Raw genomic sequence first — 113,952 nt, 5'->3', positions numbered from 1 at the left:
CACCAGTTCGTTCAGCAGCAGACGCACACCGCTGTACAACACGAACACGCCAGCAACAAACTGAATCGATTGCATGAAGGCATACATCAGATAGTTCATGCCGTTACTGTACTGGCCAATAAATTCCGGACCGGCCGCCACGGCTGGGATCAGGTACATCGGCACCATCACCACCGCCATCGACAGATAGGTGTCCTGCAGGAACTTGAAGTTGTCGGGCAGTTTAAGGTCTTCGGTTGAGCGTGAACCCTTACCGACCACTTTTGCCACCGCTGCGGTCAGCAGATAACCGATGGTGCAGAAATGCCCCAGAGCCACATCATCAGAGTCCGTGATACGACGCACCACAGGTTGCGCCAGCGCCGGCATCACCACCGCCATAATGCCGCCGAAAATGCCACCGGTAAGGATCAGAGGTAAGCCTGTCAGCCCCGCTTTATAGCCAATCACCGCACCGATAGTCGCCATCCACAACAGCGCTTGTCCGGTCAGGAAGATGTATTTGAACGGCGTCAGACGCGCGATGATGATGTTGACGATAAAGATCACCAACAATGTCAGCGCCACTTCTGAGCCCAGCTCGCGGCTCGCTAACCCGGCAATGGCGGCAACGTCGGTGATATAACCCTTCATGCCAAAACCGTGGGTAAAAATGGTATTCAGGAAGGTCAGCGTGCCAACAATAATGTTGATGCCCGCCATCATAATTAAGAAGCCCAGCAGGGTTTTAAAGGTGCCTTCCACCACCTTACCTGCGGATTTTTTTTGCAGTAACAGACCAATCAGGGCAATAAAGGCGATCAGAATCGATGCCTGCCCTAATAAGTCTTTTACCAGGAAATCAATCACACTATTCATGGTTAGCAACCTTTAGATTACGTTCTTTCATAAACGCCACGATTTTTTCTTCAATTTCTGCTTTGTCGGTCAGCTTATTGAGAATAATCACCCGCTTGATTTGTTCCGGGCTGGCATCGGCATTTAAGACATCGGCAAACGCCTTCTGGGTTAAAATCATGTCGGATTTAAAGGCGTTGGCTTCAGAAATAGTGGTGTGATCGATATCCGCTTCAATTTCGAGTTTCTTTAATACGGATTTGGCGCTCATTTCGATGGCGAAACTAGAACCCAGACCACATCCACAGACACATAATATTTTCAGCATGGCGTTTTCCTCACAGAATATGCAGTTGTTTAGCGAGTTTGTAATGATGCCCTTCGGTATCAACCAGGCGTTTTTTCATGCTCAAGAGATCAATCGGTATCGGTCGATTACTGCCATTAATAATCACCGTTTTGTTGCGCATCCCCGACTGAATACAGCGCGCAACTTCACTGGCCATAATGGTGCCTTGATAAATTTCTTCACAGGTCGGGTCACCACTACGCAAGCCGTAACCGATGATGGTTTTACGAATTCGTACGCCTATCAACGGTTCAATCTGTTTAATTAAGGTATCAATTGCGCCCTGAAAGCCCGGCGAATACTCCCGCGTGTAGCCTTCTGAGCAGAGAATCACCACGCTATTTTGTTCGGCAAGGCGCTGTGTAATGCGCTCTGCCAACTCCTGCGTGGGGATCTGGCATTCTGGGATTAAAGCAAAGTCGGCATTGGATTTGATCGCTGACTGCAGGGTTAATTCACCACAGTAGCCTCCCAGCAGTTCGACCATAAATACCCTTCCGGTTAAGGCACGGCCGGTATTTCTTAGCTTCGCCACTTCTTTTAATACTTGTTCACACGCAGTGGAAAAACCGATGGTGTAATCACTGCCGAATACATCATTATCGATGGTCATGCCCACACCAAAACAATTCACACCAAATTCACTTAAGGTGTGGAGGAATTGCAGTGAGCCATCTCCACCGGCCATAATTAATACATCAACACGCAGTGATTTGAGATTTTTAGCGATGATCTCATATTCAGGACGAATGAGTTTTCGTGTGGTTCTTCCTGACTGCATCACCGGTATGGATGTAACGGCATAATCGACCAGATCGCGTTGAGATATTTCCTGATGCCGATTTTCCAGCAATCCTGGGATGCCTCCGTTAAATAACACCATATCGGCTTGTGTCATACGCGATATTTGAAAAACAAAGTTATTTATTCCTGTGACATCACCACCGCTGATCACCATGCCAATTCTCATTGTCATCACTCCTTCTCTGCGCGTCTGACATTCATTCTTCCGGTGAACGGCTTTTATATTTGCAATAGAGATCACATTTTTGTCATGAATTTATGAGGAGTGAGCGTTGACAATGACTTGAGGTGTTCATTATTTGTGATGTTAATCACATTGATGGTTATTCGCCCTTCCTTAAATAACGATTAATATCAAGGCGTTATATTTACTTTGGCGATCAAAATGCTTAAACCCTTTATTCGAAAGTTCAGCTTAATTTCTTTCAACCTAAATTGTGATTGCCCACGCATTTTTATCAGACCAGCCCACGTTTTCCCCGGAAGATAAAGGGATAATGATTCCGTGCGTTATTTACCCATCAGTGCCGCTGAATCATTGACGCCAGGCTTGTCTGGCTGTCCAATAACGCGGCAAATCAATGATAAAGAAGAGAGCTCATGACCACCCCGCAGGAGATGTTGCGTCAGTTAGCTGGCGTAGTGGGCGACAAACAGTTGCTGACCCACGCTGATGATAAAGCCTGGTACACCAAAGGATTCCGCGTCGGTCGCGGCGAGGCGCTGGCGGTGGTGTTACCACAAACGCTGCAGCAACTCTGGCAGACACTACAGATATGCGTGGCCCAGAACGCGATTATCCTGATGCAGGCTTCCAATACCGGCGTGACCGGCGGTTCAACACCGGATGGCAATGATTACGATCGCGCAGTCGTCATTGTCAGCACCCGTCAGCTTAAAGGTGTGCAGGTGATCGATCAGGCACGCCAGATGATCGCCTTTCCTGGCACCACATTGACCGAACTGGAACAGACGCTGCAACCGCTGGGGCGGGAACCGCACTCGGTGATTGGATCCAGCTGTATTGGCGCTTCGGTGGTCGGCGGTATTTGCAATAATTCCGGCGGTTCGCTGATCCGCCGCGGCCCGGCGTTTACCGAGAAATCACTGTTTGCCCGTATTCATGATGACGGCCGGCTGGAGCTGGTGAATCATCTCGGCATCGATTTAGGCAACACGCCGGAAACGATGCTGCAGAACCTGGCGCAGCAGCAGTATCAGACCGGCGAACAACCAGATTGGCAGGGAAAGATCTGGGCCGATGACTATGCCGATCGCCTGCGTGATATCACTGCTGACTCCCCTTCACGCTTCAATGGCGACCTGCGTTATCTGCACGACAGTTCCGGCAGCGCGGGCAAAGTTGTGGTGTTTGCGGTGCGTTTACCCACCTTCGAAGCCAGCGCGGGCAGCGATACCTTTTACATCGGCACAAACGATGAGCGTGTGCTGGTCGCGCTGCGCCGTTTTTTGCTCACCAACATGCGCGAACTGCCGTTGCAGGCGGAATATATCCATCGTAATGCGTTTGATTTGACGGTGCGTTACGCCAAGCATATGTATCTGGCGATTCGCAAACTGGGTCCGCAGGCCATTCCTAAAATGATGGCAAATAAAGCAAAATGGGATGTCCGTGTCAGCCATATCCCTTTCTTGCCGCGCAATTTTGTTGATCGGGCACTGCAATGCTTCAACCAACTGACACCGAGCTTTATTGCACCGCGCATCATGGCTTATCGCGATGAGTATCAACACCACCTGATGATCAAGGTCGATGCGCTACAAACCCATGAGTTAAACACTCTGCTTCAGCAATTTTTTGCCGACCGTGACGGTGGCTTTTTCCACTGTGATGTTCGCGAAGCAGCTGATGCCTTTCTGGTGCGATTTGGCGTGGGCGGCTGCACCATCTCCTATTGTGATGCGCTGGGTTATAACCCGAATGAGCGGTTGGTGGCATTTGATGTGGCGCTGCGCCGTAACGATGACGATTGGCGCTTAACCTTACCGGAGCACTTAGCGGCACAGGTTCAGGTCGATTCCTGCTGCGGGCATTTTTTCTGTTATGTGAATCATCAGGATTACGTGCTGAAAGAAGGCGTGGATGCGAAGGCGTTTAAGGAGGCGGTGAAAGTGTATCTGGCGCAGCGTGGGGCGAAATATCCGGCTGAGCATAATGTGGGCCATCTGTATCAGGCATCGTGCGAGCATGTTGATCACTGGAAGCAACTTGATCCCACTAATAGCTGCAATCCCGGCATCGGGAAAACCAGTAAGAAGAAATACTGGGCGTAAACCAGCCATTCTTTTGCAGTTGAAACGCATCCTGACGCCTTTCAGCGGTCAGGATGCGTAACTTTGCTCGCTACCACAACGTACGAATTACTTCGCGTACGCCTCGGTAGAAAGGGTCAGCGTGACATCATCACTGACTGCAGGCACGTATTTATCCAGTTTGAAATCTGAACGTTTAATCACGCCCGTGGCATCAAAACCAATTGCCTGCTTCTTCACCATCGGGTGCATACCCTGTTGATTCAAGGTCGCGTGCAGCGTGATCGGCTTAGTGATGCCTTTCAGCGTCAGATTGCCTTCCACGTCAAACTTGTTATCGCCCTTCGCCACCACTTTGGTGCTGTGGAACACGGCTGATGGATATTTAGCGGTATCGAAATACTCCGCGCCCAGGAACTCTTTGGTCAGCGCGGGCACATGTGAATCAATCTGTGAAACCGGCAACGTAACATCCACGCGCGATTGCTCTGGATGATCTTTATCAAACACCAGCGTCCCTTTGCTGTTCGGGATATCAGCCGTTGGATGCGAGAAGCCGAAGTGCGTCCAGGTCACGATAACCGAGGTGTGCGCGGGATCGAGGTCATAATGCATCGTGGCAGCCTGCGAAACGGGTGCGTACAAAGCAGCGGCGGCCAGCAACGGCAGGACCAGGCGGGTAACGTTTTTCACTTAGAGTTCCTATTAGATCGGGAGAATCTATTGAGTGTCTCGAATTAACAGGCTAAGGAATAGTGAAGAGATTTGCCGGTGACCTTCAAATATATTCAAAGATATCAGTGGGTAATGATTTAGTTTGGTGAAAGTTTTCCAGACTGATAGTGTCCGGTTGTTTTCATAGCCTATTGGCTATAACATGTGCCATAGCAAAAAGCTATAGGATGGCGATATGTGGGAAATACTGACAACGGATGTATTTGACGAGTGGTTCTTCGCGCAAAATGAAACCTTACGTGAAGACGTGTTAGCCATCATGGGAATTCTAGCGGAAATGGGGCCACAGCTTGGGCGACCCTATGTTGATACCCTCAAAGGATGCAAATTTTCGCATCTTAAAGAGTTACGCATTCAGCACGAGGGTAAACCGATTCGAGCTTTTTACGCCTTTGATCCTGTGCGCCGCGCGATCGTGTTATGTGCCGAAGATAAAACCGGCATGAATCAAAAACAATTTTACCGGAAAATGATTAGCATGGCTGAGGCAGAATACCGCCGGCATTTAGTGCAGATGGAGGGATAATATGTCTACGTACAAAGAGTTAATTGAAAAACAATCCGCAGAAAGCCAACTACGTATCGCAAAAAAAGTCGAAAAGCTGCGTCAGGAAATTGCCTTAAACCAACTGCGTGAGGAGCTGAATCTGTCACAAACTGAGCTTGCCCGCACGATGGGCATTTCCCAACCCACGCTCGCTAAAATCGAAAATCCCGGCAATGATCCTCGAATCTCAACACTCAAGCGTTACGTGGCTGCGTTGGGTGGGGAAATACGTATTGATGTGACTTTGCCGAATGGTAAGCACATCGCTTTTCAGCTTTGATTAACGAGTATTCGCCAGCGGCGGCGTTCGCGCAGTAAACGGATATGAAGCTGCTGGATAAGAGGCAACGTCAGGGATGCCACCGCGTCACGCGTGAGATTTGGCAATCCCTGCTGTTGCCGAAGCCCCTGAAGTGCGGCTTCCGCGTTATCGCTGGCATCGCACTGTTCGCGCAGTGTGGCTTGCCAGGCCGCTAAGGTTTGCGGCGTGATGGCGTCTAGCTCTGCCACGATCTCACGTAAAAAGCGTTTGCAGTGTCCAAGCAGCGTTTGCCATGGAATCTGTGGCGACTGGAGTGCCAGCATCAGCCCATCGACATCCGCCACGCGCTGGTAGCGCGCCGACACCACATAGCCAATTTGCTGATCGACCCGCAGTCGCTGGAAAAAACGCGGTTCCAGCATCAACGACAGCGCGCGCAGTGCGGCTAAATGCCTGTCATCAGCTAGCGGTAACGGGATAAACAGCAGCAGCGCCTGATCGCCCCCGGTGCAGCGAATCGGCTTAATGCCCCGCTGCAATCGTGGCGATTGAGCGCAGTTTGCCAAACCAGGTGTGAAGTCACTGAGCAAATGCGCCACGCGCTGATGTAATGCCGAGTGTTTGCCACACCATGCTGCCAACCAGCGAGCATCACGGGTGGGAACAATCAATTGCGTAGGTAAGGCTGCGAGAAGCTGTCGGATCACGATCGTTTGGGCAAGCACCTGCGGTTTTAGCTCGGGTGTCAGGTTCAATGCCTCAAGTGCGTCATACACAGCCAGCAAAGCGTGTGACTCACCGACAGGCAGATTCAGCACCAACTGCCAGACGCCTTGCCTCTGCTGCCAACTGCCCGTGCCTCCTGCATGACGCAACTCCGCTAACACCGGACGCAGCAGTAATTGCCGCGCCTGCGCATCAGCGTCACTCAGCGTGTGATAAAAGGCCGGCCGCAACAGCAAGGTCTCAACCTGTTGTCGTGGCGCAATACGCGGCAGTGGCATCGCTATCGGCGATAACAGGGGCAACACGGCCGGTTGCGCCGTGGGATAAAAAAGAATGCAGGCGTTGAGAATGCGCTCAGGCTTTGCGGCAGCCACTTTTGCGCAGCAGCGTGAACCTTGTGTCTGAACGCTTTCTGCGCGGTCCAGCTGCTGCTGTGTGAGCAAGCGTGAGCATGGCACCTGCGCCAACGCAGCCAAAAAAGCGCTGAAACCCTGTGGCACATAATCCGCCGGCGCAAAGCCCAGCGCCCGACCACGCAGCTGTTCCAGTGGCGATAAGCAGGCAAAATCGTGCCGCGCCAGTTGCGCATAATGCTGGTGTTGCTCAGAGGTGCAAAGACTTATCGCAGCCAAATGCTGCCTGAAACAAAATTCAATCTGCTGAGCTTGCTCCGCACTGATTTTAGGACCACTGAAGCGCAGCGCTAACCAACCGTGCCGCGCATCCTGCCACAGCCATTGCCCCTGCAGCGTATCGCACAATCCCGCCTCTCTGAGTGCGGCCAGGAGGCTGCCCGGCGCTTCATCTTGCCAGAACACGCTGAGCAAGGTGACATTGTCACGCAATGTATGTTCATCACCGGATAACATCAGTGTTAGCCAGAAACTTTCATCACCTGACAGCTGCAACATCGTGTCGCCTGGCGGCAATATGGGCGCTGGAGTTGAGGGTTTGTTTTAGCTGAACTGGGCGAAGAAAAATGTTGCGCGAGTTGCGCCAACTCATCTAACGATTGCGGGCCCTGTAACCACAGCTCCATGGCATTCGCGTGATAAAAACGTTGATGAAAGTCGCGCAACGCGAGCTGCAACAACGTGACGTTGTCACCGAATACCTGCTGATTACCGACACGAAACCGTTGAAAAGCCCCACCCAACCTCTCCACCAGCGCGGTTTCACAGAGCGTTTCGGCATGCTGCTGCAGAAGTTGGCATTCTGCATCAATGACCGCCACTTCCTGTTGTATAGCCTGCTGGCTCAACAGCGGTGCGGCGATCATATCACTTAACCGCTGCACACCTTCAGTCAGGTTCGCCGAGGGAAGCTGGAAAAAAAGGCGCTGCTGCTGAGCTGGGTGGTGGCGTTGACCTGCCCACCTTGCTGTTGCACCCACGGCATCAGGCGATCGCTGTCTTTGAAACGTTCGCTGCCGCAGAACAACAGATGCTCCAGCAAGTGCGCCAGCCCCGGCCAGCGATCGGGCTCATCCAGGCTGCCAGCTTGCACGCGGACCAGCGCGGCGGCATCGCGCGCGTCGGGTTGATGGTGCAGATGGCATTTCAACCCGTTAGCTAACCGCAGCTGGCGTGAGGACATCAGTTAACCCGCTGCTTAAAGATCAGTTCGGAGTTGGAGCGATTACGGAACTGAAGCTGAGCGATTTTGATGTCGCTGCAGGTGGCTTCGCGCCGCGCTTCAAGGATTTTGCCGTGATGCGGCGACTTGCTGCAAACCGGATCGGTGTTATCCGCATTACCGGTCAACATGTAAGCCTGACAACGGCAGCCACCGAAGTCTTTTTCTTTCTCATCACACGAACGGCACGGTTCAGGCATCCAGTCGTAACCACGGTAGCGATTGAAACCAAACGAGTTGTACCAGATGTCTTCCAGGCTGTGCTCCAGCACTGACGGAAATTCCACCGGCAACTGACGTGCGCTGTGACATGGCAATGCCGTGCCTTCCGGAGTGACACTCAGGAAGATCGAGCCCCAACCGCCCATGCAGGGTTTTGGCCGCTCTTCGTAATAATCTGGCGTCACGAACAGCAGATTAGTGAGGTTGCCACTTTCGCTCATGCGCTCACGGTATTGCGCCACCACGGCTTCGGCATGCGCAATCTGCTCACGCGTTGGCAATAAGCCCTGACGGTTGAGATGCGCCCAGCCGTAAAACTGGCAGGTCGCCAGTTCGACATCGTCCGCTTCCAGCTCAATGCACAGGTCGATGATTTTATCGATCTGGTCGATATTATGGCGATGAAGTACGAAGTTCAGCACCATCGGATAGCCGTGTGCTTTCACTGCTTTCGCCATCTCCAGCTTTTGCTGGAAGGCTTTTTTCGAACCGGCCAATGCGGCATTGAGCGTTTCATCACTGGCCTGGAAGCTGATCTGGATATGATCCAGCCCGGCATCGGCGAAGGCGTCGAGTTTTTCGCCGTCAATCCAATGCCCGAGGTGATCAGGTTGGTGTAAAAACCTAAATCACGTGCCGCCTTGATTAGCTCAGGCAGATCTTTACGCGTCAGCGGTTCGCCGCCGGAGAAGCCCATCTGCACGCTGCCCATGGCGCGCGCCTGGCGGAACACGTTGATCCACTGATCGGTGGTCAGCTCTTTTTCCTGCTGCGAGAAGTCGAGCGGATTCGAGCAGTACGGACACTGCAGCGGGCAGCGATAAGTCAGTTCGGCCAGCAGCCACAGCGGCGGCGTGGCGGTTTTATTCGGGTTCACGACACTGGATCCATTTCTGTTCTACGGCGGATTGCAGGAATTCTTTCACGTCATCACCCACGCCGCCTGCTTCAGGAAAACGGCTGTCCAGGATGGCGATAATCGCCGCAACATCCTGCTTGCCGGTGACCAGTTCGAGAACGGCGGTGGCAGTTTCATTCAGTTTAGCCATGCCTTCCGGATAGAGCACCACATGGCTATCCTGCGCCGGCTCCCATTGCATGCGATAGCCACGGCGGAAAGCTGGAATCAGATTATCTTTCATAACGTTATACCAATCTTGTGCTGTGCCAGGACACCTGATCGGTGACCGTGTGGTAAGGCGGGCGTTGCAGCGCATAGGCCATGGTCATGGCATCCAGCAGCGTCCAGAGAATGTCGAGTTTGAACTGCAGGATCTCGAGCATCCGATTTTGCTGCTCTGCGGTGGTGAACACCTCCAGCGCCAGCGCTAGCCCGTGTTCGACATCGCGATTCGCCTGGCTCAGGCGACTGCGGAAGTAGAAGTAGCCTTCTTCTTTGATCCACGGATAGTGCTGCGGCCAGCTGTCGAGACGCGACTGATGGATTTGCGGTGCGAAGAGTTCGGTTAACGAACTGCAGGCCGCTTCCTGCCAATTGGCGCGGCGCGCGAAGTTGACGTAGGCATCCACGGCGAAACGTACGCCCGGCAGCACCAGTTTTTCTGACAGTAGCACTTCACGGTCCAGCCCCACCGCTTCACCCAGCTGCAGCCAGGCTTCAATACCGCCTTCCTGTCCGTTGCTGCCGTCATGATCGAGGATGCGCTGCACCCATTTACGGCGCGTGGCCGGATCCGGGCAGTTTGACATGATAGCCGCATCTTTCAGCGGGATATTGGTCTGGTAATAGAAGCGATTTACCACCCAACCCTGAATCTGTTCGCGAGTCGCATCGCCATTGTGCATCGCGATATGGTAAGGGTGGTGAATATGGTAAAACGCGCCTTTAGCACGCAGCGCCTGCTCAAACTCTTGCGGCGATAAGGCTTCGGTAATGATCACGATGCGCTCTCCTGCAGATGAATCGCCATCCCGTCCCAACTCACTTCAATGCCCTGCTTTGTCAGATACTGACGCTGCGGCGACTGCTCGTTGAGGATCGGATTGGTGTTATTAATATGAATTAAGATTTTGCGTTTCGCCGGCAGCGATGCCAGCAGGGCCATCAGCCCATGCTCTTCCGCGAGGGCCAGATGCCCCATCGCTTTGCCGGTATTTTTACCGACGCCAGTGGCGAGCAACTCATCGTCCTGCCAGACGGTACCGTCAATCAACAGGCAATCGGCTTTCTCCAGCCACGGCATGATCACCGCATCGGGCTCGCCCAGACCTGGCGCATACAGCAACGTTTGGCCATTGGCGGTATTTTCGATAAACAGCGCGACGTTATGGCCCGGCAGAGGGCGGTCGCGATACGGCGAATACGGTGGCGCATTGCTGAGAATCGGGATGGCGGTGAACTGCAGGCTGCCACACACATCGACGCGGAAAGGTTCGAGTGGCGTCAACCCATGATGCTGCAACCCGCCGTTCCAGTGTTGCAACATGGTGAAAATCGGGAAACCGCTGGTGAGATCGGCATGAACCTCTGGCGTGCACCACACCTGATGCGGGCAGCCTTCACGCAGGCTAAGTAAGCCGGTGGTGTGATCGATCTGGCTGTCAGTGAGAATAATGCTGCCAATCGTCGTGCCGCGCAGCACATCTTTTTTATTTAATTCAGGTGTATGAGCGATCTGCTGACTGATATCCGGCGAAGCGTTGCACAGCACCCAATCTTCGCCATTGTCACTGACAATGATCGAGGATTGCGTCCGCGCCTGAGCCTGTATCGTACCGTTACGCAGGCCGCTGCAATTGGCGCAGTTACAGTTCCACTGCGGAAAGCCACCGCCTGCCGCCGAACCGAGCACTTTAATAAACATGAGAAATGACCAGAAAGAAAAATAAAATGCCCGCACGAATGGCGGGCAGAATGTCTTAGCGGTTGGAGATGTACAGAGTCACTTCCAGGCCCAGACGCAGATCTACAAACTCAGGTTTTTTCCACATAATAAATTTCCTTTAAAACACGTAATGCAGAGCGGACTCTGCTGAAAATGCTTGCGCCAGAGAGGTTAATCGCTGGCGACACGCACGACGCGGGCTGATGTTGCGCCAATGTAGCGGCCATATCAACCCTGATTAGGTAAGGGAATTGTGCTAATCCTGCCAAATCTGTTGCAGGACACGCTGCCAGTTACCCCAGGCAAACTGCTCGATCATGGCTTGATCATAGTCGAGCGATGCAAGCAGCGTATAAAGATGCGGCAGCCCTGAAACATCTTTCAACGCATCGGGCACGCTGATGCCGTCAAAATCTGAACCAAATGCTACGTTTTCTGGCCCCATTATTTCAACTAAATGATCCAGATGTTTAACAATTTCGATCAATGGCGTGTCAGTATCGCGCTTGCCATCCGGCCGTAAGAAAGCGTTACCAAAATTAATACCGACCACACCGCCGCTATCGCGAATGGCACGCAGTTGATCGTCGGTAAGATTGCGCGGCTGGGCGCAACGCGCGTGTGCGTTAGAGTGGCTGGCCACCAGCGGCGCGTTGGAGAGCCGAGCGGTATCCCAAAACGCTTTTTCATTCATATGCGACACGTCAATCATCATGCGATGGCGATTGGCGGCAGCGATCAGCTGCTCTCCTGCGGCGGTCAGACCTGGCCCGGTGTCCGGCGAATGCGGGAATGCACCGTTCACCCCTTCGCCAAATCGGTTAGGTAAGTTCCAGAAAGGCCCGATACTGCGCACGCCGGCCTGATAAAAGGCATGCAGATCTTCGCCCTCAGCATCAAATCCATCCGCCCCTTCGATATGCGCCACCATCGCCAGCACGCCATCATGCCGACAGGCGGCGATCTCCGCGGCGGTCAGACATAAACGCGCGCGCCCATCGGACTGAACCACCAGCGTTTTCAGGATATCGAGTTGCTGCCAAAGAATATCCAGCGGCTGCCATTGTTCGTTTGCACGCTGTGGCGCAACCTCATTGATATAGCGCTGCGGCGGGACAAACAGCGCAAATAACCCACCGGCAAAACCGCCCTGCTGCATACGTGGAAAATCCAGATGCCCTTTCTCAATACCAGAAAAAAAGGCGTCAGCGGGATCTTCACGATGATGCAGCCACAGGTTGAGCAGCAGATCGTTATGGCCATCGAAGGTTTTAAATAACATAGGGATCACACAGCGAGACAACAGGGGCACTATGCTACTCGCGCCCTGCTGAATCGCCAAACAAAGGGGCACAAAGCGTTAGTTCTGCGCAACCTTTAAGCCATGGTAAAAGGTGGGTTTGACGTCAAGATGCTGCTTGATCAGGCCATATTTCTGATAAAAATCGGCAGTGTCCTGCTGCTGCGCAATGGTGGCGTCATCGATGGCCTGCCAATGCGACTGGCGGCGTGCAAAGGACTTCGCCGCTGCTTCTTTGGGAAAACCGATAATTTTCGCCAGCGTGGTGGAGTACTCATCGACATGGCCGTTGGCCCAGCGATCTGCCGCCGCCAGACGATTCACGTAATCCTGCAGCGCCGCGCGTTTAGCCTCGTTATTGATGGCCGCATCGGTGGCCGCGAGGAAGCTGTTACCGCTGGAGAGACCGACGCCATTGATCAACACGCGTCCAGTATGCGTGACTTCCGCCAGCGCGGTATAAGGATCCCACGTTGACCAGGCATCCACTGAACCGTTGGCTAATGCGATGCGCGCATCAGCGGGCGTCAGGAAGCGAAAGTTGACGTCTTTATCCGTTAAACCGGCCTTTTCCAGTGCTTTCAGCGCTTCAAAATGGCCGATTGAGCCACGTCCGGTGGCGATGTTTTTTCCTTTCAGATCCGCCACGTTTTTGATTGTCGAGTCAGGGCTCACTAAAACCGCTAAGCCTTCGGGAACCGATTTACTCACCGCCACCGCTTTCACCTGCGAACCGGCCGCCAGCGAGAACAGCAGCGGCGCATCACCGATAATCCCCGCATCGACGGCTCCCGCATTCAGCGCTTCCGCCAGCGGTGCCGCCGCCGGGAACTCCGCCCATTCGATTTTGTAGTTGAGGTTGTTTAACTGCTGAGCCGCTTCCATCTCGGCGTGCATATTGCCTTTCTGATCGGCAATGCGCAGCGTGACAGTTTCCGCGGCAACGGCGCCACTGTTTAGCAACACTAAAAGGGCTAAAGCTGTTCTTTTCATTCTATTTTCTCTTCTGGCGCAAAGTCCCAGACTACCTTGTCGCAATGAAAGTGCAGATGCCGATTTCGTCTGAGGAATATCATCCTGCGCATAAGCAGAATGAATCCTTTGAGGGGTGAGTGCCCACGAAAAACGGCACTTACCCGCCTGGGTTGTGGCAACCTCACAACGAAATGTCAGTTACGCAACGCGGGTTGTCAGTTATGCGTGAGCAGCGTGCGTCGATGTGGTCCAGACTGAATGCAGACCCATAAGGAGAACCTCATGCTGAACCACCCTGCTGAAAAATACCGTCCCTACCCGGTGATTGATTTGCCCGACCGTCAGTGGCCTTCGCGCCAGCTCACTCAGGCACCGCGCTGGTTGTCCACCGACCTGCGCGACGGCAATCAGGCGCTGGCTACGCCCATGGACAGCGCACGCAAGCTGGAATTCTGGCAGTTGTTGCTGCGCTGCGGCTTCAAAGAAATCGAAGTCGCATTTCCCGCCGCCTCGCAAACCGATTTCGACTTTGTGCGCCTGCTGATTGAGCAGAACCATATTCCTTCGGACGTCGCGATTCAGGTGCTGACGCAAGCGCGCAGCGATCTGATCGATCGCACCTTTGAAGCGTTACGCGGTGCCCCACAAGCCATCGTGCATATGTATAACGCGACCGCGCCGCTGTTCCGTGAACGGGTGTTCCGCCAGAGCAAAGCAGAGATCATCGAACTGGCTTGCGCCGGTGCCCGCCAGATCCGCGCCCGTTGTGAAGCTCAACCGGATACTGCATGGACCTTCCAGTATTCACCCGAGACGTTCTGCTTTACCGAGCCGGAATTTGCGCTGGAAATATGTGAAGCGGTGGCCGCGATCTGGCAACCTGGCCCGCAAAGACCGATGATCATCAACCTGCCCGCCACGGTGGAAGTGAATACGCCAAACGTCTATGCCGATCAGATTGAATTTTTCTGTCGTCATTTCAGCCAGCGTGCGCAAGTAGCGATTTGCGTACATCCGCATAACGATCGTGGGACCGGCGTGGCCTGCGCCGAACTGGCGATACTGGCTGGAGCCGATCGCGTTGAGGGGTGTTTATTTGGCAACGGAGAGCGTACCGGAAATGTCGATATCGTGACGCTGGCGCTTAATCTCTACACGCAGGGTGTGGCACCGCAACTCGATTTCAGCGATATCCAGCAGGTGCTGGAGGTGGTGACGCGTTGTAACCAGCTACCGGTTCATCCGCGCCATCCGTATGCCGGAGAACTGGTATTTACCGCCTTCTCAGGTTCACATCAGGATGCGATTCGCAAAGGCTTTGCCGAGCGCAGCGAACGTCAGGAGTCGATCTGGCAAATGCCTTATTTGCCGCTCGATCCGCTGGATATCGGTTGCAGCTATGAAGCGGTAATCCGCGTGAATAGCCAGTCCGGTAAAGGCGGTGCCGCCTGGCTGCTGGAGCAAAATCACGGGCTGCAGTTACCTCGCGGATTGCAGCAGGATTTCAGCCGTATTGTGCAGCAGCAAACCGATGCTCACGGCCAGGAGATGACGCATCACGCCCTGTGGCAGCTGTTCTGCCAGCATTACGGCTTAGCGCAGCCTTCGCGTCGCTTACTGGAGGCGGAGAGCCACAGTGATGAGAAAGGTGAAACGCGTTTCAAAGCGCGGGTGCAGGATGGCGGACAACAGTTAACGCTGGAGGCTAAAGGCAATGGACTGCTGTCGGCAGCGGTGGCGGCATTGCGCCAGCGCTATGATCTTGGGATCAGTATTGAGGATTATCACGAGCACACGCTGGGTAAGCGCAGTGACAGCCGCTCAGTTACTTACATCAGCTGCATCAATGCGCGGGGTGAACGAGCCTGGGGCGTAGGCATTGATAATGATGTGGCGCGCGCCTCGTTACAGGCGCTGCTCAACGCAGCCCACGCTTTTCTGCCACAGGAAAGTAGTTTGCCGGTGTAACGCCAAGTACGCGGCGAAACATCGCACTGAAGGCGCTCGGGCTGTCATAACCCAGTTCGAGCGCCACCGCTAACACCGTTTCGCCCTGCGCCAGACGCGCTAGCGCGACACTGAGGCGCGCACGACGCACCCAGTCGCTAAACTGTAAGCCGGTTTCGCGACTGAAATGGCGCGCCAGCGTGCGTTCAGCAACACAGAGTTGGCTGGCCGCTCTGGCTAATGTCCAGTTTTCGCCCGGTCGCTGGTGGATCTGCTGACACAGTGCACGTAGTCGTTCTCCTTCCGGCCACTGCAACCCAAAGGGCAGCACATCCATGACGCGAATTTCATCCAGAATTAACTCATAGATGCGCTCTGCACGACTTCCGGATCCGTATTGTTCCGGTAGCGTCAATGCGCTGACGATCAGCTCACGCAGCAACGGTGAAATTTGCACCACCTGACAACTGGCAGGCAGATCGGCTCGCGCCAGCGGATCGACAAACAGCGTGCGTGCCGCTACCGATCCCACAATATGCAGCGCGTGCTCGGTACCCGCTGGTAACCACACGCCACGGCTCGGTGGCACAATCCAACTGCCCTGCTGCGTTTCGACTTTCACCACGCCGCTTAGGGTGTGGATCAGCTGCGCGCAAGAGTGATAGTGCCACGGCTCAGCATCGCCATGCGCATAATCGTGCGCATAAGGCACCAGCGGACGATGGGTGAAATCGACGTTGAGCCGCTGGCTCATTTAGCGTTTCAGGTACTGATAAACCGCCGCCAGATCCTGCTCGCCGTAACCGGCATCGACTGCTTGCTGCCAGACATCAACGATATTCTCCAGCGCGGGCAGCTTGCTGTCGCCGGCGGCATCCAGCGCCAGTTTGGCATCTTTCAATGCCCACACCAGATGCATCTGCGGGGTGAAGTCTCCGCTGGCAATCATTCCCAGCTTCATTTTGGCGTAAGGCACTGCCAGCGGACCGCCATCCAGCACTTTCCACAGATCGTCGGTAGTAAAACCAAACTGCTCTGCCAAACGCGTGCTCTCGGCGAGGCTCTGCATCAGGCCAATCAGCCAGCTGTTGACTACCAGCTTCATACGCGAGCTGGCGCCCGCTTCACCCAGCCACTGCGTGCCTTTACCAATCGCGGCAAACACCTGCTCTGCCGCCTGCGCTTTGCTTTGATCGCCGCTGGCCATGACCAGAATTTGTGCATTCTCGGCAGGCGCTTTGGTACCGGAAACCGGCGCATCAATAAACACGATATCCGGGCGTGAGCGTTGTAGATCGGCAATCAGCGCATCGGTGGCCTCTACGCCAATGGTGCCCATCTGGCAGACGGTCGCGCCCTGCTTCAATGTGCTGCTCGCTTCGGTCAAAGTCTGACGCGTGGTGTCGCCATCAGACAGCATGGCGATCACTACGTCCGCGCCTTCCACGGCCTGCGCTGCGCTGTCGCTGAGGTGCAATCCGGCACTCAGCAGATCCTCACCTTTGGCGCGCGTGCGGTTCCAACCGCGCACCACAAAGCCTTTCTTCAGCAGATTGGCGGCAAACGCGTGCCCCATTGCGCCCAAACCTAATACCGCCACGACAGGTTGCTGACTCATATTCACTCCCTTTTGTGCTTGCAGACAAAACCGCCAGACTGACAGAAATTCGTGCTGACAGCCAGCCGGTTCCTCAACAGTCTCACGATAAGGGTTTGATTTTTTCACTGCGATGCGCAGCAGTTTGCAGCAGGAACAAAATCCTTCGAGCTATGCCAAGGATTGGTTTTGGTTTTGTTTGAGATTAAGCAATTACTATCCATGTACTTTTTTAAACAGGTGTGAAATATGAAAATATTAATTATTTCTACGAGCTTATTGCTCACCGCGTGCAGTGGGCCCTTTGGTACGGAGTGGTATCCAATGCCCACACCAACTGACATTTGCCCATCAGGCAGATCGTCAAACGGACCCTGCAGATAACACAGTTCCAACAATGCATCACAACGTATACCTATCATCCTGCTATGTGCTTATTTGAGATTTCAATTCGATATCTGAGAGAGGCATTTAGCCATGAGCACCCGTCACCGCAATCTCACTCCAAATAAAGCACTCACTTTTGGTAGCTATAATTCAATAAATAAATCGACCAAAATTTTCATAATTAAAACAATGACAATCTCAAACCCCCGCTTTCAATTCAAATGTCATGAATTTATCTGAATATGGGGGCGACCGGGACTCGGTAGTGTCAGTAAAAAGGGTGTGGATGAGCATCCATTGTGATGAGAGGTTTACTCTATAAATCAATTGTTAAATGAGCCCCCCATCCTTGCCCACCTCTATGCGTGGCTTTGTCATATCATTTATTATTAACAACAACTTAAAAAGTCATTCCATTAACTGAAAAAACTATTAACATATGCGCGATTAATGTTCCCATTGGTTCATTCCACGTCTTTTATACGGTCTTTCATAATGAAAATAGATTTACTGCGACAGGCACCGTTGCTGATGCTGCCTGCATTATTCCCCCTGCAGTTGATGGCGGCGGATAATGGCAGCAACACCATGGTGGTCAGTGCCGCGCCGGCGGGATCGGGTTTATCCGTATTGGATACACCGGCAGCGGTGAGTGTGGTGTCTGGCGAGGATATGCGCCATGCGGCGCCACGCGTTAACCTCTCTGAAAATCTCGCTAGCGTGCCGGGATTGCAGATCCAGAACCGTCAGAACTATGCGCAGGATTTACAAGTTTCGGTGCGCGGCTTTGGTTCACGTTCGACCTTCGGCCTGCGCGGTATTCGCCTGTACGTTGACGGCATCCCTGCCACCATGCCGGATGGTCAGGGCCAGACCTCTAACATTGATATTGGCTCAATAGACCATATCGAAGTACTGCGCGGCCCGTTTTCCGCGCTGTACGGTAACTCTTCAGGCGGCGTGATTAACGTTGAAACGCAAACCGGTAAGCAGCCTACTACGCTAGAAGCCAGCAGCTGGTACGGCAGTTTTGGCAGCTGGCGCAACAGTGTTAAAGCCAGCGGAGCCACCGGTGATGGCACGCACGCCGGTGACGTGAATTACACCGTTTCAGCCTCGCGTTTCACCACCCACGGCTATCGCGATCACAGCTCGGCACAGAAGAATCTCGGCAATGCCAAACTTGGCGTACGCATTGATGATGCCAGCACGTTGACGTTGCTGTTCAACAGCGTGCACGTGGATGCACAGGATCCGGGCGGTTTGACCGAGTCGCAGTGGAAAGACAATCCGCGTCAGGTTGCCAGCAATGTTTCGCTCTACAACGCGCGTAAAACCGTGGATCAGACACAAGCCGGATTGCACTATCTGCGCCAGATGAGTGAGAACGACGATCTTAGCGTGATGATGTACGCCGGTGAGCGTGAAACCACACAGTATCAATCGATTCCTAAAGCAACACAGCAGGCGGCGGGCTATCCTGGCGGCGTGATTTCGCTGACGCGCCATTATCAGGGTATTGATACGCGCTGGACGCATCGCGACACCGTATTTACCCTTCCTGTTACCCTGACCGCCGGTCTCGACTATGAAACCATGACCGAAAAGCGCAAAGGCTATCAGAACTTCACCACCAGCAACGGCGTGACGGATTACGGTGTTCAAGGCGATATGCGCCGCAATGAACGCAACCTGATGTGGAACCTCGATCCATATCTGCAAACCGCCTGGCAGTTTACCGATAAGTGGTCACTGGATGCCGGTGTGCGTCTCAGTACGGTGAATTTCGACTCCAACGATTATTACGTCACTTCATCAGATCCTGATGACAGCGGCAATCGTCGTTATCACCGCTGGCTGCCAGCCGCCTCACTGAAATATGCGATTGATAACAGCTGGAATGCCTATGTTTCTGCGGGACGTGGTTTCGAAACGCCGACGCTGAATGAGCTGTCGTATCGTGCCGCGGATCAGGCTGGTCTCAACCTCAACCTGAAACCGGCCACCAGCGATACTGTGGAACTTGGCACGAAGAAGCGTATCGGTAACGGTTTGATTACGGCTTCCGTGTTCCAGACTGAGACTAAAACGAGATCGTCTCTGACAGCAGCTATGAAGGCCGCACCAGCTATAAAAATGCCGGTGAAACCCGTCGTCGGGGCCTGGAGTTAGGACTGGATCAGCAGCTCGGTTATGACTGGCAACTGAAAGCCGCATGGACGCTGCTCGACGCACGTTATCGTTCCAACGCCTGCGGTACTGAAAGCTGTGATGGCAACCGTATTCCGGGCATTGCACGCAATATGGCCTATGCCGGATTGGCGTATGCACCGGAACAAGGCTGGTATGCCGGCGGTGATGTGCGTTATATGAGCGATATCGCGGCTGACGATGAAAACGATGTCAAAGCGCCGTCTTATACCGTTTTCGGCCTGAATTCAGGCTATAAGTGGCTGGTGCAGAACTGGACGCTGGATCTGTTTAGCCGCGTAGACAACCTGTTTGACCGCAACTACGTAGGCTCGGTGATCGTTAACGAGAGCAACGGACGCTACTACGAACCGGCACCAGGACGTAACTACAGCGTAGGTTTAACGGTGAGTTATGCGTTTCAATAACTAACCGATCCCCGTTATTAAAAAGCCCTGCAATGCTATGCGTTGCAGGGCTTTTTTTTAATGCCGTTCCGGGAATGCGGGCGCACTTAATCTGCGCGAGGCAGTCAGAGTGACTTCAGCAGTTCCAACACGTCGGTGGTTGAACCGGTTTCACCGAGACGTGGGAAGATACGCTCCACGCTGTTTTGGTGAGTATCCGCATTCAGGCAGGTCATCGCATCGGTGGCCAACGTGACGTTGTAACCTAATTCATAAGCCTGACGCGCCGTGGCTTCTACGCCAATGCTGGTCGCGATGCCACAAATGACCACTTGGGTCACGCCGCGCTGTTGCAGCTGTTGATGTAAATCCGTGTTGTAAAAACCGCCCCAGGTCTTTTTGGTCACGGCGATCTCATCCGCCTGCAGCGCCATTTCCGGCAGCAGCACCGCCCAATCATCAGGCAGTTCACCACTGTGACGCGCCTGTTCATTACGACCCGGTGCGCCACCGGCGACATTCACTTTCACCACCGGCAACTGTTTGCCATGGAACGCGTCAACCAGCTGTGCGCAACGCGCAATCACGGTTTCCGCTGCCAGCGGTGTGACAGGCAGGCGTACAATGCCGTGCTGCAGATCGATGACAATCAGCGCGGTTTTCGTGTCTAACGTCGTTAAAGCCATGTTGATTCCTCTCAGGATTATTGGTCGGCAATACGTTGCAGTAAGGGAAGAGCGGCCAGCAGGATGTCCTGTTCGGTTGGATTGAGCGTAGTGGCGATACTGTTCAACAACCAGTCATCGCGCTGCGCACGGTTCGCGGCAATCATCTTCAGGCAACTTTCTGTGGGTTGATAACGCGTTTTGCGGCCATCCAGGGGATCGTTTTCACCCTGCACCCATCCCCGATCCTGCAAACTGGCCACCGTCGCACCCATCGACTGACTGCGCACCCCTTCCAGTATCGCCAGCTCGGTCACCGTCATCGCGCCGTCACGCACCAGATAGCCCAACACCGAAACCTGAGGCCAGGTAAGATCGCCCGGTGGAGCCGATTCACGTAGACGACGCGCCAGTTTGCCATTGATGCTGCGCAAGGTCGCCGCCGCGCTATTCAGGTCGCTCATGGCACCCTCTCCTTACTGATGAAGCGCGAGTATATAAATACGAAGGCAAACTGTGTAGTTTACCTTCGTATCAATTTGTAATTAGCGCTTATGGCCGTTTGATGTAATGAATCAAACTGTGAAAACGCAACGGTGTGCTGAGAGGATTACGATAACTGTGCGGGGTATCGGCAGCAAACTGGCTGGCTTCGCCGGCTTGTAATCGGCGCCAGGTGCTTTCCACGCAAAGCAGCAGTTCGCCTTCCAGTACCACGACCTGCTCGATCACGCCATTCTCATGCGCTGATGAATCACTTTGTGCACCGCCCGCCAGGGTGACTTCGAGCAGATCAAAGCGCAGTTGCGCATCATAAGGCAGCAGCGGTTTCACCTGCATTTGCGCATTGGGTTGGCTGAAGGTCGCAGCGAGGCCCGGCGGTTGTTCGCTGCCCTGCACAAAGAAGGAGAAAGGCACATTGAAACCGGTGGCGATTTTCCACAGCGTCGCCACCGTCGGACTCGATTCTCCGCGCTCGATTTGACCCAGCATGGCTTTGCTGACACCGGTGCGATCTGCCGCCAGCGTCAGGCTCCAGCCGTTCGCCTGGCGCAGTTGTTTCAACGCCAGACTCAAATGTTGATGCAGATTTTCCATGATATCTCCCGGCAAATTCGCGCGCAGTGTAGCACTTGTGCGTTATAACACACTCGTGCAATAGTGTGCGTTATAACGCACAGCAGGATGTAATCCGATGATGTCCGCCACTTCACGCAACGCTTTCTCCTTTCCGATGCTGGTTTCCGGCTTTATTGCCGTGCTGGTCGGTTACAGCAGCACTGCCGCCTTAATTTTTCAGGCGGCACAGGCTGCCGGTGCCTCACCCGAGCAGATCGGCGGCTGGCTGTCGATGCTGGGGATCGGCATGGGCCTGGCCTCTTTTGGTCTTTCCGTCTGGACACGAATGCCGATTCTGGCCGCCTGGTCAACACCGGGGGCGGCACTGCTGGCCACCAGCGTGCAGGGTTTGACCTTAAATGAAGTGGTTGGCGTTTTTGTCGCCACCAATGCGCTAATCGTGTTGAGTGGCGTGACCGGACTGTTTGCCCGCTTGATGAACCACATTCCGCAGTCGCTGGCGGCGGCCATGCTGGCGGGGATTTTACTGCGTTTTGGCATTGGCACGTTTACCGGCTTGCAGGGCAACTTCGCCCTGTGCGGCAGTATGTGTCTGGTGTGGCTGTTGAGCCGCCGCTGGTTGCCACGCTATGCCATTATCCTTGCGCTGATCGCGGGCGTATTGGTCGCCGTCGGCCAGCAGGCGATTCACTTCCCGCCACACGCTTTGACGCTAAGTTTGCCTGAGTTCATCATGCCGCAGTTCAATCTGGCGGCGTTGATTGGCGTGGGCTTACCCTACTTCCTTGTCACCATGGCATCGCAAAATGCACCGGGGATCGCCACACTGCAGGCGCACGGCTATCAGCCGCCCGTTTCAGCCCTTACCGGCTGGACCGGCTTTATCGCCCTGGTGCTATCACCCTTTGGGGGGTTCTCCGTGTGTATCGCCGCCATTACCGCCGCCATTTGCATGGGTGATGATGTCGATGCCGATCCTAAACGTCGCTGGATGGCCTCGGCGATAGCCGGCATCTTCTATTTACTCACCGGATTTACCGGTGCGCTGATTGCTATCCTGCTCAGTGCCCTGCCGCCGGTACTGATCGCCACCCTGGCGGGTTTGGCTTTGCTGGCAACCCTTTCTGGCAGTCTGCAACGCGCGCTGGTTGAACCCGAGCATCGTGACAGCGCCATTATCGCGTTCCTGATCACCGCCAGCGGGGTTTCACTGCTGGGAATTGGTTCTGCTTTTTGGGGATTAATCGGCGGCATGATCACCCATCTGGTGCTCAGCCAACGCCCTCGCGCTTAAAATTTCAGCAACTCTCCCTCGCACGCGGGAAAAACGCCCTGTTTTTCCCCCTTTATCCGCCGTTTGATTGCCCGACATTTGGCTTAAGATCACTACCATCGCCATCAACACACACTGTTCTGCTTCAGGCAACCACCGATAAGGGCCCTACGAGTGGCAAAAACTTTTCTGCGCAGCGGCAATCTGGATACGGTTCTGGCATTGGGTGAAAACGGCCAGCCGGTCTGGGCTTCTGCCCTGCAAATCCGTGAAACACTGCGCCTGCGCCGCCAAACCACCCTGGCCAACTGTCTCGCCATTCCACAAACCAACGAGCGCGGTGACCGCCTCGACTGGTACGCGCCCTTCAACGGCAAAGTGAAATCCTGGCGCGGCGCCAGCGATCACGAGCGAGAAAAAGCGCTGGAATTACTGACGCTGAATCAGCAGGATCTTCAGGCCGCCAGCCTGCGTGCGCGCGACGCGGAGAATCCGGCAATGCGCCTATTCGGTGCCTTACTGAGCAAAACGCTGCAGTTCCCGGATCAGCAATATGTTTACCTGGTCGATGGTAAACCGGTGATCACTTTCTGGGGGTTTGTTGATCCACAAGCGCGCTCGCGTGATGACGCGCTGGCCTGCCTGCGCGACAGCCTGGAAGAGGATTTACCGCCGTTGCTGCCTGAGCCCGTTACCGCAGTTGTGGTGGCACCGGTGATCGCACCGTTGATTGAAATCCCAGCCGCTGCCGCCACACCGGTACAGGAAGAGACGGTTGACATCGTTCCCCCTGAGCCAGAAATACCACCGCCAGCGCCCGAACCTGAACCCCTGCCGGTGACAGCACCGGTCAAACGCCCTTCCGCACTGCGTCCGCTGGTCTTGTTGCTACCGGTTGCTGCCGTGGCTGCGGCTGGCGTGGCGTTCTGGCTACACAGCGCATCGCCTGAAGCGGCGGCGCCAGCCCAGGTTGCTGAAATTCCCGCCCCGGTGTTTACCCCGCCCGCGGTAGTGGCAAAAGCACAAAAACTGGCGGCTACGCTGCCACAGAAAACCGCCACGGTCACCGCATCTCCTGAGCCTGCCGCGCCACCTGCGCCGCCTGAGGTGATTGCTGAACACACCGAACCGGCTAAAGCCGACGATCTGGTGATGACCACCGAAGATGCCCGCGTCGGATCGGTGAAATTTATTAACGGCACCTGGCGCGTGGTACTGCGTCAGACTAACCTGCCAACCGGTAAGCCGCCGAGCCTGCGTTATCAGCTGCGTAACGGCAAAGGCATCGCCACCATTACCCAGGGCGATAACATTCGCTGTAAAGCCGATGTCACCGCCGCCATGACGGTCGAAGGAACCATGGTGGTACGCAGCCGCTATACTGCGACCTGCAGCGACAAATCGCGCTACCGCATGCCGGAATTAGTGTGTAAAGCCGGTGATGGTATCGCCAGTTGCACTGCGCAGTACGGCGCAGATCAGGTCTTCCCGTTGACGATTAAGCGTGAGAGTAAGTAAACATGTTGGCTCCCCTCATCGATGACAAACAAAAAATCACGCTGATTGAAGATAGCGGTGTGCAGTTTCTTGATTTTGGCTTGCGTTTGCCTGCCTTGCAGGCACGCCGTCAGTTCGTCAGACAAACCGCCAACGGCCCGCTGCTGCGGCTCAACGTTGACGGCAACAGTGGCAAGTTCCTGCTTTATCCCGAGGATGGTGGCGCGGCGGAAGTGGTGCGTCCTGAGTCGGATATCGCGCTGGCCGATTCCTTAATGCTGCTGGAACAACAGTGGCTGCCGCTGCCGGTGCTGCGTTGCACCAGCGGCCGACGTTTATTGGCGGCCCAGATAACTGGGCACGTCTGCACTTAGCGGCGCTCGACCAGCCGGATGCCACGGGTAATACCCATCGCATCACGCTGGCATTTGATACCCGCCTCGTGCCAGAACAGGACGGCGGCGAGCAGCACGGTCTGAGCAAAGCCGATGCGCAGAATGGCGTGAGTTTTGCCCTTGCCTGGCACAACTATGAGCTGGGCGAGTTCCTGGATCACACCTGGGTGGATGGCTGGCTGCGCGAAACCTTTAGCCAGCAGGTCAATGCGCTGGAGTCACGTCGCGAGCAAGAGCTGAATCAGGCGCTGCGGGAATTTGAATACCAGGCGCACTATCTCAATCTGCTGGAGCTGCTGGGCGAACAGCTGGATCTGGCGGAAATCTATATTCAGGCCACGTCGCTGCAAACCCCGGCGGTGAATGTCGATATTATTCTCGACGTTGGCAACTCGCACACCTGCGGCATTTTGGTGGAAGACCATGCCGAAGAGAGCAGCGGCCTGCGTCAGACCTATGAATTGCAACTGCGCGATCTCTCCCAGCCTCATCAGGTTTACAACGAGCTGTTTGATAGCCGTCTCGAATTCGCTGAGACCCGTTTTGGTAAGGCCAACTTCTCGCTGGAGAGCGGCCGCGAAAACGCCTTTATGTGGCCATCCTTAACACGCGTCGGTCGTGAAGCCAGCCGCCTCGCACTGCAACGTGCCGGGACCGAAGGCAGCACCGGCCTCTCCAGCCCACGTCGTTATCTGTGGGATGAAGCACGCTATCAGCCAGGCTGGCGCTTCAACGCCCATGGCAGCAGTGACGAACCACAGGCGACGGCACTGCCATTCACGTTACTGCTGAATGATGAAGGCCAACCGTTGCACGCGCTGGCAGAAGACGATCGCTTGCCGGTGTTTTCCGCCAGCTACAGCCGCAGTTCGCTGATGACCTTCATGCTGTGCGAGCTGCTGGCGCAGGCGATGATGCAGATGAACAGCGTGGCCCAGCGTCAGCGCATGCCGCAGAGCCAGGCACCGCGCCAGCTGCGTCATGTGATCCTCACGCTGCCCTCCGCGATGCCAAAACCGGAGCGCGAGATTTTCCGTCGTCGCATGCAAGAAGCCATCGCGTTGGTGTGGAAAGCCGAAGGCTGGCATCCGGCGGAAGACGATTTCAGCTTGCAGAGCCAGTCAAAAAGCCTGCGTCCGGTGCCGGATGTGCAGATGGAGTGGGACGAAGCCACCTGCGGCCAAATGGTGTGGCTGTTCAACGAAACCCAGGTGAACTTTGCCGGGCGTGCGGAAGACTTCTTTAGCAGCATGGCGCGTCCCGATCGTCCGCGTGAAGCCGACGAAGTGCCGGGCAAAAGCCTGCGTATCGCCTCGATTGATATTGGCGGCGGCACCACCGATCTGGCCATCACCCAATATCGCCTTGATGACGGCCAGGGCAACAACGTCAAGATCACCCCACGCCTGTTGTTCCGTGAAGGCTTTAAAGTGGCGGGCGACGATATTCTGCTGGATGTGATCCAGTTGTGGATCCTGCCTGCGCTGCAGCAGAGTCTGCAAAAAGCCGGCCTGACGCTGGCCGAACCGCTGATGAACAAGTTGTTTGGTCACGACAGCCGCATGGACGGACAGGCCACGCTGCGCCAGCAAGTCACCTTACAGCTGTTTATTCCGCTGGCGCAGGCGGTGCTGGAGCGTTACGAAAACTGGGATCCGCTCGACAGCCACAGTGAAATCAATGCGCTGTTCGGCGAGCTGGTGCCGCAAAAACCCGCCAGCAGCGTGCTGGCATTTGTGAACGGTGAGATTCAGCGCACGTTAGGCAGTGACAGCCGCTTCGATCTACTGGATGTCCCGTTGGTGGTGAGCATGGCGCAGTTGCACGGTGAATTCCTGCAGCATCGCATGGCGATCATCCCGGCCTTGCGCGCCATGTGTGAAGTGGTGTCGCTGTATCAGTGCGACGTGCTGCTGTTGACGGGCCGCCCTTCACGCTTCCCTGGCATTCAGGCGCTGGTGCGTCATCTGCAACCTTTGCCAGGCAGCCGTATTTTGTCGCTGGAAGGCTATCACACCAGCGACTGGTATCCGTTTAACAAACAGGGCCGCATTGATAACCCGAAATCCACCGCCGCCGTGGGCGCGATGCTGTGTCTGCTGGCGCTGGATCTGCGTCTCAGCAGCTTCTGGTTCCGCGCCGGTGATTTCGAGCCTTACTCCACCATTCGCTATCTGGGTGTGCTGGATGAGAACGCCACGCTGAGTGATGAGAATCTGTGTTACAGCGAGATCGATCTCGACAGCGGTGATTTCGCGCTGGATCGCAAAAGTAGCTTCCGTATTCGCGGTAACGTCTGTCTCGGCTTCCGTCAGTTGGACAACGACCGCTGGCCTGCCTCGCCGCTGTATAGCCTGAGCATTACCGACCCACAGCTGGCGCGAAAAGTCGCTGGCGAGAGCGTATTGCGCATTAAGCTGGCGGTTCAGCCGGGCCCGGATAACTTCGGTCCCGAGCGTTTGGTGCTGAGCGATGCGCGCATGGATGACGGCACGCGTGTGCCGCTGGATCAACTGAGTCTGAAACTGAATACGCTGTCTGCGACGGGCAATGCCAACGCGCAGTATTGGATTGACAGCGGGAGCGTCTGCAAACGATGAGAACTGCCAAGAGAGCCACCTCTGTTACGCCCGCCAAACGTCTGAGCCTGATGCAGGAGACGCTGGACGGGGCACTGAACTGGATCGATACCCATCAAGCCCATGCTCCGCGTCTGGCGATGGAAGCCGATACGCTGCAGCTGCAACTGCGTCGCGCCCGCGTGGAAAGCCATGCGCTGGCGCGCCAGTTAGCGCGCCCCGTGACCCTGGCACTATTTGGTCAATCGCAGGCGGGCAAAGCCTGGCTGCTGAGCGAAATGGTCGGGGATGCGCAAGGTCAGCTGATCGCCCGCCTTGGCGATAAAGTGGTTAACTACTTCCAGAACATTAACCCTGGCAATCTTGATTTCGCGATTGCCACGCGCTTCAGTCATCAGCGCGAGGCGCAATCCAGTGCCTGGCCGCTGGAGATGACCTTACTCAGCGATGTCGAGCTGGTACGGCTGGCATTGGCGTGCGCGAAAACCGAAGAGCAACCGGATACCGCAGTGATCGATGCCGCGCTGCAGCGTTTGCAGCGCCATCGCCAGGACGAGCCGGAACCCGGCCTCGACAGCGATGCTCTGATCACTTTGTGGGCCTGGAGCCGCCGTCAGCATCGTCACGCGGAGGTGCTGGATCGCCACTTCTGGCCGCAGGCGATCGCACTGGCGCCATGGCTGAACGTCGATGATCGCGTGCAACTGTTTGCCCTGCTGTGGCCGAATCAGGTCGCGCTAAACGAACAGCTGCGCAATCTGCTGCATCTGCGCCACCAGCTGCGTCAGGCACCGCGCCTGCTGGCCCCGCTCAGCTTGCTCACTGACGATGCTTCCTTGCCGGCGGAAAAGCTGATCGGCAGCGATGCCGATTGGCAGGAGATGATTGAAGTCTGCCCGATCGTCGCCAATCGCGTCGGTAAGCCGCAGCCGGTGCCGCTGGGTTTACTGGCGCTGCTGACGCTGGAAATCACCATCCCGCTGAGTTCCACTCCCCGTCAGGCGCTGTACGATGAAGCCGACATGCTGGAGTTACCTGCGCCGGGTCAGCCGTCCGATCAGGGACAGCAAGAGGAACTGGCACAACTACGCAAGCGTGATGCGCTGCGAGCCACACTGTTGGATCAGAAACGCGCGCTGCTGCCGGGTTTATACGCTGCGCGTCAGGGCATCGATCTGATGCTGATTTGTACCGCAGCCAGCCAGCGTCAGGATACCGACATCGCGGTTAACGCACTGCGCGAATGGCATATCCATCAAACCGTAGCGGCCAGCGGCGAGAAACCGCGCCTGATTTGGGCGATTACCCCGCACGATGCGCGCTATCAGCAACAGCAGATCAATGTTGATGAAGCGGTACAGCGCCAGATTGGTCAGCCGGGGCAGAGCTGGGGATCGATGCTGGCATTGGATCGCGCTGGCGTGGATCGTATGGGCAGCTGGTTGCAGGATGAAATGCAGCCGGAGGCGCGACGTGACCGCCTGGCTCAGCAGCTCAGCACCTTACAGCAGAAGCTGGTGGAGCGGTTGCAGCCGTGGACCGAATCGAGCGCGACGCCAGAACAAGCCGCGCGCAAACAGGCCATATCCGATACGCTGCTGAAATGTTTACAGCATCGCACCGGCTTACACGGCGAATTGCTGGAGCGTTTGCAGCCTTCGCGTGAAGCAGTGCGTCAGCTGTGGCTGAGCCAAAGCAGCGCTAACCTGTCCCAGCACAGCGCCAAAACGGCGGCTGCCGATCAAAGCTATTTCGGCATCGGTTTTGAGTTTGACCTGTTCAAAGACGAGCCGGTAGCGCCAGCGGAACCGCGCAGCAGTGGTCAGCGCGATCAACAGTTCCCGCAGCAGGTGTTTGCGCTGTGGCTGGAACATCTGCGCCAGCTGCCGGAAAGCCGCAGTTTGCTGGTGCTGCTTAACGTCGATAAACCCACCATGGAGTTGCTGGTAGAAGAGCTGATTACCGCCAGTTTCCGCCTCAAGGTGCTGAGCAAACTGCAAAGCGCGCTTAATGAGCCGGATGCCCAAGCCAGCGCACATGAAGCGCGTACCGATCGTCAGGTGTCCCGTGCGATGACGGTGTTGGGCGATTTTGTCGCCTGGCTAGGTTTCTTACAGCGCCCGGAAAGCGAGCGCCCGGAGAGTCGGGTTAATCGCGGACAAACCATCTTCGCGCGTCCACCTGCGCCGAGCGTGAGCTTCTCGTCAGGCCAGCGGCTGACGCGCCTCTCCGCCGCTCCGGCCAATCACACCGCCTACTACATTTACGACTGGCTGGTGGGCTTGAATTCGGTGATCGTGGAAAACAACGGTTATACCGGCGGGGGTGATTTACCGGCTAACGCCCGTCAGATGCTGACCATTCTGCTGTTACCGTTACACGCCTAATTCGCGTATCAGGCGCAGCTCGCCTTGCAGCTGCTGCGCCGCTTCTTCTAACAACGCCAGCACTGGCGCAAACTCCGCCTGTTCGCTGGCGCTTTCCGCATGCCTGAGATGGATCGTGGCGGGCAGTATCATACCGCCGGTCAGCCAGTCCCACAGCGCATCCAGATTGCAGCCAAACTCACCGCTACAGCCGCTTTGCGCCACAAACTCACGGTAAAATGCCTGGCGATCGGCCAGCTGCTGGAAATCAAAAGAGAGCGTCAACATGGTTAGTTCACCTGTTTGAAGCTGCGATAGTGATCGGTGGTGAGAAAAATCAGGCCATCAGAAGAGTAAAGCAGACGATCGGCATCGCGGTGGCCGCAGTCGTAATTCACATCGGCTTCATACCACTGCCTTCCTTGTTGCATTGGCAGGCGCTGCTCACGATTGCTAAAACGATCGCCACCAATCGCCCGGCCCGGCAATACGTTACACAAATCGCCTTTGCTCGGGTTCCAGCCCTGACGACGCGCTTCACCTTTGGTGAGATATAAATCGGGGAGTTTATGATGCTGCTGCAGCCAGCGAGCGACGGTGTTGGCCTCGGTGAGTTGCGCAATGTCGTCATTATGTGCAGCAGTTTTACCGCCTGAATGCGGTTTCAGCCCGGCCCATGTTGCAGCCAGCGCGAGTATTAATCCAATCCAGAGTTTCTTTGACATAGTGACATCCTGAGAGGCAGGACGCCGATAATAGCAGTTTTATCGCGGAGAAAAACGCGGGCCAGCATGGCTGGCCCTGGCGGAGGTGTTACTGCATCGCGCTGGCGGCAGGAACGGCATGTCGACGCCATGCACCTGGCGCAACACCGAACTGGCGTTTAAAGCTGCGATTGAACGACTGCTGCGAATCAAATCCCAGTGAGATCGCCACATTGAGGATCGGTTCGTTGGTGGTTGTCAGACGGTCCGCCGATTTTTTCAACTTCTTATTACGGATGTACTCACCCAGCGGATAGCCGGTGTGCTCTTTGAACATACGTTGCAGGTGCCATTTCGAGTAACCGGCGCGCCCTGCTACGGTGTCCAGATCCAGACGTGCTTCAATGTTGTTATCAATCCAGTCGATCAGATCGTGAATAAATGCGTCGCTCATCATCCCATTCTCTCCCGTCGCCTTAACGAACAGTATCAGTATCAGTATCAGTATCAGTTGCAATTACACTTTAAGGGTGACTGACTATGACATTTAATGCAAGTTTTATTATTGCATTAAATGCCGCACTCGCCGTAGGGGTTTTGCCCCTCTGAAACGAATTGATCAAAACAGCACATAAAGTGTATCAGATATTCTTGCAGATGCGGTTTGCAGAAGCCTACACTCATCGCGTTTTAATGCAATCTTAAAAGTTGCAGATTTTTCGTACATGTCCTTTCTTTTTTCACACCAAAGCGGAATAACAACAATGCATCTGCAAACATATGGGGTTCGTCGGGCGGTAAGCCTGTCAGGAGTGATGTTGCTGGGAAGCCTGCTGGCCGGTTGCGATCGAGGTGTGGCGCAAAACGCTCCCCCGCCCCCACCCGAAGTGAGTGTCGCGCAGGTGGTTGAACAAAAAGTCAGCCAGTGGGATAGCTTCAATGGTCGCTTTGAAGCGGTGCAGAGTGTGCAACTGCGCCCCCGCGTTTCTGGCTACATCGATCAGGTTAACTATCGTGAAGGCGATGACGTGAAAAAGGGTCAGGTGCTGTTCACCATTGATGACCGCACCTATCGCGCCACCTTAGAGCAGGCACAAGCCGAACTCGCCACGGCGCGCAGTCAGGCTTCGCTGGCACGCAGTGAATCGGCGCGTACCGATAAACTGATTGGCACTAATGTGGTGTCACGTGAAGAGTGGGAACAGCGTCGTTCTGCCGCCAGCCAGGCGCAGGCCAACGTGCTCTCCGCGCAGGCCGCTGTGGATATGGCGCAGTTGAACCTCGACTTTACCCGCGTCACCGCACCGATTGATGGACGCGCCAGCCGCGCGATGATCACCACCGGTAACCTGGTGACCGCCGGCGACAGTGCCAGCGTGCTCACCACGCTGGTGTCGCAGGATCGTATGTATGTCTATTTCGATGTCGATGAAGCCACCTATCTGCAGTATCAGGGGATGGCGCGTCAGGGCCAAAATCGGGGTTCGCTGCCGGTGGAAATCGCACTAACCGGTGAACAAGGTTATCCGCATCACGGCACCGTCGATTTCCTCGATAACCAACTCACCGCCAGCACCGGCACCATTCGCATGCGCGCCTCGCTGGAGAATCATGAACGTCAATTTACACCCGGTCTGTTTGCTCGCGTGCGTCTGCCGGGCAGTGCCGCGTTTAACGCGCTGTTAGTGGACGATAAAGCAGTGCTGACCGATCAGGATCGTAAATACGTCTATGTGGTCGATGCGCAGGGTAAAGCCGAGCGTCGTGATATTCAGGCTGGCGAGTTGGCTGATGGCCTGCGCATTGTGCAATCCGGTTTGAAGCCGGGTGACAAAGTGATCGTCAATGGCCTGCAGAAAGTCTTCATGCCTGGCATGCCGGTGAAAGCTCAGCCGGTGGCAATGCGCTCCGCTCAATAATAATCGAGACTGCCTGTTATGGATTTCTCCCGCTTTTTTATCGACCGACCGATCTTCGCGGCGGTGCTGTCGATTTTGATATTTACTACCGGACTGATCGCCATACCGCTGCTGCCGATCAGTGAATATCCCAATGTGGTGCCACCCAGCGTGCAGGTGCGCGCAGAGTATCCTGGTGCCAACCCCAAAGTGATTGCAGATTCAGTGGCAACGCCGCTGGAAGAGGCGATCAACGGGGTCGAAAACATGATGTACATGAAGTCGGTGGCCGGTTCTGATGGCGTGCTGGTCACCACCGTGACCTTCCGTCCAGGTACCGATCCCGATCAGGCGCAGGTTCAGGTGCAGAACCGTGTGGCACAGGCGGAAGCCCGCTTGCCGGAAGAGGTGCGTCAACTCGGTCTGACCACGCAGAAGATGTCACCGACGCTGACGCTGGTGGTGCACATGTTCTCGCCGAAGGGCAAGTATGACTCACTGTATCTGCGCAACTACGCCACGCTGAAGGTGAAAGATGAGCTGGCTCGCCTGCCGGGCGTCGGTCAGATTCAGATCTTCGGTGCCGGTGAGTACGCCATGCGCGTATGGCTCGATCCCAACAAGGTGGCGTCTCGCGGTATGACGGCCTCGGATGTGGTCAGTGCCATGCAGGAGCAGAACGTGCAGGTGTCTGCCGGCCAGTTAGGCGCAGAGCCGACCAAAAAGGCCAGCGACTTTCTGCTGTCGATTAACACGCAGGGCCGTCTGGAGAGTGAAGAGCAGTTCGGCAATATCATCCTGAAAACCGCCGATGACGGCTCGCTGGTGCGCCTGCGTGACGTGGCACGTATTGAGATGGGTTCCGGCAGCTACGCCCTGCGTTCGCAGTTGAACAACAAAGACGCGGTGGGTATCGGTATCTTCCAGGCACCGGGCGCTAACGCCATCGATCTGTCTAACGCCGTGCGCGACAAGATGGCTGAACTGGCGACTCGTTTCCCGGACGATGTGCAGTGGGCCGCGCCGTACGACCCAACGGTGTTCGTGCGAGACTCGATCCGCGCCGTAGTGCAAACGCTGTTTGAAGCGATTGTGCTGGTGGTGCTGGTGGTGATCCTGTTCCTGCAAACCTGGCGCGCCTCCATCATCCCGTTGCTGGCCGTGCCGGTTTCGGTGGTGGGTACGTTCAGCGTGCTGTATCTGCTCGGCTTCTCACTCAACACCCTGAGTCTATTCGGGCTGGTGTTGGCCATCGGCATCGTGGTGGATGACGCCATCGTGGTGGTCGAGAACGTCGAACGTAATATCGCGATGGGCCTGTCGCCGACGGCGGCAGCGCATCAGGCGATGCGTGAGGTTTCGGGGCCGATTATCGCTATCGCGCTGGTGCTGTGTGCGGTGTTCGTGCCGATGGCGTTCCTGTCGGGCGTGACCGGGCAGTTCTACAAGCAGTTTGCGGTGACGATCGCCATTTCCACGGTGATCTCCGCCATCAACTCACTGACGCTCTCTCCGGCGCTGGCCGCCAAGCTGCTGAAAGCGCACGACGCGCCGAAAGATATGCCGACGCGAGTAATTGATCGCTTGCTCGGCTGGCTGTTCCGTCCGTTCAACCGCTTCTTCCAGCGCAGTTCGGACGGCTACGAGTCGATGGTGGGCAAAACCCTGCGTCGTCGTGGCGCGGTGTTTGGCGTGTATGTGCTGTTACTGGCGGGCGCGGGCTTTATGTTCCACACCGTACCGGGCGGCTTTATCCCCACGCAAGATAAGCTGTACCTGATTGGTGGCGTGAAAATGCCGGAAGGCTCATCACTGGCGCGCACCGATGAAGTGATTCGTAAGATGAGCGAGATCGGCATGAACACCGAAGGCGTGGCGTATTCCGTCGCCTTCCCTGGTCTGAACGCGTTGCAGTTTACCAATACGCCGAATACCGGAACCGTGTTCTTTGGCCTGAAGCCGTTTAACGAGCGTACCCGCAGCGCGGCGGAAATTAACGCCGAGATCAACGCGAAAATTTCCAAAATCCAGCAAGGCTTTGGCTTCTCGATTATGCCACCGCCGATTCTGGGTCTGGGCCAGGGTTCGGGTTACTCGCTGTATGTGCAGGATCGTGCGGGCTTAGGGTACGGTGCACTGCAAACCGCCATCAATACCCTTTCCGGAGCGGTAATGCAGACGCCGGGCATGATGTTCCCGATCTCCTCGTATCAGGCCAACGTGCCGCAGCTGGATGTGCAGGTCGATCGTGATAAAGCTAAGGCACAGGGCGTATCGCTAACCGACCTGTTCAGTACCCTGCAGGTATATCTGGGCTCCTCTTACGTCAACGACTTCAACAAGTTTGGTCGTACCTGGCGTGTGATGGCGCAGGCGGACGGTGATTTCCGTAACAGCGTGCAGGATATTGCTAATCTGCGTACCCGCAACAATCAGGGCGAGATGGTGCCGATTGGCAGTATGGTCAATATCACCACCACCTACGGTCCCGATCCGGTGATTCGCTATAACGGCTATCCGGCGGCGGATCTGATTGGTGATGCCGATCCACGCGTGCTCTCTTCTGCGCAGGCAATGGAGAAGTTGGAAGCGATGTCGGGCCAGGTATTGCCGAATGGCATGAACATCGAATGGACCGACCTGAGCTATCAACAGGCCACGCAAGGCAACACTGCGTTTATCGTCTTCCCGGTCGCCGTGCTGTTGGCGTTCCTGGTGCTGGCGGCGCTGTATGAGAGCTGGACGCTGCCGCTGGCGGTGATCCTGATTGTGCCGATCACCATGCTGTCGGCGTTGGTCGGCGTGTGGCTCACCGGCGGCGATAACAACGTGTTTGTGCAGGTTGGTTTGGTGGTGCTGATGGGGCTGGCGTGTAAGAACGCGATTCTTATCGTCGAGTTCGCCCGCGAGCTGGAGATGCAGGGTAAAGGGATTGTCGAGTCAGCGCTGGAAGCCTGTCGCCTGCGTTTGCGCCCAATTGTGATGACCTCCATCGCCTTTATTGCCGGGACCGTTCCACTGATTCTGGGTGAAGGTGCCGGTGCGGAAGTGCGCGGTGTCACCGGTATTACGGTGTTCTCGGGCATGTTGGGCGTGACGCTGTTTGGTCTGTTCCTGACGCCGGTATTTTACGTGACCTTGCGTAACTGGTGACGCGTAAGCAGCCGGATGCGGAAGTGCAGACGGTGTAACTCTGTTTTGCGATAAAGTGAGGCGGCCGAGGATGGCCGCCTTTTTTATAGGGGAACGAAAAGTTGGAAGCAGGCACCCGGCGCGGGTTTCAATGCAATGTCGCCGCGATGCAACTGCAACATGCGACGAACGATGACCAGCCCCAAGCCACCATTATCGCGACGATCCGGATCGATGATGGAGGGACGTTCAAACAGTGTCTGACTCACTTCGGGTGAGATACCCGGACCGTTGTCTTCCAGCTCCATCATCACTTTTCCCCTTCCAGCCACAGACGCAGGGTAATGTTTCCACCCGACGGCGTATGACGGATAGCGTTATCGACCAGGTTGGTCAAAACACGCTCAATCATCGACATATCCGCGTCGATCATCGGTAATCCCGACGCGATATCAACAGACAAATGCAGCTGGATTTTTCCAACGCCAGTTCAAATTTCTGGATGACGTCCTGAACCAAATCCGGCAGCGAAAAGCGTTCGTACTGTGGCGTGACGACGCCATGTTCCAGCCGCGCTAACTCAAACAGTTGCTGCGCGAGCATGCCGACCTTTTCACTTTGCGTCAGAGCAATTTGCAAATATCGGCTGCGCTCCGCTTCGGTCAAGCTGCCGGCTTTCACCGCCAGCGTCTCCAGATAACCCTGAATCGACATCAGCGGTGTGCGCAAGTCATGCGAAATGTTGGCGACAAACTCACGACGCTGCTGGTCTTTCAGCTCCAGCGTCTGTACCTGAGCGTCAATACGCTTCGCCATCTCGATAAAGGCGTTTTGCAGCTGCGCCACTTCATCCTGCTGCGTTGATTGGGGTAAGGCGGCAAAGCGTTGCAATGCATCCTCACCCGCTGTCACCTTTTGTGTCAGCTGTCGCACCGGTCTCGTGACCCAATAATAGGCGGCCGCACCGGCCATCAACCCAAGCAGCACAATCACCACCACCGACCAAAGCATGGCGCTGCGCAGCACGGACATTTTTACCCCCTGCTGCAGCTGTTGATAATTCTCCCCCTGCAGAATCACGTAGAGATAACCCACGGTGCTGCTGCCATTAACAATCGGTGCCACGCTGAACACTTTTAGCGCAGAAGAAGAGCGAGGATCGTCACCATATACCGGCAGTGGCGCACCGTTCAGCCACTTTTGCAGCGGCCGGACGTCAATGCGATCCCGGTGCACATGCCCGGCTGGCGCATCATTGGCCAGAATGCGGCCCTGCGCATCCAGCAGATAAACCTCCACGCTCGGGTTGAATGACATCATCTGGCCAAAAAGCTGTTTTAGCGCCGGACCATCGGTATTTCCGGCATTCATCAAGGCGCTACTCTTGGCGATGGAAGCGGCCAAATCCCGCGATAAGTTTTGAATCATGGCATCGCTGTACTGCTGGCGATTGTTGTCTTGAACCAACAGGATCAGCGCACTGCTGATCAATAACATCAGGGCAAACACCAGCGTCAAACGCTGCGTCAGTGACAGGCGCTTCATGAAGCCTGCTCCCCCTCTCCGGGCACCACGAATTTGTAGCCCTGCCCCCACACCGTCAGAATCCAACGCGGCTCTGCTGGCGTCGCTTCAATTTTGAGGCGGAGTCGATTGATGTGGGTATTGACCGTGTGCTCGTAGCCTTCATGCTGGTAACCCCACACCAGATTTAGCAGGCTAAGACGCGAAAAGACCTTTCCTGGATGGCGGGCAAAATGATAGAGCAGCTCGAATTCGCGTGGCGTCAGTTCAATCAGCGTCTGCGCCAGTCGAACCTCACGGGCTACCGGATCAATGCTCAGGCTACCGAGGCGGAGATTTCCCGCATCCTGACGCAGGTTCTGGCTCATCGCTTCCTGGCGGCGGAAAAGTGCTTTAACGCGCGCCACCAGTTCCAGCATCGAGAAGGGCTTAGTCAAATAGTCATCTGCGCCCAGCTCCAGCCCCAGCACGCGATGCACTTCACTGGCACGGGCGCTGATCATCACTATCGGCGTGTAGTGCTGCATATTGCGCGCGCGGCGACATAGCTCCAGTCCATCGACGCCGGGCAGCATAATGTCGAAGATCAGCGCATCCCAGCGTTGGCTTTCCAACAGCTGACTGCCCCTGTCGCCATCCGCCGCATGCGTAATATCAAAGCCTTCGTCACGCAGATGAATGTGTAACAGCTCGGCAATATTGCTATCGTCTTCAACGATTAAGATCTTCTTCGCCATCATATTGAACGCCTCAATGAACATCCTTTAAATCTTATACAGAATTGTCCCCCGGAGTTATCACATTTTGTTTAACTCTACGTGAGGACTCTGTGATCAATAACGGCGCAAAGTCTCTTCATTCCAAACGGCATAGCAATATGCAGAGGTGCAGAATGAAACGTGCTCCTGGTCAAATTATTCATCCGCTGTGGTTGCGAATAACTCACTGGATCAATGCCGTTGCTATGATATTGATGATTCTTAGTGGCTGGAGAATTTATAACGCGTCTCCTTTATTTCCGTTTTCCTTTCCAAACGGATATACCCTGGGAGGTTGGCTGGGTGGCGCACTGCAATGGCATTTTGCGGCAATGTGGCTCTTTGCCGGTAATGGCGTGTTATATCTCACGCTGAACCTCCTGAGCGGCCGTTTTCACCAACGTTTTCTGCCACTCAGCATGGCTCAATTAGGGAAAGATGGCTTATCTGCATTAAAAGGACATCTTAGCCATCACGATCTTCGCCAATATAATATGGTGCAGAAATTCGCTTATATGCTGGTTGTCGCTGATGGCATGTTATTAGCTATTTCAGGATTGGTGTTATGGAAGTCGGTGCAATTCGCATTCCTGCGAGAATTATTGGGCGGCTATGATGCCGCACGCTACCTCCACTTCTTTGCCATGAGCTTTTTATGCGCCTTTGTTGTTATTCATCTGATCATGGTAGCGCTGGTGCCTAAAACATTATTACTGATGACACGCGGACGCTAAAAAATGAACCCTAAAAAGATTGAACGTCCCAGCAGTGAAACTGATGCTCTATTAAAGGACGCCACATTGATTCTGGCGAAACAACTGTCGGGCCATTCACGTCGTCATTTTTTGCGCATGGGTCTAACTGCGGGCGGCGTGGCGTTGCTAACCGGATGTGACCTCGACAATAATCCCGACATCGAAAACGTATTAAGCCGCATGTCACGCTTTAATGACCGTATTCAGGGGTGGTTATTCAGTGGTTACCAAATGGCGCCAGAATATACCTTAAAAGATATCACGCGTCCGTTTCCGTTTAATGCCTTTTACGGTGAAGAAGATATTCCGCAGGTCAACGGTGATGATTACCAGTTGCAACTTACCGGTTTAATACGTGATAAACGCAGCTGGCGACTGCCTGAGTTATATAAACTTTCACAGCATGAACAGATCACCCGCCATATTTGCGTCGAAGGATGGAGCGCGATTGGCCGCTGGGGCGGTGTACGTTTTAGTGACTTCTTGCAACTTATTGGGGCGGATACCAAAGCGAAATATGTCAGCTTCCGCTGTGCCGATGATTACTACACCAGTATTGATATGGCTACCGCATTGCATCCGCAAACCTTATTAGCACTGAGTTGGGATGGACGCCTATTACCGCCGGAATACGGTTACCCCATGAAATTACGCATTCCGACCAAGCTGGGTTATAAAAACCCCAAGCACATTATTTCAATTGAAATCACCAACCGCTTTACCGGTGGCTACTGGGAAGATCAGGGCTACAACTGGTTTGGCGGCAGTTAATACCCTCAACCTGAAAGGAAATGAAGATGAAAAATATTATTGTCACCGTATTGGCAGGCGCGATGTTGATGGCTTTCTCTGGTGCTTATGCGGCTGACACCATGGCGAAAGATGCCATGCAGAACGACAGCGCTATGTCCCATGACGGCATGAAGAAAGACCACATGAAAAAACCGATCAAAAAACATGACAGCATGAAGAAAGATGGCATGGCGAAAGACGATATGGCAAAAGATGGGATGTCTAAGTAACAGTGTCGGTTACCGGGCTGATGTCCGGTAACCGTTTTACTGATTTCAGCGGGATTTTTTGCAGAGGTCTTCGATTTCGAGATCGGGCAGTTCACCGCAGCTGCTGGTGTTGTGTTTCTTCAGCTCTGCCAGTGCATCGGCCACGGTGCGCGTCTCCAGCACCTTCAATGAGGCTTCTTCTGCCTCTTCAGCAATCGATTTGAAGTACCAGCACAGGTTGGCACTGACCAGGCAGCGCGGTGCCACATCCGGACGTGAGGCCCAGAGCTTTTGTCTTCGATCACAGAAGTATAAATATCGCGCAGCGTGATGTCTGCGGCTGGCCGACCGAGATGAATCGAACCGGTACGGCCAAGCGTAGAGACAATGATGCCATCGCGTGTTAACGGAACCATAAGTTTCCGAATGAAACTGGGGTTCGCTTCAAGACCATACGCCAAAATAGCACTGGTCGAGCGTTTGCCCAGTTGCTCCGCCATCGCTACGCTCAAAACCATCTGCAAAGCTGTCGGGAAGCGGTAATCAAGCATTTCTGTATCCTGAGTTGCGGTTTATCTTCTTGTTTTTATGCCGCGGCAGTGAGTAATCAATGAGCAATAAATATAACAAACACTGTTGCTTTTTAGAAGCCAGCGACTGTGATCAAGGCACGTATTCATCATTTGATCAGGCAGAAGCGCACAGGCTGCTTAGTTTACCACTCTCCTTTACGCTTGTGGCTGCAGCGCTGGCAATTTTTGCTTCAGCACCCCCACCAACAACACGTTAATTAACGCCAACAGGCACAGCAGCCATAAAGTGGCATTCGCCCCGAACTGCTGAAAAACATATCCCCCTACCAGCGGCGTCAACGCCTGGCCAATCAGTGCAGGACGCGCCATGCGACCGACAACAATGGCGTAAGACTCTGGTTTGACCATCACCAGCGGTAAAGTTCCCCGCACTATCGCACGCAGACCATTTCCGGCGCCGTACAGCACCATACTCACTAGCGCAAACTGCGGATACAGGGTCAGCAGCAGCAAGCCGATCGCCACCAATCCCACGGAGAAAAACGTCGTCCAGATCGGATGTCCGCGTTTGAACGCAATATCCACAATCCGTGAACCGACCTGACAGGGTCCCAAAATGGCGCTGATGGCCAGGGCCGCCGTGAGTGAATGACCGCTTGCCTGCAACAAGCTAATCAGTTGCACTGAAATCGCCGTCATGATCACCGATGCGAGGGTGAAAATAGCACACAGCAACCAGAACAGCCCCGGTGCTAAATCATCATGCCCGTGATGTTTTTTTGTAGCCTTTTTTATGCTGGATTTAACCGGCGCGGGCAGCGCGTAGCCATAGGCGGGCAAAACGGCCATACACAGCAAACCGGCAATAGCAAAACACGCCCCGCGCCAATCGAGCCAATGGATGAGCAGTGCCGTACCCGGCCACACCAGTGAGGTGCAGAAGCCGGAAATCAGGGTGATGCCGGTAATCGCGCCGCGCGCCTGACCACCGTAAAGCGTGCCCAGCGTGGCAAACAGTGAATCATATAAGCCCATCGCCATCCCGATACCGATGATCAACCAGGCAAACAGAAACAGCAGCAGATGATGGCTAAGTCCCATGATCACCAGTCCCACGGCCATCACGACGCCGCTCGAAGCCAGTAAAAACCGGCCGTAGGATCCTGCAATCAATCGGCCACTCAGCGGTGCCAGTAAGCCTGAAATCAATATGCCCAGCGAGAGCGCACCGTATACCCATTGCTGCGACCAGCCGGTTTCCGCCACAATCGGGTTGGCCATCACTGCCATCAGATAAAATGAACCGCCCCACGACAGGATTTGCACCAATCCCAGGGTGACGATGGCAGAAACAGCAGGTTTAGGGTGATGCTCCACGACAATTATTCCGTTAGCAGGCAAAGTGTTGTTATAACACGTTCATCCTATTGCAAAAAATGCTTGTGTGCCCTGCTTCGCGAAATGATGTTTCCAGGCTGGCAGATTGGCACCCTATCAGTTAAGTTGGAGGGTATGTTGTAACTATGGAGCGTAACATGTCTCGCTATGATTTGGTTGCCGATTTGCACGCGTGCGTCAATGCGCTGGAGTTGGGTCTTAGCACCTTACGCCAGCAGGTGGAACAGCAGCCGTTGCTGATTGCGCGCGCATTCAGTTTGCCCGAGATTGAAAAAGGCCACGAGAATGATGAGATTGAGCGCATCGCCGTCACTCAACATCTCGGCCAGAAAGCACGTGATATGGCGCTGGCTCACTACTGCCGTCTGTTTATGCAGCACCAGTCAGAAAAACTCAGCACCAAAGCGGCAGTGCGATTGCCCGGAGCGATCTGCATTGAAGCGGATGACGCCATCAGCGAACAAATCAGCCAACAGGTTGCCGATATTAATGCGCTCAAGCTGCGGCTTGAACACCTGATCACCGTGGAATCGGGGTTGCCGAGTGAGGCGCGCTTTGAATTTGTTCACCAACATCTGCGCGGTTTAATTACGCTCAATGCCTACCGCAGCGTGACCCTGCTGCACGCACCGGACAGTCTGCGTTTTGGCTGGGCCAACAAGAACATCATCAAGAACCTCACGCGAGAAGCGGTCGTTGAACAACTGGAGCGCAGCCTGAAGGCAAACCGTGCGCAAGCGCCATGGACGCGCGAGCAGTGGTCAGAGAAAGTGCAGCAGGAGCTGGAAATGATTCTGTCGTTGCCCGCCGATGCCAAATTGAAAATCAAACGTCCGGTGAAAGTTCAACCGATTGCCCGCGTCTGGCGGGCCAGTGATAAGAAGCAAGTGCAACTCGCCTGCCCTTCTCCGCTGCTGGTATTGTGCCGCGATAAAACTCAAGTGCCGATTTTAGGGGAATTGCTGGATTACGATGCCGATAACGTGGCGCACCGCTATAAGCCGCTGGCGCAGCCGCTGCATCTGGTGATCCCAAGATTGCATTTGTGGAGTGACAAACTGTAATGAAGAGGCGGCCCGCAGGCCGCCTCTGTAACCACCAACCCTCGCTGAACTGACAGTCAGTCCGCTGCGAAAGTTACTGCTTCATGCTGCCAACCATCTCTTCAGGACGGACCCACTCGTCGAACTGTTCTTCGGTCAGATAACCGAGCTTGAGCGCCGAGCCTTTCAGTGTCAGTCCTTCTTTATGCGCTTTCTTGGCGATTTCCGCCGCTTTGTCATAACCGATATGGGTATTCAGCGCCGTTACCAGCATCAGCGATTCGTTCAGCAACTGATCGATACGTTCGCGCACCGGTTCAATGCCGACTGCGCAGTGGTGGTTAAAGCTGTCCATGCCATCAGCTAACAGGCGAACGGATTGCAAGAAGTTGTGGATGACCATCGGACGGAACACGTTCAGCTCGAAGTTGCCTGATGCACCACCAATATTGACCGCGACGTCGTTACCCATCACCTGACAGCACAGCATGGTCAGTGCTTCGCATTGGGTCGGGTTGACTTTACCTGGCATGATCGAGCTGCCCGGCTCGTTTTCCGGAATGGCCAGTTCGCCGATGCCGCAACGTGGACCGGATGCCAGCCAGCGCACGTCATTCGCGATTTTCATCAGTGACGCCGCCAGGCCTTTCAAGGCACCGTGTGCATGCACCAGCGCATCACAAGTTGCCAGCGCTTCAAATTTATTCGGCGCGGTAATAAACGGTTGCTGAGTCAGGTCGGCCAGGGCTTTCGCCACACGCACCGCGTATTCCGGATGGGTGTTCAAACCCGTGCCCACTGCGGTGCCGCCCAGCGCCAGTTCGGCCACGTGAGGAATGCTGTGTTCGATGTGCTTGAGGTTATGCTCCAGCATTGCCACCCAGCCAGAAATTTCCTGGCCCAGCGTCAATGGCGTGGCGTCTTGCAGGTGGGTACGACCAATCTTCACGATGTCTTTAAAGGCTTCAGACTTCTCGCTCAGGGTCTTTTTCAGCACATGAATCTGCGGAATCAGCTGCTCCCGCACGGCGATGACCGCGGCCACGTGCATGGCGGTGGGGAACACATCGTTGGAGCTTTGGCTCTTGTTGACGTCATCATTTGGGTGCACCAAACGCGACATGCCACGCTCGCCGCCGAGGATTTCACTGGCGCGGTTGGCCAGCACTTCGTTCATGTTCATGTTGGTCTGGGTACCGGAACCGGTCTGCCAGATCGCCAGCGGAAACTCTTCACTGTGTTTATCAGCCAGCACTTCGTCAGCCGCCTTCAGGATCGCCTCCGCACGCTCTGCCGGAAGCAGGCCGAGATCACGGTTCACCTGTGCTGCTGCGCGTTTGGTCAACGCCAAAGCATGCACCAATGCAACGGGCATCTTCTCGGTTGAGATTCGGAAATGCTCCAGCGAACGCTGGGTTTGTGCCCCCCACAACTTATCTGCCGGTACTTCGATCGGTCCCATTGAATCTTTTTCAATGCGATTCGCTGCCATGACTACGTCTCCTTAGCTCAGATTAGAGGTTTCCGCTCAGGTCGTCTTCCCGCGACGCCGTTGAGCGAGCAAGATTGTCACATACAAGAAATTAACATTATGCGAGCCCATCGCGTTTATTGCACTTGTTGATGTATTTTGTATGGCACTTTCTGCTTTAATAAGCCTATTTACTTACGGTTATTAAGGGTAAACGATGCAAAAATTGAACAATTCGCTGCAAAATTACGCCTGGGGCAGCAAAACTGCGCTGACTGACCTGTACGGCATTGAAAACCCACAGGGTTTACCGATGGCTGAACTGTGGATGGGCGCGCACCCGAAAAGCCCTTCGACCGTTGAGATCAACGGTGAAACGCGTTCACTGCGCGATGTTATCAATGACGATCAGGCTGCCACTTTAGGAAAAGCCGTAGCCCAACGCTTTGGTGAACTACCGTTCTTGTTTAAGGTGTTGTGCGCCGATCAGGCATTATCGATTCAGGTGCATCCAAGCAAAGCGGCGGCTGAAGTGGGTTTCGCGCGTGAAAATGCCGCGGGGATTCCGCTGAGCGCCGCCAATCGAAATTACAAAGATGCCAATCACAAGCCGGAACTGGTGTATGCCCTGACGCCATTCCAGGCGATGAATGGCTTCCGCGAGATGCACGAAATTGTCTCCCTGCTTGAGCCGGTCGCCGGCGCCCATCCGCAGATTGCCCACTTCCTCGAAAAAGCCGATGAGGCCAGCCTGGCAAAACTGTTTTCAACGCTGCTGTCACTCAAAGACGAGGCTAAATCACGGGCCGTGGCAGTATTGAAGTCTGCACTCAATTCACGCGAGGGCGACCCCTGGCAGACCATCAAAAACATCGCCGCTGATTATCCTGACGATACCGGTCTGTTTTCGCCGTTGCTGCTGAACGTTATCACTCTGCAACCCGGCGAAGCGATGTTCCTGTTTGCCGAAACGCCGCACGCGTATTTGAAAGGCGTGGCGTTAGAAGTGATGGCGAACTCCGATAACGTATTGCGCGCAGGCTTGACGCCGAAATTTATCGATATCCCAGAACTGATGGCGAACCTGAAGTTCGAGGCTAAACCCGCGGCGACGCTGCTGACCCAACCTCAGCAGCAAGGCGATACGCTGAACTTCCCCATCCCGGTGGACGATTTTGCCTTTGCTATCCATTCACTGTCCGCTGCACCACAATCGCTAGCGCAGCAGAGCGCCGCGGTGCTGTTCTGCATCGAAGGACAAGCGGTGATTGAGAAGTCAGGTGAGCAGCTGGTATTGAAACCGGGGGAATCCTGTTTCATCGCCGCCAACGCGTCGCCGGTAAGCGCAGCGGGCACCGGTCGTTTGGCGCGGGTGTACAACGCTCTCGGTTGATCCGGCTGACGATGCCAGCATTAACTGCTATTCTTTCAAACTATTAATTTAAAACGCCTGCGGGCGTTTTTCTTCACCGTCGCACCCCAACAGCGGCGTGCGGACCCAAGGATAAGGACGACTCAGCGATGAAAAAGACCAAGGTTGCCGTAGGTGTGATTGTAGCGATTGGCGTGATATTGACAGGCGCATCCTGGTTTACTGGCAAGCAGTTGGAAAGCCATATGGATCAGATGTTGCAAAACGCCAACTCGCAGCTTAGTGCCTATGCGCCTAATGCCCGCCTGACGCTTAGCTATCAGGATTACCAGCGCGGTATCTTCAGCAGCAAAACCAAACTGGTGATTCAGGCCAGTTCACAGACTGAAGATAATCCGTTGCTTAAGCCGGGTCAGAGCATCGTGCTGAACGAAACTATCGATCACGGCCCCTTCCCGTTCGCCCAGTTGAAGCGCGGCAGCCTGATTCCGAGCATGGCGTCCGTGCATACCGAGCTGGAAAACACCGATGCGGTGAAGAAACTGTTTGAACTCACTAACGGTAAATCGCTGGTAACCGCGGATACACGCGTCGGCTATAGCGGTGCCACTGACACCGCACTGGATCTGCTGGCGGTGGATTATAACAATGCACAAACTGGCGACCGTCTCGCCACTAACGGCGGCAGCCTGGAGATCAGCGCCGACAGCAAAGGTGACAAAGTCAGCCTGAATGGCGATTTCTCTAGCATTGCTGTCACCAGCAAAAACCAGATTGAACAGCCGGTACTGTTCACCCTTAACGGCCTGAAGTTGAAGGGTGATACTCACCTCAGCCCGGAAGGCGTGCGCGTGGGCGATCAATCCATCAGCCTGGATAAACTCGACGCCAGCATCAACGGTCAGGAAGGTCTATCGCTGCAGAAGCTCGACACCAAGTCGTCCTTTGATAACAAAGACGGCAAAATTGGCGGCAATCTGGATCTGAACGTCGGCAATATTACCCTGCAGAAGCAGCCGTTCGGCGAAGCTAAGCTGGCGATGAAGTTTGCACAATTTGACGCGCAGGCGGTGAAAACTTTCTCTGATAGCTACAATGCGCAAATGCAGGGGTTGCTGAATCAACCCGGTCTGGTTGAGGATCCGGCGCGCTATCAGGCCAGTGTGCAAACCATCCTGAAAAATAACCTGCCGACGCTGCTTAAAGGTTCCCCAACCGTTAGCATCGCGCCTTTGAGCTGGAAAAACGAGAAAGGGGAAAGCACCTTCAACCTCAATCTCGGCTTTAACGATCCCGCTACGGTCACCGGCGAAGCGCAAAATCTGGGCGCTGCGGTAGACCGCGTGCTGAAAACGCTTGATGGCAAGCTGAACATCAATATGCCGATGGCCACCGAAGCGATGCGTCACGTCGGTCTGGCCGAAGGTTATCAGAGCGACGATGCGCAGAAGTTGGCGGATCAGCAGGTGAAAGGTTTGGCGGCAATGGGCCAGATGTTCCGTCTGACGCAGCAGCAGGATGACAACATCACCACCAGCCTGCAGTACGGCAACGGCCAGGTGACAATGAACGGCGACAAGATGTCACTGGAGCAGTTCTTGTCTCGCTATATGCTGGGCGCACAGACCAGCGAAGGGATGCCGGAGTAAATATGTGGCGGGTGCATTTCGGTGCGCCCGCCCATTTCACGCCCCCCGCACCAACTGCGGCGGCACAATCAGCGTTTGCACCTCCGCTTCCGGTTGCACCAGTCGTTGCAACATTCTTTCCCCGGCTCGCCTGCCGACATCACGCGCCTCGCTACTGACAAACGTCAGCGATGAATCATAGGATTCACGTTGCGGATCGTCATTAAAGCCGACCAGCGCCAGCTTCTGCGTGAAATAGCTGTCCACCGCATCTTCACCCAACGAACGACCGCTATGCATCGCCCCAAAATAGCAGCCCAGCGTGGTGCTGGCGTTGTGCGCAATAATGGCGGTGATGCGAGGATGATGATGCAGCAGATCCTGCGTCAATGCCGATACGCTCTGCTGACGATCGTCGCACTCAATGATCCAGTCCGGACGAAACGGTAAACCATACTGCAGCAAGGTGGCACAGTAACCGCCAATCCTTTCGGCGCGCGTCAGTGAAGAACCCAATCCCCCCACCCACGCGATACGCTGATGCCCCTGACGGATCAGGTACTCCGTTGCGATGCGAGCGGCCTGGCTGTTGTCTGGTCGCAGAGAATCGACTTTATCAAGGCTGCTGGCCCGAGCCGCACATATCAGGGCAATTTGCTGTTCGTGTGCCTGCGCCACCAGCGTTTCCGCCTGGGCCACTGCACCGCCCAATACAATGCCATCGGCACCCTGCGCCACCAGCGAATCGAAGCAGCGCTGCAGATGCTGCCCGTGCTGACCACTCTGCGTCAGCACCAACACTTTCCCCTGCTGCTCCAGCACTTCGCTCAAGCCCGCGGTCATCGCGGCGTAAAACGGCTGGCTGAGATCACGCACGATCAGGCCAATCACCCCGCTCTCCCCGCCACGCAGGATGGAGGCTGAACGGTTGCGCACGTATCCCAACAGCTCAATCGCCTGATTCACGCGCTCAGTGGTGGCGGACGATATGCGCCCTTTGCCAGACAACACCAGTGAAACTGTCGAGACGGAGACACCGGCAGCTTGCGCTACGTCATGGATAGTGGTTTTAAGCTGGGACATCGCGTTCCGTTTCCAACAACTGATGAAGAAACAAAGAGGTAAAACGTTACACTGATTAGCGCAAAAATAAAGCCCGACATTAGTCACGCTTTGTGACTATAGCCACAAAATGACTTGGTAAAACGTTTTATCATTTATTTATCAGTTTACACGTTTGCCCTTTTAAGCCAGGAGAGACCATGTCAGTGAGCCGACCCAAAATGTCACTTTGGGAATTTTTCCAGAGTCTGGGTAAAACCTTTATGTTGCCCGTTGCCCTGCTGTCGTTTTGCGGCATTTTATTAGGCATTGGCAGTTCACTCAGCAGTCACGATGTATTGACGCTGATTCCGATGCTCGATCAGCCCTTCCTGCAATATTTATTTATCTGGAGAGAGGGGATTAGGAAACGGAAGTCGACTGAAGTCGCAACGTATCACGGTTTTTGTCAGAGCCTTACCGCAAAATGATTCACTACCTAGCACGTAGTAACATCGTTTTGCGGTAATTTTTTGCCCCATACATGCCCCACAGATTTTGGTCACTACATCAACCGCTTCGCTGGCATTCTACTAGTGCCAGCCTAATATAAGAGTGTCGCTTCTACTTAACTGTACTATCGACAAACTCCGATTGATCATGATTCGCACCCGTTGTGCAGCCCGGACGCCATCAGTGCCGGGCTTTTTTGATTCTGAAACTATCACTTATGAAACGGAACTAAATCCGTTACTCCCCTCAGTAAATTCTTATCATGGAACTTTTCGGAACGTTCAAGAAACTATTGCTATAATAGCGACGTATTCATATACACGCAGCAAGCGTTATGCGTACGAAAAGAGAATTTCTCATTGAACGAATTTTTACCCGCCTCTGTGCGGTTTTTTGTGTTTAAAGACTGGATTATCCAAGGACGAACGTTATCATAAGGGCGTTCCAGTTCTCCTCGGAACTACCAACACTCCATTGATATGTCAGGCATTTAATTATTGCCGCCCGGACTCCATTGCTCCGGGCTTTTTTGTGCTAAAAACGGTTACACATGCATTTGGCTTACCGGGACTAATTGACTTAAGCCTTCCTAATATTTCTTATTAAATTCCAGAATTAACACTTTACTTACAAAGGTTAATTTTTGTTCATAATTTTCAGACTATTACACTGTAATCAGATGATTTAACGAACCAAATTTTGTTGTAAGAGTGTTACATTTTCCCTTCAACATTAGTGATGTGATGTTGTTCGTTACAAACTCCAATTTAACGCCCGCTCCATTTTTGGAAGCGGGTTTTTTTTCGTCCAAGCGGCTCAGATCACAATAATTAACGCAGGAAAGAGCATGATGAATACAAACCAGAAGGTTCGATAGTTTCCCCCAAAGATTGCCCGCGCTTCATCTCACTCGCAGCGCGGGCTTTTTGTTGCTATGGTCTACATTAATAACTGGCATGAAATACGAATGGCTGTGTTTGCAGAGGGCTGAGTGAGATACCCGTTTATACCGGCTTTGGCTACAGTACTTATCAGTATGATTGTGTTTCTAATGCAGGCACAATGGACTCCCATGCTTTGGTGACTCGACGCATCATTGCAGGCCAACAAAAACTATAAAAGATTATTATGAACTCTCCGCACAGGACTGAACTCAAGGGCAGCCTGTGCTTTTTTTTATGCGCACTCTGGCAATTTTGGCCTCAAGCTATTTTCAATTCGTTCCGGTTCCCATCGGGACAAAATGAATTAGAGGCATAATATTTGATGCCGGGATTACTTTGCTCCGGGCTATTTTGCACAGAAGTGATTCAACGATTGTGCTGACGGAGCAAGTCCAAGACGACATCTACAGCTAAGTGATAGTCATCTCCTGCAAAATTTTGTTTAACAACTCCAATCAGAGAATCTTTGGTGAGCTCTTTTTGCTCTTCAAGAATGCACATGAGAGACCCGCCTAACACACCAATTACACGTGAGTGAAGATTTTCAAAATACTTTTCATCCTTCATGGCGCACTCCAGAAATGAGAATTGTCCTAATCATTCTAGATCACCTTGTGAATAGTGAATTTATGATTGGTCTCAAAAGCAAAAATTAAAAGGCATACTATTCTTCTTAAGTCCTGACTGCTTCCCCGTAGTTGAGGCCATGCTCTTACTCTTAATGGAAATGTTTGGCATAAATTGTTGCCGCCCGGGTGACTGGTGTTTCCCGGGCTTTTATTTTGAGCATTAAATTGGTGACCCATCCTGTTCGTGTATTGCAGTAACCTCGTGCGTTACCACTCCAACCACGGCCACATCCTCCAGCAGGTCATTCTCCAGAGTCAGACCGTCATCGGTGATGATGCGGCTGGGATGCAGATAAGCATGCCCCCATTCGTAATTTCCTGACAGGTCCAACAGAACAGCGTCACCATTCTGCGGTCGACGCTTCTCGTCTACGATGCAACTTCGCCCGTTCCATTCCACCAGGTAACAGGTACTGCTGGTTGTCATCAATTTCTGAACCGGGAGAGTCACCTCGCAGCCAGCAGATCCTAATATCGAGTGGTGTACGCCGGGGACAACATTTCTCGCTTCATTGCCCACGCTTTCTGAGTACCCTGTGCTGCGAACCATATTTTCTCCTTCCCGCTCTGGTTAAGGCCGTCGACTAAGCGCCCCACTGCTGGCCTTTGGTTTGTGGTCGTCAAAGAGATTGAGCTGTGAAATGCCCTGGCTAAAAAAGTCGATGAGGATCGCACCTGCTTTCATTTAGCGCCGGGCGAATGTTGCGCTGAAGACATAACACATGTTCACATCAACCAGCGCGAACATCACATTCCACCATTGGGATTGAAAACCTGGAACACGCGCTCCTCACCGTTTGTAGGTGAAATGTCCCGGAACGTTGTTGTGTGGGTTTCAATCCACTTATTCGCTTCACTCAGGGAATACTCCCACTTATAACGTTTAAGCACTGCCACAAAGTCCACTGTACTGATTGTGAATCGGCCCTCTGCATCACGCTTTAGCGCCTGTCTGAAGGCCATCTTAATTTCGTAGTCACGGGGCATTGTCATTCCCACTCAACAACACTGTATGTACGTACAGTATTATTTGTAAAAAGAAGCTTATCAAGATCGTTAACGTGAGGTTTTTGTAAAGCCCTTGGCGCATAACGAAATTTACTTTTTTAATTGCTCTGATTTTGACAAATGATTTTGAAAACCTAAGCTTTATTAGCAACATACCGTTGCTTTCATGGACTGGGGAAATTATGAAGAAGTTTTTAAGCGGATTAATCATTATTACAGGCCTTGTGACGCTGGCAGGATGCCATCATGAAAGCCCTGCAGTAGGCCATGATGGTCGACCGCATGCACCAAGCGGCGAATCAGTACCTGGCGGCCCGCTGGGCAAAGGCCCGGTTGGTCAGCCACAGAGTTAGTCAGTGCCCGGCCACCGTGCCGGGTTTTTTATGCTCTAGCACAGAACAATCCTAACCTCACAACTTGTAAGAGCATTCCCACATCACTGTACTTTACACAGTCTTAGCCTAAGAGAGCTACACGCATACAGGATGTTGCGCGTTAGCGTACGAGTTTGCAGGTTAATCCTGCCATGAAACACTTTGCCCGCCACTGAGCGGGCTTTTTTACGCATGTTGCATGGGTGGGAGGCACGGTAAAACGAATTTAGGTGGAGGGGATCAGTGTGAGCGACTAACCTTTAATTACCCACCCCGTAGTCTGCTTCAAGACGGGCGCGGTACATATCTGCCCCGTCGCCGGGGCTTTTTTAAGGAGTTGGCTTTGTCGGCCACTGTATATCAGGTGCAACACTGATGTCGGTATCGTTCAGAGCGTCAATGTAATCCATCCAGGCATTAAGTGATTCAGTCTCAGCATTACTCAATTTGCGGCCCATCAGAAGTTTAGTCTGCCATACAATGATTGACTGTGTAGCCTCATCCAGTAATATTTTACGCTTGGATTCTGTAAAGACTTGATGATCAATCGGAGGCAACTCTTCCAACCTAGGTCCCTTCTCATCAAATTCCTGATAGTATCCTTCAGGAGGGTTACACCAAGCCAAATAATCACCCGCCGATATTTCAACTAAATCAGTCGGCTTATTGGCATACAAATTCATATCAGATTGAAGATAAAATCCTTTAGCAGAAATGCTGTAATAATATTTTTCTTCAAAATTTCCTACTTCTTCAGTGGTCTCAACCATTATTAATACCCTACCGCTATGTAATTAATCCTAACACCTGATGAGGCGCTGTTCTCCGCTATAAAATTAAACCCTCCTAAAGCAGAAGTGCCGATAATATTTACGTTCCCTCCTGTTGTATTTCTGTCACCGTTACATGCCACAACTGCATTACAGGCGTTTGGGAAAGCATTTGGGTATGTAATGGTTCCGGTACTCCCTGCGTTAAGTGTTACTACCGCAGTCGCACAAATCACTCGCATAGTTCGGCTTGCGCCCGGCAAATCAAAAACAGTTGATGATGGTTGTGAAAACCTGCTGCGGCCAAGCTTGCTCGAGCTGCCGCAGTACTTATCCAGGACATAACATTTATCCTGGAAATATTTGATCCAGACAAATCGATTCCAGTGTTACCAGCCATGGTGATTCCACCAGTCATTGTACCACCAGACTTTAGCAACCCTGCATCCCCTGCCATTACGGAGTCAGCATCCGTTCCGACATTTTTAGTTGATGAATCACCTAAACCAAGGTTTTCGCGAGCCGTTACTTTGTCTGCGAGACCGCCAAGATTGCCGTCTTTTGTAAGTGAATTACTTAATTGTGTGGACAAATAGCCCCAACTTGGACCAATAAACTTTGTCAGGTCAGGCAATGTTACGGTGACAGAAGTGTCGCTGCTGAAAATTTTCTGCCAGTTCACCTTATCAAAGTTAAAACCTCGTATTGCCTTAGCTACATCAGCCGCTACCTGAGCCGTGATTCCGACGAGGGCTGCATTTGGTAGTGCCGTCCAGGCTAATCCGGAACTAGTTGGTCCATTGAAAGCAGTGGTCAGCGTCAATGCTGTAGCCGACCCAATAGCCTGGACACCAAGTGTGTAAGTCACTCCGCCAACAACGGCGACCATAAGGTCATTTACTTTTAATTCAGTTGCAAAGTTAGTGCCTGTACCAGTAACGGCTGTTGAACCACTGGTGAGCGTAATAGTGCCTGCTGGCATAGTTTTCTCCGGGCAATAAGAAAACCCAGCGCTCAGGCCGGGCTATGTAATCATCTCTGTTCCAATCAAGTAAATAAATCGATCGATAAGATCTAAATCATTCACTTCAATCGAAATGGCTGAGGTGATTTCATGCTGTATACAAAAAGGAAGGTATTTATATGAAGATGACATTCACTATTTCTATAGCGTTATTGGCTTTATCTGGTTGCGCATCTAATACGCCGCCAATCTGCTATAACAAAGCTAAAATCACCAATCACGTATATGACGTTGCTGTATTTAAAATTGAAAACGGTAAATACCTTGCTGGAAATCCATTCCATACATGGGCGGATAAATCACAGTTTCTTGACACTTCAGAATGCGACAAGCTAAACCCCTAAAGCCTGCCTGTAATAAGTGTCATAGACTGAAGTGTTGATTGACGCTGGCGGCCCCATTGAAGAACTGGGTGGAGCGCCGCCTGTAGTTTTGTATTCCCTTGCCGCGTATATGTCCCCACCAGATGCCTCATACAATCCCTGAGTGTTTATGCCCGCGCTGTAGCAGTTATATCGTGCCTGCCCCTGAATCGGATAAGTAGGGTCATATGGGATATTGACCAGAACGGAAGCGCCAGCAGTAATAGCGACTGGCGTGCTTTGACCTGACTTTCCTCCTACCACCATTTCCAATGGAAGGCAGTTGTTATGCCACACAATCTGACCGTCTAAATACATGAAGAACCCAGCGGCAGGAGTATTAACCAGAGTTTTGAGAATACATAAATCCTGCACGGCCCCATGGCTATTGAACCGTCAATTGCCGGGCGGAACCTCAATGACCAGAATCCATTCTGGTTAATTTCATCCCAGATGACATGATCGAAACCTGATGATGCAGTAGAGCGGTGGAAAGCAATAAAAGCAGCTCCGTATGGCACAGAAGTTTGCAATACCTGCCCATATCCGGGTGTAAGGTCGATTACCTGAGTAAGTGCCAGCGGAGTAAAAGGAGGTGCTAATTTCATCACTGGCGGATTTTTGGTGTAATCGTTATAAACAAAGCCATCATATTTAAGCGTGGCATTCGCATTAGCGTAAACCACCAGCTTCGGGACAGTACCCTCGACCCCACTCCATGACACGGTTTGTCCTGATATCGTCACCGTACCAGACTTTTGAGCCGTTCCCTGGGTAACGGCACCACCCACAAGAAACGCCGTCAGCGTGAAACCTGCATAGCTATAGGATTTGCTACCGGAACCCGAGACAACGGCAATATCTACAACAAACCCATAGTTCATGCTGTTTACGGCATCATATGTGGTTCCATCGATGTAGGCGTAATATCCGTCAGCCATTACCTTTGAACCCCCATAGAACACACTACCTGTCCACTCGCGTTGTACCAGCTGCGCCATTGTTATCGACGACGAATTTCCCCCGACCAGCAACAGAGCCCAGTAGTTCGAATGAACCGTCCGAACGCATGATTGTGCCCATCATTCCAGCCACATAATTTGCTGAAAACCAGGAGCCAATCTTGGCCAGCGTGATACCGGCGTAGTTTATGAACGCATCATTGATAAACACCTGGCCGTTTACAGCTGCGAAAGCCATCTGATAATTGCCAGCCTCACTGCCGGTATAGATACCGAATTGGTCCGCGTTGAAAGCTATCGTCGATTTGTAAGAGCTGCCTGATGGTTCGATTCCGATCGCCATTCCTGCACCGTAATAAACGTCATTACGCTTAATTCCAACTCTAAGCGTGTATGAGGCTTTGGCCGTGCCGTTATCCGTCACTGTGGCCGTCAGCTTCTCATTGACCGCAGCAGTAAGGTCACCCATCTGGGCCTGTACTTGGGTCTCAAGCTCTGCCATTGCCAGAGATACTGTAGCGATGGTTGTTTTCACTACAATCACGTCAGCGCGAACTTCACCGTTAATGGCGAACTGATGGTCAACGATTGAGTTGTTATTAAGGGCGTTCTGCAGCATGCCTTCAATATTGATGTTGATGTTTCCGGTGAGGTTCTCGAACGCCTCAGAGTTACGGATCCCTTCGTCTATCAGTTCAATCATCCCGGGAATGTCAGATGAAGCCTGCCCTGACACCTCAACGAATGGCGATACACCAAATGCATTTTTGGTGCGCACATACATGTAATACGTATGGTCGGCTTTTAAGCCATGCAGCGTCCACTGAGATGCACGCCCGAGAAACTGTGCTTCATCCTCTACCGCGCCAATGCTACTGGCCGGTACCTCTCCGGTGTACCAGAACTCGAATGATGTGTCGGTAGTCGCCGTGACATTCATCACCGGAACGATATCGGCGGAGAAGATTCCAGGCGTCCACTGAATGAACGATGGTGCACCCGGCGCCCCGATCACCAGGCTAACCTGTGTCTCAGCGCCCTTCATGCCATTCTCGTTGCGACCTCGCACGCCCAACGTGTAACTGCCAGCATCCAGCCCGTAAAAGTCATAGCGGAACTGGTCAGTTTCATACTGCGCCACGACCTTGCCCTCTGTGCTGTACACATAAAGCTCGAACACGATTTTCTTGGTTAGCGTCGCCGTTTCCCACGTTGCCGTTACCTGCACGGTTTCGGTGTTGGTGTTGATGATCCGTAGGTTCTCGATGTTCGGCACGCGATAGCCATTCAGCGTATCGTTTGGCATCTCGAATACTGCGCCATCATCAACAATGGCCTGCTTATTTGGGTCGTGCAAGGTGGCAGAGATGCTGTATACCGAGTTATTGTCGTCCTCAGATATGCCCATGATGCGGAACATGCGGGGAGCCACTTCACCCGTGGTGATAACGAATACCGTTCCGTCACGCACCCATGCTGGAGCCGTTTTAAGCGTAATCACTCGCCCGGAAACACTGGCAATCTCATACTTAATGAATTTACCGTTCGAGCCCATCAGTGACATCAAATCAGCGCCGCCGGCCAACGTTGAAACATCAGTATCTACGGTGATAGCTGCACCTGAATGAGAGATGATACGCCCGCCCAGGCGCGTGGCCGCGTAGTTGTTGTCCATAACCTCAACGATATCACCGGGAATGAAGCGGATCGCCTCGCGCGCCATCTTGAAGGTGACTTTCTTGGTCTCGCGTTTGGCGGTTTCCAGCATCCATTTCCCGGTGCGGAAAGCCTGTCCGCGAGATGTACAACCGAAAGCCTCCATCGTCGTTTCGTTGTAGCCGTAACGATCAATCATCTCGTCGTCTGAAACGTATTCCTTCACCTGCTCCCAGCCGTTGTTCGGGTCAGTCCATGAAACGACCACCGCGTTATATCGCTCTGACCGCTTCATTGAGCTGTAAGTGAACAGCCCGTCGACCACGCTGGCGTTAGTGATGGAAGCAACCGGATCCTGTGGGTTGTCCAGCATCACAGAAAAGCGCATGCCGTCCCAAAGCGCTATGCCCCGGAACATGCCTGCAATGTCATCCAGCAGGTCGCGAGCGCTCTTCTGCTCGGTGATATAGGCGTTAAGTGTGAATCGTGGTTCTTTTCCGCCGTAACCATCATCAACCAGCTGGTCGCAGAACTGGGAAAGGGCATACAGGCTGCCGTCATCCACATCGACATAACCAGCACGGCGCGCCAGCCCATAGCGGGTGTTCTTCACCAGCGCGCGGAATATCCATGCCGGGTTGTTCGTCCAGGCTGACTTAAATCCACCAAGCCAGATTCCGGTATAGGTGCGGGCGATCGGGTCGTAGTTATCCGGCACATCGACAATCAGGCCGCGCAGGTGGTACGTGCGCGTTGGCGTGTCGGTGTACTGGTCACGGTCAACCACGCATCCAGCAACGGCCGCATATGGGTATGATAGATTGTCATCGGTGATTTCGGTAAAGCTGTTCCATACCGTGCCGTTGTTCAACAGGTCGCTGCTGCTGTCGGCGGTGACTCGGCGCAGGCGAATATCGAAGGGCTTGGTCTCTGGCGCATCAAACAGGTGCGCTTCAAGATATTCCCCTGACTGCTTTCCGCTGATTGTTACTGTCTTCTGTGTCTGCCAGGCACCGTTACCTACACGGGTTTCGATTACCATGGTTACAGCCGTCTCCAACTGGTTTCCCTTCGTATCCTGCTGAACCAGACCAGATACACCAATGTTCATGCGCACGCGGTCAACATCGGTGTCGGTAACTGTACGCACCAGCGGCGTTGCCTGCGTGACATCGGTGTTAACCACAGTGGTCGCTTCAATGGCGTTGAAGCCGTTGATTGGTGTCTGTGTTGCCGCTCCCGGGCGCCATGCCACGCTCACGCCGTTGATAGTCGCGTTGCCTGAAGAATCTGTCACAGGCGTTTTGTTCAGCATGAATGATGAGAGGTGGCTTTGATCTACAGGTCCGTAGATTGGACCTTCACTGATGAGGTCGAGAACGCGGAGGAATTGTTTCGATTTGAGGTTGTCGTCAATTAGTTTCGGAGTGCTGCCGCCACCGCCGCCTGAGCCCATGCTGTCACCTTAGCTGATAGAGATATTCCAGTCCTGATTGTTCGTTGTATCGATGCCCAGGCTGATAACATTTGAGCCAACCACCATTTCACCGAGAAGCAGCGGCACCGGCCGCCCCTGTCCGATGCGGTTTTCCGCGCTTGTGAATGAGTTGTTCGTGATGGAGTTGGCGTCCTGATCCGCTGATGTCTTCGTCTTCATATGCGAGGTCATGTAGAGCGAATACGCCACCGAGGCAACCGCCACGGCAACCATGATCCAGGCTGCGGCCACAGCTGAAATTGAACCCTCCACCACGGGGACGATAAGTACGCGTGCACCGTCTTGTACGTGGCGGTTCATATGGAATTCGAGGTTGTCGCTGCAGACGTCACTGCCATCGATGCGCATGCGGATCCGGGTGTTGTAGAAATCGCGTTTGAATGCGGGACACTGCGCCAGCAGAAGGCGTAACCCTTGTGCTGGCGTGTCGACGTTCATTGTGATCTGGCGGAAATGTCGTCGTAAATTCCCCGCAAATCCAAAAGTGAGCATTGTTCGTGTCTCCAGATGGAATGAATTAGAGGGACGTGAATCTGTCGCAGCGGCTCGCGGCGGCTGAGCCTGCCGTGAACTTCGTGGTGGAGAATGATGTTGTCACCCAGCCAGATCATTGCGTGGCACGGGTCGCATTCAGGGAATGCGCGCCGGATGATTACATCGCCTGGCTGAATGGCGTCGAAGCCAACCTGATGGAATCCATTGGCCGAGATGTTTTTCAGGTAGAGATTTTCACCGCGCACCCACCAACCGTTGGTTCGCTCGAAGTCCGGAAGGTCAATGCCGCAGAGGTGATAGGCATCGCGAAACAGCGTGTAGCAATCCGTTTCACCGTGCACGAATGTCCGCCCAAGCAGATGCGGCACCGGGAGGAATTTGCGCAGACGCCCGCTGCTGGCCAGCCACCAATCAATCCCTGTTGCCAGTTGCGCGGCACGGTCAGCAGCGGAAAGCACCAGCTTTGGCTCAGGGTGAGAATGAAAACGGCGGTGATTTCTCCCGCCGCTTCTGCTTCCAGCCACTCTCTATCATCGATCCGGAAGTTGCGCGCCGGATCAGGATGCGAGTTGCGACATCGCCACAGGCGATCGCCATTGATAATCAGCCCGCAAACCTCATCGCCTGATGAGGCGGCATAATCCAGGCATTCATATTCAATCATCAGGACACCTTGCAGAGCCGGGGTAGCCGCCATATGGCAGCGCAGCAGGTTTAGCGAATCGCAACCGACAGCCGCTGCGGTGCTTTGAGCACTTATCGCGGGACAAGTCAGATGTTGGATTGTCCTTCTCATCGGCCACCGCGCCGCCGGAATAGCCGCAGCCATCGCCGCGATACACCCACTGGCATACGTCAGCCAGGATGGTGCGCGCCGGGATAATGGCGTTATCACAGTCCACTGGCGTGGCGAGGTTGTAGGTGACAGTCTCGAACGTCTCTTCTGCCATCTCTTCGATGACATAGCGGGATACCGCCTCCATCGTCGGATCTGCATCAGCATTACCGTTCGGGAAGTTCACGGCGTCCAGATGCTTAACCAGCACCTGACGGCGCGTCACCACGGCGCCAAGCGCATCATCGAAATCGTGGTTGATACCGGTAATCAGGCCGGTAATGTTCGCCACCTTCATCGTCGGGCGCGAATACGTCCCCTCCGATTTAACCTCAAAACCTTCAACGGCGATCGGATAGGCCGAGTAAGCGCGCCCCTGCCAGATGACATCGTTGTAATAGCCGTTTGTGCCCGCGTGAAAGCGGATAACATCGCCGCCGAACGACTGCAAATCGACTTCAAACAGGTCGAGCATCGCGCCGACCCCGGCATCAACGCTTTCAATGATTAGTTCTGCTGGTATGTCTCTCATCGCGGCACCTGCTCAAACGTTCCGGTTAACGTGTAAACGCCTTTGTTCTTCTGCATCGACCAGGATCGGCACACATACAGCGCCTGAACGCCGGTATCTGGTGGCGTCCAGTAGAACGACTCAACAGCCATGCGAGCGACAAGGAAGGCTCGAACTTCCTTTGCCACGTTTGGCCGTGAGCACTTGTCATCGTCATAGCCAATGAAGGTCAGCGGGTATTTACCCATGAGCGGATTGATACCATTTACCTGTCGCTGTTCGTAACGATCGCCCAACTTCACGACTGTTACATCAGGCGTGTCTTCGCCCGTGAAGCCCGATTGCGGGCTCCATGTGAAAGTTTCTGGCATGGGATGTCCTATTTACGCTGTGTCAGCATTCCGCCGGGGCGTTGCTGATCTTTCATGGCTCGAAGTGACTGTTGGTAAGAGATTTGAGCAATCTGTTTGGTTAACTCTTCAGGGTCTCCGGTAGCAGAAGTGATGGTGAAGTAATTATGCTGTTCAATCACTCCGCCCCCACCGCTCGAACCGCCAATATCCTTATTGCTGATCACCGACCCGTTATCGCCGGGGATCATGTACTGGTTTCCATTGCTGGCCTTGAAGATTTCTGGCTTACCGCCTTCACCTACCCGGTAGATACTGTTTCCGTCAACGGGCCCACCTTTTTCTCGGCCGCCGCCGTAGGAAATACTGCTAATTGCACTGACCATCTGCCCCCCAGCTGCAACTGCCTGAGCAATTGCGGGAATGTTTGCAGGATATGGAAGCGCCATTGCATTGCCTATGGCTGTTTGTAAGTTAAGTGCTGCCTGAGCAACTGCGAATCCTTTGCTTATGGCGAACATGGCTTGGTAAGCAGCGCTAGACTTACCAGCAGCCTGCCCAATGGCATCTGCTACTGCACCGACAGAGTCAGATGTGGCGCCAAGCAAATTGCTCATATTCTGTTGGTAGGTCTGCCTTTCAGTTATCGCAATTTGCTCGCGAGCATTGGCCGCCTGTTGCTGAATAGAAGTTTTCGCATCTTCATACAATTGAGCATTTTGAAGGTCAATGGCTTGATAGTTTGCGAGTGCTGCGAGTTTTTTCTGTTCTTGCTGGTCAATCTGAGCAACAGGATCAACAGCTTCGCCAGTAAGCGGGTTAACTGATGCCTTACCAGCTGCCACCTCCTGATTTGCAAAGTTTTGACCCTGTTTGATCTGTGCCTGTTGCTTGAGGGCGTTATTCTGGTCCCATATCTTGGCCGCATACTCTCCTGCCTGAAGAATCTGAGCATCGGTAGCGCTTTTGCTCAGGGATTGTTGTGCCTGCAGAATGGCTTGTGAACGAGAAAGCTCTTTAGTTGAGTCCGCAACCTGATCAGACTTCTGACGAAGAACCTCCAACTTTTGCGCATCTGATTCAGCCTGCGATGAAGCTTTTTTACCTTCCGCTGCTGAGGATTTTCGCGCGCTGGTATTCTTTTCTGTCGCGGCATATTCGTCTTGAAGTGCCTTAATGCGCTTGCTGTCTGTGATACCAGCATCTTCCGCATCATATTGCGCCTGCAGTCTTGCGCGTGCTTCGCCCTCTAACCTGGATAACTCCAGTTTTCGCTTCGTGGACTTTTCAAGTTTGCTGAGTTCGTCTGCGGCCCCTGCGCCATCTATCTTTATCGGTTGGTTACTTGCCGAAGCATTGGCTTTTGAGATTGCTGCCAAATCTCCTACAAGCGCTGCAGCCTTATTACTGACTGCGTTGATTCCCTCTGCCTGTGCTGCCCAGCCATCAAGACCAAGAAACGAGTAAGTTCTTGCGCGACGGGCAAACATGTCAGCAGTGCTGTTCAGGTCTGAAATCTGCTGTGTCGCGTTTGGCACCCGGCCTGCAAGCCTGTCGATTGCTGCAGTGATTGAGTCGATGACATGAACCATGCCGGTGCTTGCGCCGGTGGTATCATTTATCTGCTTAACCAATTCCTGGAATGAAATCGTCAGGCTGTTTGTTGCCTGATCCACGGTGCGAGGAAGCTTGGAGAACTCCTGATTCACCAGCCCTGTCTGCGTCATGATGGCATTGAGCGCATCTTCTGCTGATAGTTTGCCCTCAAGCATGCGCTTGCGCAGTTCGCCCACAGAGATGCCAAGTCCTGCCGCCATCTGGCGCGCTAACTCAGGCATCTGCTCGATGATGGAGTTAAATTCCTCCGCGCGTACCGTTCCGCCTGCAATTGACTGCCCAAACTGGCGTAAAGCGTTAGCCATTTCTGCAGTAGATGAGCCACCAATGCGCCCAATTTTCTGGAGGGTATCTGTCAGTGTGAGGATCTGCGCGTTGCTTGCTCCAGCGCTCTTCAGGGATGAGGTGAGTGTTTCCCAAAGCTTCTCTGTGTCCTTCAGGCTGGAACCTGATGCAGACGCGATAGATGAAAGCGCCTGAAATGTCTCTGCGCCCTCTTTCGCGCTTGATGACAGTCGATCAATGCGTGCCTGCAGCTGCGTCATTGTGTCTGCAATTTCAAGGAACTGTTTGCCGTACTGAACCAACTGAGAGATTGCGATAACAGACGCTATTGCTGTCAGCCCGGTTTTCAGCCCGCCCATAATGCCGGTAGATTTCTGCTGAGCAGTATTAGCCTGATCTTGTGCCTGTTTCAGGTCATAAAGTTTTCCGGCCAACTCCCCGATTTCTTTACGCTGTGTCGCTGTCGCTGTGGAACCGGCCTGTAAACGTGCCGCCAGCATCGCCGCGCTTCGTGCACCATTCTTCTGCTGTTCAGTGAGGATTGCGATCTGCTGAGTGAGGCTGGAAGACAGCGAGCGTAGTTTTGCCGCATCATTAGCCTGCTGTGCCGCCTGCTTGGATGCGAGCATAGTGGCGCGCGCTGACGCATCCTGGGCTGCCTTCATGTCGTAAAGCTTGCCGGTTAGTTCGCTAATGCGATTCTTTTGGTCCTGCGTTGCGCCTTCGCCCGCTTTTAACTGTGCTGCGAGGATAGCCGCACTACGTGATCCTGACTCCATCTCAGTGCTAAACACCGATACGTCGCTTTCCAGTGATGCTATGGCTGACTGAGCGCGCTGCATTGCCGCTGTATTTGCTGCAACTGACTTCGCTGACTCTGCAGCTGCTTCTTTAACGTCGAAAAGCTTACCAGCAAGATTACCAATTTCTTTTGTCTGCGCTTCAGATGCATCACCTGCTGCTATCAATTGTGCAGCCAGGACAGTGGCACTGCGGGCTCCATTCTGGCTGGCCTCTTCCAGCACCGCGATTTCATTACCGAGGCGCTCCATAATCTTCGCTGCCTGGCTGGCATCGTCAGCGGCGCGGGCCACGGCTTTGCCGGTTTTTGATGCGGAACGCTCAAGCCCATCCATGTTACCTGATGCTTTGTCAGCACCTTTTCCCATGGCATCAAGCGCGGCGTTGGCCTGTGATGATCCCTGCAGAAGCGGGGCAATGTCAGCGCCAACCTCGTAGTAAATGTCTCCGACTTTTTCTGACATCACGATCTCCGGACAATAAAAAACCCGCTTGAGGCGGGTCAGTCACTTTTAGTTAGGGGTTATCATCCCCTGAGTGCATCTATGATTTGGGGGCGCTGTAATTGTTCGATGATGCTATAGGTTGTGCCCATTAGTCCCAGGACATGCTGTGATAAATACTTGTTCTGCGTAGTCGCCGGATGGTTCAAAAGCCTGGACGTTGAGTTGCTCTAAACTTGCTGATCAAGGTATTTTGTCTCTAACGAATAATTAATGAGTAGAAACCATGCCAGCGATCAATAAACGCATACAACTTGAATGCATCCTGGATGATATGGACGATGCACAGGTTGAAATTGTTCAACTAAAGATGGTTATCGGTCTGATAATCGCTAAATTGCCACCCGAAAAAAGACAAGAAATACTTCAGGAGCTGCGCAGTTTTGGACTGGGCAATAGCGCCCAAGAGTTCACTCAGTTTGTTGTTGAGTGATGAGAATCATAAGCACTGATCATCTATCAGGGTAGCGTTGAGCATAAAGGAAGGGTAGGCTAGATGAAAAGACAGAATATGCTCTTATTAAAAGAGCTAAATGGTATTTTAAGCTACTGAATTTTTTACTATTTAAAAGGAGTTAAAAATTGGAAACCACGACCAAAAATCAATCTAAGTTAACAACCCCTCCGCTTTCACCTCCCTCGCCCCCTATGGCACCAAAAGATTTGACAACATCACCCTTGCACCACCCTAGTGATAATAAAATGTGTCTGGAAATAATTCTGTCATTTTTATTTGGCATTCCTTACGCAGCAGCGCTCAATGCAGCAATTTTGAACAAAAACGACCTGAAGTTATCATTAGCTTACGTTGGGTTAGCTCTGGCTGTGATTTGGATTGGATATGACCTCTCTAAATTGAATAAGAAAACCAAATACCACATTTTCTTCACGATTTCAGCTAAGGCAATTCCAGCTATATTAGCATTACTCGCGGTAATATATGGCTAATGAGTTCGATAAAGCGGGATCCCTTATGGCGTGCTTAAGTGTGAATGCCTAAGTAATTAATTAACGGAAATCCATTCGAAGGTCGCACTTAAAAATGCGGCCTTTATTGTTCATGCCGCCTTTCCTAGCCTCCTGGCTTTCCTTTCGAAATAGTCATCAGCCACCGCGTCATACTCTTCTTTAGTGAAGCCCTTCTGGTCCGGGAACTTGGCAGCCAGCAGCATCTGGAACTCAGTCATTGTGAGCTTTTCAGCCTCATCGCAGGATAACTCTAGTCCGGTACGCGCGGCGCTGATGTATTCAAAGGCGTTGAATCCTGTCGTGGACTCGCCCCCCTCGTGACGCTGCAGCTTTCTCACCTTAGCCTTACCGATTATGCCGTGCTGAATGAGCGACTGTGCGATCAGTACCATATCCGTCAATGGCATGGCGCCCTTACGGTAAACAAAAGACCAGCGGCCAGTGCGTCCCGGGCGCAACTCACCAACCAATGAGCTGACATTGTCATCACAGCATGCGGAAAGCACATTCATAGCCGAATAAATCACAGGCTTATTAAATTGCGGCCTGCCAATGTACGTCATCAACCACTGAGGGATGCCGCCATAAGCCGCGACAGAGCGCCGAATAAGGGACGTATACTCGTCGTTATGCAGGTCATAAAAGGCCTGAACTATCGATTCCGGATCGCCAATACGCATCATATTTGCGAAAGATGGACGGAAAAAGTAATCATGGTCGCCCATTGAGACCAGGCACTCGCCAATCTCTTTGTATGGTGTCATATGGTCTCCATAAGCATTATCAGGGGCAGCACGCTACCCCTTGGAATGGTTACGAAGCGGTAACCGTTACTGCGCAATTGGCGGTGAAACTGCCATCGGTAGATGTGAAGGTGATCGTCACACTACCCGCTGCCACCGCAGTGACAAGGCCTGTATTGCTCACGGTGGCCTTAGTAGCATCTGAAGTTGTCCAGGTTCCGGTGCGGTCGGTTGCATCTGTTGGCTGGACTGCGCCCGTTAATTGGCGCGTAGCTCCAACGGCGAGCGATGCTGTCGCCGGTGCAACAGTTACACCAGTTGCTGGAATGGTCTCGTCGGTGTCGATCACCTGAATGGTACTGGCATCACCCACCTTAAACTCAGTGGTGATTGGCACAATATCGTTGGTCCCACCGCTAGAGCTAAGAGCAGTGATGTTCATGTAACCAATGAACGTGATTGGACCGTATTCCAGACGAACCCAAATACCAGGCTGTCGGCGGTTGGAGATTTCAGTATGGTAATACTTAATCAAACGACCAACGCCATATTGATCAAGCTTGTCCTTCTTACGAACTTCACCCTCAAAACTAATGGTGAAATCCGAGTTGGTTACGATAGTTTCAACATATCCCTTGCCGTCATCAGCATCACTGGTGACACTATTCGGGCTGAAGTCGAAACCTTTTGTTGTACCTGCCGCCAGTGCTTTCCATTCCGATTCCTGCGGCAGCACATCGCTGCAGCCATCGGCAACTTCAAGCACAACGGCGCCACCGAACAAACGTTCGTTGCTGTTCTGGCATTCAGCCATGTTTAATTCCTCTTTAACGTTTTAGGAGCTGCCGAAAGTGGCAACAAACTGAAGTCGATAGACCAGACGGCCTTCGGTGGTGAGAACGGGAGCAGGTATGCCACCAAGGTTTTGCAGATAGCCGATACAGTTGTCAGACATGGGGTTTTGCTGGACGTAGGAGATGATGGACTGAACCACTTCATCAACTACACCGTTGCCGCCTTTGGCACCGACCACATCCAGAAGGACATAATATTCAGCACCAAGCTGGCTGCGTACCGCGCTACCACCATTTGGGCGAAATACCATGAACTTATCCGATTCTGTGCCTGTGTCATACCAGACAAGCAACTGCGTTTTAAACCCGTCCGTTAGACCTGCATCCACCATGTAATTACGCACGCGCGTATGCATTGGAGGATTCAAAGCACCATCTCCCTTTTGATCGCTGCACTGATGGCATCGCGCGAATCCTCAAAGCCTTTGGACAGAAACTCTTTCTGAGCGGTTGAGCGCCTGAAGTTTTGCGGGATATTAGGGTCGTGAACGTAGACGGCATAGTTGGCCGAATAACCTACGCGACCAACAATGCGTGTTCCGCTCGCAGTCACCTCACGGTACTGGCTATTTAGCAGCGTTGATGTGTCGATTGGCGTGTAGAGTGCCGCCTGAGACGAACCGATGATCAGCACGCTCTGGATGGCTCGCAAAACCCTCCGCCCCTGAATATCATTGATGACTGCATCAAGGTTTCTCTTAGCCTGCTCAACTCCACGTATTTTGATGCCCATGGTCACACTCCCGTGATGATCGCCCAGTCATCAGCAGTACGCTCGAACGTATCGGCGTACTGAATTGACTGTATGATTTCGTCAGCGCCCGCAACCATGGGGTCAGGCTCAGCCGATGCGCCGATCAGGATGTAGTCGCCAGGGGTAGCCAGCGCATATTCAGTCCAGATGGTGTTTTTAACGACCTTTTCTACACCGATAGCGCCGAGGCGTTTAGACAGGCCGCCCTGATAATCACAGGCGATGACTAACGGCTCCGACCATCCAAGCGAATCGCCATACTCATTCAGCCCGAGTGTGCGCCAGACGGTCGCCTGAGCCGTGTAAGACCAGCTCGCTAATGATGACATTTCACGCCCTCCAGCCAAGTACAATGGGCTTTTCAGCGGCAACACGTCTGCAGTTGAACACCCACTCACCGCCGCTGTTGAAGTAGCCGGTTGTTTCCCGGCCAGTGGACGTTTTAAGCCAGACGCGATCGTAAGGTTTCGGCGGTGATGATGGGGGTTGCCAGTTCATCAGCAGCCCCCGACAACTTCGAAGAAGCCAACCGACACGCCAGAAAGAGGCAGGCCACCAAGACAGCCGTTCGTATCCCATGACAGCAACTGCCTATACAGGTAATCCGTACCGGAGCTGTCGTAGGTGAACGAGCGTGAAGCGCCAGACGGAGCAGACTGAGAAGCAATCTTTCTGGCACCGGACAGGGCGGCCAGTCTCGCGGCTGCATAGATAAGCATGAGCTTCTGCAGGCTTTCGGAGTAGCCCGCCCCGTCCATGCATGCAGACGTGGCATTTACCTGGTCGAGAAGTAACTGCAGGACAGCATCAGGAACCGTGAATCCCAATTCAGCCATCAGCGGTTTTACGTCATCCAGCGTGATTTGGGCTGCCATGGTTATTTCGCCTTCTTGGTTGCTTCCACCAGGTCAGCTTCAGCTTTATCAGCTCGGGCTTTCTCGGCTTCCAGTTCAGTGGCGTGATCCGTTTTCAGCTGCTCCAGCGCGGCTGCATGCGCCACATCCTTCGCCTCTGCATCGGTCTGAGCAGTTTTCAGCTGCTCCAGCGCGACGTTCAGTTGATCCTGAAGCGCAGAAGAGTCAGTGCTAACCGGCGCTGAAGGCGTGGCCACTTCGAATACCAGTTTATCACTGGCCTTCTCTTTGGATGTCTCAGCCTTGCCTTGCTCGACCCACTTTTCAGCGATCGCGCTGTCCACGTCATAAACCTTACCAACCTCCAGTTTCTGGAAGTTGGCACCGGCAAAGAGGTTTGCTGCGATGATCTTTACGAGTGCCATGATGTTTCCTTAGCTCGAGGCGTGGATGACAGAGAAGTGGCCGTTGATGTCCTGCTTAACCATGAGGCCAGCAGCACCCCATGTGCGCCAGATGTAATCGCTGTTGTAGAACTGGCGCGGATCGGCAACAGTGCCGAAAGCCTGACCTACGATTGGGGCGATAACACCGGCCGCCAGCGGAACAATCACGATTTCATTGCCTGACAGTTCGGAATCTTCTTTGATAGCCGAGATACCAGCCAGTTTCGCAATTTCTTCCAGCACGGTTCGCAGAGAGTTCACATCGAAATACTGTTCCCAGTTCGACATGATTTCGCTTGAAACGTACCAGGTCTGCTGACCGTACTGCATGTTTTGCAGCTTCAGTACATCACGCAGCGCAATCGCACCTGCACGCATCGCTTTAACATCGGTGCTGGTCGCAAAGTTGACAGCCAGCGTCACCTGAGCAACGCGCTCGTCATGGCGAAGGCCCTTCCATGTTTTACCGTCGAAGCTGATGAAGTTCCCCGCTGCGTCACGGAAGCCTTCCCAGATGTAGTCAACATACTGACGACGCACATCATTCACCGAGCCAGCCTGAGCATCGGCCAGTGATGAAAGTGCGGAGCCTTTGTTGAAGACCGGATCACGCCAGTTGAACTTGAAGCCAGAATCATGGATAGGAACCATGGTGCCGTCGAAGGTGTAGGACTTCGCATCAAGTGCCGCACCAATCTGGCCGGACATGGAAGTGTGAGCCCAGCCGCGACCGCCGGTGCGAGCGTACTCATACACTGACTCTTCCAGGCGAACTGAGCGAGACAGCGGCATAAGGTCGTTAAGCAGCGTGAACTCAGTGTTTGGCTCGAACTCAGCCAGAACGGTCTGATCATAAGCGCGGTACAGGCGACGAATATCGTCGACTGCGTTGACTGCATCCAGTTGCGGAGCATTGGCCGCTTCACCACGTACACGGGTGCGGGCGATGAAGTCAGCAGCAGCCTGAGCGCTGGCATTACGGGCAAACTCCAGTTCGCGGAACTGAGCAGTGTTTGCCTCAAGGTTGCGCGTCTCAGTTGCCATTCGGGTGGAGAATACAAACATTCGGTGCTCCTTACTTAATGACAACGCGCAGGAGATCGCCTGCAGTCGCGATGGTGGTTGAACGGTCTTCTTCCACGAATGCGCGGATAGATTCATCAGCAGCTAACGCTTTTACGCGACCATTGGCGATCGACAGCGGTTGGCCCTTGGTGTAGGTGCCAGTCGCGGCCGGCACGTTGAAGAAAACACCAGGCGTTGGGTGCATCGCTACAACCCAATCGCCCGCGGCAATCTTGTCATCTACCGTTTTGCAGCGCAGATAGTCATAGTTAGCCACATATAGGATCGCCTCTTCGTTACCATCTACCGAGGCAGTGAACTTTTTCGTGGTGTTATCGAAGAAGCCAATGGTGCCGGGTTGAGTGTCAGCCGCCGCGGCGCCTTCACGATGAAGTTGCGGATTAGCAAAAATGCCACCCGCATGGATGACGTGCTTTCCATCTTTAGCCATTTCTTACTCCGGCATTTCGCTGAATGAATTGGTGTTGTTTACCTGACGCAGACCGCCGTTCAGACCCGTGGTTGACTGGCACTGTGCGTAGAAGCCATCAAGAGCAGCGCCGTCGAGGGCATTAACAGCCAGATCGTCGAGCTGGAACTTGGCTTTAACCGCAGCGCGCTTTTCACTTTTTTCTTTGTCAGAGTTAACGACCATGCCGTTTTCAATGGTGCTCAGTTTTTCGGCGAAGGGCTTGAACCATGCCGGGGCTTCTTCGCTGTTGGTGGCGGTTTCTTTGGCTTTGCGGTCAGCCTCTTCTTTATCTTTCTTGGCCTTTTCATCAGCTGCAGCTTTCGCTGTCGCATCATCGGCGGCCATCTGGTTGTAAGCGTCCATCAGCTCAGCATCGGACTTACCTTCAACGTCGATACCTTTCGCTTTCAGCGCATTGGTGATGAGTTCTTTCATCGGGTTTGCTTCCTCTTTGACGAAATTGCTGTTGGCGCTGAAAAACGCCTTTAGCTGAGTAAAAAATGATTTGAGTGCAGGGTCATGCGGGGAATCTGTGTCGGGTGATTGGCCTTCCGACAGGTTGACGACTTCAAGTTCCTGCTCCGAGCCATCGGAGTTAACGAAGATGCCCACGCCTTCATCTGGTGTTCCGGCGCCCGGCTCGTCGAGCAGCACCGCAACATGGTCGAACATCATGTTCGTGGCGATTTCGTTGTATTTTTTGCCCTTCGATTCACCATTTGCAGCGATGCCGGAATAAAGCAGGCCGGTAGAGATGTGAATTGGGTCCACATTGGCTTTGGATGCCATTTCGTCCAGGCGGTTGATCAGTCGCTTGCCATTGTCACTGCCTTCGGCATAGCGGCGGTCAACGTACATGTCGCCAGTGACTTTGCCATCAACGTGGCTGACGTTCTGTAGCCATGCGCCAACGTGATAGTTGTTTACTGCGCGGACATCGCGGGCCGATACGTGCTTGCCGTCCACCTTTGGGTGGCCGAATGGCATTGGATTTCGCTCAAGCGTGTTAAACGCCTTCTCAATTTCTGCTGCCGGGTACAACTTCCGGTTCATCACAATGTCATCGACAACGGGCGTGATTCCGCGAACCACAATATGTGGCTTGCCGTCGATGGTTTCAGTGGTGATGTTTGAAGCGGAGTTGACGACGGTCAGCACGTTGACGCGGTTGCGCTTCATGCTGTGTCCTCATGGGGGTGATAGGTTAAGCGGCCTGCTGCCACTCCTTGCGCTCTTTGATCAGCCTCTCAACAAGGCCGGTATTCACTATCTTGCCGTCATCATCGAGGATGACCGGTATCTGGCTGCAGTAGCAGTGATAGCGGTTGCCGTCACGGCTATACCACTCACGCACCTCGTCAACAGTGCGTGTTTTCCCATGCCAGAAAGCATGAGTTGTTCGCGTGGTTGGCTTTAGGGCTGAAAGGTGCAGTAACGCAGTATTGAGGCCAAGCCGTTCCTTAGACCATTCTGTTTCATTCCATTGAGCCTCCCGCAAAGCGCCAACCTGCTCGGTCTGCGCCATGTTCTTGGCTCTCGCCATCGATACATCAAGCCGCTTGCTGATGATCCGCGCCGTTTCTCGTGGATTTATGCCCCGGCCAATCGCATCTGAAATCACGTTAGCGAGGTCACCACGAGCCCTGTCGGATTCCAGAAGCCAGTCGCTATAGGTTGAGACGTAGGCCGCTGCTACCTGATTCTGATAAGCAGGACTGCTGAGCAGTTGTGCCAGCGTGGTCTGCTGCTCGTAAATCGGCGACTGTACGGATAGGTTCGTGAATGCCTGATGCGTGCCACGCTCATATTCGTCAGAAACATAGCTCAGCGCCCACAGATTGCTGCTGCCACCTTCAAGCAATGCATCATCGAGGATGATTTGAACGCGCTGCAGTAGGTCGGCCAGTTGTGTTGCGGACATGTCGTAGACATATGCGCTGGAATTCACCTGGTAGATGACATTGCCGTGCACCGCATGCAACTGTCGGTTAGTGCCACGCTCCCGGCCAGTAAGTTGCTCATCGAACAATTGCTTTAACGCAACCTTGATGCGGTAGTAGAGGTTGTCGATGTCGCGGAACATCCTGTTAACTGGTCTGGCGGACTGTGTCGGATCTGCCTTGTTGCGGGGTATTACCGGCGTCCGGATTAGCTGTAGGGTCGTCACTTAGCGGGTCTCCCGGTGGCACCGTTGGCGGCAATTCGTTTTCTGGCAGCGGCTCCAGTTCTCCTACAGCTCGAATCTCGTTCTGTTCAATCGCCGGGGTGCCGTAAGCTGCCTGTGTTTTCTGTGCCACATCTGCCATTGCCTGCATGTTGGCGATCTTCTCTTTCTCGCTTGGAGCGAGTAAGTCAGACCAGGCCAGTGTGACTTCGCCGGATGATGGCGGGTCAATTACGCCAATCGTCCATAGACGCTCAAGCAGCGTTGTTACCACTGCGGTCATGAATCCCCAGCGGCGGCCATTGCAGCGCTTCGCCCAATCGGCTTTATCTTCATCAGAAGCAAGGCGCCCGGTCTGCTGCCCAAACTGAATGGTGAACGGACATTGAATTGATGCTGCGAACTCGTTGGCGGTGACTGTCCATGTCGGCTGCGGATCGGCGGCGGCCACAGAGAGTACTGACGTAGTGCCCGACTGAGTTACCAGAGCTGAATCAGTGCCTCGATTGAGCTTCTGCATTTTCTCATTCATCGCCTCGCCGATATTGGCGTATCCAGCTTCTTTAGCCTGGGCGGCAATGGTAGCCATATCGGTCTGAGAATCGAATGCGATGCCGAGCTGGCGGCTGGCGTTTTTCAGGAAGCCTTCAGAGCTGCCCCCGGAGACCTTCTCCAGATCGAGAAGTTTGTTGTAGCCAGCGCGTAAGAAAGGCACGCCTGATAGCATGTTCTCATCTTCTGAGCCTTCACTCAGTATGATGATCCGCTCAGGGTGCACCGTGACGCCGCGCACAACGCCATAGGTGCCATCGTCGCCCACTGGCTGCTCGTTGAAGTTATAACTGAGCGGCTGGCTATAGGTTTCCGACATCGTGTCAGTATCGAAGTTGCCAGGCTTTACCTGCGATTCCCATGCGGGGATTAGCTTAACAATGGCTTTTTCTTTGAGCTTTGCTACAACGTTGCGGTCTACCGGCTGGCTCCACTCACGACCATCCCTAAACTGGATGAGAATTGCCGAGTACCGGCCAATGAGGTTACGACGATCCGCATCCTTAATTTTCGGCCAGTGCTTCTTCAGCACCTTGGTGACCAGCGTTTCCCAGGCGGTGGTTTTGGTAGACTCTTTTGCTTCATCGCCATCGATGATGGTTGGATGATCTACCCAGCAACTGTCCAGCAGCTTATGCACCGCCGCGTGAGCCACAGCGTTACGTTCGTAGGCGCGGTAATACTGATCAAACCCAATCTGATCGGGATAGCCGAACTCATCCCATAATTTAGTTCGTTTGGTATTGCCATTAACCCCGGAATAAAGGGAGCGCAGACGCCCCACGGTAGCGGCCAGCGCGTTTACGAGGAAGCTCTCCCCGGTTTTAATTCACTCACTGGTGCTCCTTAGAAGAAAATTGCGCCGACTGACTTATGGTTGTTCTTCGCAACAGCGAAGTAGCGGAACCCATCGGAGCCGTGTGATGTGTGATCGTGAAGTGGCTTGTCTTTCCAGCAGCCGCGTTTGTCGTCCCACTCTTTGCGATAGCCTTCGAGATGGGTGATGCCTTCTGAGCACTTCTCTTCGTCGAATACGCACTTAGGCAGGATTTCACGCACGGACTCAATGCCGGTATCAACCCCAGTTTTCGGCACAACTTTGAATGTCATGGAATATGTCTGACCGTCGATTTCGTATCCTTCACGCGCCAACTCTTTGCGGGATTTGGCATCTGATCCAAACTCACGGTTTTCGATATCGTGCGGCCCCCAGTGCTCACCGTACTCATAGCCACGATCTTTCAGCACCTTCATGTAATGGCGCAGACCTTCACCGCTGTTCTCGTAATAGTCGATGACGTGAAATTCCTCGCCAACTTCGCGTACGAACCAGATAGCCGTTGAGTCACCCACGCCGATATCCCAGAACGTGTGAACCGGCAGGTGTGAGTTATCAGGCAAGGTGCCAATGCGTTTGTTGGTGTAGAGCCAGCGAAACTGCTTTGCGTAGTACGCGCCCTCGACAGATTGCTGGAATGCTTCAGCGGGTATCGTTGGATACTCGCGCTTCATGTCATCGCCGAGCGTCTTCTCTTTGGCGTAGTACCAGGCTTTCTGGCGCTCGTTGAGGATGACTCCGTGCTTGGCTTCTATCTCATCGAAGTAATCAACCAGGCGCTGAGTTAACCCCTCTACCGGGTCTATTGCATAAAGAGGATTCTTCCACCAAGAGAAGAAGAAAAACTTCCAGTCGAGGTTTGATAGCTGCTTACCCTGCAGCTGAGCTTTCTCTGCTGTGTGGCAGTAATCGAAGAAGTAACTGGCGCGACCTTCAGCTGTGCTTTCGATGGTGGTGAAACAATCGCTTGATACCGCCTCAAAGGCACCAGTGACAATCTCGCGAGCTTTATCAGGAAATTTGGCGCATATCTTCCCAAACTCTGACACGTGCAGGAAACGCAGCGTCCCGCCACGGAATGACGTGCTTACGTAGAGTGATCCGCCCTTCTTGAAAACCAGTTCGCCAGCTGAGTCATTGTTCGCAGGATTTGCCGCTCTGATTTCCGCTGGCAGTAGGTCATAGGCATACTTCACCTTTTCGCGAAACAGGCGCTTAGCGTCATTCAGCGTGTGGGCGATCAGCGCACACTTCGCAGCCTCGAACAAGGCTGCATCCAACTGGATAATGCAGACTTCGGTAGTAAAGCCAAGCTGGCGCGCTTTGAGGATGATATTGCGGGTGTGCATGCCATTGAAGTATTCAAGCTGCTCCGGCGTCATTTTGAACCGGACTGGCTTACCTTCTTTGCTGGTGATCCAGTAGAGGTTGTTCAGTCGCCAGAGCTTGTCACGCAGAAGCGCGAGGTGTTCTGGCTTCATGGTTACCCCTTGGCTAAATCATCCATCAGATCGGAAAGTTTCTTCGTTGACTCGTCGCCGGTTGGTCCGTCGATATCGTAAGCCTGTCTCTCTAGGCCAATCAGCGTTTTGAGGGTGTCGGATAAATCTTTCATCGACTTCACTCGGCCCGGCATGCTGATGACCTTGTGATAAATCTCGTTGAGCTTGTCATAGCCCTTGTCGTCGGGCTGATACATCAAGTCGCCCAACTGCTGAAGCGCTGGCACGTCGGCGCATTCCGCTTCTAGTTCATTAAATAGTGAGTTGGCAATGTTGCGAGCGCGGCGAATGTCTCCGCGATGCTCCATGCGGACGCTGGCTATTACCTCTGCGTTGGCCTCAATCAGTATCCGTTCGTTGGTAGCCGTTTCAGTGGATACCTGTCTGGATACCTCACGTTTGGATACCAACGCATCTGCCTTGGCTTTTATCTTCGCCTTTAGGTCGCGCTCCCATCCATCGCGTTTGGCACGCTTGTTAATGGCACCGTGAGTAATGCCATGTTGTGAAGCTATTTCGCGGATAGACATCAAACCAGCCCGGTAAGCCGATTCGATGGCCTCCCAATCTGGTGATGCCATATTTTTTCTGTATAAAGTTTTTTAGGGACTAACCGATTAAATAGTTAGCACTCAGGGGGGGGATATGGATTATTTTATTTACATTGAATCGTTTTTAGTGGTTTTCTTAGCTGGTGTGATTGCTCTAAGTCTTCGCACTCATGGCATGCATGGTCGCTTTTTCTATGTAGACAAGCGCCATAAGGATGTGACGTTGCATTTAGCAATTTTCGGAACTCCAAGAAAAAAAGCAGGTGCGCACAAAGTGGTTACATCCCTTGAACGTTGCCTTGAGCATCTTAAAATGAATGGTTATAGAAGTGCCACTATGGAATCTCATCTGATCAATGACAAAAGGATGGGCTCATTCTACCGCCTTGCTCGAAAGCATGGCTATGCAGTAACGAATGTTAGCGAATACCCAACCCCAATCTGGCAACGCTTCTTTATTCCGTTTTCGATGGCACTTTTTAAATTCAAGTTGGAATCTACAAATCCTACTTCAATGAAGCTGACCATAGTATTAAATTGACAATCCGAGCGCCTGAGAGGGATTTCTATTTATAAATAATGAGGTAATCGCGACAGAACATTTTTGCTTGTCGTTGAGTGCCATTAATCTACCTATGGACCTGATATGAAAGACGATAAATCTACAGCAATACGTGTAATTGGCGGTCAAGACATAGTTATTACGGGTAATAAAAGTTATGGATTCGATACCGCTGTACATTTGGAGGACGTTACCGCTGCTTTGGTCAAAGGAAACAGCAGTTACAATATTGAGGCATTAAAAGTACTAGATGACATAAAAAATCAGGTCGAAGCACTTGTTGACCCCGAACTTTCTGATAGCAAAAAACATGAAGTCTTATCGATGCTTGAAGAGCTAAAAGATAGCGATAAGGAGACTGCTTATCAGAAAATAGAAAGGATAACTAACATCCTTTCAAACTGTGCCACAATTTCTCCATTGATTGTTTTTAGTCTTCAAAGTTTATTTGGGATGATTTTTAAGTAATACGCCACGGCTCGCTAGAGTAGAATTGCAATCCGGCTCTTTCCTTTCAAGCGGCTCCGATTCGCTCTCGGAGAGTGGAATATTTTTTAATCTGCAGCTCAGGCATGGGAAGCCACCCAGGCAGCGTGAGATGCCATTGCATTCTGCTTGAAAGTCTTAACCCGGGAAATCGCGTAGCGTATTGCTTCTATCCAACGAGAGTCGGCTGAAATTATTAGGGAATTTTTCAGGGAAGCATGCAATTCACTCCATACCATAATGCGTACAGATACATCTTTCCCAAGTCTATGATTGAAGTCCGCTAAGGTTGAATTAATTGCTGCCTTGGTCTGCTGGTAGTCGTCACCCATCTGATAAATTCCTGCCAGTCGTTTTATCCGAATCTCACATTCACCCGCCATGTCATCTTTCATCGTCCTCTCCGCTTTCGTCTTTTGAATTTGACTTAACGCAGTAAAGTGTAGTCCCAGCCACTCTAATTTTCGACCAATTTGACTTCAAGTAATGCAGATAGTTAATCAAACGAAAGATCGGATACTTCAGTATTGACAATGGGTTATGTATTCATTGCGCGCCATTTACTTAAGTTATGTCTGGTATTTGTCATTATTTCCAAAAGTTTCCGTCAAATCCCGGCAACATATTCAGAAAGGTATACAATTCACCCCGCACTGGTAATGTGCCTTCGGGCATATTCCATGACTAACGAGCAGCATTAATAGCTGACAACCCTGTGTGTGACATCTGCCGCCGTAGTCCGATACGGCGGATTTTTTTCAAGTCAGTCTTAACCCGCCTTGCAGACTAAATAAATCGCGCCTTCCGCTTTGCTAGCAGATCAACCTGCACTAGCGTGCACATGTAACAACCCATCACCTTAAAGACTTTCACACGTTCAGCTATTGCGAGGCTCTGTACCAGGCCTGCCATCTGTAAATGTTTAGACGGAGGGTTATTACACACTCAGCGTTTTCTAAATCCGATTGCAGATCAGTATCACTGTCCCTTCCCGCCTGGCTTAGCTTGCACGGTGGACTCATCAAATCCTGGGATAGTGTTGGCCGCGTCGATTGCTCGCTGCCGCATGCTGACAGCAACATCATCGAAGCGGCACAAAGTGCGATTCGGGTCTTGTACATATTTCACCACGTCGCGGGTAATGGTTCGGTAGATGACTTTGCCATCGGCATTAGCTGTTGCCGCCTTCTGCTCAATCGGAACCAGTTTGGCTTCAGCCTTCTGCTTCTTCAGTGCGTAGTCAACGTTAACTTTGGCGCTATGGGCATACCAGCCATTGAGGTAGCGAATCTCTCCGTAACCAATGGCACCGGCAATTATCAACACGAGGGTGATAAGGAAAGTACGCAGGCTAAATGTCATTTGCACCTTCCGCCAGACAAAGTGATCGCTCCATATCGCGACGATTCTTCAACCCTTTCCATTTCATGCCGCCAGCGTATACCCACCGGCGCATTTCCTCGCACGCTCCGGCTTCATCACCGGCGTTCAACTTCTTAAGCAATGTGGATTTTGAAAAGGCAGAGGTGCCAACGTTGTAAGTGAAGCTGTAGAGCGATGCTCGCTGATATTCACCAAGCGGAACTTTCACCAGACTATCTACAGCACGTTTAACGGGCTGAAGGTCATTCCACATCAGGCGATCGCATTCAGGGTCGGTGTATTTGCGGCCCTTAACGATATCGCTGCCGGTATGCCCGTCGCAGACAGTCCAGACTCCGGCTACGTCTTTGTAGGGTTCGTATACTCGCCCTTCTACGCCGTCCTTGCCGCCGAGAAATACCGTGGCAATAAACAATGCGCCACCGCCCGCCGCTGCAATCATCTTATTGCGGAGACTGATAGACATAGACATGAGTTATTCCTCGTTTTGGGCGTCAGAGCCTGCAGGCCAGCGCTGATAGGCTTTAATCTGCGCCAGAGTAGCCTTGCGTTTGTAATACCAGTTGATTCCAAGAGTGATGACCGCGACCACGATGCCAGCAAGAACACCAACCGCGCTCCACTCATCAGGACTTAACCGGGTTAGCAATCCAACAGCAATCGTGCCCGAGGAAGCGCCGTAAGCAGCGCCCGTGGCAATTTTGCTCATATTGATACTCATACACACCTCCCATTGGGTCGGTGCTGTCTATAGTCAGGAGAAAATACGCCCGCTAAGCCTAAGGAAAATTACGTGAGGTTTTACTGACCGAAAGGAAAAAGAAAAAAGGCCCGCCAGAGCGAGCCTTTAGATAATCAGATTGGGGATTGCTATGCCGGGTGCCTCCCGGTGATAAGTACCAGCTAATACTTACCGCTTATGACCGATTCTGGGAGTAAAGCTGTCGCCCCTCCGCATAGGGGGATTCATAGCAATGTTGTCATATTAGCAGGTCGCCGGAACGCCGGGTGCCTCCCGGTGAATGAAGTACAGCTACCTTCATCCGCAAACTTGCGTTGGCTCTTAGCTGATGCCCCGCCGCATAGGGGGATTCGTTCCGACTTTGAAAATGTCTGCGGTGCCGGGTGCCTCCCGGTGAATGAAGTACAGCTACCTTCATCCGCTTTTAGGCTTGTTGCCACTCAGGAGAGTGATTGCTGAAGCCCCATCGCTTAGAGGGATTCACCGCATTGATAACACTCTAGAACATAAGGTAAAAATAATAAACCCTGCCGCATTTAGCGATCGTGAATTGCCCTGTTTAGCACTGGTGAATTCAGATTAACAAAAAGCCCCTTCGGTTAAGAAGGGGCTTTCGGCCTGATATGCGAGATGAATGATTGGACTAGCGAATGAAACACATCAGGCGATTTATTTTTTACAAAATCTCTTTTTTGAAGTCAAGAATCTTGATTGAAAAAAGGCACCACCTGAGCAGTGCCCTGAATTTGGTGCGCCCGTTTATCGTCAATGATTAGGTAACAATCCATCGTTAGATGTGGCGCATTGAGATGATACACAATCAATACTAGCTGCATTCATCAGCATTTCAACAATGATAGTTCTCATTTACAACGCACAGGAAAGATCAGTAGTTTCAATCTATCAATATCTAAGTTAAGCCGTGCTGGCACAAATCCGGAATACGCTAACTGAATTTACTGCCTGACGGAATCATCGATGTAAAACGTCAGGAATTCGAAAAAACGCCGCCAAAAGACCTGATTAAGAATGTGCTTAAGGTATTTTAACTGATTACGCGTATATTACTCGGCGGGTACTACCCAATCTCTTGAAGAAACTTGAATTTTTATCCCGGAACTTATCATTTCGGGATCTTTTTTTTAAAAAAGGCCCACCGAGGTGAGCCATGCTTTGCTGAAGCATTATGGCTTATCTGCGGTGCCGCTCGTTAGACGGTGAGTAAGGTACAGCCCCCTTACCCGCTTGCTCAGACAGCCCTCCAGAGCTTTGACTGTTGCCACGCCACTAGACGTGATTCACCGCATTAAATCCAGCATATAGTTAAGCATTACTTAAGTGAAGTTTTTTATCTTAATTATATGACCTGACACCTGACGCTTATACGTTTTTTCAGGCATCCATGAGATGGAGAGGTCCGCCGTCAAGGAATTTAACCCCGTCCTCTGGCATTAGAGCCAGCGCTCTTTCCAATAAGCTAACGGCGGATTAATTGACATGCCGGGTTACTATCAAAAGATGATTTAAGCCAGCAGACAACGAAAGCATTATAGTCGCTACAGCGCCGGGTGCCTCCCGGTAGGCTCGCAAACAATCAACGACACCCGCATGTTAACGCACTTCGATTGTTCTGCCCCTCCGCTCAGGGGGATTCGTTGTAGCAAAGAGAATTTAGCATTCGATTAAAACTATATGATTTTAGTAAATAAAAAAAACGCCTACGGCTGGTAACCGTGGCGCTTTTAATCACTCACTTATGATGGAACTGCTCAGTCCGCTTTGCTTCCCGAGCGTAAAGTGAATATGCCAGGTCACATGCCCTTTGTCTTTAGCTATTTGTGCCATCTATTCTCTTCACTTCTAATTCTAGGGAATTTAATTCTCCATTTCGCGTTTGATTGCATAAAACATTTCCCCCTCAAGAATATCCAGCGCCCATTCCATTCTGTTACGGGCTTCCTTAGTGCTGATACCCGTGAAATAGATCATGGATGCTCCGATGTTTTGCACGCTCTTGCGTTTGCAATATCGTAATCTGGCTACGTTTTTAATCGGGTTGTCCTTACCGAATGTTTTCACCATAACTGATTCAACAAAGGCAGCATCATCTGATTCTTTGGCGAGAGCAATGATGTTTGCCGTTGCTGATTGAGGGATTAGCAGGTCACGGGCTTTGCGGAATAACTCTTCGCCGCGCAAACCCTCACAGTGTAGCTCTGACACGATTTTCTCAATCTGTCTGCCCTGCTGCTCACTCCATTCGCAACGCATCATAAGGCGGCCAATAACGTTTACTTCTCCGCGATCGTAATCTTCATTACCCAGGTGCTGACCCCACACTGTGAGCATGTGGCGAACCCATGCCTGTTGCGATGAATTGATGGTCTTCCATCCATTACCAAACAGTCGTCGCATGTCGGCAGCGCTGCGCACACCCGCAAGCCTGACGATTTGTTGGAAGTCTCGTTCAATGCGCATGTTTCATCCACATGATTTTGGCGGTGTGCTTGATAATTCGGTAATCGACCGGGAAGGTATTTCGTGAGCGGTACATTCTGAGCAACCGCCATTTTTCTCGAAGGTAATCGGCGATCATTTCTTTCTCCGTCTGGTGATTTTTGTAGGGCTTGCCGGGCAGCTGGGGACGCTTACTCAGTATCGGGATGGGATGATAGGGATAAACCCGGCTGAGTAATCTGGTTAGCCAGGTCATGCCGCCTCTGATTGCTTTATTAGCTCTCTGGTTTTCTGCCGGTAGTGCGACGCTAGTTCCTGCAACTCTTCACGCGTCCACTTAACCACCGGGTGCTGGCCCATCAAGAGATCGAAAGCATCCTGCCCGATTTTCTTAATCAGGTTTGGCGTGTAGTTTTCGATGTTTCCTGAGAGATGCTGATTGCAGGGAACGCACTGCTTATGGCAGTTGGTTTCGTCATAACGTGTGGCCGGCGATGCCCCGCGAGTGCGGTAATGACCAGCGTCATATTTTCCATCGCGAAAGCGACCGCAGCTTATGCATGGATCGTCGGCGTCGCGTGTGCGGATAAACTCGTTGAAGGCGGCTTGAGCTTGTTTGTGGAAGTGGCTGAGGGGCTTAAGTGCTAACTTGCGGATCTTGAGGTGACGTTTTTCCTGCTGTGCTTCTTTCTTCCTGACCTGCTCCTGCTGCTGTATTCGTTTCTTTCTGGCAGCTGTTGCGAGTTGCTTTATCAGTTCGTCCTGGTGCTCTTCGCAACACCACCATTGATAAAGAGTAAGAGGCTTATAGCGCTTTTTGCATATTCTGCATTTACGTACCTTCGGTGCTTTCCTTTCTTCAGGCATTGCACCTCTCCTTATTGCGGTCATCAAAATATCTGAGGTCGTCGCCCTTGAGCGGCATAAGGTATATGGATGGGAAAATACACCAGCCATAATTTCTGAAATCTCTTAGCGAGACGGACATTTTGCCAACACATACAATGTCACCGACACACAGCCAGCCACCTGTGTTAGAGGGCATTTGTCCACGAGTACCATCTGGGGCGTTAAAAAATTCTTCAGCCTCGAACCAACTCAGTAATGTTACAGACTTGCCGACATTCTCTGGATTCACTGAGTCAATCACCAAGGCAACGCAACCTGCTTCAAGTCCTGATTTCATCAGATTTTCTCCACATGATAACATCTGGCCCTAATTCATATTCATACGGACCCGGAAGTTTTAAAGTTATTACAGAAAAGACGTGGTTAAAACTTCGAACGTTATCTGTGTTCTGTTCTAAATATTAGGTTGTTATTGCAGAATTGCATGAATGAATTATGACGCTTCGTCTGTGCGGTCCTTATGCGCGTAATCGGGCCAATATTTATTGAGGATGATTGCTGGTACCTTCAGCTTTAGCCCAAGCGAGTGGGCCTTACCTGTAACAGCTGACACCGATTTGTTTATAGCGGCTGCCATCACGGGCACAGGAACCTTTCCGGCGACGCGCTCGATGTAAGCCAGATCCTTATCTGACCATGTTTTCTTAGGCATTTTTGATTATCCTTCAGTTTTTGATATTCGCTATCGTGCGGAATGGTCAATGCCAGCCCGAACTGCGCGCACCACTGTTCAACCTGATTGAGGAAGAAGTGCATATCTCCTGTATCAAGGCTGGATGTGTGGCGCGGCTCGTAGGTGGTGACCTTCTCGCCGGTAACGAAGTCGGTATATGTAATCTTTTCGCAGCCAAGGTAAGTGCGCTTGAGGTTGCGCTTTACCCAATCAGGTGTGGCGTCGATACGACCAGACTTGATGAGGTATTCGCTGATCTCGCCAAACCACATATGGACCAGGCTGTTCTGTGAAAGGCTACGTTTTTCTTTCCACGGCCTGAGGATTAGCCGGTAGCAGTCGCCAGATTCGAGCAATGGGAGTAACTGTTGCCCCACGGCGAGGAAGTTCGATTTGTGCAACCGAACCCCATTTTTCGAGATGTCGGCCATATAGTTTAATTAGTTTATTTTTAAGTTTTACTTGATTTCCCTGGTGCTTAATTTACTTAACGATGAGGGTAAGCCCAGGAGTGGTCAATGCCCATTGATGATAAGATTCCGGTAATAGCTAAGTAAGCCAATACCAGCGCGAAAATGACAATTGCTGTAATTTCAAGTGATTTCAGAAAATGATGCTTAGCCATAAATATCCCTCTTCAGTTTGTGTGTATTGAGCGTACCTTCAGAAAATAAGATGTTACCGGTAAAGTGCAAGTCAAATTCACACCTTGAAACGTAAAGCAGAACTTATTGATTTTTTGCGTTGCGAATATACCCCCTCCACTTTGAGGGCTATCAACGCCGTACGATCGGTTTTAGGTGACCCTGCTCATGATTTACCTCGCTTCAGGGTGGCACGCAGCATCGCAACGCCTTCCTGCGCTTTCTCGGTGGTTGATGGGATGGAGAGCTTTAACAGCTGCTTACACGGCTCGGGTATTTCTTCTCCAGCTTCGATGCGCTGTGACATCTTGCGCAGCTCAGAGCGGCATTTCACGCGCAGCTCGGGTTCACTCAGATTGTTAGCGCGCATCATGCTGTACAGGCCGGTGACCATCCAGTATTCGGCGTTGCTGCCCCACGGATAGTCTTCTGCTGTAACGTAACCGCCACGTTTGGCGCAGTAGGTCATCACCAGGGAATACAGTGAATCTTCGTCTGGCAGGCCAGCGGCGCTGAATGATGACTGCTTGCACCAGGTGATGAACTGGCCGGGCGATGGCAGGAACGGTGATCCGCTGGCGCGCGCCTGCCGCATTCCGGCCGCCAGCTGTGTTTTGCTGGTAATGCCGTTCTCGGCGAAGGCCGCAATCCATTGACGCTTTGCCGCTGCTTCATCATTAGGCGTACGCCAGGCGGTGCTTACTGATGCCGGGAAAACCTGCTTCAGGCCGTCAAAAAACTCGTTCATCATTTTTCGACTTCAAGGTGAAGACGGCGATCGGCAGGCTGCGGTGCATCTCCGGCCATACGGGCGAGCGCATTGCTGTCGCGGCTGTTGATGGCTGCTACGAGTTGTCTCATATGAAATTCTCCCAGGCTTCTTCACTGTTCCAGTGGGCAGCTGGTTGGTGATCCGCCGATACAGGTCGGTTTCGATTAGGCTGATTCATCTGTGCTTTAAGCGTGTCCCACTTCTGCCGAAGTTTTGCAGGGCTCAAGACATTGGTCTGCCAGAAGGCGTCAGCATTGGCCCATTTGAATACTTCACAGATTTCCAGATGCGTGCATTTCAGCGCGTTGCGCGCCAGGCGGATATCGTTCGCCCATGCCGGCCAGTTAGGTTGCTGGGTAGTGGGCGACACATTGCGAACTTTAGAAAATATCCATTCGGCTGCTTTGAGATCGTCAGCTGTACCCCATTTGTCCCCTTTCGGAGTTTGGATGGCTGCATCAGGTCGGATAGCCGGAATATTTTCAGAGGGTGGGTCAGAGGATTCGCCAGAATTCTCGGACGAATAATTAATGTCTTTCTTGTCTTTAGAATAATGTCTTTTGTGTGTCTCCGGGTTAGAGACAGGTAAAGTCTCTAGGTTAGAGACAGTTTTTGTCTCTGGATTAGAGACTAAATTGCTAACTTGGAGACACTTGCTGAAATGCCACGCTGAAACCTCTTTGTTAACGCCGATTAACCCCCCATCCATTAACAGGCAATTCATTGAAAGCAGTTCTTTTTTTGCCTTATTGACGTTCTGCCTTGATAGCCCGGTGAGTTGAGCAATCTGCTCGTCAGCAATGCGATCTGTTTTCTTGTTGAAACCGTAAGTCTTGCGGACATAAGCCAACATCAGTTTCAACTGACGCGCTGTTAAATCGGCGCTTGCGATAGCCTCCAGTAGCTCGTTAGCGATTCTGGTAAACCCATTATCGGTATCGACCACACGGCGCTCCAAGACCTGCAAATCAGGCCTGATTGGTGAAACATTGTCATGGGCAAGATTACTCATAAAGTGACCCGCCACTGTTTACATATCCAGTTAGTCCTGGCATAATTTTCTCCAGTTATTTGTGTTCGCAAATTGCTACTAGGCTTCGAGCGTTCCAGCGCAAGAAGCCTTTTCTTTTCCCATCGCAGCAGCTACCGCTTGTCGGGCAACCTCTGCAATCAGGCTCGTTTCCCATACCTTCTCCAGCAGCACGAAAACCGTTGCCATATCGCGCAGGTTTAAGCGGCTTACTTTCGATTCATGCCATCCAGCTTCATCAGCCAAAACACGCTGGCCTTTGTGTGTCAGGCGAGATCGGAGTTCTGTTTCCACTTCATTGATTAACTTGCTGTTTCTTGCACTGTCCATATTCGATAATTCCTTTTAGAAGTTGATAGACGTGACAAAGCCGAAGCAAATGCCACGTTTGATGTGTTTGTTTCATTGGATTCGCTTTTCAGCGACGTAGGACAGGTTGTCCGTTTTTAGAGAGCGGAAAATGCTTAAGCTGCTGATGCACGCTGCGGTGCGAACACCAAATTTTCTTTGTTAACCGGTACATAACCGGAGAAGTGCTTACTGGCTTCCTCGATTGCGGATGCTTTGCCTGGTGATGCGCGGCGGAATCCATATGCAATCTGGTCAAGGTAGCCAACAGACGTTTTAGCCAGAGCTGCAAGGCGAACCCAATCATCATTGGTTGCCTCTTTGCGCCAGCGGAGTAATTCGTTACCCATCGGTGCCTCCTTAATTAACGAAATCAGTTTAGCTTTATGATAAATTACAATCAAGCTCAGTTTAGCATTTTGCATATTTATCGAATTGCTAAATGGTGTGAGAATCAATGAATGGAAAATAAAGACATTCGCAAAGCAAATCTGGAGCAAATGCTCAAAAAGCATTTGGCGTCCAGCGGTAACACTAAGGCCAGCTTTGCTGACCTTTTGGGAATTAGCGCGTCCCAATTCAGCCAGTTATTGGGCGAAAAAAGCGTAAGGAATGTCGGTGATAAGATGGCGCGCAAGATAGAGGCGTCTCTAGGTTTGGCTAATGGCTGGCTGGACTCACTGCATTCTCCTGCAACTATTGATGCCAATGTTGCCAATCCGGTTCCCTACTCTCGCGGCGTCCGATATCCCGTTCTTAGCAAAGTTCAGGCCGGTGCGTGGGCAGAGGCGTGTGAGCCCTACTCACTGAAAGACATCGACCTGTGGCTTGAATCTGACGCTCATTTGCAAGGCGATGCGTTCTGGCTTGAGGTCGAAGGCGATTCTATGACAGCGCCGATGGGGTTGAGCATTCCTGAAGGCACGTTCGTACTGTTCGATACCGGACGCGAAGCTGCGAATGGTAATCTCGTAATCGCCAAACTGGTGGATGATAACGAAGCTACGTTCAAAAAGCTGGTGATTGATGGCAATCAGAAGTACCTGAAAGGATTAAACCCACAGTGGCCTATGACTCCTATAAACGGTAACTGCAAGATCATTGGCGTAGCGATTGAGACTAAGTTGCGGTTGGTGTAAGACTCGTTGATCCGAAACACCGCTTGTTGGGAGTGTAAATGCCAGATGAGTATGTGCGGACAGTAATAATTATCGTCATTAGCATCATAGCTTTATTCTGGCTGATGAGGCCGTAGTTGTAGTTAACGTAACGAGGCTAGATTTTAAGTGAAAATTGGATATCTGTTTCCAGTAGCGATCATTGTTGCTGGTATAGCACTCCTGGTATGGTTCATCGCAAGTGGAGCTTATGCACCAGGCGGCTAATCGCAGGAAGATAGGTATGATAATTAAGGAGAATCATTTTGGATGATGCAGATCTGGCACAAGAGCGCGAAGAAGCCCATCTGGCAGCGTCAATGTCAGCACGTAAGCCGAGGCTAGTTAGCCGCAACGGTAAATGCATTTGGTGCGAGGATGAAGAAGTCATAGCTGATACTGCCTTCTGCTCGGCTGAATGTGACGAGGACTATCACAAGCACCAGCGCGAGATGAAGCAACGTATAACTGGTGAGTAGTGGCCGAAAGAGATGTTTGGTTAAAGATTTTGCGGCATTTGACGATGAACATATCTAATAGACCTAAAATTTGTTCAGCCTTCTTGCGACCTATGAAGTTTATCTTATTGTGTCGGTGATACGTAACTGTTTGTTTATTAAAAGTATATAGATTTGCTAGCCGTTAAATTTTACTTTATCATCTTGCAACTGGAATTTAGTTGCTAATATGTTTTCAAGGATATCTCTGATGTCAAAGAAGGATAAGCTTCGAAAGCGACTAGATACCTTACCAAAGGATTTCACGTGGGATGAGCTAGTTACACTCATGGGGCATTATGGATTTGGGCTCCTTAATGGCTCAGGGTCCAGGCGTAAATTTGTAAACGCTGAACAGCGTTTAGTTAGTTTGCACTGCCCGCATCCAGGAAATATCGTGAAAACATATGCCTTAGAACAGGCAAAAGCTTTATTAGATGAGTTGGACGGCTATGAATAAATTATTCAATTATAAGGGCTTTTTCGGTAGCATTGATTTTTCCATGGAAGAGTTGAGCATGTGTGGAAAGATTGAATGCATCAACGATTTAGTTACTTATGAGGCTAAAGATCTAGCGAGTTTGAAAGCTGAGTTTGAGGCTGCAGTTGATGACTATCTTGAAACATGCGCTGCGATTGGAAAAGAACCAGACAAAACCATGAGCGGAACCTTCAATGTTCGTATTGGTGAGGAGCTTCATAAGCAGGCATACCTAATGGCTAAATCCAAGGGAATGAATCTCAACGAATTCATAAAGGATTCAGTCAAAGAGAAGTTACAAAGTAAAAATGAATATCATTTTCACTTTGATAAAAAGCCTGAAGAAAAAACAATCGCTTTGTCTTTTGGGTCTCAATTTCGAGCCGGCACAAAGTGGAGCGCTGTAACTCACATTACTCATGACCGTGCATGGGATGGACAGCATGATGCTTAAGAATATTGGTTTTGATGGATTTTCAGTCAAAACATCAAGCTTTAATGTCAATGATATAACTGAACAAGGCACATTCAATGTTTCCTTTTCAGAGATTCATGTTGGAATAGTAGAAGCCGACAAAGAAGGTCCACAACAGGTAATCATGACATTTGATGTAACTATGATTGGTCATGCTGAAGGGGTAGATGCAGGCGATCCCAACATTAAACCGGCTTTCGACGCAAAGTTCGTTATTGAAACTGTATTTGTCGATTTAAATGAACGGCCGATGTCTGAAGAAGATATACATGAAAATTTCTGGTTTTTTGAGAATTTCAATCAGATAGCAACTAAAATAGCCTCGGATAATATTTTTAAAAATAGCGATATTAGTCATATGCCGATTCCCTGGACTGGGAAGAACGCAGTGCTCGCCGATTGAGGCCAACTAACTGATGCAAACGATAAGACCCGGCCACCGCGCCGGGTTTTTCATGCCACCGGCAACCAACCCGTCCTGACCAGTTCCGCAGCATCCCTGTAGACCCCCTTCCCGATCACGTTCGTTTCCCGCCGTCGCATCTCCTCCAGTTTCTCCGATAGCGTGTATTCAGTTATTAGCTCATCACTGAATTTTAGTTCCAGCACCGCCGAGCCGATTGCGGTGGCGATCATCACTGCACGTTCTTGTTCAAGTTCCATACGTCACCCGCTCAATTTTCACCCAAATCAGCGTATCACAACTGCGACTTTGCGGGCTTTTTAGTGCCTGCTCATCCACATCGTGCTCATTAGAGAGCAAAAGATGATCAGTTGTATCTAATTCATATAATGCGCGTATGCTCATCGCATCAGCATAGGCTGATTGTAGAATTTCCCTTTGCAAGAATTTCATGCCTGTGTAACGCAGGCTTTTTTATAGAAGCTGGTTAACGCTTCGCTTTATTTTCGAGTTCGCCTCGTATTACCTTAGCTGGTAACTACACTCCAGTCGTAATCGAACAAGTCTGGTGCTCCTACCACCAGGCGAGTGAGAAGAAGCCCGCCATCGTGCGGGCTTTTTTCGTCCGTAAAAATAAAACCCCTTCTAAATCATTCTGCTAAACTCGCTTCAAAATTTATTTATCATTTTGCTATTGCCATTAATTTAGCATAACGCTAAATTACAACTCATCAGCAGGACGCTGGCTAACAACGAAACGGATAACATGCTCTTTTAACAACGGTGACGGATCACCTACGTGGCTGAAAAGCCAACTAATACCAAAGCGTGAGTTTTGGGATGGGAAAGTGCAGCCCACCGAGGCAAGCCGAAGATAAGCACCAGCGCCCATCACTAAAATTCACTCAGGAGGTATCTATGACACGCAGAACTCAATTCACTGGTTCAGCTGCTGGTCGTCGGCGGGAACGCCGTGCAGGCCTGCAGAGCGAAGCCAGCAACAGTTCAGAAGCAATGCACCGCCCTACTCCAAATCGTGTCGTGTTGCAGTGCAAACGCAGGGCGACACCGAGTGTTAATCGCGCAGTCGACACCGAGACGGATTATCACAAGCAGATTCTGGCGGGTGCCGAGGCATATGTTGAATACCGCATCAGCAGCAAATTTCAGAAGGTTAGCAACGAAGCGGGTCGTCAGATTCATGCGGTGCAGAAAATGCGAGGCAAGTCGATCCCACTGATATGAGGTGAGTAAAGTTGAATGGTCTGAACTGCCAACACATTGCGCTGGCATTTAAAATGTTCAGTTCTCAGGAAGAGTTTTATCAGAAGCTTCACTTACTCCGGTAATATCATTAAGACCGTCATGATTAATTTCTTCCTCAGCACCATCAACCGCTCTGGAGATGCTCAACAGATTTTGAAGCTCGCTTAACAATATTGCAGCGTCTGATTTCAACACCTCATCAGACTCAACTGAATCAATAACTGTGTTGATAGCTTTATTTGCTCCTTCAATCATTTCGTTAACTCCACCCTGCTTACCTACTGCTAAAACAAGCGCACTTATAAGTAGGGATTGAGCTTCCACACGGGCTGTTAACTGTTTCATTTCAGCATCAATGTTGGAAATTTTGGCAAGCATGCTTAAAACAACATTTTTCATGAATATGGCCCCCATAAAACTCGTATATTAACTTCAGAGCGGAGCGCTGGAAACTTCATAATTCCTAATTTGTTCACTCGTTGAACCAAAGAAGAAGACCAGTCGACCCTTGGGGCGGTCTTTTAAAGCTCTCCAAGGGGTTTAGCTTCAACAAGAATCAGCGGACATTTCCTCACTTTACAAGCCTGGGAATAGGCCAGCTCACAAACATCACAAATGCTTCTTACTTCAGACTGATACTCGTACTCCATGTAATAACGGAAGTTGCCACCATTCGTATCTGTTCGCCAGAAACGGAGGGGTTCCAGTACTTCATCAAGCTGCCTGAAAGTCAGGCCTGTGGGGTTATGAAAACCCACTCTTACGCGATATGTAGTCATGATTTGATAATCCCTAACCCTCTGATTCGTTACAACCCGGTAATTAATCTCGCTGTGATAGGGATTTCCTAAATACACCCGCCTCTGTGCGGGTATTTTTTTGCCCGCAGGAGAAGGATATGAGTGAAATAATGGAATTAACCGTTCTGGAAATTAAGCCAGAACAGGCACCGGCGCTGTATGTGCCAAATGGCCTTGATGCCTATCTCGACCAGATTCGTGAGTTAGCTACTGAGGTTCCTGATGTAACCACTAGAGCAGGCCGTGAACGGATTGGCTCACTGGCGCGCATGGTTGGTTCCAGCAAGAAGGCGATTGAGGAGCCTGGACGCAATTACCTCAAAATCCTGAAGGAAGCAGTTAAGCCAGCGGAAGAAGAGCTGCGCAGATTCACTAAAGAATGCGATTCGATTCGCGACAAGATTCTGGCGCCACGCGAAGAGTGGCAGCAAGCCGAACAGGCAAAGAAAGATGCGTTACAGCAGCGACTGGCAGGATTGCGGGCGTTGGCAGACGTTATTGATGATGCTGGTAACTATCTGCCGTCAACGGACATTCAGGCGCGAATCAGTGAAGCCAAAGCGGTGGCGTTGGACGACACCTGGCAGGAAATCGCCACAGAAGCAGGTGTGGCGAAGGATGCCACGTTGCAGAAACTGGAAGCCGCGGCGATCGTAGCCAAACAGCGTGAAGATCAGGCTGCCGAGCTTGAGCGCCTCCGCAAAGAAGCGGAAGAGAAAGCACGACGCGATCACGAAGAGAAGTTGAAGCAGGAAGCCGCCGAATCTGCCCGCCGTGAAGCCGAACAGAAAGCGCAGGTTGAGCGCGAGGAAGCAGCGCGCCGCGAAGCAGAGTTGAAGGCCAAAGCAGAACAGGCAGAACGTGACCGTATCGCGGCACAGGAGCGCGCTGAGCGTGAAGCCAGAGAAGCGCAGGACCGCACTGCAAAACTGGCGCAGGAAGCGCGCCAACAGGCTGAGCGTGAAAAGCAGGCAGCAATCGCTGAGGAACAACGCAAAGCCAAAGCAGCGGAAGATGAACGCCTGGCTGAAGAAAAGCGTGTAGCCGACGAAGCTGCCAAGCGCGCCGCAAATGAACTCCACCGCAAAGCAATTGGTACCGCCGTTGTGAATGCGCTTATTGCCAACGCTAGCCTGTCCCGTGAAGACGCGATCACCACTCTGGTGGCGCTTAAAGACGGCCTGATTCCCCACACCACCATCAATTACTGATCACCCCGCTTAACTAACAACAGGAGTTACCCATGCAATTTGCAACTGCTGGGGCTGCCCACATGGGTAGCTCCCCAATAAACACGCCTGTAACCAACCAGTTCACTTTCAAATTATCCGGTGCGGACGTTATGCACTGGCAGCCCAAAAGCCGCTTACAGCAACTCTGGGAGCGTTTGGTAGAGGTCATTACTCAGGATGGCGCCCCGTGACAGAGCAGCAGAAAGCAGAGCAATACCGGAAACAACAGGAAACGTGGGATCGGCAGCGCTCTGAGCTGCTTAAGCGTTTCAATGGCTTCACGTTCATCAACGAGTTTTTGCAGCGCCTGATCATGGGAGAACGCAAATGAAATTTCGCCTGCACGACAAAGACGGGAAAGAGGTTCAGGCCATTGCCGACAGCCTGCCTGATGATGAGCTGCAAAACATCGCAGCCCGCGTTGACAGCATTCTGGATCAGCGGCACATGAGCCCAATTGTGGCGCCAGCCTGTATTTACCTGCTTCGCCATTTCGATCACGAAGCCATGGGCATGTTCGACATGGATGATGAACTGGAGATGGCCGCCGACGCATTCATGCGCGACATGATGATCACCGCTGCGAAGCGCGAACGAGCGATTGAAATCTGGAAGCACAAACACAGTTACGATGAGGTTGCATGATGGAGCCTGGCATTTATTTCGACATTAGCAATGAGGCGTATCACCACGGCGCCGGCATCAGTAAATCACAGCTGGATGACATTTCGATCAACCCAGCCATATTCCAGTGGCGCAAAGAGGCACCTGAAGATGAAGAGAAAAAAGCGGCGCTCGATATGGGCACCGCGCTTCACTGCCTGCTGCTGGAACCGGAAGAGTTCGACAAGCGATTCATCGTTGCGCCGGAGTTCAACCGCCGCACCAACGAAGGTAAAGCGAACGAGCAGGCGTTTCTAAAGGACTGCTCAGGGCTGGGTATGACGGTGATGGATGCCGAACAGGGGCGAAAACTGAAACTGATGCGCTCCAGCGCCCTCGCCCATCCCGCCGCACGCTGGCTGCTCGAAGCCGAAGGGCATCAGGAAGCATCGATTTACTGGAACGATGAACAAACTGGCGAGCTATGCCGTATCCGCCCGGATAAATTCCTGACCGGCCAGCCAGTAATCGTGGACGTGAAGAAAGTGGCAGACATGAGCCGCTTTGCGCGCCACGTCGAAGAATTTCGCTATCACGTTCAGGACGCCTATTACCGCGAAGGCTACAGCAAGCACTTTGGCGAATACCCGCTTTTCGTTTTTATCGCCGTCAGCGAGTCGATTGATTGCGGACGGTACCCGGTGCGGGTGTTCCAACTGGGCGAGGATGACGTGGATGTTGGTTATCAACTATTCCGCCGCGACCTTGATACCTATCACGAATGCCGCGTTAGCGAGAACTGGGGCGGCATTGAAGAAATCAGACGCCCGGCATGGGCAAGGAAGAAAACGGATGAATGACTTTACCGAGCTACACCTCGACGAAGAGAAACCAGTAACCAACTCCAATGTGGCGATCTTCAACCCTAAAAATCTGGCAGCGATTCAGCAATTCGCGCAGGTTATGGCAAGCGGCGTATCCACTATCCCACGCCACTTGCAGGGCAATGTCGCAGACTGCATGGCCATCACGATGCAGGCAGCACAGTGGCGCATGAATCCATTCGCTGTTGCTCAGAAAACGCATACGGTAAATGGCGTTCTGGGCTACGAGGCGCAGCTAGTAAACGCCGTCATCACCACGCGTGGACCAATGCAGGATCGCATCAATTACGACTGGTTTGGCCCCTGGGAAAAGGTTATCGGCAAGTTTGATATCCGCAAAAACGATAAAGGCCAGGAGTACCGCACTCCCAGATGGAAGCTAATCGATGAAGAAGGGATTGGCGTTCGAGTCTGGGCAACGCTGAAGGGGGAGGATCAGCCGCGAGAATTGGTGCTTCTTCTGGCTCAGGCTCGAACGCGTAACTCAACGCTTTGGGCAGACGACCCGCGACAGCAACTGGCTTATCTTGCGGTTAAGCGCTGGGCTCGACTCTACTGCCCTGAAGTCATTCTTGGTGTGTATACGCCAGACGAATTCGATCAGCCGCAGCGCGTAGAGCGCGATGTCACCCCGCCGCGCAGCCGCAGCCAGCTGAACAATCTGATCAACAACAAGCCAGAACCGCAGGAGTCCGAGCGCGAAATTAACCCGGCGACTAACACCAGTGCATCAACGCGCACGCCGGACCAACTGCTTGCCGATTTCACCGAAGAGGCTGGAAAGGCTGAGTCAATTGACCACCTGGACAAGTGCTACAAATACGCTTCCAAGCTTCTGGCCCAGCAAAACGAGTTACTTGATCAGGCGACTAACACATACCTCAATCACAAATCGCGACTGGAAGAAGCAGGGGCTTAATCATGCAAAGCCGCAGCCAAAGGCACCGGGGCAATCAAATGACTTTCGGGCAAAGCCTTTTCGGCAGCGCTTGCCCCTGCGTCAGAGATTAACTAACCGAGACTGCTCTGTGGCCTGTTAGCGAGTAAGGGTAAGAAATGAGAGGAATTAAGCATCCCGTTATACGTTACCACGGCGGAAAATTCCGCCTGGCGTCATGGATCATTAGCCATTTTCCAGAGCACCGATGCTACGTAGAGCCATTTGGAGGGGCAGCCTCGGTTCTTCTTCGAAAGGAGCCAAGCGAGGCAGAGGTTTATAATGACCTTGATGGTGAGGTGGTGAATTTATTCCGGGTTTTACGTGACGAAGTGGCCGGCAACAGATTAATAGAGCATTGCGCGCTCACACCTTACTCCAGGGAAGAGTTTTATGATGCGTATGAACCAACGGATGATCCTGTTGAAAGAGCCAGAAGAACAGTTGTTCGAGCAGCGATGGGCTTTGGTAGCGCCGGGGCGACTAAAGGTAAAACTGGATTTAGATTAGACACTAAGCGAAACAGTGCCACAGCGCAGGCAATCTTCGCTCGTCAGCCTGATAATCTTGCTGCTGTATCAAGTCGTTTCGCTGGCGTTTTAGTTGAGAACCGTGACGCAATTCAATGCATGCTCGATCACGACAGCCCAACCACATTGCATTTTGTTGATCCCCCTTACGTTCATGACACCAGAATCAATGTAGCCAAGAACAGTGCTTACAGATTTGAAATGACGAATGAAGAACACGCGCTTCTTCTATCTAGCCTTAAGCAATTAACAGGAATGGTCATTCTTTGCGGCTATAACACAGATTTCTACAACAATGCTTTGCCGGGATGGACTAGGGCGTCGCGCACCACAACTGCTAACGGTCAATCTGGTTCAGTGGCCAGAACTGAATGCATGTGGTTGAGCCCAAATATTAACATGCAAATCAGTGCAATCTAGCGAGCCCACCGACAGCACCCTTGAGAGATCACAGCTTAAGCGGTAAAACATTGTGACTAACAATGGAGGCTTAAATGTATAAATATCTCATCATTTATCCAGAACAATACGAGGTTTACCAGTCAGCCGAAATTTTCAGTCATAAGCAAAGAATTGACATAAATGGGTCGACGTTCATCTCAGAGCTTTATCACTTCGACCGAGATGGGCCATATGGAATTTTAATAAAACAGTTCAATCCTGTTGGCCACTCAAGGATAAGAGAAGCGATAAAACAGGCAAATATCCCTACACTTCCACAAGTGTAATGGTTGGCCTATGACACGCAACATTGCAACGCGCAGCAGAGAAGAAAGCTTCGCAGTCCCCGCGCGGCAGCGATCCGGTTTATCAGAAGGAGGAAGGTAAGTGAATCCATGGGGTCCAATAATTGCCGCAATGATTGCTGGTTTTATAGCTTTCATAGGTATGATAATTACAAAAGAAAATAAGGTTTCTGAGTTCAGGCAGGCGTGGATAAATGAATTCAGAGAGGAGATTTCTTTTTTAATAGAATCTTATAAGAAATGGGTATATAACGACAAGAATTATGAAACTCACTTGTCAATAAGTAGAATGTATCTTGCAGACCCAGAATCAGCTAAAAATCATAGAGAGCAATCCAAAGTTTATGAGATAGCAATATCTGAAGCTAGGAATGAGATTGAGCGATATACAGGGAGAATAAAACTTCGTTTAAACTCAGACATTAACAGAAGGAGGGTCGCAGAGAAAGAACTTGACTCATTAATCGACAACTTACTGAAAACAAAAGATATTAAATCAGCCGAAATATTGTCCGATAAAATCTATCTCAACTCTTCTTTAATTTTAAGCACGGAGTGGAAGGTGGTCAAAAAAGGAGAGGAATCATATATCAAGTCAAAAAAATTCCTTCACTATGTAGCTATCTTTGTTAGTGCCATCGTTTTAATCAGCTTTTGCTTCCATCTCGAGGACGCAATGAAATGGTTAATGAACTCCCCTCCACCATTGTTAATTGATTAATCACGAATACTAAACCTGCCTTGGCAGGTTTTTTTACGCCCAAATTCTGGAGTACCAGCATGACCAACCCATATGTTGCGGCGCTGGAAGCGCTGCGCGCACAACCAACCCATAAGCTTAAGCAGGTTGGCGACCAGTGGCGCACCCCTGATCAAATCTGGTGGGGCATCAACTCACTTTACGGCCCTTTCGTTCTCGACCTGTTTGCGGATCTCGAAAACCATAAGTGCGAGGCGTATTACACCGCAGAGGATAACGCGCTGACTCAGGACTGGTCGGCCCGCCTGGCTGAACTGAAAGGCGCAGCGTATGCGAACCCACCTTATAGCCGAGCCAGCGAGCACGATGGACAGTACATCACCGGCATGCGCCACATCATCGCCCACACAATGGCGATGCGCGAGCTGGGCGGGCGGTATGTGTATTTCATCAAAGCTGCAACCGCCGAGACATGGTGGCCGGAAGAAGCGGATCACATCGCCTTTGTGCGCGGACGAATCAGTTTCGACCTGCCCGCCTGGTACCGGCCAGAAGACGGACAGCCTTCAGAGTCATCAGCCGGGTTCGGCGCGGCGATAGCTGTGTTCGATAAGGCATGGCGCGGACCAAAATTCGATTATGTCAGCCGTGACCATCTCGAGGCGCGCGGCGCAGCATTCATGGCGCAGATTGAGAAAGTTGCAATTCGCCTTAGTCATTCAACTTTACCAGTTGATATCCCCATCACAGCTAACGATATATGGTCAGCGGAGGTCAAGTTGCTATCCAACCAGGTGGAAAGCATCGAGTTATTGCCTGCTGATCACCAGCGCAAAATAAAGCATCACATCAACCGCATGGTACTGGAGCGTCAGCCAACAGGCGTGATCATTGCCGCCGCGCAGTCGCTCGCAACAACTTTTGGAGAGCATGCTCAGTGAGAGAAATCATCGTTGATAACTTCGCCGGCGGCGGCGGAGCCAGTACAGGGATCGAAATGGCTACCGGCCGCAGCGTGGACATCGCCATCAACCACGACCCGAACGCGATCGCCATGCACACCACCAATCACCCGGACACGTTGCATTACTGCGAATCGGTGTTTGATATTGACCCAGTGGCTGCGACCGCTGGCGCGCCGGTTGGGCTGGCCTGGTTCTCACCGGATTGCCGCCACTTCAGTAAGGCCAAGGGCAGCAAGCCAGTGAAGAAGGAGATTCGCGGCCTGGCATGGATTGTCATTCGCTGGGCACTTGCGAAGCGCCCGCGCGTTGTGATGCTGGAAAACGTGGAAGAGTTCAAAACGTGGGGGCCGCTGCTGGACAGCGAAGATCGTCCGAATCCGGCGCGTGCTGGAGAAACCTTCGCGGCATTCGTTGGGATGCTGAGCACTGGCGTTCCGGCGGATCACCCGGCGCTGGATGAGGTTTGCGACTTCCTACAGATTGCACGCCATAGCGCAGACGCCCGCCGCCTTGTCGCCGGATTGGGCTATGCGGTCGAATACCGCGAGCTGCGCGCCTGTGACTTTGGCGCGCCAACTATCCGCAAACGCTTCTTTATGGTGATGCGCTGCGACGGCCAGTCAGTGACGTGGCCACAGCCATCGCACGGGGATCCGAAAAGCTTAGCTGTTCAGTCAGGACACCTGAAGGCATGGCGAACCGCAGCTGAATGCATCGACTGGTCAATTCCCTGCCCCAGCATTTTTGGACGCAGCAAGCCGCTGGCCGAAAATACGATGAAGCGCATCGCGCGCGGCATTCAGCGCTTCGTAATCGACAACCCAACGCCATTCATCGTGAAGTGCAATCACACCACCAGCAAAGGCGGTTATGACTGTTTCCGGGGCCAGTCACTGGATGACCCACTTCAGACGATTACCCGCAAGCATGGGTACGCCGTGGTCGCGCCGATTTTTGCTGGTACCGGCGGATCAACATTCCAAATGAAGCCGCGCCCGGTTGATAAGCCTTTTTTACGCTGCTGACTCAGAACCGCACCAACGTTGTCTGCCCTATGCTTGCGCCGGTCATATCCCGCCAGTTCGGTTACAGTGTTGGTCACCCGGTTGATGAACCTGCGGGAACGGTCACAGCTGGCGGCGGCGGGCATAGCGCGTTAGTCGTGCCCACAATGATTCAGATGGGGTATGGTGAACGCCCCGGACAAGCGCCGCGCGTTCTCGATATAGACAAGCCAGTAGGAACCGTTACCGCCGGGGGCAATAAGTTTGCCCTCGCGACCGCTTTCCTCGCCAAACACTTCGGTGGCAACTATATCGGCCCCGGCGCCGCGTTGGATGGGCCAGCGCATACGGTGACCACCACCGATCATCATGCGCTGGTTACGTCTAACCTGATTAAGTTTCGCGGTAACAACACCGGCCAACCTACCGACACGCCGCTGCACACCATCACCGCCAGCGGCACCCACCTGGGCGAAGTGCGCGCCTTCCTGATGAAGTACTACGGCAACGAGAAAGGCGGCGTTGGCCTGACTGAGCCCCTTGGCACCGTCACTACTAATGACCGTTTCGGTCTGGTCACGGTTGACGGCACGGATTACCAGATAGTCGATATCGGTATGCGCATGCTGCAGCCTCATGAACTCTACGCGGCGCAGGGCTTCCCTTCCTGGTACGTCATTGATCAGGACTTTCGCGGCACGAAATACGCGAAGGACAAACAGGTTGCCCGATGCGGCAATGCAGTACCGCCGCCTTTCGCTGAAGCGTTGGTGCGCGCCAATCTTCCAGAGATGTGCTCACCGCTAGCAAGAGAGAAAATAGCATGATGTCGACACAAGCTGAAAACGCGATCCGGGCGGTAGCGCGCAAGTGCCGGTCAGATATATTGGCCGCGCTTAAAGGTAAGCCGCGCTCGGAACGCGACCGCATCATTACCGCCATTCTCGATCGTCACGCCAAAACTAGTGATTGCCTGCCGCCAAATACGTTCAGGCCTAAAGCCTGGCTGATCCACTATGTGCGGCGAATTGACAAAGAAATGCGGACGGCAAAATGACTGCCACATGCGATGAAGTCGACACGGGCTGGGTTATCACAAACCTGGCCCTTTTTATTGCCCTGCTGCTGGCGTGGCTTTGGCCGCCTAAACAATAAATTTTGAAATGCAGCCACATTCCACCCGCTACCCATTTGTAGCCATTTACCAACATCCGGAGAGCCAATGGAAAACCTTATTCAACTGACACCCAATAAATGGGTGTCCGAGTCCGTTCTCACCACAGTAACCGGCATGACCAAACACATGATCCAGCACGCACGCCGCTCAACATGGATGGAGGGCCGGGAATATAAGCATGTCTCGCCTGACCTGGCACCTAAAGAAAACAGCACCATTATGTACTGCCTGCCAGAAATAAATCACTGGATTGAGAAGCAGCGCCCGGCGATCCGCAGGAAGATTTCTGCTTAAATGTCAGCTCCATCAACAACCGGGGAAAGCGAATGGCAAGTTATCCAACCGGCGTAGAGAACCACGGAGGGTCTCTGCGTATCTGGTTCATATACCAGGGTAAGAGAGTAAGGGAGAGTCTTGGCGTGCCGGATACACCCAAGAACAGGAAGATGGCCGGGGAGTTACGCACCTCAGTGTGTTATGCGATCAAGACGGGGAACTTTGATTACAGCAAACAGTTCCCTAATTCGGCAAATGTGGAAAAGTTTGGAGGTAAGAGACAACCCGTGACATTGTCACTGCTAGCTCATAAGTGGATGTCGCTGAAGGAACTTGAATTGACTAAAACGGCGCGCATCCACTACCACTCATATATCAGATCGGTGTTTGAGGTTCTTGATGAGCAAAGGTATGCGAACAGCATTACACAGGAAGATATGCTTCAGGCGAGAAAGATGCTTTTGAATGGGTTTCAGCGACCCAGGGGAAGAGACCACCGGCCATTGGAGGGAAGAAAGGCAACAACAGTGAATGGATATATCGCCTGCATGAAGGGTATGTTCTCGTTTGCAGTGCGGAATGGTTACATGAGTCAAAACCCGCTTGATGGGGTCTCACCACTTAAGAAAGAAAAGCCAAATCCTGATCCGCTCACACGTGAAGAATATGAGCGCGTATTAGACATGTGCCCTTCTGACCAGATGCTGAACATGATTATCTTTGCCGTGAATACCGGTATGCGACACGGTGAGATATATGCTTTAGCCTGGGAAGATATCGACACTGTGAACTGGACGGCCAAGATAGTGCGCGGCGAGGCCCTTGCCAATCACTTCACGCCACCAAAGACAGAATCGGGTATCAGGACAGTTCAGCTGTCAGTTCCCGCTATTGAAGCCCTGAAGCGACAGATGCCTTTAACCAGAATGGGGAAGCAGAACGAAATCAAGGTACATCTAAGGCAGAATGGTGAAACGCGCATTGACCTGTGCACGTTCATATTTGCGCCGCACCTTACCGCAACGAATGGAAGGTCAGAGGATTACTACACGAACGGTTCACTTGGTGCAGCATGGCGAACAATTCTGCGCCGGGCTGGAGTCCGACACCGCAAAGCCTACGAAACGCGCCACACGTTTGCATGCTGGGCATTGAGTGCCGGAGTAAACCCGAACTTTGTAGCTAACCAGATGGGCCACTCTTCTGCACAGATGCTTTACACCGTCTATGGCAAATGGATGACGGAGAACAACCTGGATCAGATGGCGGTATTGAACGCTGAATTTTCAAGAAATGCCCCACAGATGCCCCACAGTAAAACCGCCTGAACGTAACCTTCTGTTTTATAAATTCCTTTCTCCTACAGTAATTATTCATCTGGATGGCTAAGTTAGGTTCATTTGCCTTCAGCTATCTGCCGGTGATGTTCGCGATTGCGATTCCACTGGGCATGGCGCGAGAGAACAAAGGCGTCGCCGCTTTTGCCGGTTTTGTTGGCTACGCAGTGCTGAACCTGAGTGTCAATTTCTGGCTCAACATTAATGGCATTCTTCCCACCACCGATGCGGCGGTGCTGAAAGCGAATAACGTACAAAACATCCTCGGCATTCAATCCATCGACACCGGTATTCTCGGTGCGGTGATCGTTGGCGTGGTGGTGTTCTGGCTGCATGAACGCTTCCACAACATTCGTCTGCCGGATGCGCTGGCCTTCTTTGGTGGCACGCGCTTTGTGCCAATTGTGACCACCGTGGTAATGGGCCTGCTGGGCTTAGTCGTCCCATTGATCTGGCCGTTCTTTGCGCGGGCGATTACCGGTTTAGGTTGGATGATCAACAGTGCCGGTGAATTTGGCCCGATGATCTTTGGTACCGGTGAGCGCTTGCTGCTGCCGTTTGGTCTGCAACATATTCTGGTGGCGATTATTCGTTTCACCGATGCGGGCGGTACCCTCGACGTTTGCGGTAAAAGCGTCAGCGGTGCCTTGACCATCTTCCAGGCGCAGCTAGCTTGCCCTGAAACGCACGGCTTTGCCGAAAGCGCCACACGCTTCCTGTCTCAGGGCAAGATGCCGGCGTTCCTCGGTGGTCTGCCGGGGGCTGCACTGGCAATTTACCACTGTGCACGCCCTGAAAATCGTCACAAAATTAAAGGACTGCTGATTTCGGGCGTGGTGGCCTGCGTGGTCGGCGGCACCACCGAACCGATTGAATTCCTGTTCTTGTTCGTGGCGCCAGTTCTGTATTTGATTCACGCCCTGCTGACCGGTTTAGGCTTCACCGTGATGGCGATTCTTGGCGTGACCATTGGTAATACCGACGGCAACGTCATCGATTTCTTCGTGTTCGGTGTGCTGCACGGCCTTTCCACTAAATGGTATTGGGTGCCGGTGATTGCGGCAGTGTGGTTCGTGGGTTACTACGCCATCTTCCGTTTAGCGATTACCCGCTTCAATATTAAAACGCCGGGTCGCGAAGCCGAAACCAGCAGCGTGGAACAGCAGGTCAGCCGCGCGGGCGTGGGGAAATCAGGTTACAACACCCCGGCGATTCTGGCGGCATTGGGCGGCGTGGACAACATCACCTCATTGGATAACTGCCTGACGCGTCTGCGTCTCACCATTGCGGACATGAGCAAAGTGAACGATGCCGCGTTAAAAGCCAATGGCGCGATTGGTGTGGTGCATCTCAATCAAACCAGTCTGCAAGTGGTAATCGGTCCGCAGGTGCAGTCGGTGAAAGATGAAATGGCACACCTGATGAGCGCAACGGTGTCATGATGCAGACGTTTGATTTCGACCATGCTGTGGATCGTCATGGCAGTTGGTGCACGCAGTGGGATTTCGTGGCGGATCGCTTTGGTGTGGAGGGCTTATTGCCCTTCACCATCTCCGATATGGATTTCGCCACGGCACCCTGCATTATTGAGGCACTGCAGCAGCGGGTGAATCATGGCGTATTTGGCTACAGCCGCTGGCAGCACGACGACTTTACCTCAGCAATTCAACACTGGATGCACAGCCGTTTTGCTACAGACGTTGAGGCGCAGTCACTGGTTTACGGCCCGTCGGTAATCTATATGGTGGCGCAGATGCTGCGCCACTGGACACGGCCCAATGACGAGGTATTGATTCATACGCCCGCCTACGATGCGTTTTACAAAACCATCAACGGTAATCAGCGCCGCGTGCTGGAACTGCCGCTACAGCGTAATGGTAACCACTGGCACTGCGATATGCCGCAGCTGGAGAGATTACTGGCGCGCCCCCAGTGCAAAGTGATGCTGCTGTGCAGTCCACACAATCCGACAGGCAAAGTGTGGCAGCACGAGGAGTTGCTGCAGATGGCCGCGCTCTGTGCGCGCCACGGCGTGAAGGTGATTAGCGATGAGATCCACATGGATATGGTGCTGGGCGCAGAACACCACACCCCGTGGAGCCAGGTGGCGCAATCGCCCTGGGCGCTGTTTACCTCGGCATCGAAAAGCTTCAACATTCCGGCGCTGACCGGTGCGTGGGGCATCATTCCGCACGAGGACGATCGCCAGGCCTGGTTTCACGCGCTGAAGCAGCAGGATGGTTTGTCGTCACCGGCGGTGATGGCCGTCGCGGCGACCATTGCCGCCTATCGTGAAGGTGCAGCCTGGCTCGATGCACTGCGCGACTATCTGCAGGCGAATATGCAGCACATCGCGCAACGGTTGAATACCGCGTTTCCCGCACTCAACTGGCAACCGCCTGCCGCCACTTATCTGGCATGGATTGACTTCACTCCGCTGGATATTGATGAACAGGCATTGCAACAACGGCTGATTCATGACTACAAGGTGGCGATCATGCCGGGTTCTACCTACGGTGAGGCCAGCCGGAGTTATTTGCGCCTCAACGCGGGCTGCCCACGCAGCAAGCTGGATGAGGGATTAAACCGACTGATTGCTGCATTAAAATCGGGTTAACTGCGCTCGGATGCTGATTAATTCAGCATCCCTTTCACGACTTGCGCAAATCGCTGGCGCTGTTGCGCAAGATGTTTTTATAATGCTCTGCACTTTATGAAACTTTAGCGAGTGCGACATGATTGACCTGAAACTCCCCCTGACCGACATCCACCGCCACCTTGATGGCAACATCCGCGCACAAACCATTCTTGATCTAGGTCGCCAGTTTAATCTCGCGCTGCCTGCCAACTCGCTCGACGATCTGCGTCCGCACGTGCAAGTCACAGCCAATGAACCGGATCTGGTGAGCTTCCTGCAGAAGCTGGACTGGGGCGTGAAAGTGTTGGGCGATTTGAATGCCTGCCGCCGTATTGCGCTGGAAAACGTGGAAGATGCCGCACGCGCGGGCATTCACTATGCGGAACTGCGCTTCTCACCGGGCTATATGGCGATGACGCACAACCTGCCTATTGCCGGTGTGGTGGAAGCCGTGATTGATGGTGTGCGCGCGGGCGTAAAACAGTATGGCGTGGATGTGAATCTGATCGGCATTATGAGCCGCACCTTCGGTGAAGAGGCGTGTCTGCGCGAACTGGAAGGTTTGCTGGCACACCGCGATGGCATTACCGCGGTAGATCTGGCCGGTGATGAACTCGGTTTTCCTGGCAGTGAATTCCTCAGCCACTTCAATCGCGCGCGCGATGCCGGTTTCCGGATTACCGTGCACGCCGGTGAAGCTGCCGGTCCGGAAAGCATTTGGCAGGCGATTCGTGAACTCGGCGCTGAGCGTATTGGTCACGGCGTGAAGGCGATTGAAGACCGTGCGTTGATGGATTTCCTGGCCGAGCAGCGTATTGGTGTTGAATCCTGCCTGACCTCCAATATTCAAACCAGCACCGTGGCAGCGATAGCCAATCACCCGCTGAAAACCTTCCTGCAGCATGGCATTCTCGCCACCATTAACACTGATGATCCGGCGGTTCAGGGTATTGAGCTGGCGCATGAATATGAGCACGCTGCGCCGCAGGCAGGATTAACCGCAGAAGAGATGCGTCAGGCGCAGGAAAATGGTGTGACGATTGCATTCCTCAGCGACGCAGAGAAAGCCGCGCTACGTCAGCGCGTGGCGGGATAATCCCTTCAAAACAAAAGGTGCGCTTCGCTGCGCACCTTTATAATGACATCGCACTTTAGGGTGATGCTTGCAAAATGGCATCACCCTCATCGCGCGCTTTTAGTTTGTCACTTCAGCGACATCGTCTGACGCTTCTCCGCAGACTGTAAGCCGAGTTCGATCAGCTCCATCACCTGAATCGCTTCTTCAGCGTGCACCGGATTAGCACCCGTGCCGGCAATCGCATCACGAATGGCTGCGTAATATGCCGGATAGTTACCCGGCAGCGTCAGCAGCTCTTTCTCCACCATGACATCGCCTTCGGCCAGCGTCAGGGTGCCGTTGCGCATGTCGTAGCCCCAATCTTCCTGTGGCGGACGCTCGCCCGCTTTCAGGCGATCTTCCTGCGGATCCAGCCCGTACTTGACGTAGCTGCCGCGTGTGCCATGCACCACAAAGCGTGCCGATTCAGCGGCGACCAGCATGCTCGCATGCAACACCACACGGCGGGTTGGATAGGTCAGTACCGCGTGGAAGTAATCAGTAGTTTGCGCACCCGGACGCAGCTCAGCCATATCGACATTGATGGCGACCGGTGGGCCAAACAGTTGTAACGCCTGATCCAGTACATGCGGTCCGAGATCGAACCAGATGCCGCTGCCAGGGCCTTTCATTTCGCGCCAGCGTTGGCGAACTTCCGGGCGGAAGCGGTCAAAGTGGGATTCAAGATAGCGGACATCGCCTAGCGTGCCGTCAGCGATCAAGGTTTTCAGCGTCAGGAAATCACTGTCCCAGCGACGGTTGTGGAATACCGACAGCAGCAGGCCTTTGGCCTTCGCCAGCGCATCCAGCTCGCGTGCTTGTGACAACGTCACGGTGAACGGTTTATCCACCACCACGTGTTTACCGGCATTCAGCGCCGCTTTAGCCAGCGGGAAGTGGGTATCGTTTGGGGTTGGAATTACAATCAGTTGCAGTGTCGGGTCATCCAGCAGTGCCTGGGGATCAGCAACCACTTGCACCGAAGGCCAGTCTGCATGCACTTTGCTGGCATCGCTGCTGGAGACTACCGCCAATTCAACGCCTGGCGTTCCGGCGATCAAAGGTGCATGGAAGGTTTTGCTGGCAAAACCGTAGCCGATTAGGCCGACACGTAATTTATCGCTCATTCTCATTCCTCTTGTTCGTTACCAGACTGATTTAAGACGAATCAGTCAGTAAGAACAAGGCGGAATCACCTGAAAACTCAAGAGATCGCACTCCGTGCCGGTTGCCAGCTCTCTTGCGCGACTAATGCATCATGCGCATCCTGGCTGCGGCGACGGAAATCACTGGGGCTGACGCCAACGCGTTTGCGGAATACCCGTGAGAAATAGAGCTGGTCGTCGTAGCCCACTTCGCGTCCGACTGAAGCAATTGGCTCCTGCGTGGTTTGCAACAGCAACTTCGCGCGGATGACACGTTGATCTTCACGCCAGCGCAGCAGATTGATGCCCATTTGCTCGCGGAACAGGTGGGCCAGACGGGATGGCGAGAGACAAACATGACGCGCTACTTCCTCAATTTTCACTTCACTCGCCAGATGATTGGTGACGTATTGGCAGGCTTCAATCACGCGCGGGTCGCGAATTTGCTGATGGCTACGCGGATCTTCCTCCACCGCTCGCAGCAGCAAGCGTTCCAGCAGATTCATCGCCAGCTCTTCGGCAAATCGACGACCGGAGTTGTGTGTCTGCTCAATGCTGGCGAACAGGCGGTCAAACTCGGCGCGCTGCGCTTCTGGCAATCGCAAACGTCCAACGCCCTGACTTTCATCCTGCCACTGTAACCAGTCGGTCCAGTAAGCGCGTGGGCGGAAATAGACCCAGCGATGAAACCAGTACGGGCTGTCTGGCGAGCGGCCATAGTAATGCGCCGTTTTAGGCTGGAACAGCAGCAGATCGCCCGGTTCACAATCAAACGCTGACTCACCATCAAAGATGCGGCCTTGCCCTTTGATGGTTAAATTGAGGATGTAACCTTTCATGCCGAGCGGCCGGTCAATAAAGAAATCCAGCTGGTCGTTGGCATTGATTGGCGTTAACCCCGCCACCAGCCAGGCATTAAACGGATAGCCCGGCAACAAGGGGTTCTGTTGCTCACTCGGGGGTTCACGGTGGTACATAGTGCCCTCACATTTCGCGTCATGGAAATGCGCAACCCGCAGGTTGCGCTGGAGAAATCAGGCGGTTTTACTTTTTTGTTTGTAGCGGTCAAAAATCACCGCCGCTAACAGTATCAAACCGCGCACCACATACTGTGAGAACGGCGAGATATTCAATAAATTCATCGCATTCTCAACCGTTCCGAGAATCAGTACTCCCGCCACCACGTAGGAAATTTTACCGATGCCGCCTTTCAGCGACACACCGCCCAGCACACAAGCGGAGATAACGATCAACTCGTAACCTAAGGACGTCATCGGCTGGCCGCTGGTCATGCGCGAGGCCAAAATAATCCCCGCCGCCGCTGAAACCAGCCCCGACAGAATGAAGATAATGATGCGAGTTCGCACCACCGGCACACCGGCCAGGCGTGCAGCCTCTTCATTGCCACCAATCGCCAGCGTATTACGACCAAAGGTGGTTTTATTCAGTACAAATCCAAACACGATCATGGTGGCGATGGTGAGCCAGATCGGTGCTGGTAAGCCGAGCCAGTTGGCATAACCAAGGGTGAAGAAACGCTCATCTTCAATCCCCACCGCTTTGCCGTCCGAGAAGATGTACGCCAGGCCACGCACAATCTGCATCGTCGCCAGCGTGGTGATCAACGCATTGATCTTCAGCCTGGCAATCACGAAGCCGTTGATAAAACCGGTAGCCATACCGAGCAGTAAACCGGCGGCGACACCAATCCACAGGCTTTCAGTCAAGTTGATTACCACGGCGGTCACTACCCCGGCGCAGGCGATCACCGAGGCCACCGACAGGTCGAAATCGCCCGAGGCGAGGCAGAACAGCATACCGCAGGCCACCATGCCGGACATCGACATGGCGAGTCCCAGCCCTTTCATATTGATGAAAGTGCCGAAGTTGGGCACAAAGATGGCACAAACGATAAACAGCAATGCAAAGACCACCAGCATGCCGAAGTTGTCCCAGATACGCCCCAGCTGCAGCCCGCTGCGCTGCGCCGGTGGCGTGTTGGAAGTGGTAGATGAAGCCATTATTGCTCTCCTTAACATCAGGCCACGGCGGCCGCTTGAGGGGTTTTCGGCATCGCCAGGCTCAGCGTCAGCTGCTCCGTGGCTGCGTCGTGGGGCAGTTCTCCGGCAATCTCGCCTTCGCGCATCACCACAATGCGGTCAGCTAATCCCATCACTTCAGGCAGATCGCTGGAAGCAAACAGCACCGCGATCCCTTTGTTTGCCAGTTGGTAAATCAGGTTGTAGATCTCATGCTTGGCGCCTACATCAATACCGCGCGTTGGCTCATCCAGCAGAATCACGTTCATCTTTTCCGACAGCCAACGGCCCAAAATGGCTTTCTGTTGGTTACCACCGGATAGATTCATGATCAGCTGCTGCGGTCCCGGCGTTTTGATGTTCAAAGAACGGATATGCAGATCGGCGTTTTTCGCTTCCCAGCCGGGATTAATCAGGCAGCCTGCCGTGAGATTATGACGACGCGCACTGATGTTGATGTTGTCACGCACCGAGTGCACCGGAATAATCCCTTCGGATTTACGATCTTCCGGACACAGCATGATCCCCGCGCGGATCGCATCGATCGGCTGGCGGATGTTGAGTTTTTGCCATCCAGCGACACGCTGCCGCCGCGCAGTTTGGTGGCACCAAACAGCCCCTTCATCAACTCGCTGCGCCCTGCGCCCACCAGCCCAAACAGCCCGACGATTTCACCGGCTCGCACTGTGAGTGAAATCGGCATGCGTACGCCTTTGGCCTCAACCTGATCCAGTTGCAAACGCACTTTACCCAATGCGCGTGGCGCGTAGCCGTAAATATCTCCGAGGTTCCGGCCCACCATCGCTTGTACCAGATCGTCATGATGGGTGTTGGCCATGTCGGTGAAAGTGCGCACGTAGCGACCATCTTTAAACACGGTGATCGCATCGCTCAGGGCAAAGATTTCCTCCATGCGGTGCGACACGTAAAGTACGGTACGGCCCTGATCGCGCAGTTGGCGAATGACGCGGAACAGATGCTCGATTTCACGCGCCGAAAGTGAACTGGTCGGTTCATCAAAGGCGATAATGCGCGCGTTGCGTGCCAGCGCTTTGGCGATCTCAACCATCTGCCACTGACCCAGCGACAGATACTTCAGCGGCATGTCGGGATCGATATCCATGCCGAGGTTTTTGAGCTGCAGATCCGCTTCATAGCGCAGCAGTTTGCGATTCACCCACCCGCGTTTGTGCGGCAGCTGGCCGAGATAAATGTTCTCCGCCACGCTCATCTCCGGCACCAGATGCAGTTCCTGATAGATAATCGCCACGCCCGCATCCAGCGCCTCGACGGTGTTGTTGAAGTTTTTTACTTCGCCTTTGATGCGAATTTCACCTTCAGTCGGCTGATAACTGCCGCTGAGAATCTTTAACAGCGTGGATTTCCCCGCACCGTTTTCGCCCATCAGCGCGTGCACTTCCCCGACGCGGCACTGGAATGAGATATCCTGCAGCGCTTTCACGCCCGGAAAGGTTTTACTGATGCCATGAAAGGACAGAAAGGCTTGATCAGTTTCCATGGAAACTCCTGGACAGTGCCTGTTAGATCTCAGGCGCGCATAAATGCGCACCCTACAAATATCGTGCTGATCATTTGAAGGGGGCACCATTGACTGCGCACCCTATAAATTCCGTGCTGATCATTTGAAGGGGGCACCATTGACTGCGCACCCTATAAATTCCGTGCTCATCATTTGTAGGGTCACCATTAATGGTGACCCTTGACGGTTACATCAGCCCTTTTCTTCGCTAACTCGGTTTTGAAGTTGTCACGGGTAATCAGCACCACATCGGTGACTTCGGTGAATTTCGGAGGTTCTTCTCCTTTGGTCACCCAGTTGTAGAGCAACTGGCTGCTCTTATAACCGTGCACATCCGGGCTTGGCAGCAGCGATCCGTAGAAACCGGTGGCCGCACCTTTCGACAGTTCGCTCACCGCATCCACGCCGTTAATGCCAATGCCAATCACGTCGGGCGCTTTGAAGCCCTGGCCTTCGGTCGCGCGCACGCCACCCAGTACCGTGTTGTCATTCATGCCGACAATCAGCCAATGCTTCACTTCGGGATGCTGCACCAGCAGCGAGTTGCCGGCATCAAACGCGCCAGGAATGTCATTGGATTTGGTCGGCACCTGATAGATCTGTTTTTCCGGGAATCCGGCCGCTTTCAGCGCGTCCATGGAACCGCCGGTACGACGACGCGCAGTGTCCAGCTCATTGGCGGTGATCGCCATCACGCCGGTTTCTTTCGCATCCCAGCCGCGCTTCTGCATCTCTTTGTAGAGTTCCTGTCCCTGGCGCTCACCGATTTTGGTCGCGGCCATCATCACCAGCGGCACGGTGTCCATTGGCTTGCCTTTGGCGGTGACAAACTGGTCATCAACCGCTATCACTTTCAGGCCATAGCTGCGCGCCTTCGCCACAATGGCGGAACCCAGCTTCGGATCCGGGGTGCAAATCACGAAACCTTTAGCTCCGCTCGCCGCCAGGCTATCGATGGCATTCAGGGTTTTCTCGCCGTCGGGTACGGCAATTTTGATCACGTCGAAGCCGAGATCTTTGCCGGCCTTATCAGCGAATTTCCATTCGGTCTGGAACCACGGTTCCTCCGGTTGTTTGACGAGGAAACCGAGTTTCATGGTCTCGGCGATAGCGGATTGTGACATAACCGCGGCGAGACCTACCGCCGCCAGCGCTTTAGTGAATTTATGCATGATGCTCTCCGGCAAAATGGTGTTTTATCGCTGTTAATAACGAATCGGTGTAAACGCTACCAATTGGATTTCACGTTTGGGTACAGCGCAAAATCAGCGCGTTAGCTCAAAGGTTGTACAAAGGCTGTGCAAACGCTGGGCTAGTTGTAGCGGGAATAGCGAGGAAAAATGTAGAGCGGTATCACATCCCAAAACGATGACCAATTCCTCCATATATTCAGCGAAATTAACCAGTCATTAACTTTTGCTGCCGATCACAGAACCTGAGCGATGGCAGAAAAGTGCATATTCTCAGCCAGCCGTGACTAACCGCTGATGCACCTACATTCCAGGATAGAGCCAGATAACTCACACAGGAGAATCCCAATGGGTGCTGGTGCCATAACAATTGGGCTGGATTTTGGCAGTGACTCGGTACGAGCCCTCGCCGTGGAGTGCCGCAGTGGCAAAGAGCTGGAAAAACCGTGGTGAACTATCCACGCTGGGCGAAGGGAGAATTCTGTGACGCGCATACCAACCGTTTTCGCCATCACCCGCAAGACTACATTGATGCGCTGGAGCAGGCGGTGGTGGCGGTGGTGCAAGCGTTAACGCCGGAACAGCGCGCCGCCGTGGTTGGGATTGGCGTCGATTCAACAGGCTCAACCCCTGCTCCGATTGACCGCGATGGCAACGTGTTAGCGTTGCGCCCGGAGTTCGCCACCAATCCGAACGCCATGTTTGTGCTGTGGAAAGATCACACCGCGATTGAAGAAGCGGAAGAGATTAATCAGCTGTGCCGCAACGGTCATTTCACCGATTACACCCGTTACATCGGCGGTGTGTATTCGTCGGAGTGGTTCTGGGCCAAGATTCTGCACGTGTCACGCCAGGATGCAGCGGTGCGTGATGCGGCAGAGTCTTGGGTGGAACTCTGCGATTGGGTGCCAGCACTACTGAGCGGTCGCACCGCACCGGCCCAGCTGCGGCGTGGACGTTGCGCCGCCGGGCATAAATCGCTGTGGCATCCTGAATGGCAAGGTTTACCGCCTGCAGACTTTTTCCGCGCGCTCGATCCGATGCTGGTCGAGCAGCTGGATTCCCCCCTGTTTACCGATACCTTCACGGCCGATGTGCCGGTGGGCACCCTTTCCAGCGAATGGGCGCAACGATTGGGGCTGTCTGAACAGGTGATTCTGTCCGGCGGTGCCTTTGACTGCCATATGGGTGCGGTCGGTGCGGGCGCGCAGCCTTATACGCTGGTGAAAGTGATTGGCACCTCAACCTGCGACATCTTGATTGCCGATAGCGAGAAAGTGGGCGATCGCGCCATCAAAGGCATTTGCGGCCAGGTCGATGGCAGCGTGGTGCCGGGCGCCATCGGCTGCGAAGCGGGTCAATCCGCGTTTGGCGATATCTACGCCTGGTTCAGCCGCTTGCTGGGCTGGCCACTGCAGCAGGCGGTGGCGCGCCATCCTGAGTTGCAGCCGCAACTCGCCGAGATGCAGCAGGATTTGATCCGCTCGCTCACCGAAGCCTGGGCTGCCGATCCCCAACTTGATCATCTGCCCGTGGTGCTGGATTGGTTCAACGGCCGTCGTACACCGGATGCCAATCAGCGCCTGAAAGGTGTGATCACCGATTTGAATCTCGGCACTGATGCGCCCGCCTTGTTCGGTGGTCTGGTGGCCGCCACGGCGTTTGGTGCCCGCGCCATTATGGAGTGCTTCGAGAAACAGCAGATTCCGGTGGAGAGCATTCTGACCCTTGGCGGCATCGCGCGTAAGTCCCCCGCCATCATGCAGGCGTGCTGCGATGTGATGAACCGTCCGCTGGATATCGTGGCTTCGGACGAGTGCTGCGCGCTGGGTGCTGCCATTTTTGCCGCCGTCGCCGCCAACGTGTATGCCGATGTGCCTGCTGCACAGCAGGTGATGGCGAGTCCGATTGCCGTGACCTTGCAACCCAATAGCCTGCGCGTGGCGGGCTATCAACAACTTTATCAACGCTATCAAAACTGGTGCCAGGCCGCTGAACCTCAGTATGCCGCCCGCGCCACATCCGCTAAGTAAAGGAGCGAGAAATGGAACAGAACGTTTGGTTTGTGATTGGGACTCAGCATCTCTACGGAGCGGAAACCTTGCGCCAGGTCGAACATCACGCGCGCCAGGTGATGGACGGTTTGAATCAGGCGGGCACGCTGCCGGTGCCGCTGGTGTTGAAGCCGCTGGTGAAATCACCGGACGAGGCGCTGGCGCTGTGCCGCGAGGCCAATCACGATAACAGCTGTGTTGGCATCATTACCTGGCTACATACCTTCTCACCGGCCAAGATGTGGATTGGTGGATTAAGCATCCTGAATAAGCCGCTGCTGCAATTCCATACTCAGTTCAACGCAGAAATTCCGTGGGACAGTATGGATATGGACTTTATGAACCTGAACCAGACCGCTCATGGCGGCCGTGAGTTCGGCTTTATCGGCGCGCGCATGGGCTTACAGCACAACGTGGTGACCGGCCATTGGCAGGACAAAACCAGCCAGCAGCGTATCAGCCGCTGGATCAATGCTGCGATGGCGAAACAGGCCAGCCAGCAGCTGAAAGTGGCGCGCTTCGGCGACAATATGCGCGAGGTGGCGGTGACCGAAGGCGATAAGGTGGCGGCACAGATTCAGTTTGGCTATTCAGTCAACGGTTGGGGCGTCGGCGATTTGGTTGAAGTGGTGAACAACGTCAGCGAGGGCGATGTGCATGCGCTGGTCGATGAGTACGAGAGCCAGTATCTGTTTAGCGAAGCTGCCGCCGTTAATGGTGAGAAGCGCCAGAACGTGCTGGATGCGGCGCGCATCGAGCTTGGCCTGAAGCGTTTCCTGGATGATGAGGCTGTAAAGCCTTTACCACCAACTTCCAGACTCTGCACGGTATGACGCAGTTGCCGGGTTTAGCGGTACAGCGTTTGATGGGCCAGGGCTATGGTTTTGCCGGTGAAGGTGACTGGAAGACCGCCGCACTGCTGCATATTTTGAAGGTGCAGGCCGGGAATCGTGCGGGCGGTACTTCATTTATGGAGGATTACACTTATCACTTCTCACCGGGCAACGATTTGGTGCTGGGTTCGCATATGCTGGAAGTGTGCCCATCGATCGCCAAAGAGGCGAAGCCGCTGATTGATGTGCAGTTCCTCGGCATTGGTGGCAAAGCCGATCCGGCACGCATGATTTTCTCAACACCAGCAGGTCGCGCAGTGAATGCCAGCGTGATTGATATGGGCGATCGTTTCCGTCTGTTGGTGAATGTAGTGGATGCGATTGAGCAGCCGAAACCGCTGCCAAAATTGCCGGTTGCGAGGGCGCTGTGGCGTGCGCAGCCATCGCTGGCGACCGCCTCCGAAGCCTGGATTCTGGCCGGCGGCGCGCACCATACGGTGTTTAGTCAGGCGCTGGATTTGGATGATATGTATTTGTACGGCGAGCTGAACGGCATTGAGGTGCTGGTGATTGATGAGGATACGCGTTTGCCGGCGTTCAAAGATGCGTTGCGCTGGAATGAGGCGTATTACCGGTTAGCGCGTTGATCGTTTGATTGCCTATTAAATTAAAGCCGCGTTGGATCGCGGCTTTTTTGTGGCTTTAACCTGCTTTCCAGTCAGCATAAGTAGGCGTTGTGGTTAGAAGTGTGCGTTCCAGTCAACGAAGGTGAGTGCGGTGACTAAAAACGTGTGGTTATGTTGACGAAGGTGGGTTGTGGCTAAAAACGTGCGGTCCAGTCAACAAAGGTGGGCGTTACGTAAAGT

Annotated in this window: 110 protein-coding genes, 1 tRNA gene and 15 pseudogenes (1 of these 126 only partly in view); 48 read left to right on the top strand and 78 right to left on the bottom strand. The window is 52.8% G+C overall.

The genetic code is table 11. The features are described 5' to 3' along the window. The 3 genes in view from HA45_RS10780 to HA45_RS10770 are tightly spaced (at most 10 nt apart) and all read right to left on the bottom strand, a layout consistent with a single transcriptional unit that may run on beyond the window. Positions 1 to 858, bottom strand: partial view of a PTS sugar transporter subunit IIC gene (locus HA45_RS10780; protein WP_100700046.1) — the 5' portion only. It extends 510 nt beyond the left edge of the window; only the first 858 of its 1,368 coding nucleotides appear in the window; its start codon is at positions 856 to 858; the stop codon falls past the left edge of the window. Then, positions 851 to 1,165, bottom strand: a complete 315-nt coding sequence (locus HA45_RS10775; protein ID WP_034827292.1) for a PTS sugar transporter subunit IIB — start codon at positions 1,163 to 1,165, stop codon at positions 851 to 853. Before HA45_RS10775 ends, HA45_RS10780 begins: the two co-directional genes overlap by 8 nt. Before the next feature lie 10 nt (positions 1,166 to 1,175). Continuing rightward, positions 1,176 to 2,156, bottom strand: coding sequence for a 6-phosphofructokinase (locus HA45_RS10770; RefSeq protein ID WP_100700045.1), 981 nt, complete (start codon positions 2,154 to 2,156; stop codon positions 1,176 to 1,178). Positions 2,157 to 2,590: 434 nt separating this feature from the next. Here HA45_RS10770 and dld point away from each other — a divergent pair, with 434 nt between their 5' ends. Beyond that, the gene (gene dld, locus HA45_RS10765) at positions 2,591 to 4,285 is read left to right on the top strand and encodes a D-lactate dehydrogenase (RefSeq protein WP_100700044.1); all 1,695 of its coding nucleotides are present in this window, start codon (positions 2,591 to 2,593) and stop codon (positions 4,283 to 4,285) included. Positions 4,286 to 4,372: 87 nt separating this feature from the next. Here dld and HA45_RS10760 read toward each other — a convergent pair whose 3' ends face one another. Further along, positions 4,373 to 4,957, bottom strand: coding sequence for a YceI family protein (locus tag HA45_RS10760; protein WP_100700043.1), 585 nt, complete (start codon positions 4,955 to 4,957; stop codon positions 4,373 to 4,375). Between the two features lie 217 nt (positions 4,958 to 5,174). Between HA45_RS10760 and HA45_RS10755 the strand changes: the two genes are divergently transcribed. Both HA45_RS10755 and HA45_RS10750 read left to right on the top strand, forming a co-directional pair. Further along, the gene (locus HA45_RS10755; RefSeq protein WP_100700042.1) at positions 5,175 to 5,525 is read left to right on the top strand and encodes a type II toxin-antitoxin system RelE/ParE family toxin; all 351 of its coding nucleotides are present in this window, start codon (positions 5,175 to 5,177) and stop codon (positions 5,523 to 5,525) included. Position 5,526: 1 nt separating this feature from the next. After that, a complete protein-coding gene (locus HA45_RS10750) occupies positions 5,527 to 5,826 on the top strand; it encodes a helix-turn-helix domain-containing protein (RefSeq protein ID WP_100700041.1) in 300 nt (99 codons plus the stop codon). Here HA45_RS10750 and pqqF read toward each other — a convergent pair. Together pqqF and HA45_RS29010 are read right to left on the bottom strand one after the other, a co-directional pair. Next, on the bottom strand, positions 5,817 to 7,445 hold the full coding sequence (gene pqqF / locus HA45_RS10745) for a pyrroloquinoline quinone biosynthesis protein PqqF (RefSeq protein WP_244563425.1): 1,629 nt from the start codon (positions 7,443 to 7,445) through the stop codon (positions 5,817 to 5,819). The two genes, HA45_RS10750 and pqqF, sit on opposite strands and share 10 nt — an antisense overlap. Next, complete coding sequence (locus HA45_RS29010; RefSeq protein ID WP_366557333.1) at positions 7,409 to 7,573, bottom strand: hypothetical protein; 165 nt, start codon at positions 7,571 to 7,573, stop codon at positions 7,409 to 7,411. The genes pqqF and HA45_RS29010 overlap by 37 nt, the downstream gene beginning before the upstream one ends. 9 nt (positions 7,574 to 7,582) lie before the next feature. Here HA45_RS29010 and HA45_RS29005 point away from each other — a divergent pair, with 9 nt between their 5' ends. Further along, positions 7,583 to 7,822 (top strand): hypothetical protein, encoded by a 240-nt coding sequence (locus HA45_RS29005; protein WP_366557334.1) that lies wholly within the window; start codon positions 7,583 to 7,585, stop codon positions 7,820 to 7,822. A 17-nt stretch (positions 7,823 to 7,839) separates the two neighbouring features. On the opposite strand, the gene HA45_RS29000 is transcribed toward HA45_RS29005, so the two are convergent. The 8 genes and pseudogenes from HA45_RS29000 to HA45_RS10710 form a co-directional block, all read right to left on the bottom strand. Continuing rightward, the gene (locus HA45_RS29000) at positions 7,840 to 8,130 is read right to left on the bottom strand and encodes an insulinase family protein (RefSeq protein ID WP_436405006.1); all 291 of its coding nucleotides are present in this window, start codon (positions 8,128 to 8,130) and stop codon (positions 7,840 to 7,842) included. Beyond that, positions 8,130 to 9,268: pseudogene (gene pqqE, locus HA45_RS10740) on the bottom strand (pyrroloquinoline quinone biosynthesis protein PqqE). Before pqqE ends, HA45_RS29000 begins: the two are co-directional and overlap by 1 nt. Continuing rightward, on the bottom strand, positions 9,255 to 9,533 hold the full coding sequence (gene pqqD, locus HA45_RS10735; RefSeq protein ID WP_100700038.1) for a pyrroloquinoline quinone biosynthesis peptide chaperone PqqD: 279 nt from the start codon (positions 9,531 to 9,533) through the stop codon (positions 9,255 to 9,257). The pseudogene pqqE and the gene pqqD overlap by 14 nt, the downstream one beginning before the upstream one ends. A 4-nt stretch (positions 9,534 to 9,537) precedes the next feature. After that, the gene (pqqC, locus tag HA45_RS10730) at positions 9,538 to 10,293 is read right to left on the bottom strand and encodes a pyrroloquinoline-quinone synthase PqqC (protein ID WP_100700037.1); all 756 of its coding nucleotides are present in this window, start codon (positions 10,291 to 10,293) and stop codon (positions 9,538 to 9,540) included. Further along, positions 10,290 to 11,216: a pyrroloquinoline quinone biosynthesis protein PqqB gene (pqqB, locus tag HA45_RS10725; protein ID WP_100700036.1), complete on the bottom strand. Its 927-nt coding sequence runs from the start codon at positions 11,214 to 11,216 to the stop codon at positions 10,290 to 10,292. The genes pqqC and pqqB overlap by 4 nt, the downstream gene beginning before the upstream one ends. Positions 11,217 to 11,271: 55 nt before the next feature. Then, positions 11,272 to 11,343, bottom strand: a complete 72-nt coding sequence (gene pqqA, locus HA45_RS10720; RefSeq protein ID WP_010617686.1) for a pyrroloquinoline quinone precursor peptide PqqA — start codon at positions 11,341 to 11,343, stop codon at positions 11,272 to 11,274. A gap of 150 nt (positions 11,344 to 11,493) precedes the next feature. Beyond that, entirely contained in the window at positions 11,494 to 12,519 is a 1,026-nt protein-coding gene (locus HA45_RS10715; protein WP_100700035.1) for a dipeptidase, read from the bottom strand. A 78-nt stretch (positions 12,520 to 12,597) separates the two neighbouring features. Further along, entirely contained in the window at positions 12,598 to 13,530 is a 933-nt protein-coding gene (locus HA45_RS10710) for an ABC transporter substrate-binding protein (protein ID WP_100700034.1), read from the bottom strand. Between the two features lie 264 nt (positions 13,531 to 13,794). Between HA45_RS10710 and leuA the strand changes: the two genes are divergently transcribed. Beyond that, on the top strand, positions 13,795 to 15,480 hold the full coding sequence (gene leuA, locus HA45_RS10705; RefSeq protein ID WP_100700033.1) for a 2-isopropylmalate synthase: 1,686 nt from the start codon (positions 13,795 to 13,797) through the stop codon (positions 15,478 to 15,480). On the opposite strand, the gene HA45_RS10700 is transcribed toward leuA, so the two are convergent. Both HA45_RS10700 and HA45_RS10695 read right to left on the bottom strand, forming a co-directional pair. Then, the gene (locus HA45_RS10700) at positions 15,431 to 16,213 is read right to left on the bottom strand and encodes an AraC family transcriptional regulator (protein ID WP_100700032.1); all 783 of its coding nucleotides are present in this window, start codon (positions 16,211 to 16,213) and stop codon (positions 15,431 to 15,433) included. The genes leuA and HA45_RS10700 overlap by 50 nt on opposite strands. After that, positions 16,214 to 17,077, bottom strand: coding sequence for an NAD(P)-dependent oxidoreductase (locus HA45_RS10695; protein WP_100700031.1), 864 nt, complete (start codon positions 17,075 to 17,077; stop codon positions 16,214 to 16,216). 861 nt (positions 17,078 to 17,938) lie between these two features. Here HA45_RS10695 and pqqU point away from each other — a divergent pair. Continuing rightward, positions 17,939 to 20,061 (top strand): annotated as a pseudogene (gene pqqU / locus HA45_RS10690) (TonB-dependent receptor PqqU). A gap of 104 nt (positions 20,062 to 20,165) precedes the next feature. Here the strand turns inward: pqqU and HA45_RS10685 are convergent. The 3 genes from HA45_RS10685 to HA45_RS10675 all read right to left on the bottom strand — a co-directional run bounded on the left by HA45_RS10685 (position 20,166) and on the right by HA45_RS10675 (position 21,803). Next, the gene (locus tag HA45_RS10685) at positions 20,166 to 20,726 is read right to left on the bottom strand and encodes an isochorismatase family protein (protein ID WP_100700030.1); all 561 of its coding nucleotides are present in this window, start codon (positions 20,724 to 20,726) and stop codon (positions 20,166 to 20,168) included. A gap of 17 nt (positions 20,727 to 20,743) precedes the next feature. Beyond that, positions 20,744 to 21,169: a MarR family winged helix-turn-helix transcriptional regulator gene (locus HA45_RS10680; RefSeq protein WP_100700029.1), complete on the bottom strand. Its 426-nt coding sequence runs from the start codon at positions 21,167 to 21,169 to the stop codon at positions 20,744 to 20,746. Positions 21,170 to 21,257: 88 nt separating this feature from the next. Beyond that, the gene (locus HA45_RS10675; RefSeq protein ID WP_100700028.1) at positions 21,258 to 21,803 is read right to left on the bottom strand and encodes a helix-turn-helix domain-containing protein; all 546 of its coding nucleotides are present in this window, start codon (positions 21,801 to 21,803) and stop codon (positions 21,258 to 21,260) included. Positions 21,804 to 21,900: 97 nt separating this feature from the next. Between HA45_RS10675 and HA45_RS10670 the strand changes: the two genes are divergently transcribed. The 4 genes and pseudogenes from HA45_RS10670 (at position 21,901) to HA45_RS10655 (ending at position 29,916) form a co-directional block, all read left to right on the top strand. Then, the gene (locus HA45_RS10670; protein ID WP_100700027.1) at positions 21,901 to 23,079 is read left to right on the top strand and encodes a benzoate/H(+) symporter BenE family transporter; all 1,179 of its coding nucleotides are present in this window, start codon (positions 21,901 to 21,903) and stop codon (positions 23,077 to 23,079) included. Positions 23,080 to 23,232: 153 nt separating this feature from the next. Then, positions 23,233 to 24,576: an SrfA family protein gene (locus tag HA45_RS10665; protein WP_100700026.1), complete on the top strand. Its 1,344-nt coding sequence runs from the start codon at positions 23,233 to 23,235 to the stop codon at positions 24,574 to 24,576. Positions 24,577 to 24,578: 2 nt separating this feature from the next. Further along, positions 24,579 to 27,550 (top strand): annotated as a pseudogene (locus tag HA45_RS10660) (virulence factor SrfB). Next, positions 27,547 to 29,916 carry a virulence factor SrfC family protein gene (locus HA45_RS10655; RefSeq protein WP_100700024.1) on the top strand — a complete coding sequence of 790 codons (2,370 nt, stop codon included), beginning with the start codon at positions 27,547 to 27,549 and terminating at the stop codon, positions 29,914 to 29,916. The pseudogene HA45_RS10660 and the gene HA45_RS10655 overlap by 4 nt, the downstream one beginning before the upstream one ends. On the opposite strand, the gene HA45_RS10650 is transcribed toward HA45_RS10655, so the two are convergent. The 3 genes from HA45_RS10650 to HA45_RS10640 all read right to left on the bottom strand — a co-directional run bounded on the left by HA45_RS10650 (position 29,905) and on the right by HA45_RS10640 (position 31,056). Continuing rightward, on the bottom strand, positions 29,905 to 30,183 hold the full coding sequence (locus HA45_RS10650) for a barstar family protein (RefSeq protein ID WP_100700023.1): 279 nt from the start codon (positions 30,181 to 30,183) through the stop codon (positions 29,905 to 29,907). The genes HA45_RS10655 and HA45_RS10650 overlap by 12 nt on opposite strands. 2 nt (positions 30,184 to 30,185) lie before the next feature. Beyond that, positions 30,186 to 30,620: a ribonuclease domain-containing protein gene (locus HA45_RS10645; protein ID WP_100700022.1), complete on the bottom strand. Its 435-nt coding sequence runs from the start codon at positions 30,618 to 30,620 to the stop codon at positions 30,186 to 30,188. Positions 30,621 to 30,708: 88 nt separating this feature from the next. Next, entirely contained in the window at positions 30,709 to 31,056 is a 348-nt protein-coding gene (locus tag HA45_RS10640; protein ID WP_100700021.1) for a helix-turn-helix domain-containing protein, read from the bottom strand. Between the two features lie 307 nt (positions 31,057 to 31,363). Between HA45_RS10640 and HA45_RS10635 the strand changes: the two genes are divergently transcribed. Together HA45_RS10635 and oqxB are read left to right on the top strand one after the other, a co-directional pair. Beyond that, a complete protein-coding gene (locus HA45_RS10635; protein ID WP_100700020.1) occupies positions 31,364 to 32,518 on the top strand; it encodes an efflux RND transporter periplasmic adaptor subunit in 1,155 nt (384 codons plus the stop codon). An 18-nt stretch (positions 32,519 to 32,536) separates the two neighbouring features. Beyond that, a pseudogene (oqxB, locus tag HA45_RS10630) lies at positions 32,537 to 35,688 on the top strand (multidrug efflux RND transporter permease subunit OqxB). Between the two features lie 45 nt (positions 35,689 to 35,733). On the opposite strand, the pseudogene HA45_RS10625 reads toward oqxB, so the two are convergent. After that, positions 35,734 to 37,174 (bottom strand): annotated as a pseudogene (locus HA45_RS10625) (sensor histidine kinase). Then, positions 37,171 to 37,893, bottom strand: a complete 723-nt coding sequence (locus HA45_RS10620; protein WP_100700140.1) for a response regulator transcription factor — start codon at positions 37,891 to 37,893, stop codon at positions 37,171 to 37,173. The pseudogene HA45_RS10625 and the gene HA45_RS10620 overlap by 4 nt, the downstream one beginning before the upstream one ends. Positions 37,894 to 38,045: 152 nt before the next feature. Here HA45_RS10620 and HA45_RS10615 point away from each other — a divergent pair, with 152 nt between their 5' ends. Genes HA45_RS10615 through HA45_RS10605 form a run of 3 tightly spaced genes read left to right on the top strand, consistent with a single transcriptional unit; the run spans position 38,046 to position 39,688 of the window. Further along, positions 38,046 to 38,645 (top strand): cytochrome b/b6 domain-containing protein, encoded by a 600-nt coding sequence (locus HA45_RS10615; protein WP_240629166.1) that lies wholly within the window; start codon positions 38,046 to 38,048, stop codon positions 38,643 to 38,645. A gap of 3 nt (positions 38,646 to 38,648) precedes the next feature. Then, positions 38,649 to 39,437: a molybdopterin-dependent oxidoreductase gene (locus HA45_RS10610; protein WP_100700016.1), complete on the top strand. Its 789-nt coding sequence runs from the start codon at positions 38,649 to 38,651 to the stop codon at positions 39,435 to 39,437. A gap of 26 nt (positions 39,438 to 39,463) precedes the next feature. Continuing rightward, positions 39,464 to 39,688, top strand: a complete 225-nt coding sequence (locus HA45_RS10605; protein WP_100700015.1) for a pentapeptide MXKDX repeat protein — start codon at positions 39,464 to 39,466, stop codon at positions 39,686 to 39,688. A 45-nt stretch (positions 39,689 to 39,733) separates the two neighbouring features. Here the strand turns inward: HA45_RS10605 and HA45_RS10600 are convergent. Beyond that, positions 39,734 to 40,218, bottom strand: a pseudogene (locus HA45_RS10600) (RrF2 family transcriptional regulator). A gap of 177 nt (positions 40,219 to 40,395) precedes the next feature. Next, positions 40,396 to 41,577 (bottom strand): MFS transporter, encoded by a 1,182-nt coding sequence (locus HA45_RS10595; RefSeq protein WP_100700013.1) that lies wholly within the window; start codon positions 41,575 to 41,577, stop codon positions 40,396 to 40,398. 158 nt (positions 41,578 to 41,735) lie between these two features. On the opposite strand from HA45_RS10595, the gene tus reads away from it, so the two are divergent. Continuing rightward, positions 41,736 to 42,662, top strand: a complete 927-nt coding sequence (gene tus / locus HA45_RS10590) for a DNA replication terminus site-binding protein (protein WP_100700012.1) — start codon at positions 41,736 to 41,738, stop codon at positions 42,660 to 42,662. Between the two features lie 73 nt (positions 42,663 to 42,735). Here tus and fumC read toward each other — a convergent pair whose 3' ends face one another. Further along, positions 42,736 to 44,133 (bottom strand): class II fumarate hydratase, encoded by a 1,398-nt coding sequence (gene fumC, locus HA45_RS10585; protein WP_100700011.1) that lies wholly within the window; start codon positions 44,131 to 44,133, stop codon positions 42,736 to 42,738. A gap of 196 nt (positions 44,134 to 44,329) precedes the next feature. Here fumC and manA point away from each other — a divergent pair, with 196 nt between their 5' ends. Then, positions 44,330 to 45,505 carry a mannose-6-phosphate isomerase gene (gene manA / locus HA45_RS10580; RefSeq protein WP_100700010.1) on the top strand — a complete coding sequence of 392 codons (1,176 nt, stop codon included), beginning with the start codon at positions 44,330 to 44,332 and terminating at the stop codon, positions 45,503 to 45,505. Between the two features lie 128 nt (positions 45,506 to 45,633). Beyond that, entirely contained in the window at positions 45,634 to 47,133 is a 1,500-nt protein-coding gene (locus HA45_RS10575) for a YdgA family protein (RefSeq protein WP_100700009.1), read from the top strand. Between the two features lie 36 nt (positions 47,134 to 47,169). Here HA45_RS10575 and malI read toward each other — a convergent pair whose 3' ends face one another. Continuing rightward, on the bottom strand, positions 47,170 to 48,195 hold the full coding sequence (gene malI, locus HA45_RS10570) for a Mal regulon transcriptional regulator MalI (protein ID WP_100700008.1): 1,026 nt from the start codon (positions 48,193 to 48,195) through the stop codon (positions 47,170 to 47,172). A gap of 179 nt (positions 48,196 to 48,374) precedes the next feature. Between malI and HA45_RS10565 the strand changes: the two are divergent. Next, positions 48,375 to 48,578: pseudogene (locus tag HA45_RS10565) on the top strand (PTS sugar transporter subunit IIBC); the annotation flags it as partial. A gap of 1,398 nt (positions 48,579 to 49,976) precedes the next feature. Here HA45_RS10565 and HA45_RS10560 read toward each other — a convergent pair. The 6 genes and pseudogenes from HA45_RS10560 to HA45_RS10540 all read right to left on the bottom strand — a co-directional run bounded on the left by HA45_RS10560 (position 49,977) and on the right by HA45_RS10540 (position 53,373). After that, positions 49,977 to 50,177, bottom strand: a complete 201-nt coding sequence (locus HA45_RS10560; RefSeq protein ID WP_100700007.1) for a hypothetical protein — start codon at positions 50,175 to 50,177, stop codon at positions 49,977 to 49,979. 222 nt (positions 50,178 to 50,399) lie between these two features. Further along, the gene (locus HA45_RS27430; RefSeq protein ID WP_162288446.1) at positions 50,400 to 50,789 is read right to left on the bottom strand and encodes a hypothetical protein; all 390 of its coding nucleotides are present in this window, start codon (positions 50,787 to 50,789) and stop codon (positions 50,400 to 50,402) included. Next, positions 50,708 to 50,924, bottom strand: a pseudogene (locus HA45_RS10555) (DUF4113 domain-containing protein); the annotation flags it as partial. The pseudogene HA45_RS10555 and the gene HA45_RS27430, both read right to left, overlap by 82 nt. Positions 50,925 to 51,950: 1,026 nt before the next feature. Continuing rightward, positions 51,951 to 52,391 (bottom strand): tail fiber assembly protein, encoded by a 441-nt coding sequence (locus HA45_RS10545; RefSeq protein ID WP_100700004.1) that lies wholly within the window; start codon positions 52,389 to 52,391, stop codon positions 51,951 to 51,953. Between the two features lie 2 nt (positions 52,392 to 52,393). Continuing rightward, complete coding sequence (locus HA45_RS29320) at positions 52,394 to 52,633, bottom strand: gp53-like domain-containing protein (protein ID WP_436405005.1); 240 nt, start codon at positions 52,631 to 52,633, stop codon at positions 52,394 to 52,396. Beyond that, complete coding sequence (locus tag HA45_RS10540; protein ID WP_128598930.1) at positions 52,624 to 53,373, bottom strand: hypothetical protein; 750 nt, start codon at positions 53,371 to 53,373, stop codon at positions 52,624 to 52,626. The genes HA45_RS29320 and HA45_RS10540 overlap by 10 nt, the downstream gene beginning before the upstream one ends. A 161-nt stretch (positions 53,374 to 53,534) precedes the next feature. Here HA45_RS10540 and cor point away from each other — a divergent pair, with 161 nt between their 5' ends. Further along, complete coding sequence (gene cor / locus HA45_RS10535; RefSeq protein WP_244563424.1) at positions 53,535 to 53,759, top strand: phage exclusion lipoprotein Cor; 225 nt, start codon at positions 53,535 to 53,537, stop codon at positions 53,757 to 53,759. Between the two features lie 326 nt (positions 53,760 to 54,085). On the opposite strand, the gene HA45_RS10530 is transcribed toward cor, so the two are convergent. The 7 genes and pseudogenes from HA45_RS10530 to HA45_RS10500 all read right to left on the bottom strand — a co-directional run bounded on the left by HA45_RS10530 (position 54,086) and on the right by HA45_RS10500 (position 63,251). Then, positions 54,086 to 54,718, bottom strand: coding sequence for a hypothetical protein (locus HA45_RS10530; protein ID WP_128598929.1), 633 nt, complete (start codon positions 54,716 to 54,718; stop codon positions 54,086 to 54,088). Between the two features lie 25 nt (positions 54,719 to 54,743). Continuing rightward, positions 54,744 to 57,851, bottom strand: a complete 3,108-nt coding sequence (locus tag HA45_RS10525; protein WP_128598928.1) for a TipJ family phage tail tip protein — start codon at positions 57,849 to 57,851, stop codon at positions 54,744 to 54,746. Between the two features lie 9 nt (positions 57,852 to 57,860). Beyond that, on the bottom strand, positions 57,861 to 58,385 hold the full coding sequence (locus HA45_RS10520) for a tail assembly protein (protein ID WP_100700000.1): 525 nt from the start codon (positions 58,383 to 58,385) through the stop codon (positions 57,861 to 57,863). Next, a pseudogene (locus HA45_RS10515) lies at positions 58,328 to 59,052 on the bottom strand (C40 family peptidase). The gene HA45_RS10520 and the pseudogene HA45_RS10515 overlap by 58 nt, the downstream one beginning before the upstream one ends. Next, positions 59,045 to 59,755: a phage minor tail protein L gene (locus tag HA45_RS10510; RefSeq protein ID WP_128598927.1), complete on the bottom strand. Its 711-nt coding sequence runs from the start codon at positions 59,753 to 59,755 to the stop codon at positions 59,045 to 59,047. The pseudogene HA45_RS10515 and the gene HA45_RS10510 overlap by 8 nt, the downstream one beginning before the upstream one ends. After that, the gene (locus HA45_RS10505; RefSeq protein WP_100699997.1) at positions 59,752 to 60,105 is read right to left on the bottom strand and encodes a phage tail protein; all 354 of its coding nucleotides are present in this window, start codon (positions 60,103 to 60,105) and stop codon (positions 59,752 to 59,754) included. Before HA45_RS10505 ends, HA45_RS10510 begins: the two co-directional genes overlap by 4 nt. Before the next feature lie 8 nt (positions 60,106 to 60,113). Beyond that, positions 60,114 to 63,251: a tape measure protein gene (locus HA45_RS10500; protein WP_100699996.1), complete on the bottom strand. Its 3,138-nt coding sequence runs from the start codon at positions 63,249 to 63,251 to the stop codon at positions 60,114 to 60,116. Positions 63,252 to 63,516: 265 nt separating this feature from the next. On the opposite strand from HA45_RS10500, the gene HA45_RS10495 reads away from it, so the two are divergent. Both HA45_RS10495 and HA45_RS10490 read left to right on the top strand, forming a co-directional pair. Then, positions 63,517 to 63,723, top strand: a complete 207-nt coding sequence (locus HA45_RS10495) for a hypothetical protein (protein ID WP_039330924.1) — start codon at positions 63,517 to 63,519, stop codon at positions 63,721 to 63,723. A 149-nt stretch (positions 63,724 to 63,872) separates the two neighbouring features. After that, positions 63,873 to 64,238 (top strand): hypothetical protein, encoded by a 366-nt coding sequence (locus tag HA45_RS10490; RefSeq protein WP_128598926.1) that lies wholly within the window; start codon positions 63,873 to 63,875, stop codon positions 64,236 to 64,238. 110 nt (positions 64,239 to 64,348) lie between these two features. Here the strand turns inward: HA45_RS10490 and HA45_RS10485 are convergent, their stop codons facing one another. The 15 genes from HA45_RS10485 to HA45_RS10415 are packed head-to-tail and all read right to left on the bottom strand — an operon-like array spanning position 64,349 to position 75,084. Then, on the bottom strand, positions 64,349 to 65,023 hold the full coding sequence (locus HA45_RS10485) for a DUF6246 family protein (RefSeq protein WP_100699994.1): 675 nt from the start codon (positions 65,021 to 65,023) through the stop codon (positions 64,349 to 64,351). A gap of 49 nt (positions 65,024 to 65,072) precedes the next feature. After that, positions 65,073 to 65,816, bottom strand: coding sequence for an Ig-like domain-containing protein (locus HA45_RS10480; RefSeq protein WP_100699993.1), 744 nt, complete (start codon positions 65,814 to 65,816; stop codon positions 65,073 to 65,075). A gap of 21 nt (positions 65,817 to 65,837) precedes the next feature. After that, positions 65,838 to 66,224, bottom strand: coding sequence for a phage tail termination protein (locus HA45_RS10475; RefSeq protein ID WP_100699992.1), 387 nt, complete (start codon positions 66,222 to 66,224; stop codon positions 65,838 to 65,840). Next, on the bottom strand, positions 66,221 to 66,589 hold the full coding sequence (locus tag HA45_RS10470) for a hypothetical protein (protein WP_100699991.1): 369 nt from the start codon (positions 66,587 to 66,589) through the stop codon (positions 66,221 to 66,223). Before HA45_RS10470 ends, HA45_RS10475 begins: the two co-directional genes overlap by 4 nt. 2 nt (positions 66,590 to 66,591) lie before the next feature. Next, positions 66,592 to 66,939, bottom strand: coding sequence for a hypothetical protein (locus tag HA45_RS10465; RefSeq protein ID WP_100699990.1), 348 nt, complete (start codon positions 66,937 to 66,939; stop codon positions 66,592 to 66,594). A gap of 1 nt (position 66,940) precedes the next feature. Then, on the bottom strand, positions 66,941 to 67,108 hold the full coding sequence (locus tag HA45_RS10460; protein WP_100699989.1) for a 50S ribosomal protein L13: 168 nt from the start codon (positions 67,106 to 67,108) through the stop codon (positions 66,941 to 66,943). Beyond that, positions 67,108 to 67,485, bottom strand: a complete 378-nt coding sequence (locus HA45_RS10455; RefSeq protein WP_100699988.1) for a DUF7370 family protein — start codon at positions 67,483 to 67,485, stop codon at positions 67,108 to 67,110. Before HA45_RS10455 ends, HA45_RS10460 begins: the two co-directional genes overlap by 1 nt. Positions 67,486 to 67,487: 2 nt before the next feature. Then, positions 67,488 to 67,889: a hypothetical protein gene (locus HA45_RS10450; RefSeq protein WP_100699987.1), complete on the bottom strand. Its 402-nt coding sequence runs from the start codon at positions 67,887 to 67,889 to the stop codon at positions 67,488 to 67,490. 9 nt (positions 67,890 to 67,898) lie between these two features. Beyond that, complete coding sequence (locus HA45_RS10445) at positions 67,899 to 68,975, bottom strand: major capsid protein (RefSeq protein ID WP_100699986.1); 1,077 nt, start codon at positions 68,973 to 68,975, stop codon at positions 67,899 to 67,901. A gap of 10 nt (positions 68,976 to 68,985) precedes the next feature. Continuing rightward, positions 68,986 to 69,426, bottom strand: a complete 441-nt coding sequence (locus HA45_RS10440; RefSeq protein ID WP_100699985.1) for a hypothetical protein — start codon at positions 69,424 to 69,426, stop codon at positions 68,986 to 68,988. Between the two features lie 3 nt (positions 69,427 to 69,429). Further along, positions 69,430 to 70,626: a DUF2213 domain-containing protein gene (locus tag HA45_RS10435; protein ID WP_100699984.1), complete on the bottom strand. Its 1,197-nt coding sequence runs from the start codon at positions 70,624 to 70,626 to the stop codon at positions 69,430 to 69,432. 25 nt (positions 70,627 to 70,651) lie between these two features. Then, complete coding sequence (locus tag HA45_RS10430) at positions 70,652 to 71,530, bottom strand: phage minor head protein (RefSeq protein WP_100699983.1); 879 nt, start codon at positions 71,528 to 71,530, stop codon at positions 70,652 to 70,654. A 4-nt stretch (positions 71,531 to 71,534) separates the two neighbouring features. Continuing rightward, entirely contained in the window at positions 71,535 to 72,992 is a 1,458-nt protein-coding gene (locus tag HA45_RS10425; protein WP_128598925.1) for a DUF1073 domain-containing protein, read from the bottom strand. Positions 72,993 to 73,009: 17 nt separating this feature from the next. Beyond that, positions 73,010 to 74,482 (bottom strand): terminase large subunit, encoded by a 1,473-nt coding sequence (locus tag HA45_RS10420; protein ID WP_100699981.1) that lies wholly within the window; start codon positions 74,480 to 74,482, stop codon positions 73,010 to 73,012. A 2-nt stretch (positions 74,483 to 74,484) separates the two neighbouring features. Then, entirely contained in the window at positions 74,485 to 75,084 is a 600-nt protein-coding gene (locus tag HA45_RS10415; RefSeq protein ID WP_100699980.1) for a hypothetical protein, read from the bottom strand. 64 nt (positions 75,085 to 75,148) lie between these two features. Here HA45_RS10415 and HA45_RS10410 point away from each other — a divergent pair, with 64 nt between their 5' ends. Next, a complete protein-coding gene (locus tag HA45_RS10410) occupies positions 75,149 to 75,595 on the top strand; it encodes a hypothetical protein (protein ID WP_100699979.1) in 447 nt (148 codons plus the stop codon). 105 nt (positions 75,596 to 75,700) lie between these two features. Beyond that, on the top strand, positions 75,701 to 76,084 hold the full coding sequence (locus HA45_RS10405; protein WP_100699978.1) for a hypothetical protein: 384 nt from the start codon (positions 75,701 to 75,703) through the stop codon (positions 76,082 to 76,084). Positions 76,085 to 76,182: 98 nt separating this feature from the next. Here the strand turns inward: HA45_RS10405 and HA45_RS10400 are convergent, their stop codons facing one another. The 14 genes and pseudogenes from HA45_RS10400 to HA45_RS10330 form a co-directional block, all read right to left on the bottom strand. Next, the gene (locus HA45_RS10400; RefSeq protein WP_100699977.1) at positions 76,183 to 76,497 is read right to left on the bottom strand and encodes a hypothetical protein; all 315 of its coding nucleotides are present in this window, start codon (positions 76,495 to 76,497) and stop codon (positions 76,183 to 76,185) included. Positions 76,498 to 77,080: 583 nt separating this feature from the next. After that, positions 77,081 to 77,464, bottom strand: coding sequence for a hypothetical protein (locus HA45_RS10395; RefSeq protein ID WP_100699976.1), 384 nt, complete (start codon positions 77,462 to 77,464; stop codon positions 77,081 to 77,083). Next, a complete protein-coding gene (locus HA45_RS10390; RefSeq protein WP_100699975.1) occupies positions 77,454 to 77,957 on the bottom strand; it encodes a lysozyme in 504 nt (167 codons plus the stop codon). The genes HA45_RS10395 and HA45_RS10390 overlap by 11 nt, the downstream gene beginning before the upstream one ends. Before the next feature lie 3 nt (positions 77,958 to 77,960). Beyond that, complete coding sequence (locus tag HA45_RS10385) at positions 77,961 to 78,206, bottom strand: class II holin family protein (RefSeq protein ID WP_100699974.1); 246 nt, start codon at positions 78,204 to 78,206, stop codon at positions 77,961 to 77,963. Positions 78,207 to 79,643: 1,437 nt separating this feature from the next. Further along, positions 79,644 to 79,714: transfer RNA gene (locus HA45_RS10375), tRNA-OTHER, on the bottom strand. Positions 79,715 to 80,102: 388 nt separating this feature from the next. Continuing rightward, positions 80,103 to 80,705, bottom strand: a complete 603-nt coding sequence (locus tag HA45_RS10370; protein WP_100699972.1) for a hypothetical protein — start codon at positions 80,703 to 80,705, stop codon at positions 80,103 to 80,105. Then, positions 80,695 to 80,940 (bottom strand): YlcG family protein, encoded by a 246-nt coding sequence (locus HA45_RS10365; RefSeq protein ID WP_100699971.1) that lies wholly within the window; start codon positions 80,938 to 80,940, stop codon positions 80,695 to 80,697. The genes HA45_RS10370 and HA45_RS10365 overlap by 11 nt, the downstream gene beginning before the upstream one ends. Next, on the bottom strand, positions 80,937 to 81,551 hold the full coding sequence (locus HA45_RS10360; RefSeq protein WP_100699970.1) for a recombination protein NinG: 615 nt from the start codon (positions 81,549 to 81,551) through the stop codon (positions 80,937 to 80,939). Before HA45_RS10360 ends, HA45_RS10365 begins: the two co-directional genes overlap by 4 nt. Next, entirely contained in the window at positions 81,544 to 81,870 is a 327-nt protein-coding gene (locus HA45_RS10355; protein WP_100699969.1) for a hypothetical protein, read from the bottom strand. Before HA45_RS10355 ends, HA45_RS10360 begins: the two co-directional genes overlap by 8 nt. A 374-nt stretch (positions 81,871 to 82,244) precedes the next feature. After that, a pseudogene (locus tag HA45_RS10350) lies at positions 82,245 to 82,697 on the bottom strand (YbcN family protein); the annotation flags it as partial. Between the two features lie 379 nt (positions 82,698 to 83,076). Then, positions 83,077 to 83,661 (bottom strand): replication protein P, encoded by a 585-nt coding sequence (locus HA45_RS10345; RefSeq protein ID WP_158087309.1) that lies wholly within the window; start codon positions 83,659 to 83,661, stop codon positions 83,077 to 83,079. Positions 83,662 to 83,767: 106 nt separating this feature from the next. Further along, positions 83,768 to 84,694 carry a replication protein gene (locus tag HA45_RS28070; protein WP_100699965.1) on the bottom strand — a complete coding sequence of 309 codons (927 nt, stop codon included), beginning with the start codon at positions 84,692 to 84,694 and terminating at the stop codon, positions 83,768 to 83,770. A 78-nt stretch (positions 84,695 to 84,772) separates the two neighbouring features. Then, the gene (locus HA45_RS10335) at positions 84,773 to 85,042 is read right to left on the bottom strand and encodes a CII family transcriptional regulator (RefSeq protein WP_100699964.1); all 270 of its coding nucleotides are present in this window, start codon (positions 85,040 to 85,042) and stop codon (positions 84,773 to 84,775) included. Positions 85,043 to 85,176: 134 nt separating this feature from the next. Next, complete coding sequence (locus HA45_RS10330; protein ID WP_100700138.1) at positions 85,177 to 85,410, bottom strand: transcriptional regulator; 234 nt, start codon at positions 85,408 to 85,410, stop codon at positions 85,177 to 85,179. A gap of 111 nt (positions 85,411 to 85,521) precedes the next feature. Between HA45_RS10330 and HA45_RS10325 the strand changes: the two genes are divergently transcribed. The 6 genes from HA45_RS10325 to HA45_RS10305 all read left to right on the top strand — a co-directional run bounded on the left by HA45_RS10325 (position 85,522) and on the right by HA45_RS10305 (position 88,073). Next, positions 85,522 to 86,199, top strand: coding sequence for a LexA family protein (locus tag HA45_RS10325; protein ID WP_420849009.1), 678 nt, complete (start codon positions 85,522 to 85,524; stop codon positions 86,197 to 86,199). A gap of 147 nt (positions 86,200 to 86,346) precedes the next feature. After that, entirely contained in the window at positions 86,347 to 86,445 is a 99-nt protein-coding gene (locus HA45_RS28640) for a YoaK family small membrane protein (protein ID WP_143808501.1), read from the top strand. 38 nt (positions 86,446 to 86,483) lie between these two features. After that, on the top strand, positions 86,484 to 86,696 hold the full coding sequence (locus HA45_RS28065) for a hypothetical protein (protein ID WP_058972627.1): 213 nt from the start codon (positions 86,484 to 86,486) through the stop codon (positions 86,694 to 86,696). Positions 86,697 to 86,925: 229 nt separating this feature from the next. Further along, positions 86,926 to 87,174: a type II toxin-antitoxin system HicA family toxin gene (locus tag HA45_RS10315; protein ID WP_100699963.1), complete on the top strand. Its 249-nt coding sequence runs from the start codon at positions 86,926 to 86,928 to the stop codon at positions 87,172 to 87,174. Next, positions 87,167 to 87,649, top strand: coding sequence for a type II toxin-antitoxin system HicB family antitoxin (locus HA45_RS10310; protein WP_100699962.1), 483 nt, complete (start codon positions 87,167 to 87,169; stop codon positions 87,647 to 87,649). Before HA45_RS10315 ends, HA45_RS10310 begins: the two co-directional genes overlap by 8 nt. Next, entirely contained in the window at positions 87,639 to 88,073 is a 435-nt protein-coding gene (locus tag HA45_RS10305) for a hypothetical protein (protein ID WP_128598923.1), read from the top strand. The genes HA45_RS10310 and HA45_RS10305 overlap by 11 nt, the downstream gene beginning before the upstream one ends. A 50-nt stretch (positions 88,074 to 88,123) precedes the next feature. Here HA45_RS10305 and HA45_RS10300 read toward each other — a convergent pair whose 3' ends face one another. Continuing rightward, complete coding sequence (locus HA45_RS10300; protein ID WP_100699960.1) at positions 88,124 to 88,333, bottom strand: hypothetical protein; 210 nt, start codon at positions 88,331 to 88,333, stop codon at positions 88,124 to 88,126. Positions 88,334 to 88,991: 658 nt separating this feature from the next. Here HA45_RS10300 and HA45_RS10295 point away from each other — a divergent pair. After that, positions 88,992 to 89,318 (top strand): transcriptional antitermination N peptide, encoded by a 327-nt coding sequence (locus HA45_RS10295; protein WP_100699959.1) that lies wholly within the window; start codon positions 88,992 to 88,994, stop codon positions 89,316 to 89,318. Positions 89,319 to 89,375: 57 nt separating this feature from the next. Here HA45_RS10295 and iraP read toward each other — a convergent pair whose 3' ends face one another. After that, positions 89,376 to 89,738 carry an anti-adapter protein IraP gene (gene iraP / locus HA45_RS10290; RefSeq protein ID WP_100700136.1) on the bottom strand — a complete coding sequence of 121 codons (363 nt, stop codon included), beginning with the start codon at positions 89,736 to 89,738 and terminating at the stop codon, positions 89,376 to 89,378. A 122-nt stretch (positions 89,739 to 89,860) separates the two neighbouring features. Beyond that, positions 89,861 to 90,118: a hypothetical protein gene (locus tag HA45_RS10285; protein WP_100699958.1), complete on the bottom strand. Its 258-nt coding sequence runs from the start codon at positions 90,116 to 90,118 to the stop codon at positions 89,861 to 89,863. Between the two features lie 119 nt (positions 90,119 to 90,237). On the opposite strand from HA45_RS10285, the gene HA45_RS10280 reads away from it, so the two are divergent. From HA45_RS10280 to add, 15 genes and pseudogenes are all read left to right on the top strand, one after another. Next, on the top strand, positions 90,238 to 91,350 hold the full coding sequence (locus HA45_RS10280; protein ID WP_100699957.1) for a hypothetical protein: 1,113 nt from the start codon (positions 90,238 to 90,240) through the stop codon (positions 91,348 to 91,350). A 208-nt stretch (positions 91,351 to 91,558) separates the two neighbouring features. Beyond that, positions 91,559 to 91,702 (top strand): hypothetical protein, encoded by a 144-nt coding sequence (locus HA45_RS27285; RefSeq protein ID WP_157811606.1) that lies wholly within the window; start codon positions 91,559 to 91,561, stop codon positions 91,700 to 91,702. Beyond that, positions 91,699 to 92,016, top strand: a complete 318-nt coding sequence (locus HA45_RS10275) for a hypothetical protein (RefSeq protein ID WP_100699955.1) — start codon at positions 91,699 to 91,701, stop codon at positions 92,014 to 92,016. Before HA45_RS27285 ends, HA45_RS10275 begins: the two co-directional genes overlap by 4 nt. Then, on the top strand, positions 92,016 to 92,834 hold the full coding sequence (locus HA45_RS10270; RefSeq protein ID WP_100700135.1) for a PD-(D/E)XK nuclease-like domain-containing protein: 819 nt from the start codon (positions 92,016 to 92,018) through the stop codon (positions 92,832 to 92,834). The genes HA45_RS10275 and HA45_RS10270 overlap by 1 nt, the downstream gene beginning before the upstream one ends. After that, on the top strand, positions 92,827 to 93,777 hold the full coding sequence (locus HA45_RS10265; RefSeq protein ID WP_100699954.1) for a RecT family recombinase: 951 nt from the start codon (positions 92,827 to 92,829) through the stop codon (positions 93,775 to 93,777). Before HA45_RS10270 ends, HA45_RS10265 begins: the two co-directional genes overlap by 8 nt. Positions 93,778 to 93,914: 137 nt before the next feature. Continuing rightward, positions 93,915 to 94,745 carry a DNA adenine methylase gene (locus HA45_RS10260; protein ID WP_100699953.1) on the top strand — a complete coding sequence of 277 codons (831 nt, stop codon included), beginning with the start codon at positions 93,915 to 93,917 and terminating at the stop codon, positions 94,743 to 94,745. A 408-nt stretch (positions 94,746 to 95,153) separates the two neighbouring features. Further along, positions 95,154 to 95,792, top strand: a complete 639-nt coding sequence (locus tag HA45_RS10255) for a hypothetical protein (protein WP_100699951.1) — start codon at positions 95,154 to 95,156, stop codon at positions 95,790 to 95,792. 59 nt (positions 95,793 to 95,851) lie between these two features. Then, the gene (locus HA45_RS10250; protein ID WP_100699950.1) at positions 95,852 to 96,712 is read left to right on the top strand and encodes a phage N-6-adenine-methyltransferase; all 861 of its coding nucleotides are present in this window, start codon (positions 95,852 to 95,854) and stop codon (positions 96,710 to 96,712) included. Next, positions 96,709 to 98,567, top strand: a pseudogene (locus HA45_RS10245) (DNA cytosine methyltransferase). The gene HA45_RS10250 and the pseudogene HA45_RS10245 overlap by 4 nt, the downstream one beginning before the upstream one ends. Beyond that, positions 98,564 to 98,797: a hypothetical protein gene (locus tag HA45_RS10240; protein ID WP_240629164.1), complete on the top strand. Its 234-nt coding sequence runs from the start codon at positions 98,564 to 98,566 to the stop codon at positions 98,795 to 98,797. The pseudogene HA45_RS10245 and the gene HA45_RS10240 overlap by 4 nt, the downstream one beginning before the upstream one ends. Positions 98,798 to 98,962: 165 nt before the next feature. After that, complete coding sequence (locus HA45_RS10235; RefSeq protein ID WP_039330994.1) at positions 98,963 to 99,211, top strand: excisionase family protein; 249 nt, start codon at positions 98,963 to 98,965, stop codon at positions 99,209 to 99,211. A gap of 32 nt (positions 99,212 to 99,243) precedes the next feature. Beyond that, a complete protein-coding gene (locus HA45_RS10230; RefSeq protein WP_100699948.1) occupies positions 99,244 to 100,521 on the top strand; it encodes a site-specific integrase in 1,278 nt (425 codons plus the stop codon). Positions 100,522 to 100,562: 41 nt separating this feature from the next. Next, a pseudogene (malX, locus tag HA45_RS10225) lies at positions 100,563 to 101,972 on the top strand (maltose/glucose-specific PTS transporter subunit IIBC); the annotation flags it as partial. Then, on the top strand, positions 101,969 to 103,147 hold the full coding sequence (locus tag HA45_RS10220) for a MalY/PatB family protein (RefSeq protein ID WP_100699947.1): 1,179 nt from the start codon (positions 101,969 to 101,971) through the stop codon (positions 103,145 to 103,147). The pseudogene malX and the gene HA45_RS10220, both read left to right, overlap by 4 nt. Before the next feature lie 118 nt (positions 103,148 to 103,265). Then, positions 103,266 to 104,264, top strand: coding sequence for an adenosine deaminase (gene add, locus HA45_RS10215; RefSeq protein ID WP_100699946.1), 999 nt, complete (start codon positions 103,266 to 103,268; stop codon positions 104,262 to 104,264). Between the two features lie 107 nt (positions 104,265 to 104,371). Here add and HA45_RS10210 read toward each other — a convergent pair whose 3' ends face one another. From HA45_RS10210 to HA45_RS10190, 5 genes and pseudogenes are all read right to left on the bottom strand, one after another. Next, positions 104,372 to 105,412 (bottom strand): oxidoreductase, encoded by a 1,041-nt coding sequence (locus HA45_RS10210; RefSeq protein WP_100699945.1) that lies wholly within the window; start codon positions 105,410 to 105,412, stop codon positions 104,372 to 104,374. 77 nt (positions 105,413 to 105,489) lie between these two features. Then, positions 105,490 to 106,407 (bottom strand): arabinose operon transcriptional regulator AraC, encoded by a 918-nt coding sequence (gene araC, locus HA45_RS10205; RefSeq protein WP_100699944.1) that lies wholly within the window; start codon positions 106,405 to 106,407, stop codon positions 105,490 to 105,492. Positions 106,408 to 106,464: 57 nt separating this feature from the next. Beyond that, a complete protein-coding gene (gene araH / locus HA45_RS10200; protein ID WP_100699943.1) occupies positions 106,465 to 107,451 on the bottom strand; it encodes an L-arabinose ABC transporter permease AraH in 987 nt (328 codons plus the stop codon). A 17-nt stretch (positions 107,452 to 107,468) separates the two neighbouring features. Continuing rightward, a pseudogene (gene araG / locus HA45_RS10195) lies at positions 107,469 to 108,988 on the bottom strand (L-arabinose ABC transporter ATP-binding protein AraG). Positions 108,989 to 109,176: 188 nt separating this feature from the next. Beyond that, positions 109,177 to 110,181, bottom strand: a complete 1,005-nt coding sequence (locus HA45_RS10190) for an arabinose ABC transporter substrate-binding protein (RefSeq protein WP_128598922.1) — start codon at positions 110,179 to 110,181, stop codon at positions 109,177 to 109,179. A gap of 366 nt (positions 110,182 to 110,547) precedes the next feature. On the opposite strand from HA45_RS10190, the pseudogene HA45_RS10185 reads away from it, so the two are divergent. Both HA45_RS10185 and araA read left to right on the top strand, forming a co-directional pair. Beyond that, a pseudogene (locus HA45_RS10185) lies at positions 110,548 to 112,232 on the top strand (ribulokinase). Positions 112,233 to 112,243: 11 nt separating this feature from the next. Beyond that, a pseudogene (gene araA, locus HA45_RS10180) lies at positions 112,244 to 113,733 on the top strand (L-arabinose isomerase). Positions 113,734 to 113,952: the final 219 nt, after the last annotated feature.

It is taken from the genome of Pantoea rodasii, assembly GCF_002095465.1.
In the GTDB taxonomy this organism is placed as follows: Bacteria; Pseudomonadota; Gammaproteobacteria; order Enterobacterales; family Enterobacteriaceae; genus Pantoea; species Pantoea rodasii.
The sequence above is the reverse complement of the archived record's forward strand: the minus strand, read 5'-3'. Positions and strand labels throughout refer to the sequence as shown.

Coding starts and splice junctions, on each gene's coding strand:
- HA45_RS10620 (WP_100700140.1), bottom strand. CDS start 37,893: ATGATGGCGAAGAAGATCTTAATCGTTGAAGACGATAGCAATATTGCC.
- HA45_RS10330 (WP_100700138.1), bottom strand. CDS start 85,410: ATGGGTAACGAATTACTCCGCTGGCGCAAAGAGGCAACCAATGATGAT.
- dld (WP_100700044.1), top strand. CDS start 2,591: ATGACCACCCCGCAGGAGATGTTGCGTCAGTTAGCTGGCGTAGTGGGC.
- HA45_RS10395 (WP_100699976.1), bottom strand. CDS start 77,464: ATGACATTTAGCCTGCGTACTTTCCTTATCACCCTCGTGTTGATAATT.
- HA45_RS10410 (WP_100699979.1), top strand. CDS start 75,149: ATGGATTATTTTATTTACATTGAATCGTTTTTAGTGGTTTTCTTAGCT.
- HA45_RS10615 (WP_240629166.1), top strand. CDS start 38,046: ATGAAACGTGCTCCTGGTCAAATTATTCATCCGCTGTGGTTGCGAATA.
- HA45_RS10270 (WP_100700135.1), top strand. CDS start 92,016: ATGGAGCCTGGCATTTATTTCGACATTAGCAATGAGGCGTATCACCAC.
- HA45_RS10770 (WP_100700045.1), bottom strand. CDS start 2,156: ATGAGAATTGGCATGGTGATCAGCGGTGGTGATGTCACAGGAATAAAT.
- HA45_RS10210 (WP_100699945.1), bottom strand. CDS start 105,412: ATGAGCGATAAATTACGTGTCGGCCTAATCGGCTACGGTTTTGCCAGC.
- pqqB (WP_100700036.1), bottom strand. CDS start 11,216: ATGTTTATTAAAGTGCTCGGTTCGGCGGCAGGCGGTGGCTTTCCGCAG.
- HA45_RS10335 (WP_100699964.1), bottom strand. CDS start 85,042: ATGGACAGTGCAAGAAACAGCAAGTTAATCAATGAAGTGGAAACAGAA.
- HA45_RS10500 (WP_100699996.1), bottom strand. CDS start 63,251: ATGTCAGAAAAAGTCGGAGACATTTACTACGAGGTTGGCGCTGACATT.
- HA45_RS10575 (WP_100700009.1), top strand. CDS start 45,634: ATGAAAAAGACCAAGGTTGCCGTAGGTGTGATTGTAGCGATTGGCGTG.
- HA45_RS10715 (WP_100700035.1), bottom strand. CDS start 12,519: ATGTTATTTAAAACCTTCGATGGCCATAACGATCTGCTGCTCAACCTG.
- HA45_RS10640 (WP_100700021.1), bottom strand. CDS start 31,056: ATGATGAGCGACGCATTTATTCACGATCTGATCGACTGGATTGATAAC.
- HA45_RS10545 (WP_100700004.1), bottom strand. CDS start 52,391: ATGGTTGAGACCACTGAAGAAGTAGGAAATTTTGAAGAAAAATATTAT.
- HA45_RS10440 (WP_100699985.1), bottom strand. CDS start 69,426: ATGGCTAAAGATGGAAAGCACGTCATCCATGCGGGTGGCATTTTTGCT.
- HA45_RS10700 (WP_100700032.1), bottom strand. CDS start 16,213: ATGAGCCAGCGGCTCAACGTCGATTTCACCCATCGTCCGCTGGTGCCT.
- HA45_RS10295 (WP_100699959.1), top strand. CDS start 88,992: ATGACACGCAGAACTCAATTCACTGGTTCAGCTGCTGGTCGTCGGCGG.
- HA45_RS29000 (WP_436405006.1), bottom strand. CDS start 8,130: ATGTCCTCACGCCAGCTGCGGTTAGCTAACGGGTTGAAATGCCATCTG.
- HA45_RS10560 (WP_100700007.1), bottom strand. CDS start 50,177: ATGAAGGATGAAAAGTATTTTGAAAATCTTCACTCACGTGTAATTGGT.
- araH (WP_100699943.1), bottom strand. CDS start 107,451: ATGGCTTCATCTACCACTTCCAACACGCCACCGGCGCAGCGCAGCGGG.
- HA45_RS10260 (WP_100699953.1), top strand. CDS start 93,915: ATGAGAGGAATTAAGCATCCCGTTATACGTTACCACGGCGGAAAATTC.
- HA45_RS10495 (WP_039330924.1), top strand. CDS start 63,517: ATGCCAGCGATCAATAAACGCATACAACTTGAATGCATCCTGGATGAT.
- HA45_RS10250 (WP_100699950.1), top strand. CDS start 95,852: ATGACCAACCCATATGTTGCGGCGCTGGAAGCGCTGCGCGCACAACCA.
- HA45_RS10430 (WP_100699983.1), bottom strand. CDS start 71,530: ATGTTCCGCGACATCGACAACCTCTACTACCGCATCAAGGTTGCGTTA.
- araC (WP_100699944.1), bottom strand. CDS start 106,407: ATGTACCACCGTGAACCCCCGAGTGAGCAACAGAACCCCTTGTTGCCG.
- HA45_RS10275 (WP_100699955.1), top strand. CDS start 91,699: ATGAAATTTCGCCTGCACGACAAAGACGGGAAAGAGGTTCAGGCCATT.
- pqqF (WP_244563425.1), bottom strand. CDS start 7,445: ATGTTGCAGCTGTCAGGTGATGAAAGTTTCTGGCTAACACTGATGTTA.
- HA45_RS10445 (WP_100699986.1), bottom strand. CDS start 68,975: ATGTTTGTATTCTCCACCCGAATGGCAACTGAGACGCGCAACCTTGAG.
- HA45_RS10280 (WP_100699957.1), top strand. CDS start 90,238: ATGAGTGAAATAATGGAATTAACCGTTCTGGAAATTAAGCCAGAACAG.
- HA45_RS10750 (WP_100700041.1), top strand. CDS start 5,527: ATGTCTACGTACAAAGAGTTAATTGAAAAACAATCCGCAGAAAGCCAA.
- HA45_RS10265 (WP_100699954.1), top strand. CDS start 92,827: ATGAATGACTTTACCGAGCTACACCTCGACGAAGAGAAACCAGTAACC.
- HA45_RS10325 (WP_420849009.1), top strand. CDS start 85,522: ATGGAAAATAAAGACATTCGCAAAGCAAATCTGGAGCAAATGCTCAAA.
- HA45_RS10525 (WP_128598928.1), bottom strand. CDS start 57,851: ATGGGCTCAGGCGGCGGTGGCGGCAGCACTCCGAAACTAATTGACGAC.
- HA45_RS10365 (WP_100699971.1), bottom strand. CDS start 80,940: ATGACCTGGCTAACCAGATTACTCAGCCGGGTTTATCCCTATCATCCC.
- HA45_RS10385 (WP_100699974.1), bottom strand. CDS start 78,206: ATGAGTATCAATATGAGCAAAATTGCCACGGGCGCTGCTTACGGCGCT.
- HA45_RS10775 (WP_034827292.1), bottom strand. CDS start 1,165: ATGCTGAAAATATTATGTGTCTGTGGATGTGGTCTGGGTTCTAGTTTC.
- HA45_RS10235 (WP_039330994.1), top strand. CDS start 98,963: ATGGAAAACCTTATTCAACTGACACCCAATAAATGGGTGTCCGAGTCC.
- HA45_RS10540 (WP_128598930.1), bottom strand. CDS start 53,373: ATGCCAGCAGGCACTATTACGCTCACCAGTGGTTCAACAGCCGTTACT.
- HA45_RS10190 (WP_128598922.1), bottom strand. CDS start 110,181: ATGCATAAATTCACTAAAGCGCTGGCGGCGGTAGGTCTCGCCGCGGTT.
- fumC (WP_100700011.1), bottom strand. CDS start 44,133: ATGGCAGCGAATCGCATTGAAAAAGATTCAATGGGACCGATCGAAGTA.
- HA45_RS10310 (WP_100699962.1), top strand. CDS start 87,167: ATGAATAAATTATTCAATTATAAGGGCTTTTTCGGTAGCATTGATTTT.
- HA45_RS27430 (WP_162288446.1), bottom strand. CDS start 50,789: ATGGTTCGCAGCACAGGGTACTCAGAAAGCGTGGGCAATGAAGCGAGA.
- HA45_RS10480 (WP_100699993.1), bottom strand. CDS start 65,816: ATGGCTGAATGCCAGAACAGCAACGAACGTTTGTTCGGTGGCGCCGTT.
- HA45_RS10680 (WP_100700029.1), bottom strand. CDS start 21,169: ATGAGCGACCTGAATAGCGCGGCGGCGACCTTGCGCAGCATCAATGGC.
- HA45_RS10655 (WP_100700024.1), top strand. CDS start 27,547: ATGAGAACTGCCAAGAGAGCCACCTCTGTTACGCCCGCCAAACGTCTG.
- HA45_RS10450 (WP_100699987.1), bottom strand. CDS start 67,889: ATGGCACTCGTAAAGATCATCGCAGCAAACCTCTTTGCCGGTGCCAAC.
- HA45_RS10520 (WP_100700000.1), bottom strand. CDS start 58,385: ATGCTCACTTTTGGATTTGCGGGGAATTTACGACGACATTTCCGCCAG.
- HA45_RS10415 (WP_100699980.1), bottom strand. CDS start 75,084: ATGGCATCACCAGATTGGGAGGCCATCGAATCGGCTTACCGGGCTGGT.
- HA45_RS10650 (WP_100700023.1), bottom strand. CDS start 30,183: ATGTTGACGCTCTCTTTTGATTTCCAGCAGCTGGCCGATCGCCAGGCA.
- HA45_RS29010 (WP_366557333.1), bottom strand. CDS start 7,573: ATGGAGCTGTGGTTACAGGGCCCGCAATCGTTAGATGAGTTGGCGCAA.
- HA45_RS10755 (WP_100700042.1), top strand. CDS start 5,175: ATGTGGGAAATACTGACAACGGATGTATTTGACGAGTGGTTCTTCGCG.
- HA45_RS10485 (WP_100699994.1), bottom strand. CDS start 65,023: ATGACACCATACAAAGAGATTGGCGAGTGCCTGGTCTCAATGGGCGAC.
- HA45_RS10230 (WP_100699948.1), top strand. CDS start 99,244: ATGGCAAGTTATCCAACCGGCGTAGAGAACCACGGAGGGTCTCTGCGT.
- HA45_RS10710 (WP_100700034.1), bottom strand. CDS start 13,530: ATGAAAAGAACAGCTTTAGCCCTTTTAGTGTTGCTAAACAGTGGCGCC.
- HA45_RS10370 (WP_100699972.1), bottom strand. CDS start 80,705: ATGCGCATTGAACGAGACTTCCAACAAATCGTCAGGCTTGCGGGTGTG.
- HA45_RS10285 (WP_100699958.1), bottom strand. CDS start 90,118: ATGACTACATATCGCGTAAGAGTGGGTTTTCATAACCCCACAGGCCTG.
- iraP (WP_100700136.1), bottom strand. CDS start 89,738: ATGAAAAATGTTGTTTTAAGCATGCTTGCCAAAATTTCCAACATTGAT.
- HA45_RS10435 (WP_100699984.1), bottom strand. CDS start 70,626: ATGAAGCGCAACCGCGTCAACGTGCTGACCGTCGTCAACTCCGCTTCA.
- HA45_RS10605 (WP_100700015.1), top strand. CDS start 39,464: ATGAAAAATATTATTGTCACCGTATTGGCAGGCGCGATGTTGATGGCT.
- HA45_RS28070 (WP_100699965.1), bottom strand. CDS start 84,694: ATGAGTAATCTTGCCCATGACAATGTTTCACCAATCAGGCCTGATTTG.
- manA (WP_100700010.1), top strand. CDS start 44,330: ATGCAAAAATTGAACAATTCGCTGCAAAATTACGCCTGGGGCAGCAAA.
- HA45_RS10390 (WP_100699975.1), bottom strand. CDS start 77,957: ATGTCTATGTCTATCAGTCTCCGCAATAAGATGATTGCAGCGGCGGGC.
- HA45_RS10670 (WP_100700027.1), top strand. CDS start 21,901: ATGATGTCCGCCACTTCACGCAACGCTTTCTCCTTTCCGATGCTGGTT.
- add (WP_100699946.1), top strand. CDS start 103,266: ATGATTGACCTGAAACTCCCCCTGACCGACATCCACCGCCACCTTGAT.
- HA45_RS10405 (WP_100699978.1), top strand. CDS start 75,701: ATGAAAGACGATAAATCTACAGCAATACGTGTAATTGGCGGTCAAGAC.
- HA45_RS10300 (WP_100699960.1), bottom strand. CDS start 88,333: ATGGAACTTGAACAAGAACGTGCAGTGATGATCGCCACCGCAATCGGC.
- HA45_RS10360 (WP_100699970.1), bottom strand. CDS start 81,551: ATGCCTGAAGAAAGGAAAGCACCGAAGGTACGTAAATGCAGAATATGC.
- HA45_RS10695 (WP_100700031.1), bottom strand. CDS start 17,077: ATGAGTCAGCAACCTGTCGTGGCGGTATTAGGTTTGGGCGCAATGGGG.
- HA45_RS10675 (WP_100700028.1), bottom strand. CDS start 21,803: ATGGAAAATCTGCATCAACATTTGAGTCTGGCGTTGAAACAACTGCGC.
- tus (WP_100700012.1), top strand. CDS start 41,736: ATGTCTCGCTATGATTTGGTTGCCGATTTGCACGCGTGCGTCAATGCG.
- HA45_RS10305 (WP_128598923.1), top strand. CDS start 87,639: ATGATGCTTAAGAATATTGGTTTTGATGGATTTTCAGTCAAAACATCA.
- HA45_RS29320 (WP_436405005.1), bottom strand. CDS start 52,633: ATGCGAGTGATTTGTGCGACTGCGGTAGTAACACTTAACGCAGGGAGT.
- HA45_RS10685 (WP_100700030.1), bottom strand. CDS start 20,726: ATGGCTTTAACGACGTTAGACACGAAAACCGCGCTGATTGTCATCGAT.
- pqqD (WP_100700038.1), bottom strand. CDS start 9,533: ATGAAAGATAATCTGATTCCAGCTTTCCGCCGTGGCTATCGCATGCAA.
- HA45_RS10645 (WP_100700022.1), bottom strand. CDS start 30,620: ATGTCAAAGAAACTCTGGATTGGATTAATACTCGCGCTGGCTGCAACA.
- HA45_RS10315 (WP_100699963.1), top strand. CDS start 86,926: ATGTCAAAGAAGGATAAGCTTCGAAAGCGACTAGATACCTTACCAAAG.
- HA45_RS10635 (WP_100700020.1), top strand. CDS start 31,364: ATGCATCTGCAAACATATGGGGTTCGTCGGGCGGTAAGCCTGTCAGGA.
- HA45_RS10530 (WP_128598929.1), bottom strand. CDS start 54,718: ATGGCTGACGGATATTACGCCTACATCGATGGAACCACATATGATGCC.
- HA45_RS10355 (WP_100699969.1), bottom strand. CDS start 81,870: ATGAAATCAGGACTTGAAGCAGGTTGCGTTGCCTTGGTGATTGACTCA.
- HA45_RS10505 (WP_100699997.1), bottom strand. CDS start 60,105: ATGCCAGAAACTTTCACATGGAGCCCGCAATCGGGCTTCACGGGCGAA.
- malI (WP_100700008.1), bottom strand. CDS start 48,195: ATGTCCCAGCTTAAAACCACTATCCATGACGTAGCGCAAGCTGCCGGT.
- HA45_RS10400 (WP_100699977.1), bottom strand. CDS start 76,497: ATGAAAGATGACATGGCGGGTGAATGTGAGATTCGGATAAAACGACTG.
- cor (WP_244563424.1), top strand. CDS start 53,535: ATGAAGATGACATTCACTATTTCTATAGCGTTATTGGCTTTATCTGGT.
- leuA (WP_100700033.1), top strand. CDS start 13,795: ATGCTGAACCACCCTGCTGAAAAATACCGTCCCTACCCGGTGATTGAT.
- HA45_RS10345 (WP_158087309.1), bottom strand. CDS start 83,661: ATGATGAACGAGTTTTTTGACGGCCTGAAGCAGGTTTTCCCGGCATCA.
- HA45_RS10470 (WP_100699991.1), bottom strand. CDS start 66,589: ATGGGCATCAAAATACGTGGAGTTGAGCAGGCTAAGAGAAACCTTGAT.
- HA45_RS10460 (WP_100699989.1), bottom strand. CDS start 67,108: ATGAACTGGCAACCCCCATCATCACCGCCGAAACCTTACGATCGCGTC.
- HA45_RS10420 (WP_100699981.1), bottom strand. CDS start 74,482: ATGAAGCCAGAACACCTCGCGCTTCTGCGTGACAAGCTCTGGCGACTG.
- HA45_RS10240 (WP_240629164.1), top strand. CDS start 98,564: ATGATGTCGACACAAGCTGAAAACGCGATCCGGGCGGTAGCGCGCAAG.
- HA45_RS10610 (WP_100700016.1), top strand. CDS start 38,649: ATGAACCCTAAAAAGATTGAACGTCCCAGCAGTGAAACTGATGCTCTA.
- HA45_RS10465 (WP_100699990.1), bottom strand. CDS start 66,939: ATGTCATCATTAGCGAGCTGGTCTTACACGGCTCAGGCGACCGTCTGG.
- HA45_RS10220 (WP_100699947.1), top strand. CDS start 101,969: ATGATGCAGACGTTTGATTTCGACCATGCTGTGGATCGTCATGGCAGT.
- HA45_RS10455 (WP_100699988.1), bottom strand. CDS start 67,485: ATGGCAGCCCAAATCACGCTGGATGACGTAAAACCGCTGATGGCTGAA.
- HA45_RS10510 (WP_128598927.1), bottom strand. CDS start 59,755: ATGAGAGACATACCAGCAGAACTAATCATTGAAAGCGTTGATGCCGGG.